The sequence below is a fragment of the Ruegeria sp. TM1040 genome (genome assembly GCF_000014065.1).
Classification (GTDB): Bacteria; Pseudomonadota; Alphaproteobacteria; order Rhodobacterales; family Rhodobacteraceae; genus Epibacterium.
On sequence record NC_008043.1, the window covers coordinates 682,672 to 794,639 of the forward strand.

General features: G+C 60.2%; 114 protein-coding genes, 1 tRNA gene and 1 riboswitch (2 of these 116 only partly in view). Of the genes, 69 read left to right on the forward strand and 46 right to left on the reverse strand.

Going from position 1 to position 111,968, the window contains the following annotated elements:
• The 4 genes from pheT to TM1040_RS03600 form a co-directional block, all read left to right on the forward strand.
• Positions 1-304 carry the 3' end of a phenylalanine--tRNA ligase subunit beta gene (pheT, locus tag TM1040_RS03585; protein WP_011537229.1) on the forward strand. Its footprint begins 2,093 nt before the window's first position, so the window shows 304 of its 2,397 coding nt (coding positions 2,094-2,397); its start codon lies beyond the left edge, outside the window; the stop codon is at positions 302-304.
• A 238-nt stretch (positions 305-542) separates the two neighbouring features.
• Complete coding sequence (locus TM1040_RS03590) at positions 543-992, forward strand: YtoQ family protein (protein ID WP_011537230.1); 450 nt, start codon at positions 543-545, stop codon at positions 990-992.
• Positions 989-1,519, forward strand: a complete 531-nt coding sequence (locus TM1040_RS03595) for a GNAT family N-acetyltransferase (protein WP_011537231.1) — start codon at positions 989-991, stop codon at positions 1,517-1,519. Before TM1040_RS03590 ends, TM1040_RS03595 begins: the two co-directional genes overlap by 4 nt.
• Positions 1,520-1,633: 114 nt before the next feature.
• Positions 1,634-2,260: a hypothetical protein gene (locus tag TM1040_RS03600; protein ID WP_254658809.1), complete on the forward strand. Its 627-nt coding sequence runs from the start codon at positions 1,634-1,636 to the stop codon at positions 2,258-2,260.
• Positions 2,261-2,268: 8 nt separating this feature from the next.
• On the opposite strand, the gene TM1040_RS03605 is transcribed toward TM1040_RS03600, so the two are convergent.
• Entirely contained in the window at positions 2,269-3,075 is an 807-nt protein-coding gene (locus TM1040_RS03605) for a mechanosensitive ion channel family protein (RefSeq protein WP_011537233.1), read from the reverse strand.
• Positions 3,076-3,316: 241 nt separating this feature from the next.
• Entirely contained in the window at positions 3,317-4,441 is a 1,125-nt protein-coding gene (ald, locus tag TM1040_RS03610) for an alanine dehydrogenase (RefSeq protein WP_011537234.1), read from the reverse strand.
• A gap of 138 nt (positions 4,442-4,579) precedes the next feature.
• Between ald and TM1040_RS03615 the strand changes: the two genes are divergently transcribed.
• The 5 genes from TM1040_RS03615 to TM1040_RS03635 all read left to right on the forward strand — a co-directional run bounded on the left by TM1040_RS03615 (position 4,580) and on the right by TM1040_RS03635 (position 7,718).
• Positions 4,580-5,041 carry an Lrp/AsnC family transcriptional regulator gene (locus tag TM1040_RS03615; protein WP_011537235.1) on the forward strand — a complete coding sequence of 154 codons (462 nt, stop codon included), beginning with the start codon at positions 4,580-4,582 and terminating at the stop codon, positions 5,039-5,041.
• Positions 5,042-5,247: 206 nt separating this feature from the next.
• Positions 5,248-6,165: a polyphosphate kinase 2 gene (ppk2, locus tag TM1040_RS03620; protein WP_011537236.1), complete on the forward strand. Its 918-nt coding sequence runs from the start codon at positions 5,248-5,250 to the stop codon at positions 6,163-6,165.
• A 185-nt stretch (positions 6,166-6,350) separates the two neighbouring features.
• Entirely contained in the window at positions 6,351-7,022 is a 672-nt protein-coding gene (gene pgsA, locus TM1040_RS03625; RefSeq protein ID WP_011537237.1) for a CDP-diacylglycerol--glycerol-3-phosphate 3-phosphatidyltransferase, read from the forward strand.
• Entirely contained in the window at positions 7,022-7,267 is a 246-nt protein-coding gene (moaD, locus tag TM1040_RS03630) for a molybdopterin converting factor subunit 1 (protein WP_011537238.1), read from the forward strand. Before pgsA ends, moaD begins: the two co-directional genes overlap by 1 nt.
• Before the next feature lie 4 nt (positions 7,268-7,271).
• Positions 7,272-7,718, forward strand: coding sequence for a molybdenum cofactor biosynthesis protein MoaE (locus tag TM1040_RS03635; protein WP_011537239.1), 447 nt, complete (start codon positions 7,272-7,274; stop codon positions 7,716-7,718).
• A gap of 71 nt (positions 7,719-7,789) precedes the next feature.
• Here TM1040_RS03635 and TM1040_RS03640 read toward each other — a convergent pair.
• Both TM1040_RS03640 and TM1040_RS03645 read right to left on the reverse strand, forming a co-directional pair.
• Positions 7,790-7,865, reverse strand: a tRNA-Thr gene (locus tag TM1040_RS03640).
• A 231-nt stretch (positions 7,866-8,096) separates the two neighbouring features.
• Complete coding sequence (locus TM1040_RS03645) at positions 8,097-9,011, reverse strand: LysR family transcriptional regulator (RefSeq protein ID WP_011537240.1); 915 nt, start codon at positions 9,009-9,011, stop codon at positions 8,097-8,099.
• 282 nt (positions 9,012-9,293) lie between these two features.
• Between TM1040_RS03645 and TM1040_RS03650 the strand changes: the two genes are divergently transcribed.
• The 4 genes from TM1040_RS03650 to TM1040_RS03665 all read left to right on the forward strand — a co-directional run bounded on the left by TM1040_RS03650 (position 9,294) and on the right by TM1040_RS03665 (position 13,271).
• Positions 9,294-10,370 (forward strand): extracellular solute-binding protein, encoded by a 1,077-nt coding sequence (locus TM1040_RS03650; RefSeq protein ID WP_011537241.1) that lies wholly within the window; start codon positions 9,294-9,296, stop codon positions 10,368-10,370.
• A 68-nt stretch (positions 10,371-10,438) separates the two neighbouring features.
• Positions 10,439-11,548, forward strand: a complete 1,110-nt coding sequence (locus TM1040_RS03655; RefSeq protein WP_011537242.1) for an ABC transporter ATP-binding protein — start codon at positions 10,439-10,441, stop codon at positions 11,546-11,548.
• Positions 11,548-12,414 carry an ABC transporter permease gene (locus TM1040_RS03660; RefSeq protein WP_044026491.1) on the forward strand — a complete coding sequence of 289 codons (867 nt, stop codon included), beginning with the start codon at positions 11,548-11,550 and terminating at the stop codon, positions 12,412-12,414. Before TM1040_RS03655 ends, TM1040_RS03660 begins: the two co-directional genes overlap by 1 nt.
• A complete protein-coding gene (locus TM1040_RS03665) occupies positions 12,411-13,271 on the forward strand; it encodes an ABC transporter permease (RefSeq protein ID WP_011537244.1) in 861 nt (286 codons plus the stop codon). Before TM1040_RS03660 ends, TM1040_RS03665 begins: the two co-directional genes overlap by 4 nt.
• Positions 13,272-13,343: 72 nt before the next feature.
• Here TM1040_RS03665 and TM1040_RS03670 read toward each other — a convergent pair whose 3' ends face one another.
• The 3 genes from TM1040_RS03670 to TM1040_RS03680 form a co-directional block, all read right to left on the reverse strand.
• On the reverse strand, positions 13,344-14,894 hold the full coding sequence (locus TM1040_RS03670; RefSeq protein WP_011537245.1) for a TRAP transporter large permease: 1,551 nt from the start codon (positions 14,892-14,894) through the stop codon (positions 13,344-13,346).
• Positions 14,891-15,388, reverse strand: coding sequence for a TRAP transporter small permease subunit (locus TM1040_RS03675; RefSeq protein ID WP_011537246.1), 498 nt, complete (start codon positions 15,386-15,388; stop codon positions 14,891-14,893). The genes TM1040_RS03670 and TM1040_RS03675 overlap by 4 nt, the downstream gene beginning before the upstream one ends.
• Positions 15,389-15,455: 67 nt before the next feature.
• Positions 15,456-16,541, reverse strand: coding sequence for a TRAP transporter substrate-binding protein (locus tag TM1040_RS03680; RefSeq protein WP_011537247.1), 1,086 nt, complete (start codon positions 16,539-16,541; stop codon positions 15,456-15,458).
• Positions 16,542-16,742: 201 nt separating this feature from the next.
• Between TM1040_RS03680 and TM1040_RS03685 the strand changes: the two genes are divergently transcribed.
• From TM1040_RS03685 to TM1040_RS03765, 17 genes are all read left to right on the forward strand, one after another.
• The gene (locus tag TM1040_RS03685; RefSeq protein ID WP_011537248.1) at positions 16,743-17,444 is read left to right on the forward strand and encodes a GntR family transcriptional regulator; all 702 of its coding nucleotides are present in this window, start codon (positions 16,743-16,745) and stop codon (positions 17,442-17,444) included.
• 9 nt (positions 17,445-17,453) lie between these two features.
• On the forward strand, positions 17,454-18,119 hold the full coding sequence (locus TM1040_RS03690; RefSeq protein WP_011537249.1) for a Crp/Fnr family transcriptional regulator: 666 nt from the start codon (positions 17,454-17,456) through the stop codon (positions 18,117-18,119).
• A gap of 95 nt (positions 18,120-18,214) precedes the next feature.
• Entirely contained in the window at positions 18,215-18,427 is a 213-nt protein-coding gene (locus tag TM1040_RS03695) for a YgaP-like transmembrane domain (protein ID WP_011537250.1), read from the forward strand.
• Positions 18,428-18,429: 2 nt separating this feature from the next.
• Positions 18,430-18,861: a YeeE/YedE family protein gene (locus tag TM1040_RS03700; protein WP_011537251.1), complete on the forward strand. Its 432-nt coding sequence runs from the start codon at positions 18,430-18,432 to the stop codon at positions 18,859-18,861.
• A 4-nt stretch (positions 18,862-18,865) separates the two neighbouring features.
• On the forward strand, positions 18,866-19,294 hold the full coding sequence (locus TM1040_RS03705) for a DUF6691 family protein (protein ID WP_011537252.1): 429 nt from the start codon (positions 18,866-18,868) through the stop codon (positions 19,292-19,294).
• Between the two features lie 26 nt (positions 19,295-19,320).
• On the forward strand, positions 19,321-20,205 hold the full coding sequence (locus TM1040_RS03710; RefSeq protein ID WP_011537253.1) for an MBL fold metallo-hydrolase: 885 nt from the start codon (positions 19,321-19,323) through the stop codon (positions 20,203-20,205).
• 69 nt (positions 20,206-20,274) lie between these two features.
• The gene (locus TM1040_RS03715; RefSeq protein ID WP_011537254.1) at positions 20,275-22,041 is read left to right on the forward strand and encodes a SulP family inorganic anion transporter; all 1,767 of its coding nucleotides are present in this window, start codon (positions 20,275-20,277) and stop codon (positions 22,039-22,041) included.
• Between the two features lie 89 nt (positions 22,042-22,130).
• A riboswitch (TPP riboswitch) is annotated at positions 22,131-22,234 on the forward strand.
• A 43-nt stretch (positions 22,235-22,277) separates the two neighbouring features.
• A complete protein-coding gene (gene thiD / locus TM1040_RS03720) occupies positions 22,278-23,081 on the forward strand; it encodes a bifunctional hydroxymethylpyrimidine kinase/phosphomethylpyrimidine kinase (RefSeq protein ID WP_011537255.1) in 804 nt (267 codons plus the stop codon).
• On the forward strand, positions 23,078-24,052 hold the full coding sequence (locus TM1040_RS03725; protein ID WP_011537256.1) for an FAD-dependent oxidoreductase: 975 nt from the start codon (positions 23,078-23,080) through the stop codon (positions 24,050-24,052). The genes thiD and TM1040_RS03725 overlap by 4 nt, the downstream gene beginning before the upstream one ends.
• The gene (thiS, locus tag TM1040_RS03730; RefSeq protein WP_011537257.1) at positions 24,036-24,230 is read left to right on the forward strand and encodes a sulfur carrier protein ThiS; all 195 of its coding nucleotides are present in this window, start codon (positions 24,036-24,038) and stop codon (positions 24,228-24,230) included. Before TM1040_RS03725 ends, thiS begins: the two co-directional genes overlap by 17 nt.
• A 2-nt stretch (positions 24,231-24,232) precedes the next feature.
• Positions 24,233-25,003 (forward strand): thiazole synthase, encoded by a 771-nt coding sequence (locus TM1040_RS03735; protein ID WP_011537258.1) that lies wholly within the window; start codon positions 24,233-24,235, stop codon positions 25,001-25,003.
• Entirely contained in the window at positions 25,000-25,596 is a 597-nt protein-coding gene (locus tag TM1040_RS03740) for a thiamine phosphate synthase (protein WP_011537259.1), read from the forward strand. Before TM1040_RS03735 ends, TM1040_RS03740 begins: the two co-directional genes overlap by 4 nt.
• Complete coding sequence (locus tag TM1040_RS03745) at positions 25,593-26,549, forward strand: HesA/MoeB/ThiF family protein (RefSeq protein ID WP_011537260.1); 957 nt, start codon at positions 25,593-25,595, stop codon at positions 26,547-26,549. The genes TM1040_RS03740 and TM1040_RS03745 overlap by 4 nt, the downstream gene beginning before the upstream one ends.
• A 20-nt stretch (positions 26,550-26,569) precedes the next feature.
• A complete protein-coding gene (locus tag TM1040_RS03750; RefSeq protein WP_011537261.1) occupies positions 26,570-27,505 on the forward strand; it encodes an ABC transporter substrate-binding protein in 936 nt (311 codons plus the stop codon).
• Complete coding sequence (tenA, locus tag TM1040_RS03755; protein ID WP_011537262.1) at positions 27,502-28,179, forward strand: thiaminase II; 678 nt, start codon at positions 27,502-27,504, stop codon at positions 28,177-28,179. Before TM1040_RS03750 ends, tenA begins: the two co-directional genes overlap by 4 nt.
• Entirely contained in the window at positions 28,176-28,904 is a 729-nt protein-coding gene (locus TM1040_RS03760) for an ABC transporter ATP-binding protein (RefSeq protein WP_011537263.1), read from the forward strand. Before tenA ends, TM1040_RS03760 begins: the two co-directional genes overlap by 4 nt.
• A complete protein-coding gene (locus TM1040_RS03765) occupies positions 28,901-29,638 on the forward strand; it encodes an ABC transporter permease (RefSeq protein ID WP_011537264.1) in 738 nt (245 codons plus the stop codon). The genes TM1040_RS03760 and TM1040_RS03765 overlap by 4 nt, the downstream gene beginning before the upstream one ends.
• A gap of 107 nt (positions 29,639-29,745) precedes the next feature.
• Here TM1040_RS03765 and TM1040_RS03770 read toward each other — a convergent pair whose 3' ends face one another.
• From TM1040_RS03770 to modA, 6 genes are all read right to left on the reverse strand, one after another.
• Positions 29,746-30,285: a biotin transporter BioY gene (locus TM1040_RS03770; RefSeq protein ID WP_011537265.1), complete on the reverse strand. Its 540-nt coding sequence runs from the start codon at positions 30,283-30,285 to the stop codon at positions 29,746-29,748.
• Between the two features lie 39 nt (positions 30,286-30,324).
• Positions 30,325-30,915 (reverse strand): energy-coupling factor transporter transmembrane component T family protein, encoded by a 591-nt coding sequence (locus TM1040_RS03775; RefSeq protein ID WP_011537266.1) that lies wholly within the window; start codon positions 30,913-30,915, stop codon positions 30,325-30,327.
• Positions 30,908-31,588, reverse strand: a complete 681-nt coding sequence (locus TM1040_RS03780) for an energy-coupling factor ABC transporter ATP-binding protein (RefSeq protein WP_011537267.1) — start codon at positions 31,586-31,588, stop codon at positions 30,908-30,910. The genes TM1040_RS03775 and TM1040_RS03780 overlap by 8 nt, the downstream gene beginning before the upstream one ends.
• 110 nt (positions 31,589-31,698) lie before the next feature.
• Positions 31,699-32,790 (reverse strand): molybdenum ABC transporter ATP-binding protein, encoded by a 1,092-nt coding sequence (modC, locus tag TM1040_RS03785; protein WP_011537268.1) that lies wholly within the window; start codon positions 32,788-32,790, stop codon positions 31,699-31,701.
• Positions 32,787-33,479 carry a molybdate ABC transporter permease subunit gene (gene modB / locus TM1040_RS03790; protein ID WP_011537269.1) on the reverse strand — a complete coding sequence of 231 codons (693 nt, stop codon included), beginning with the start codon at positions 33,477-33,479 and terminating at the stop codon, positions 32,787-32,789. Before modB ends, modC begins: the two co-directional genes overlap by 4 nt.
• A gap of 11 nt (positions 33,480-33,490) precedes the next feature.
• Positions 33,491-34,267 carry a molybdate ABC transporter substrate-binding protein gene (modA, locus tag TM1040_RS03795; RefSeq protein ID WP_044026494.1) on the reverse strand — a complete coding sequence of 259 codons (777 nt, stop codon included), beginning with the start codon at positions 34,265-34,267 and terminating at the stop codon, positions 33,491-33,493.
• A 470-nt stretch (positions 34,268-34,737) separates the two neighbouring features.
• Here modA and TM1040_RS03800 point away from each other — a divergent pair, with 470 nt between their 5' ends.
• The 5 genes from TM1040_RS03800 to TM1040_RS03820 all read left to right on the forward strand — a co-directional run bounded on the left by TM1040_RS03800 (position 34,738) and on the right by TM1040_RS03820 (position 40,671).
• Entirely contained in the window at positions 34,738-34,998 is a 261-nt protein-coding gene (locus TM1040_RS03800; protein WP_011537271.1) for a DUF4212 domain-containing protein, read from the forward strand.
• A 5-nt stretch (positions 34,999-35,003) separates the two neighbouring features.
• Positions 35,004-36,788 carry a sodium:solute symporter family protein gene (locus TM1040_RS03805; protein ID WP_011537272.1) on the forward strand — a complete coding sequence of 595 codons (1,785 nt, stop codon included), beginning with the start codon at positions 35,004-35,006 and terminating at the stop codon, positions 36,786-36,788.
• A gap of 97 nt (positions 36,789-36,885) precedes the next feature.
• Positions 36,886-38,706, forward strand: a complete 1,821-nt coding sequence (locus TM1040_RS03810; protein WP_011537273.1) for a DUF294 nucleotidyltransferase-like domain-containing protein — start codon at positions 36,886-36,888, stop codon at positions 38,704-38,706.
• Positions 38,707-38,710: 4 nt separating this feature from the next.
• Positions 38,711-39,229 carry a hypothetical protein gene (locus TM1040_RS03815; RefSeq protein ID WP_011537274.1) on the forward strand — a complete coding sequence of 173 codons (519 nt, stop codon included), beginning with the start codon at positions 38,711-38,713 and terminating at the stop codon, positions 39,227-39,229.
• A 2-nt stretch (positions 39,230-39,231) separates the two neighbouring features.
• On the forward strand, positions 39,232-40,671 hold the full coding sequence (locus TM1040_RS03820; protein WP_011537275.1) for a 3'-5' exonuclease: 1,440 nt from the start codon (positions 39,232-39,234) through the stop codon (positions 40,669-40,671).
• Positions 40,672-40,679: 8 nt separating this feature from the next.
• Here the strand turns inward: TM1040_RS03820 and TM1040_RS03825 are convergent, their stop codons facing one another.
• Positions 40,680-41,627 (reverse strand): alpha/beta fold hydrolase, encoded by a 948-nt coding sequence (locus tag TM1040_RS03825; RefSeq protein WP_011537276.1) that lies wholly within the window; start codon positions 41,625-41,627, stop codon positions 40,680-40,682.
• A gap of 87 nt (positions 41,628-41,714) precedes the next feature.
• Between TM1040_RS03825 and TM1040_RS03830 the strand changes: the two genes are divergently transcribed.
• The 4 genes from TM1040_RS03830 (at position 41,715) to TM1040_RS03845 (ending at position 45,578) form a co-directional block, all read left to right on the forward strand.
• On the forward strand, positions 41,715-42,428 hold the full coding sequence (locus tag TM1040_RS03830; protein ID WP_011537277.1) for a helix-turn-helix transcriptional regulator: 714 nt from the start codon (positions 41,715-41,717) through the stop codon (positions 42,426-42,428).
• 133 nt (positions 42,429-42,561) lie between these two features.
• Positions 42,562-43,662: a zinc-binding dehydrogenase gene (locus TM1040_RS03835; RefSeq protein ID WP_011537278.1), complete on the forward strand. Its 1,101-nt coding sequence runs from the start codon at positions 42,562-42,564 to the stop codon at positions 43,660-43,662.
• Between the two features lie 163 nt (positions 43,663-43,825).
• Positions 43,826-45,058, forward strand: coding sequence for a mandelate racemase/muconate lactonizing enzyme family protein (locus tag TM1040_RS03840; protein ID WP_011537279.1), 1,233 nt, complete (start codon positions 43,826-43,828; stop codon positions 45,056-45,058).
• Positions 45,059-45,263: 205 nt separating this feature from the next.
• Positions 45,264-45,578, forward strand: a complete 315-nt coding sequence (locus TM1040_RS03845) for an ArsR/SmtB family transcription factor (RefSeq protein ID WP_044026496.1) — start codon at positions 45,264-45,266, stop codon at positions 45,576-45,578.
• Positions 45,579-45,614: 36 nt separating this feature from the next.
• Here TM1040_RS03845 and TM1040_RS03850 read toward each other — a convergent pair whose 3' ends face one another.
• Complete coding sequence (locus tag TM1040_RS03850) at positions 45,615-46,463, reverse strand: fumarylacetoacetate hydrolase family protein (protein ID WP_011537281.1); 849 nt, start codon at positions 46,461-46,463, stop codon at positions 45,615-45,617.
• A 59-nt stretch (positions 46,464-46,522) separates the two neighbouring features.
• Positions 46,523-49,492, reverse strand: coding sequence for an ABC transporter transmembrane domain-containing protein (locus TM1040_RS03855; RefSeq protein WP_044026585.1), 2,970 nt, complete (start codon positions 49,490-49,492; stop codon positions 46,523-46,525).
• Between the two features lie 316 nt (positions 49,493-49,808).
• Between TM1040_RS03855 and TM1040_RS03860 the strand changes: the two genes are divergently transcribed.
• Positions 49,809-50,198, forward strand: coding sequence for a DUF3307 domain-containing protein (locus TM1040_RS03860; RefSeq protein ID WP_011537283.1), 390 nt, complete (start codon positions 49,809-49,811; stop codon positions 50,196-50,198).
• 124 nt (positions 50,199-50,322) lie between these two features.
• Here the strand turns inward: TM1040_RS03860 and TM1040_RS03865 are convergent, their stop codons facing one another.
• On the reverse strand, positions 50,323-50,913 hold the full coding sequence (locus TM1040_RS03865; RefSeq protein WP_011537284.1) for a type 1 glutamine amidotransferase family protein: 591 nt from the start codon (positions 50,911-50,913) through the stop codon (positions 50,323-50,325).
• A 99-nt stretch (positions 50,914-51,012) separates the two neighbouring features.
• A complete protein-coding gene (locus tag TM1040_RS03870) occupies positions 51,013-51,471 on the reverse strand; it encodes an Lrp/AsnC family transcriptional regulator (protein WP_011537285.1) in 459 nt (152 codons plus the stop codon).
• Between the two features lie 153 nt (positions 51,472-51,624).
• On the opposite strand from TM1040_RS03870, the gene TM1040_RS03875 reads away from it, so the two are divergent.
• Positions 51,625-55,044: an indolepyruvate ferredoxin oxidoreductase family protein gene (locus TM1040_RS03875; RefSeq protein ID WP_011537286.1), complete on the forward strand. Its 3,420-nt coding sequence runs from the start codon at positions 51,625-51,627 to the stop codon at positions 55,042-55,044.
• A gap of 96 nt (positions 55,045-55,140) precedes the next feature.
• On the opposite strand, the gene TM1040_RS03880 is transcribed toward TM1040_RS03875, so the two are convergent.
• On the reverse strand, positions 55,141-55,815 hold the full coding sequence (locus tag TM1040_RS03880) for a TetR/AcrR family transcriptional regulator (protein ID WP_011537287.1): 675 nt from the start codon (positions 55,813-55,815) through the stop codon (positions 55,141-55,143).
• A gap of 390 nt (positions 55,816-56,205) precedes the next feature.
• Here TM1040_RS03880 and TM1040_RS03885 point away from each other — a divergent pair, with 390 nt between their 5' ends.
• The 5 genes from TM1040_RS03885 to TM1040_RS03905 are packed head-to-tail and all read left to right on the forward strand — an operon-like array spanning position 56,206 to position 63,424.
• On the forward strand, positions 56,206-57,978 hold the full coding sequence (locus TM1040_RS03885) for an ABC transporter ATP-binding protein (RefSeq protein WP_011537288.1): 1,773 nt from the start codon (positions 56,206-56,208) through the stop codon (positions 57,976-57,978).
• Positions 57,971-59,890 carry an ABC transporter substrate-binding protein gene (locus TM1040_RS03890; RefSeq protein WP_011537289.1) on the forward strand — a complete coding sequence of 640 codons (1,920 nt, stop codon included), beginning with the start codon at positions 57,971-57,973 and terminating at the stop codon, positions 59,888-59,890. Before TM1040_RS03885 ends, TM1040_RS03890 begins: the two co-directional genes overlap by 8 nt.
• Positions 59,890-60,918 carry an ABC transporter permease gene (locus tag TM1040_RS03895; protein ID WP_011537290.1) on the forward strand — a complete coding sequence of 343 codons (1,029 nt, stop codon included), beginning with the start codon at positions 59,890-59,892 and terminating at the stop codon, positions 60,916-60,918. The genes TM1040_RS03890 and TM1040_RS03895 overlap by 1 nt, the downstream gene beginning before the upstream one ends.
• Positions 60,915-62,072 carry an ABC transporter permease gene (locus TM1040_RS03900; RefSeq protein ID WP_011537291.1) on the forward strand — a complete coding sequence of 386 codons (1,158 nt, stop codon included), beginning with the start codon at positions 60,915-60,917 and terminating at the stop codon, positions 62,070-62,072. Before TM1040_RS03895 ends, TM1040_RS03900 begins: the two co-directional genes overlap by 4 nt.
• Positions 62,069-63,424, forward strand: a complete 1,356-nt coding sequence (locus tag TM1040_RS03905; RefSeq protein WP_011537292.1) for a CoA transferase — start codon at positions 62,069-62,071, stop codon at positions 63,422-63,424. Before TM1040_RS03900 ends, TM1040_RS03905 begins: the two co-directional genes overlap by 4 nt.
• A 72-nt stretch (positions 63,425-63,496) precedes the next feature.
• Here TM1040_RS03905 and TM1040_RS03910 read toward each other — a convergent pair whose 3' ends face one another.
• The gene (locus TM1040_RS03910; protein WP_011537293.1) at positions 63,497-65,851 is read right to left on the reverse strand and encodes a mechanosensitive ion channel family protein; all 2,355 of its coding nucleotides are present in this window, start codon (positions 65,849-65,851) and stop codon (positions 63,497-63,499) included.
• A gap of 423 nt (positions 65,852-66,274) precedes the next feature.
• Here TM1040_RS03910 and TM1040_RS03915 point away from each other — a divergent pair, with 423 nt between their 5' ends.
• The 7 genes from TM1040_RS03915 to TM1040_RS03945 are packed head-to-tail and all read left to right on the forward strand — an operon-like array spanning position 66,275 to position 72,818.
• Complete coding sequence (locus tag TM1040_RS03915) at positions 66,275-67,495, forward strand: glycosyltransferase family protein (protein WP_011537294.1); 1,221 nt, start codon at positions 66,275-66,277, stop codon at positions 67,493-67,495.
• Positions 67,492-68,736 carry a glycosyltransferase family 4 protein gene (locus TM1040_RS03920; protein WP_011537295.1) on the forward strand — a complete coding sequence of 415 codons (1,245 nt, stop codon included), beginning with the start codon at positions 67,492-67,494 and terminating at the stop codon, positions 68,734-68,736. The genes TM1040_RS03915 and TM1040_RS03920 overlap by 4 nt, the downstream gene beginning before the upstream one ends.
• Complete coding sequence (locus TM1040_RS03925; RefSeq protein ID WP_011537296.1) at positions 68,733-69,842, forward strand: glycosyltransferase family 4 protein; 1,110 nt, start codon at positions 68,733-68,735, stop codon at positions 69,840-69,842. The genes TM1040_RS03920 and TM1040_RS03925 overlap by 4 nt, the downstream gene beginning before the upstream one ends.
• Positions 69,839-70,423, forward strand: coding sequence for a histidine phosphatase family protein (locus tag TM1040_RS03930; protein WP_011537297.1), 585 nt, complete (start codon positions 69,839-69,841; stop codon positions 70,421-70,423). The genes TM1040_RS03925 and TM1040_RS03930 overlap by 4 nt, the downstream gene beginning before the upstream one ends.
• Complete coding sequence (locus tag TM1040_RS03935) at positions 70,420-71,559, forward strand: glycosyltransferase family protein (RefSeq protein ID WP_011537298.1); 1,140 nt, start codon at positions 70,420-70,422, stop codon at positions 71,557-71,559. The genes TM1040_RS03930 and TM1040_RS03935 overlap by 4 nt, the downstream gene beginning before the upstream one ends.
• A 20-nt stretch (positions 71,560-71,579) precedes the next feature.
• Positions 71,580-72,338: a polysaccharide deacetylase family protein gene (locus TM1040_RS03940; RefSeq protein WP_011537299.1), complete on the forward strand. Its 759-nt coding sequence runs from the start codon at positions 71,580-71,582 to the stop codon at positions 72,336-72,338.
• Positions 72,339-72,818 carry a class I SAM-dependent methyltransferase gene (locus tag TM1040_RS03945; protein WP_011537300.1) on the forward strand — a complete coding sequence of 160 codons (480 nt, stop codon included), beginning with the start codon at positions 72,339-72,341 and terminating at the stop codon, positions 72,816-72,818.
• 394 nt (positions 72,819-73,212) lie between these two features.
• On the opposite strand, the gene TM1040_RS03950 is transcribed toward TM1040_RS03945, so the two are convergent.
• A complete protein-coding gene (locus tag TM1040_RS03950; RefSeq protein ID WP_011537301.1) occupies positions 73,213-74,355 on the reverse strand; it encodes an alpha-D-ribose 1-methylphosphonate 5-triphosphate diphosphatase in 1,143 nt (380 codons plus the stop codon).
• A 52-nt stretch (positions 74,356-74,407) separates the two neighbouring features.
• Here TM1040_RS03950 and TM1040_RS03955 point away from each other — a divergent pair, with 52 nt between their 5' ends.
• Positions 74,408-75,091: a DUF1045 domain-containing protein gene (locus TM1040_RS03955; RefSeq protein WP_011537302.1), complete on the forward strand. Its 684-nt coding sequence runs from the start codon at positions 74,408-74,410 to the stop codon at positions 75,089-75,091.
• Here TM1040_RS03955 and phnN read toward each other — a convergent pair.
• From phnN to phnG, 7 genes are all read right to left on the reverse strand, one after another.
• Positions 75,073-75,645 (reverse strand): phosphonate metabolism protein/1,5-bisphosphokinase (PRPP-forming) PhnN, encoded by a 573-nt coding sequence (gene phnN, locus TM1040_RS03960; RefSeq protein WP_011537303.1) that lies wholly within the window; start codon positions 75,643-75,645, stop codon positions 75,073-75,075. The two genes, TM1040_RS03955 and phnN, sit on opposite strands and share 19 nt — an antisense overlap.
• On the reverse strand, positions 75,642-76,325 hold the full coding sequence (phnL, locus tag TM1040_RS03965; protein ID WP_044026500.1) for a phosphonate C-P lyase system protein PhnL: 684 nt from the start codon (positions 76,323-76,325) through the stop codon (positions 75,642-75,644). The genes phnN and phnL overlap by 4 nt, the downstream gene beginning before the upstream one ends.
• Before the next feature lie 91 nt (positions 76,326-76,416).
• Complete coding sequence (gene phnK / locus TM1040_RS03970; RefSeq protein ID WP_009175801.1) at positions 76,417-77,187, reverse strand: phosphonate C-P lyase system protein PhnK; 771 nt, start codon at positions 77,185-77,187, stop codon at positions 76,417-76,419.
• Positions 77,187-78,068, reverse strand: a complete 882-nt coding sequence (locus tag TM1040_RS03975) for an alpha-D-ribose 1-methylphosphonate 5-phosphate C-P-lyase PhnJ (RefSeq protein ID WP_011537305.1) — start codon at positions 78,066-78,068, stop codon at positions 77,187-77,189. Before TM1040_RS03975 ends, phnK begins: the two co-directional genes overlap by 1 nt.
• Before the next feature lie 114 nt (positions 78,069-78,182).
• Positions 78,183-79,286, reverse strand: coding sequence for a carbon-phosphorus lyase complex subunit PhnI (locus TM1040_RS03980; protein ID WP_011537306.1), 1,104 nt, complete (start codon positions 79,284-79,286; stop codon positions 78,183-78,185).
• A 4-nt stretch (positions 79,287-79,290) separates the two neighbouring features.
• A complete protein-coding gene (gene phnH / locus TM1040_RS03985) occupies positions 79,291-79,866 on the reverse strand; it encodes a phosphonate C-P lyase system protein PhnH (protein ID WP_011537307.1) in 576 nt (191 codons plus the stop codon).
• Positions 79,866-80,318, reverse strand: coding sequence for a phosphonate C-P lyase system protein PhnG (gene phnG / locus TM1040_RS03990; RefSeq protein ID WP_011537308.1), 453 nt, complete (start codon positions 80,316-80,318; stop codon positions 79,866-79,868). The genes phnH and phnG overlap by 1 nt, the downstream gene beginning before the upstream one ends.
• A gap of 122 nt (positions 80,319-80,440) precedes the next feature.
• On the opposite strand from phnG, the gene phnF reads away from it, so the two are divergent.
• Complete coding sequence (gene phnF, locus TM1040_RS03995) at positions 80,441-81,163, forward strand: phosphonate metabolism transcriptional regulator PhnF (protein ID WP_011537309.1); 723 nt, start codon at positions 80,441-80,443, stop codon at positions 81,161-81,163.
• 49 nt (positions 81,164-81,212) lie between these two features.
• On the opposite strand, the gene TM1040_RS04000 is transcribed toward phnF, so the two are convergent.
• The 5 genes from TM1040_RS04000 to phnC form a co-directional block, all read right to left on the reverse strand.
• Positions 81,213-81,827 carry a chloramphenicol acetyltransferase gene (locus tag TM1040_RS04000; RefSeq protein ID WP_011537310.1) on the reverse strand — a complete coding sequence of 205 codons (615 nt, stop codon included), beginning with the start codon at positions 81,825-81,827 and terminating at the stop codon, positions 81,213-81,215.
• 149 nt (positions 81,828-81,976) lie between these two features.
• Positions 81,977-83,296, reverse strand: coding sequence for a phosphonate ABC transporter, permease protein PhnE (phnE, locus tag TM1040_RS04005; RefSeq protein ID WP_011537311.1), 1,320 nt, complete (start codon positions 83,294-83,296; stop codon positions 81,977-81,979).
• 3 nt (positions 83,297-83,299) lie between these two features.
• The gene (gene phnE, locus TM1040_RS04010; RefSeq protein WP_011537312.1) at positions 83,300-84,178 is read right to left on the reverse strand and encodes a phosphonate ABC transporter, permease protein PhnE; all 879 of its coding nucleotides are present in this window, start codon (positions 84,176-84,178) and stop codon (positions 83,300-83,302) included.
• A 111-nt stretch (positions 84,179-84,289) separates the two neighbouring features.
• Positions 84,290-85,192, reverse strand: coding sequence for a phosphonate ABC transporter substrate-binding protein (gene phnD, locus TM1040_RS04015; RefSeq protein ID WP_011537313.1), 903 nt, complete (start codon positions 85,190-85,192; stop codon positions 84,290-84,292).
• 67 nt (positions 85,193-85,259) lie between these two features.
• Positions 85,260-86,078 carry a phosphonate ABC transporter ATP-binding protein gene (gene phnC / locus TM1040_RS04020; RefSeq protein ID WP_011537314.1) on the reverse strand — a complete coding sequence of 273 codons (819 nt, stop codon included), beginning with the start codon at positions 86,076-86,078 and terminating at the stop codon, positions 85,260-85,262.
• Between the two features lie 287 nt (positions 86,079-86,365).
• Between phnC and rpe the strand changes: the two genes are divergently transcribed.
• Complete coding sequence (rpe, locus tag TM1040_RS04025; RefSeq protein WP_011537315.1) at positions 86,366-87,046, forward strand: ribulose-phosphate 3-epimerase; 681 nt, start codon at positions 86,366-86,368, stop codon at positions 87,044-87,046.
• Positions 87,047-87,272: 226 nt separating this feature from the next.
• On the opposite strand, the gene TM1040_RS04030 is transcribed toward rpe, so the two are convergent.
• The 6 genes from TM1040_RS04030 to TM1040_RS04050 form a co-directional block, all read right to left on the reverse strand.
• Positions 87,273-87,563, reverse strand: coding sequence for a PaaI family thioesterase (locus TM1040_RS04030; protein WP_011537316.1), 291 nt, complete (start codon positions 87,561-87,563; stop codon positions 87,273-87,275).
• A gap of 97 nt (positions 87,564-87,660) precedes the next feature.
• Positions 87,661-88,893, reverse strand: a complete 1,233-nt coding sequence (locus tag TM1040_RS04035) for a Tm-1-like ATP-binding domain-containing protein (protein WP_011537317.1) — start codon at positions 88,891-88,893, stop codon at positions 87,661-87,663.
• 101 nt (positions 88,894-88,994) lie between these two features.
• Entirely contained in the window at positions 88,995-90,461 is a 1,467-nt protein-coding gene (locus tag TM1040_RS19955) for an aldehyde dehydrogenase (RefSeq protein WP_166485521.1), read from the reverse strand.
• Complete coding sequence (locus tag TM1040_RS04040) at positions 90,344-91,963, reverse strand: tripartite tricarboxylate transporter permease (RefSeq protein ID WP_011537319.1); 1,620 nt, start codon at positions 91,961-91,963, stop codon at positions 90,344-90,346. Before TM1040_RS04040 ends, TM1040_RS19955 begins: the two co-directional genes overlap by 118 nt.
• Before the next feature lie 27 nt (positions 91,964-91,990).
• Positions 91,991-92,521: a tripartite tricarboxylate transporter TctB family protein gene (locus TM1040_RS04045; protein WP_044026503.1), complete on the reverse strand. Its 531-nt coding sequence runs from the start codon at positions 92,519-92,521 to the stop codon at positions 91,991-91,993.
• A 103-nt stretch (positions 92,522-92,624) separates the two neighbouring features.
• Positions 92,625-93,569, reverse strand: coding sequence for a tripartite tricarboxylate transporter substrate binding protein (locus tag TM1040_RS04050; RefSeq protein WP_011537321.1), 945 nt, complete (start codon positions 93,567-93,569; stop codon positions 92,625-92,627).
• A gap of 215 nt (positions 93,570-93,784) precedes the next feature.
• Between TM1040_RS04050 and TM1040_RS04055 the strand changes: the two genes are divergently transcribed.
• Positions 93,785-94,564, forward strand: a complete 780-nt coding sequence (locus TM1040_RS04055; RefSeq protein ID WP_011537322.1) for an IclR family transcriptional regulator — start codon at positions 93,785-93,787, stop codon at positions 94,562-94,564.
• A 29-nt stretch (positions 94,565-94,593) separates the two neighbouring features.
• On the forward strand, positions 94,594-95,961 hold the full coding sequence (locus tag TM1040_RS04060; protein ID WP_011537323.1) for an aspartate aminotransferase family protein: 1,368 nt from the start codon (positions 94,594-94,596) through the stop codon (positions 95,959-95,961).
• 149 nt (positions 95,962-96,110) lie between these two features.
• On the opposite strand, the gene TM1040_RS04065 is transcribed toward TM1040_RS04060, so the two are convergent.
• The 3 genes from TM1040_RS04065 to TM1040_RS04075 all read right to left on the reverse strand — a co-directional run bounded on the left by TM1040_RS04065 (position 96,111) and on the right by TM1040_RS04075 (position 99,712).
• The gene (locus tag TM1040_RS04065; protein WP_044026505.1) at positions 96,111-96,857 is read right to left on the reverse strand and encodes an FkbM family methyltransferase; all 747 of its coding nucleotides are present in this window, start codon (positions 96,855-96,857) and stop codon (positions 96,111-96,113) included.
• A gap of 139 nt (positions 96,858-96,996) precedes the next feature.
• On the reverse strand, positions 96,997-98,286 hold the full coding sequence (locus TM1040_RS04070) for a glutamine synthetase family protein (protein WP_011537325.1): 1,290 nt from the start codon (positions 98,284-98,286) through the stop codon (positions 96,997-96,999).
• Between the two features lie 166 nt (positions 98,287-98,452).
• Entirely contained in the window at positions 98,453-99,712 is a 1,260-nt protein-coding gene (locus tag TM1040_RS04075) for a cytochrome P450 (RefSeq protein ID WP_011537326.1), read from the reverse strand.
• Between the two features lie 52 nt (positions 99,713-99,764).
• Between TM1040_RS04075 and TM1040_RS04080 the strand changes: the two genes are divergently transcribed.
• Positions 99,765-100,523 (forward strand): type 1 glutamine amidotransferase, encoded by a 759-nt coding sequence (locus tag TM1040_RS04080; protein ID WP_254658811.1) that lies wholly within the window; start codon positions 99,765-99,767, stop codon positions 100,521-100,523.
• Here TM1040_RS04080 and TM1040_RS04085 read toward each other — a convergent pair.
• Complete coding sequence (locus TM1040_RS04085) at positions 100,489-101,139, reverse strand: GntR family transcriptional regulator (RefSeq protein ID WP_011537328.1); 651 nt, start codon at positions 101,137-101,139, stop codon at positions 100,489-100,491. The two genes, TM1040_RS04080 and TM1040_RS04085, sit on opposite strands and share 35 nt — an antisense overlap.
• Before the next feature lie 252 nt (positions 101,140-101,391).
• Here TM1040_RS04085 and paaA point away from each other — a divergent pair, with 252 nt between their 5' ends.
• The 7 genes from paaA to TM1040_RS04120 all read left to right on the forward strand — a co-directional run bounded on the left by paaA (position 101,392) and on the right by TM1040_RS04120 (position 106,811).
• On the forward strand, positions 101,392-102,384 hold the full coding sequence (gene paaA / locus TM1040_RS04090; protein ID WP_011537329.1) for a 1,2-phenylacetyl-CoA epoxidase subunit PaaA: 993 nt from the start codon (positions 101,392-101,394) through the stop codon (positions 102,382-102,384).
• A 72-nt stretch (positions 102,385-102,456) separates the two neighbouring features.
• A complete protein-coding gene (paaB, locus tag TM1040_RS04095) occupies positions 102,457-102,741 on the forward strand; it encodes a 1,2-phenylacetyl-CoA epoxidase subunit PaaB (protein WP_011537330.1) in 285 nt (94 codons plus the stop codon).
• Positions 102,741-103,502, forward strand: a complete 762-nt coding sequence (paaC, locus tag TM1040_RS04100; RefSeq protein WP_011537331.1) for a 1,2-phenylacetyl-CoA epoxidase subunit PaaC — start codon at positions 102,741-102,743, stop codon at positions 103,500-103,502. The genes paaB and paaC overlap by 1 nt, the downstream gene beginning before the upstream one ends.
• Positions 103,503-103,629: 127 nt before the next feature.
• Positions 103,630-104,106, forward strand: coding sequence for a 1,2-phenylacetyl-CoA epoxidase subunit PaaD (paaD, locus tag TM1040_RS04105; protein WP_011537332.1), 477 nt, complete (start codon positions 103,630-103,632; stop codon positions 104,104-104,106).
• Positions 104,107-104,119: 13 nt separating this feature from the next.
• On the forward strand, positions 104,120-105,190 hold the full coding sequence (locus tag TM1040_RS04110; RefSeq protein WP_011537333.1) for a 2Fe-2S iron-sulfur cluster-binding protein: 1,071 nt from the start codon (positions 104,120-104,122) through the stop codon (positions 105,188-105,190).
• A gap of 144 nt (positions 105,191-105,334) precedes the next feature.
• The gene (locus TM1040_RS04115) at positions 105,335-106,198 is read left to right on the forward strand and encodes a branched-chain amino acid aminotransferase (protein ID WP_011537334.1); all 864 of its coding nucleotides are present in this window, start codon (positions 105,335-105,337) and stop codon (positions 106,196-106,198) included.
• 157 nt (positions 106,199-106,355) lie between these two features.
• Positions 106,356-106,811, forward strand: a complete 456-nt coding sequence (locus tag TM1040_RS04120) for a universal stress protein (protein WP_011537335.1) — start codon at positions 106,356-106,358, stop codon at positions 106,809-106,811.
• A gap of 173 nt (positions 106,812-106,984) precedes the next feature.
• On the opposite strand, the gene TM1040_RS20195 is transcribed toward TM1040_RS04120, so the two are convergent.
• The 3 genes from TM1040_RS20195 to argH are packed head-to-tail and all read right to left on the reverse strand — an operon-like array spanning position 106,985 to position 108,720.
• On the reverse strand, positions 106,985-107,131 hold the full coding sequence (locus tag TM1040_RS20195) for a hypothetical protein (RefSeq protein ID WP_166485505.1): 147 nt from the start codon (positions 107,129-107,131) through the stop codon (positions 106,985-106,987).
• Positions 107,128-107,304, reverse strand: coding sequence for a hypothetical protein (locus TM1040_RS20200; RefSeq protein WP_011537336.1), 177 nt, complete (start codon positions 107,302-107,304; stop codon positions 107,128-107,130). The genes TM1040_RS20195 and TM1040_RS20200 overlap by 4 nt, the downstream gene beginning before the upstream one ends.
• A 24-nt stretch (positions 107,305-107,328) precedes the next feature.
• Positions 107,329-108,720, reverse strand: coding sequence for an argininosuccinate lyase (gene argH / locus TM1040_RS04125; protein WP_011537337.1), 1,392 nt, complete (start codon positions 108,718-108,720; stop codon positions 107,329-107,331).
• A 20-nt stretch (positions 108,721-108,740) separates the two neighbouring features.
• Between argH and TM1040_RS04130 the strand changes: the two genes are divergently transcribed.
• From TM1040_RS04130 to TM1040_RS04140, 3 genes are all read left to right on the forward strand, one after another.
• The gene (locus tag TM1040_RS04130; protein WP_011537338.1) at positions 108,741-109,304 is read left to right on the forward strand and encodes a TlpA family protein disulfide reductase; all 564 of its coding nucleotides are present in this window, start codon (positions 108,741-108,743) and stop codon (positions 109,302-109,304) included.
• A 167-nt stretch (positions 109,305-109,471) separates the two neighbouring features.
• Complete coding sequence (locus TM1040_RS04135) at positions 109,472-110,311, forward strand: EAL domain-containing protein (protein ID WP_011537339.1); 840 nt, start codon at positions 109,472-109,474, stop codon at positions 110,309-110,311.
• A gap of 529 nt (positions 110,312-110,840) precedes the next feature.
• On the forward strand, positions 110,841-111,968 hold the 5' portion of the coding sequence (locus TM1040_RS04140) for an acetyl-CoA C-acetyltransferase (RefSeq protein ID WP_011537340.1). The gene runs 48 nt beyond the window's last position; only the first 1,128 of its 1,176 coding nucleotides appear in the window; its start codon is at positions 110,841-110,843; its stop codon lies off the right edge, out of view.

Genomic DNA, 111,968 nt, shown 5'->3' on the forward strand with positions numbered 1-111,968 from the left:
CAGTGCGCTTGCTATCAGCGATCTACAGGCGGTGGAGCGGGACTTTGCCTTTGTGCTCGATTCAGAGGTCGAAGCGCTCACGGTTGTGAACGCAGCGGCAGGCGCGGATAAAACGCTGATCGAAGATGTGCGCGTCTTTGATGAATTCATTGGGGGGCCGCTTGGCGACGGTAAGAAGTCCCTGGCGATTGCGGTGAGACTGCAGCCCGCTGACAAGACACTCACCGAAAAAGACATCGAAGCCGTCAGCGAGAAGATCGTCGCGAAAGTCTCCAAGGCGACCGGCGGCGTATTGCGCGGCTGATCAGAACACCCTTGTCGTCTGAACTTATTTGGCGCGCCCCTGTTGGGGCGCGTCTTTTCATTTGGTGCGAGGGGCCAGCCCCTCGTGCTCCCCGGGATATTTGTCGTTAGAAGAAGCCCAAGAGCCAAATGACCGGGGTTGTGGATTAGGACTTTGATCGGTGGGGTTGGCGCTACGTGAAAGAGCGGATAGGTCTTGGTTCAAATTGAGGCCCCACGCGGCAAGGCAGGAGGAAAAAATGGCTCTTACGGTTTATCTTTCGGGTGAAATTCACACCGATTGGCGCGAGCAGATCATTGAGGGTGCGCGCGATCTGGATGTTCAGTTTTCGAGCCCGGTCACGGATCACGATGCGTCAGATGACTGTGGCGTGGCGATACTTGGCGCAGAAGACAGCAAGTTCTGGCACGATCACAAAGGGGCCAAGCTGAACGCGATCCGTACGCGCAAGGGGATCGAGGATGCAGATATCGTCGTCGTTCGATTTGGCGACAAGTACAAGCAGTGGAATGCAGCCTTTGATGCGGGCTATGCGGCGGCGCTTGGAAAATCCATCATCGTGTTGAGCCAGCCCGATCATCAGCACGCGCTGAAAGAAGTGCATGCAGCGGCGCTTGCGGTCGCTGATGAGCCGCGTCAGGTTGTCGAGATCCTGACTTATGTCCTGACCGGAAAGCTCCCCGGATGACGGCGCCGGTGCTGGAGACTGATCGTCTGATCCTGCGTCGTCATGAGCTTGGTGACTTTGATGCAGTGGCGCAGATGTGGGCAGAGCCGGAGGTGGTCCGCTTCATCTCCGGCACCCCGTCGACACCAGAGGAAAGTTGGACCCGGCTGATGAAATACATCGGCCACTGGTCGATGCTGGGCTATGGCTTTTGGGCTGTGATCCTGCGCGAGACGGGGGCCTATGTCGGTGATGTTGGCTTTGCCAATTTCCGGCGTGACATGACGCCTTCGCTGGAGGGCGTGCCCGAAGCCGGGTGGGTATTGTCGCCGCAGGTTCATGGCAAGGGGATTGCAACCGAGGCGGTTGCCTGCATCCATCATTGGGCCGAGACCGAGACCCTCTGGGACAAGACCTGCTGTATCTTTGATCCTGAGCATCATGTTTCCCAGAGAGTAGCGCAGCGTCTCGGTTATCAGGCGTCCGATCAGCTGGGGAGCTACAGAGGAAAACCGACCTTGATTATGCATCGTATGATGTCGCGGTAAGCAGACACCGGGGGCGGAGGTTTGCCAAAGGCGGTTTCGGTCATGATGATTTCCAAAACCCGTGCCCAAAGTTGCGGGAGCGCTATCCTTTTTTAAGGAATCACAGAGATAGTCTTGGCCCAGATCCCGCCAAAGACTGGCCAGTATTCCTTTTGCAAATACATGAACTTGATGCCGCCGCCCGTGCCACGAATAAATCGCAGAAGATCAGGGCCGGTAACACCTGAATATGAGGATAGTGGCCTGTTCAAAGGGGGTATCATCCAGGTTCGGCTGGCTCTGGTTCCGGTCTTTGGAACCACGTCTCGTGGCGATTGCACAGCACGCGGTTTCAATGCCGCGGGAACAGAGGTGACCGCGGTGTTCGCCGGTCGTCGCAGGCCGCATTTCCAAGCGATTTACACGCAGCTTCGCTATATGTACGCACAGGCTCAGCAAAGGGATTTGCTGCAGGGTGGAAAGATGCGGGACGTCAATGACATCCAACTGCCTGTACAATGCGAGGGGGCCTGGCGGGCCGTCACCACGACAGATGCACATGGGGTGGCGCACAAGAACCTGCAATTCATGCTCGCCCGTTGGGCATTCCAGGCCCATGATGGGCAGACGTTGAAGTTTGGCACGGCGCCGGTTGTTGCCAAGACCAAAATCTCGCAGGGAACTTCTCCGGCCAAGGCGCCGCGCCCCTATTTCGAGCAGGGACCCCTTGCCCAAAGGCAAGGAGCCGGATCGCACGAGTGATCTCGCGATCACGCTTGTTTCTGGATTTCCACGCTATGCGGATAAGGAATGGAGATCCCGTCGGCGTCAAAGGCCTCTTTCACACCCTGAATCATCGTCCATTTCAGCTCCCAGTAGTCACCTGCATCACACCAAAGGCGTGTGGAGATGTCGACAGAGCTATCGCCCAAATTGGTGACACGTACCCAGGGCTCCGGGCTGGTCAGAACGCGACCATCTGCTTCGGCAAGACGCAGGATGATGGCTTTGGCCTTTTCGATGTCGTCGCCGTAGTCGATGCCATAGGTGATGTCGAGGCGGCGAGTGTCATGGGCCGAGTAGTTGGTGATAATGGCACCCCAGGCCTGACCATTGGGGACGATAATCTGCACATTGTCAGGCGTAACGAGTTCGGTCACAAAGAGGTTGAGATCCTTCACCGTGCCCGACGTGCCGCCAATATCGACGAACTGGCCCAGTTTGTAGGGGCGAAACAGGATTAGCATAAAGCCGGCTGCCAGGTCGCTCAGCGTGCCTTGCAGCGCGAGGCCGATAGCCAGGGTCGCAGCGCCAAGCATGGCAACAAGGCTGGTGGCTTCGATGCCAAAGACGCCGAGCACTGCGACCAATACAATTGCCAAGAGAACCCAGCGTACGACGCTTGACACGAAACTGCCGAGAGTTTCGTCAATTTGTGGCGTTTTGTTGATGCGATTGCGTACCGCGCCGGAAATCATACCGGCCGCGATCCAACCAAGCACCAGCACCACCAGCGCTTTTGCACCGCTGACGACGAGCGGCCAATAGGCGCCAGCTTGTTCGATAATGTCTTCCATATCAGTCCCCACCTTTGTCTTGTGCGCATCTGGCGAAACATCTCAGTGCGCGAAAATTTCTGCACGATCCAAAAGGTTGGACAGCATGCATACCCTATTTGCGCCAGACAGCATGCGGAAATCGAGGGCTTTTTGTGCAAATTGGGGGGGAATTTGTGTCCTTCACGCTCTAAAAAGCATGTCTTGGCGGTGACGCGGCGCACGGGGGCGTCGCATCACCTGAGTGGCTGTCGCTCTGGCTTTAGGTACCCTCTCGCAGGGCAAGGCTCGGTGATAGAACATCAAGACCAAGCGCCCTGCCCACCGCGTAATAGGTCAGCTTGCCAGCATGCACGTTCAGGCCGTTCAGCAGGTGCGGGTCATCTGCGCAGGCCTGTCGCCAGCCTTTGTCCGCAAGCGCGAGCAAGAAGGGCAGGGTGGCGTTCCCGAGCGCCTGCGTCGAAGTGCGCGCGACAGCGCCGGGCATATTCGCAACGCAGTAATGCATGATGCCGTCCACCTCATAAATCGGATCCGCATGGGTCGTGGCGCGCGAGGTTTCAAAGCAGCCGCCTTGGTCGATCGCCACGTCCACCAGAACTGCACCGGGCTTCATGTCCGAGAGGTCCGCGCGCGAGACAAGCTTTGGAGCGGCAGCGCCGGGGATCAATACCGCACCGATGACCATATCGGCGTCGCGGATCAATTCTGCGGTGGCGCCGGCCGTGGAATACCGATTCTTGAAGGTGCCGCCAAAGACATCATCCAGATATTTGAGACGGGGCAGGGACCGGTCCAGCACCGTCACATCCGCGCCCATACCAGCAGCGATCTTGGCCGCATGGGTGCCCACAACGCCGCCACCGACAACCACCACCTTGGCAGGGGCAACGCCGGGAACGCCACCCATCAGCACGCCGCGTCCACCATTGGCCTTTTGCAGGGTGTAGGCGCCAACCTGCGGCGCCAGACGGCCCGCCACTTCAGACATCGGTGCAAGGAGCGGCAGTCCACCACGGTCGTCCGTCACGGTTTCATAGGCAATCGCTGTACAGCCCGACGCCAGCAGGTCATGAGTCTGTTCGGGATCTGGCGCCAGATGCAGGTAGGTGAACAGCAGTTGTCCCTCCCGCAGCATCTTGCGTTCGACCGCCTGCGGCTCTTTCACTTTGACGATCATATCGGCGTCGGCAAAAATCTCCTCGGCCGTGTCGATAATGGCCGCACCCGCCGCGAGGTAATCCTCATCGGGAAAACCTGCGCCGAGGCCTGCGCCTTTCTGGATCATCACCTGATGTCCATGTGCAATAGCCTCGCGCGCGGCGTCCGGCGTCATGCCGACGCGAAATTCTTGCGGCTTAATTTCCGTTGGGCATCCGATTCTCATTGGGTTTCCTCCGTTCCCATCTTGCCCGATCCTTACATGCATTTGTTCAAATGTGCTGCTTTTGTAGGCACAATGAAAACTCGACTTTCGAAGTTTCTTCGACTAAGTACGAATTTCACGCAAGAAAAGGTAAGTTATTTGGCTCTGGATCAGGTGGATCGTCGAATACTCGCGGTGCTACAGAAACAAGGTCGGATCTCCAACAGTGATCTGAGCGAGACCGTAAACCTCTCAGCTTCGGCCTGTCATCGGCGGGTGCAGCGGCTTGAGAGCGAGGGCTATATCCGAAACTATGTCGCGCTGCTCGATGCCCGCAAACTTGGTGTGCCGACAACGGTGTTTGTGGAGATCACGCTTCAGACCCAAGCGGATGAGGTGCTTGATGCCTTTGAAAAGGCTGTGGCGCGCATTCCCGATGTTCTGGAGTGCCATTTGATGGCGGGTACAGCTGACTATATCCTCAAAGTGGTAGCGGAAAACACCGACGACTTTGCCCGTATCCACCGCCAGCATTTGACACGCCTACCAGGCGTGGCTCAGATGCAATCTAGCTTTGCCCTGCGGACCGTGTTCAAAACGACCGCACTTCCGGTTGGCTAGGCGGGAAGGTAGGCGATTTTCGCATGTTAGGGTGAAAAATCCGCTGTTGCCCTTGTGTGCGCCTTTGATCCGGGCACAAATTGGGGTGGCTGACTATTTTTCGTCTAACCGGCTGAATTTGCACCTTCGCGCCGCCATCTGACATCAAAGGATCACATGCCAGCTATATGCATTAGCGAACCCGTATCATTCAAAGGAGACACAGTGTGAGCAGCGAACAGGACAACACATCTTTCGAGTGGTTGGAAGCCGAGCTGCAGGACACGCTGGACGAGGACTTCGAAATCGAATTCGCCGAGCCCATGCTGTCCATGGAGCTTCGCAAGATCTATCGCGCCCAGCATCCTGAAATGCTTGATCGCAAAGTCTATTTCCGTAACCTGCTGCGTCTGCAGGCAGAGCTGATCAAGGTGCAGGATTGGGTGCAGCATACCGGCGCCAAAGTCTGCATCCTTTTTGAGGGACGCGACAGTGCTGGCAAGGGTGGTGTGATCAAACGCATCACCCAGCGGCTCAATCCGCGAGTTGCGCGTGTGGTGGCCTTGCCAGCGCCGAGCCGCCGTGAGCAGAGCCAATGGTATTTTCAGCGCTATGTCCCGCATCTGCCGGCTGCGGGCGAGATCGTGCTTTTTGACCGTTCCTGGTACAATCGCGCCGGTGTCGAGCGCGTGATGGGCTTTGCCACAGACGATCAGGTTGAACAGTTTTTTCAAGACGTTCCGGAATTTGAACGCATGCTTGTGCGCTCTGGTATCATCTTGCTGAAATACTGGTTCTCGATCACCGATGAGGAACAGCAATTGCGATTCCTGATGCGCATTCATGACCCGATGAAGCAGTGGAAGCTTTCGCCCATGGATCTGGAGAGCCGCATTCGCTGGGAGCAGTACACCAAGGCCAAAGAGGATATGTTTTTTCGCACCAATATCGACGAGGCACCTTGGTATATCGTCGAAGGCAACGACAAAAAGCGCGAACGCCTGAACTGCATCGAGCACCTTCTGACCAAAATTCCCTATCACGATGTCCCGAGTGAAAAGGTCAATCTGCCGGATCGAGAGTATAATCCGAGCTATGAGCGCAGGGTCCTGCCGGACGAACTTTACGTGCCAAAGATCTACTGAGGCGAGTCAGGCGCAGGGTGGTCATCTCCTGAGAACTGCCCTTGCGGAAGACCTCGCCCGAGGTGCCTTGCGGCGGCCTCGGTCCATAGTTTCACGCACTGCGTCTTGCGGCAGAAGTGGCGAAGATCATCCCACGCGCGAATTGTCCCTTCCCGACAGTCGAACCAGACTGTAGGAATGCGCTTATGATCTGGAATTTGCCCAATATCCTCACGGTCCTGCGGCTGCTGGCAGCGCCAGCGCTGGCGGTGATGTTTCTGTTTTTCAGTCGCCCTCATGCGGATTGGTTTGCGCTGGTTTTATTTGTGGGGGCGGCGATCACCGATTGGTTCGACGGTTATCTGGCCCGCAGCTGGAAGCAGGAAACCAAGATGGGCGCTATGCTCGACCCAATCGCGGACAAGGCGATGGTGGTGATCGCGCTCATGATCCTCGTGGGATACTCGACCTCGCATTGGACGGCCTGGCTGGTTCTACCCGCCACCGTGATCCTGTTTCGAGAGGTATTTGTGTCCGGCCTCAGGGAGTATCTGGGCGACACGGCAGGCTCTCTCAAAGTCACCAAACTCGCCAAGTGGAAAACGACGGCGCAGATGATCGCGATTGCAACATTATTTTCACAGGGCATATTTGAGCACCACCTCGGCATGGGTGGGTTTGGCATGGATGCGCAGATGGTCAATGATGTGCTCAGCGGGGTCATCGAGGACACGCAGGGGCTCAGGTTCTACTTCGAGGGCATGATTTGGTCGGGCCGTATCGGCCTGTGGCTGCTCTGGATCGCGGCGGCCCTGACGCTCATCACCGGGTTTGATTATCTGAAAAAGGCTCTGCCATATCTGAAGGAGACGCGCTGATGGATGTTCTCTATTTTGCATGGGTGCGCGAGCGCATCGGCTTGCCCAAGGAAACGGTCGAGACCTCTGCCGTGACGGTGGCGGAACTGGTCGAAGAGCTGAAGGCGCGCGAGGAGCGTTATGCTGCAGCCTTTGCGGATCTCTCGGCGTTGCGCGTGGCACTGGATCAGGAGCTTGCGGAGTTTGATGCGCCTCTGGAGGGCGTACGCGAGGTGGCGTTCTTTCCGCCGATGACCGGAGGCTGAGTCGATGCGGGTGGTTGTGCAGGAGGCGCCGTTTGATTTTGCTGCAGAAGCCGAAGCGTTTGCACAAGGTGCAAAAGGAGCTGGGGCCGTGGTCACTTTCACCGGCGTAGTACGAGAAGCCGACGGTGGTGCCATGGCGGTGATGGAGATTGAGCATTATCCGGGCATGACCGAAAAAGCGCTGGCCAACATCGCGTCAGACGCTGCCACGCGCTGGGAGCTGACCGATGCGCTGGTAATCCACCGCCACGGTCGCCTGGCGCCCGGAGATCAGATCATGATGGTCGCGACGGCCGCCCGTCACCGTGTTGCTGCCTTTGAGGCTGCAGAATATCTGATGGACTACCTCAAATCCCGCGCCCCGTTTTGGAAGAAAGAAATTCTTGAAGACGGCTCTGCGGATTGGGTCGAGGCCAAGAACTCCGATGAATCCGCGCTCTCGCGGTGGTGATTTATTCCAAAATACAATGTGCAGGGCCTCTCAACTGAGGCTCACTTCGCGTTTGGCAATTTTGAAAAGAATGGTGCCCCCACACGGACTCGAACCGCGGACCTACTGATTACAAATCAGTTGCTCTACCAGCTGAGCTATAGGGGCACTCTGCACTGCGTGTCTGCAAACTGACGCGCTGGGTTGTACGTCAAATCGCATCCGGTGCTGAGCGCGAGGACCACATCCTCGCTGTGGGCAGCGTTTATCCTGCGGGATTTGAAAACACAAGATCCATTCTGCGCAATTTCATCGAGTTTTTCACCTGTTCCCGGAGCGATGCTCCGTCAACGAAGATCCCGGAAGAAATTTGCGATCTGCGGACCGGAGCATGCGAGATCAGGTCTCTGTCATTGCGTAAGGCTCAAGGCTTTTTTCAAAGAGCCCGAGGAACTCAAGGGTGAGAATTGACGTGGGCGTATGGCGGGGCCAGACCAGAGAAAGCTGGTGCGTGATATTAGCAGAGAAGGGGCGAAAGCTGACGCCTTTGCCGATGTATTCTTGCGCATCAAGTTCGCTTACGACCGAGACACAGACCCCTTTGGAAACCAGTTCACACGCGCAGGTGAACTGCCGGGTCTCAATGAAATTGTCCATCGCAATGCCTTCCGCATCAAGGATGTCGCGCAGGCGCAGGTAGAACTCACTCCCAAAGCGATCATGGGCAATGCGCTCTCCTGCCAGGTCCTCGGGGTGGATAACGGACTTGGCTTCGAGAGGGTGGCCTTCCGGGAAAATGCAAACACATCGAATGGGGATCGTCTTGCTGTCCAGCGCGTGATGTGAGCGAAATCCATCCGTGATGCCACAGTCATATTGCTCACCGATGACCCAGTCGAGAATCCGCTCGGGGCGGTCCGGTTCGATCGTAAGGGTGGTTTTGGGGCGCGCCGCCAGGAAATCGGCCACCACACCTGGCAAGTGACTCGTGGAGAATCCGGGCAGGCAGGCGATCTTCAGATGGCCGCTGGTACCATCCTGAATGTTCTGGCGCAGGTTTCGGATTTGGCCCATGGCCCCAAAGATCCGCTGAATCTCTGGCAAGAGGTACTGTGCCTCACGTGTGAGCGTGAGCCGGCGTCCGCTGCGAGAAAAAAGCGGGTATCCAAGTTCTTTGGACAGATCTGACAGCAGCCGACTCACCGCAGGCTGAGAGATGTTCATCGCCTTTGCGGTCAGGCTCATCGTCCCACTTTCAGCAAGAATATTAAGGGCTTGAAGCTGTCTGATGCGAATCGGTTCGTCCCCAATCATCCCGTTTTCCTCTCACCCAAAGTCACTTGCCCTGACCCAATCATAATGCAGCATTATATGTAACAGAAATAATAATGTTGAATTATACATTCGACTGCGGCACGCTTCGAAAAAGAGCGAACAGCCGACTCTGCCGAGGGTCGGCTGGCGTCAACAAGGGAGCGTGCTGCGTTTTGATCTGCCGGAAACAGATGTCAGGGATCTTGACCTGCTTTGCGGTGCGCTTGGGCCATCAGCGCCTGTGCTTTTGGTCGCCAACGACAACAGAAGGGGAATTTCACCATGACAGATAAGCTTGCGCAATTCAGCCGTATCGCGGTGGTCACAACCGCGATGGCAACACTACCGATGATGGCAGGGGCGGAAACGCTGCGCCTTCTGACTTGGGGCGGCTACGCGCCCGAAGACGTCATTGCGAAATTCGAAGAAGAAACCGGCCACACAGTCGAAGTGACCACCTCGAACAACGAAGAGATGATCGCAAAGTTGCGCGCCACCAATGGCGGCGGTTTTGATCTGGCCCAGCCGAGCCAGGACCGCATCACCAGCGCGCAGGAAGAGTTCGGCATCTACAAGCCGATCGATATGTCCCGCATCAATGCGGATCTGTTCATTCCGTCGATGCTGAGCGCGACCGCTGCAAACACGACCTTTGAGGGTGAAGTCTACGGCGTACCGCATGTCTGGGGCACCAGCGGTCTTGTGGTGAATACCGAGATGGCAGGCAATGTGCAGGACTACAGTGATCTTTGCGACGACTCGGTTGCAGGCAAGGTTTCTTATCGTTTGAAGCGCCCGACTCTGATTGGTTTCGCCTATTCCATGGGTCTGGACCCGTTTGCGGCCTATGGCGATAGCGCTGCTTATCAGGGGATCCTCGATCAGGTCGAAGCGAAACTCACCGAGTGTAAAGCCAACGTCAAAACCTATTGGGATGGTGGCGACGAGATCAAAAACCTGCTGCGCTCCGGCGAAGTTGTGGCGTCCATGGCCTGGGATACCGGTGGCTGGCAGCTCAACGCTGACAACCCCGATATCACCTTTGTTGCACCAAAGTCCGGTGCGCTGGGTTGGATCGACACCTTTGTTCTGCCTGCCCGTGGCCGTGCAGATGATGCGGCCTATGACTGGATCAACTTTGTGATGCGCCCGGAAATCGCGGCGATGATCACCAACACCGCCGGGAACTTCACTGCAGCGGTTGATGGTGATGCAGCTGTCGATGCGGACCTCAAAGCGCGCTACCAGAGCAGCTTTGACCAGCAGGCGATCGACAACATCAAGTGGTATCCCCCGGTGCCCGCAGGTCTCGAAGCGATGGAAGGGGCAAGCCTCGACCGGATCAACGCGGCCAACTAATCGCACCCACAAAATTCAGTGGAGGGCACCCGTTGCAGGGTGCCCTTTCTCAATCACGAGGTTACAACTTGACAGACTCTCACCCCGATTTGGAATGCCGCGATCTGGTAAAAGACTTCAGCGATTTCAGAGCTGTAGACCGTGTCAGCTTTGAGGTGCCGCAGGGCTCCTTTTTTTCCATTCTAGGCCCCTCGGGCTGCGGAAAAACAACGCTGCTGCGGATGATCTCGGGATTTCAATCCCCGAGCAGCGGCGATCTGCGGATCAAGGGCAAGTCCATGATCGGCGTGGCGCCGAACAAGCGCCCCGTGTCGATGGTGTTTCAACATCTGGCGCTGTTTCCCACCATGAACATTGGTGACAACGTCGGGTTTGGTCTGCGTCAACGTGGCGTCGGCAAGGCGGAAATCAAGACGCGTGTGGAGCAAGTTCTGGAGCGCGTAGGCCTTCCGGGGGTGTCTGCGCGTCGTGTCGATCAGCTCTCTGGCGGCCAGAAGCAGCGCGTGGCCATCGCCCGTTGCATGGTGCTAGAGCCAGACGTCCTGTTGCTGGACGAACCTCTCGGGGCGCTCGATCTCAAGCTTCGGGAACATATGAAGGTGGAGCTGAAGGCGCTGCAGGCCGAGTTCAACACGACCTTTGTCTACATCACTCACGACCAATCCGAGGCTCTGGTGATGAGCGACAACATCGCCGTGATGAACAAGGGGCGCTTTGAGCAAATCGGTGCTCCTCATGAGGTCTATCACCATCCCTCGACCGCCTTTGTGGCCGGATTTGTGGGGGACGCGAACAAATTTGATGCCAAGCTCAAATCCAAAAATGGAGCGATGCTGACCTTTGAGACCCCGACCGGTGCGCAGATGCGGGTTGAGGCTGCAAACTCTGATCTGAGCGAAGGCCAGCGCGCGCAGATCTTCCTGCGTCCGGAGGCAATCGCGCTTTCACCCACCACAAACGAAGGCGACGATGCCGCGAATGTCAGCCCCGGTGTCGTCGAGACGGTACTCTTCAACGGCGCTAACAGCACGGTGAGCGTGCGCGGTGCGGCGGGTGAGCTTCTGAAAGTCGCGTTGCCGCAGACTGGCGATTTTGCCACCCTGCAAAAAGGGGACAAGCTGTTCACCCGCTGGCGCCCAATGGATGCGCGTTGTTTTGCTGCGGTGGAGGCGGGATGATGACCTCCGACGCCTCCCGTTTGGGGTTCTACCTGCTGCTCGCTCCGATCCTGTTGTGGCTGGTGGTGCTGATCATCCTGCCCCATGTGGGGCTCTTTCTGGTGTCGATCAGCGAGAAAGTGGGCCCGCGCGAGTATGAAACCGGCTTTGGGAATTACGCGGCGTTCTTTACCGAGCCGCTCTATTGGCGCACCTTTGCTCGCACTGCGATCATGTCGATCCTTGCCACTGCGCTGACCTTGGTACTTGGATTTCCAATCGCCTACTACATTGCCAAGCTTACCCGCGGGCGCACTAAAACAGTTCTGTTTCTGATGTGCATGATCCCGTTCTGGGTCTCAGAGCTCGTGCGCACCTTTGGCTGGATGATCCTTTTGCGCGAAACGGGCGTGTTCTCCAATGCCCTGCAATCTCTTGGTCTCGTGAGTGGCCCGGTCGAGATGCTCTACAATGATGCTGCAATCATGGTGGGTCTCGTCTACACGTCGATCCTTTTTATGGTTGTGCCACTTGTGACAACGCTCGACAGCCTCGACGACAGCCTGATCGAAGCGGGATATGATCTGGGGGGCACCAGCACCTCCATCATGCGCGAGATCGTCATCCCTCACGCGATGCCGGGGATCGTTTCAGGCTGTATCGTTGTGTTCATGCTTTCGCTCGGAAACTATCTCACCCCGATCCTGCTGGGCGGGAAAGACAGCCTTTGGTTCACGGGCATGATCTACACGCAGTTCATTACCCGGTTTAACTGGGAGCTCGGTTCGGCCTTCGGCTTCTTGCTGCTGGCGCTCTCGTCGCTGGTGGTTTTCCTTGGTCTCAAACTCTCGGGCCAGACTCTCTCTAAAACGATGGGGCGCTCATGATACCTACTGTTCCCCAGCCTGGGTTTGCCAAATGGTGCTATCGGGCCTACGTCACCGCGTTCTTCATTTATCTTGCGTTGCCACTGACCGTGGTTTGCGTCTTTGCCTTCAACAACAGCGTTTTCCCATCGCTGCCGTGGGAAGGTTTCACGCTGGCATGGTTCTTTGGCAATGAGGCGCCATTCATCGGCGTGTTCAACGAACGCTCCATTCTGCGCTCCATCGGAACGTCTGGTTTCGTCGCGCTCTGGGTCTCCGGGCTCGCGGTGGCGGTTGGCACTTGCAACGCCTTTCTGTTCGTACGTCATGAATTCCGCGGCAAGGCACTGCTCTACATGCTGATGCTGATGCCGCTGATTATCCCCGGCGTGATCCTCGGGATCTCCATTCTGGTGTTTTCGAGTTCTGCTGCAAACGCGCTGGAGGATGCGACAGGCATGTGGTTTGACGGGTTGCGCCCGGGGTTGCCGCTGGTGATCCTTGGTCAGTTCTCCTTTATCACCACCTTCGCAACCCTGGTAATCACCGCGCGTCTTCAGAAGTTCGACCCGAGCCTTGAGGAAGCCGCCTTGAACCTTGGCGCAAGCAAATGGGGCGCAATACGGCAGATCACATTGCCGTTCCTTTTGCCTGCTATCGTGGCATCGGCAGTCGTGTCGATCCTCATGAGCTTTGAGAACTTCAACACCACCTTGATGCTAGTGGGCTCGGACTCGCCGTTGACCATCACCATGTTTGACAAGCTCAAACAAGGCTCGACGCCGGTTCTGAATGCTGTCTCCTTGCTCCTGATCATAATCTCAGCTGTACTTGGCCTTCTGTCGCTTCTGTTTCAGAAACAAAAGCCCGGCAGCTGACCAAAGCGAGAAACAAAGAACGCCGGGGTGGATCTTGCCCCGGCGTTTTGCTTTTGTCGTCATGGTTGTTCGTCAGAAGATGGCCTCGGGAAGCCATGTGGCCAGACCGGGGATGAACCAGACCAGGATCACTCCAAGCACCTGCAAACCTATGAAGGGGATGACGCCCTGATAGATATGGCGCGTTGTGATCTCCTTTGGGGCGGCTCCTCGCAGGTAAAACAGCGAAAAGCCGAAGGGTGGTGTCAGGAAGGACGTCTGAAGGTTGATCGCGATCAAGATCCCGAGCCAGACCGGATCATGTCCCATCAGGATCAAGGTTGGCGTCACCAGTGGCAAGACGATTACGGAGATCTCGACAAAGTCGAGAAAGAATCCCAGCACAAATATAAACAACATGGAGAACAAGAGCGCCCCAGAGGGACCGCCGGGTAACTCGCTCAGGATATGCGCAACGCGGTCCTCTCCTCCAAGGCCAATGAAAACAAGAGAGAACATGCTCGCTGCGAGCATGGTGGCAAAGATCATCGAGGTCATGGTGGCCGTAGAGGTGACCGCATCATGCAGGATGCGCTTCTTCAGACCCGCGCGCAGAGACAGGAGCACCGCAATGGCGCCGGCAGCTGCGAGCAGCGCATAAAACAAGCCTATCACCAGATCCATGCTGCTCAGATCGTTGCGCTGCAGGCGGACGGGGTGCAGGCCCGACAAGATGCCGAGAGCAATCAGCGCGCCCGCGCCAAGCAAGATGCTGCGAAGCGGGCCTCCGGTCCTGAGACCGGCCATCAACAACGCGCCGATGGCTCCGACCGAGGCGGCCTCGGTCGGGGTGGCAACGCCACCAAGGATCGCGCCCAGCACGGCAAAGATCAAAAGGATCGGGGGCACCACCGCCCGCAACACTTCGGTGCGATGAGGTCGCGCAATGCCAGCCGGAGCCGAAGGCATGTCCTCGGGGCGCAGAAGGCCCCGGATCAGGATATACAGAAGATAAAGTACCACCAGTACAAGCCCTGGGATCAGGGCCGCGGCAAAGAATTGGCCCACTGACAAGGCTTCGACAGCGAACTTTCCCTGTTCGTATTGGACCTGTTGATAGGCGTTGGACATAACATCGGCGAGGATGATCAGCAGCGTCGAGGGTGGAATGATCTGTCCCAGCGTGCCCGCCGTGCAGACGATGCCCGAGGCGACTCTTGGGTCATAACCAGCCCGCAGCATCGCCGGCAGCGCGATCATGCCCATTGCGACAACGGTTGCGCCCACAATGCCGGTGGACGCCGCCAGAAGCGCTCCAACCAATACAACGGAAATTCCGAGACCGCCTTTGAGCTGCCCAAAAAGACGCCCCATCGTGTCCAGAAGCTCTTCTGCGATACGGCTCTTTTCGAGGATTGCACCCATCAGCACAAACAGCGGAATGGCGATCAGCACCTCATTGCTCAGAAGTCCAAACACCCGCTGGCCAAAGGCGCCAAGGAGCGAAATATCCATCACCCCCAGCATCCAGCCCAGATAGGCAAAAAACACAGCGATGCCCGCAATCGAGAAGGCGACCGGAAATCCCATGAGGATGGCCGCCATCAAGGCGGCAAACATGATCAGGTCGAGGGAGGAAGTCATCGGCGATCACTTTCAAAGAGCAGGCGGATCAGTAGGGAGAGCGATTGAAGCATGACCAGCACGCAAAACGCGGGGATCAGGGATTTCAGCAGAAAAACCGCTTCGATGCCGCCTACTGCGAGCGGTCCTTCAAGGATCGACCAGGAATTGCGCACCGACGGCCAGGACCAATAGAGAAGGGCGGTCATGGACGGCATCAGCAGGAACAGGTGCCCAAAGACATCGACGCGGCGTTGCCCGGCCGGGCTCAGGCCTGCGAAAAACACGTCCACACGCACATGTTGGTCCACGAGCAGCGTGTAACCCGCCGCCAGCATAAAAAGCGCAGAGTGCATATAGAGCACGCTCTCCTGTGCCGCGATAGAGTTCACACCAAAGACATATCGCCCCACGACGATGGCGAATTGAACCAGAACCATCAGCAGCGCCAACCAGCGGATCACATGCGCAAGCCCGCGATTGATGCCATCCAAAGCATCGGCAACCCGTATCATCCTGCCCCCTCTTTCAAGAAAAAGCCGGCGCTCGGTTATTATGAGCGCCGGCAGATTGGTGTCGGTATCAGTAGCCCATAACCGAGGCGCGGGCGTTCATCTGGCCGTTGTCGGCATAGGTCATGTAGCCGCCCACACTGTCGCGATAGCTGATAAAGCTCTCGGTGATACGGCGCACAAGTTCGTCTTCGTCTTCGCGCAGCTCAGAGATGACTTCTGCTGCTGCGGTGCCCATGGCCTCGATCACGTCGGACGGGAACATCTTGACCTGAACGCCGTCCTCTTCGACCATTTTCTTCAGCGCCAGTGCGTGCTTGGTGGTGTATTCCGTCCAGACCGGATTGTAGAGGCTTTCGCAGGCCAGCGAGACAACCTGTTTGAGATCATCCGGCAGTTCGGCAAAGACGTCAGCGTTTACCCCGCATTCCTCGGCAGAAGAGGGTTCACCCACGCCGGGCCAGTAGTAGTTCTTGGCGACCTGGTAATAGCCAAGCGCGCTGTCGGTCCAGGGGCCGATGAACTCGCCTGCGTCCAATGCACCCGTTTGCAGGCCTTGGAACATGGCCGGTCCGCTTGTGGCTTCGGCTGCCATGCCAAGTTTCGACGCCATTTCGGATGCAAGGCCCGTGGTGCGGAACTTCAACCCCTTCAGGTCTTCGGCGGAATTGATCTCGGTTTTGAACCAGCCGCCCCATTGCGGGCCGGAGTTACCGCAGAGGAAAGGCTTGATGCCAAAGCGGCCATACATCTCGTCATAGAGCGCCTGACCGCCACCATGGTAGAGCCAGCCAAACTGCTCGTCTGCGCGCAGGCCAAAGGGCTGCGAGCCAAAAAGCAAAATGCCCTTGGATTTGGACCCCCAGTAGGCCGGAACCGCATGATAGAGCTCTGCCGTGCCTTCGGAGACCGCATCAAAGACGCCGCGTCCCGGCACAAGCTCGCCTGCAGCAAAGAGTTTGACCTCAATACGTCCACCCGACAGCGTTGTGATGCGGTTTGCGAGCATCTGTGCGGCGACACCCGGCCCCGGCAGGTTCTTGGGCCAGGCTGTGACCAGCTTCCATTGCATCTTTCCTTGGGCAATCGCTGGGCTCGCCAAGGCTGTGGCGGCTGCGCCCATGGCACCAGTCTTGAGAAACGCGCGTCTTTGCATGTGTCCAGTCCTCTGTCGGTAGGTCTGCGATCTGGCGCGCGCCGGATGCAGACTCGGTTTTGTTTTGTAGGTGCTTTACTTTAATATGTAGGTACATATTGTTGTCAATCTTCCTCGCACCCTTTGACCAAGGCAATCTGGACAAGCAGGGGCTTGCACAATTATCAGGCAATGGGTGGCGGTTGACCTTGAGGGTGGTAGATGGTGGAGAAGCGACGACATTCCTGGATGGAGATCCGGGACAGTATTCGCAGCATGATCTTGAACTCGACCTATGGGCCGGGAGACAAGCTGCCGCGCGACGAGGAATTCGCCCTGCAATTTGGCTGCGCGCGCTCAACGGTTCATCGGGCAATGCGCGATCTGGCGCAGAGCGGGGTGGTCGAGCGCAAGCGCCGCGGTGGCACCACCGTCCGGCGGGATCCGGTCACGCGGGCGACCTTGGACATTCCGATCACCCGGCTCGAAGTGGAGCGACGGGGGAGCCAGTATCGGCACCGTTTGCTACGCAAGTCGGTCCAGCCAACCCCGCCTGCGATCATGGCAAACTTTGATCTCTCTGAACCCCGCAACATGTTGCGGGTCGAGGCGCTGCATCTGGCGGACAATCGTCCCTATATCTTTGAAGATCGCTGGATCTGCCTAGAGACAGTTCCCGAAATCGCCGACGTGGACCTGACACGGGAGAACGCCAATGAATGGCTGGTGCGCAATCGTCCCTACAGCCGCTGCGATCTGCGTCTCTATGCCCGCAAAGCCACCCCGAGCGATCAGGACGTCCTGCAAAGCCATGACGGCGACGCGTTGTTTGTGATGGAGCGCACAACCTGGATCGGTGCTGCGCCGATTTCCAGTCTGTGCGCCGTGGCTCATCCCGGCTATCAATTGTTCACCCAAGGATAGAACACGGTTATGCAGATCGCAGATTGGACCGCGCATTTTCAGGGCACCCGGGCCTTGCCCGATGCCACCCGTACCCGCCTCGAACAGGTGAGCCATGCGCAGACCTACAAGAAAGGGCAGGAAGTCTTTGGTCCGGCCAACCTGCCGGACAGTCTGCTGTTTCTGCTCAAAGGGACCATCAGGGTCTCGCAAAGCTCGGACAATGGCCGCGACATCGTGCTCTACCGTGTGGATGCGGGTGAAAGCTGTGTCCTTACAACCGCCTGCATGCTCGCTGAGGAGGCCTATAACGCCGAGGGCATTGCCGAAACCGATGTGACCGTCATTCAGCTCCCGAAGTCTACTTTTGACCAATTGGTGGCCGAGGAACCCGCATTTCGCTCCTTTGTGTTTGCAGCCTATTCACGCCGACTCATTGATCTGCTGCGGGTGGTGGATGATGTGGCCTTTGGGCGCATTGATGTGCGCCTTGCCGACCGACTCCTGACACTCGCGGGCGCAGATAGTGAAATCGCGGCGACGCACCAGCAGATTGCCAGCGAATTGGGAACCGCGCGCGAGGTAATCTCGCGGGTGCTGCACGACTTTCAAAAGCGGGAAATGATCAGCCAATCTCGAGGGCGCATCACCATATTGAACCGCGTCGCATTGCGCGCCATGGCCGAGAGCGTCTGAGGCTGCAGCCACAAAAAACCGCTTGGGTGACAATATCACTGAAGCTGACGCGCCAACCGGTTAGATTTTGGTCAACGATCTAATTGGAGAATGGCATGGCGATGAATGTCGGAACACTTGACCGGATCTTGCGCGCGGCACTGGCGCTGGGACTCTTGTATCTTGCGCTGATGAGCGACCTTGCGCTCTTTCAAAGCGCTATCGTGCGATACGGCGCAATCGCGGTTGCTGTGGTAATGCTGGTGGTGGCGATGACGCGGGTCTGTCCCTTCTACACCATCTTTGGTCTCAAAACCTGTCGGAGATAAAAATGCAAACTGACTTTACGCCTGTGTTGTCATTTGGGGGCGGGACCTTGATTGGCTTGGCTGCCGTTCTGCTGATGCTCGGACTGGGCCGCATCTTGGGGGCAACAGGAATTCTGTCGGGCACAGTCTTTGTGACCTCGCGAGAAGAACTGTCTTGGCGCGTCGCGCTCATACTCGGCATGCTGCTCGCGCCCGGAGCGATTTATTTCGCCACCGGCGTGATGCCTGCCATTTCGGTTCCCTCAAGTCCCGCCATGATCGTCATTGGCGGCGTGATTGTTGGCTTCGGCGCAAGCCTTGGCTCTGGCTGTACATCCGGGCATGGCGTTTGCGGCCTCTCGCGGCTTTCGCTGCGCTCTATCGTAGCGGTCCCCACCTTCATGGCAACCGCGGCCATAACCGTATTCCTGATCCGTCACGTTTTTGGAGGCTAACAAGATGCGATTTATCTATACTGTTCTGACCGGCCTTGTCTTTGGCGTCGGGATCGCGCTCTCTGGGATGATGAATCCCGCCAAAGTTCTGAATTTCTTTGATATTGCAGGGGGGTGGGATCCAAGTCTTGCCTTTGTGATGGGCGGCGCGCTCACCATCACATTTATCGGCTACCGGTTGGTCTGGCGCCGGCAGGCACCGCTTTTTGAGGGGCGCTTTCAGATCCCTTCTTCGACCTTGATCGACTCAAAACTGGTGGGGGGTGCGGCGCTCTTTGGGGTTGGCTGGGGCATCGCCGGCTTTTGTCCTGGTGCGGCGATCCCGGCCCTGGGCACCGGCCGCTGGGAGGTCGCGCTGTTCCTCCTCGCAGTCATTGGCGGTTTTTTTCTGCGCCGTCTTCTTTCAAACTTGCCCAGTAACGTCACCTCTTAATCCACATGCTATCCGGAGCGGATTCTATGGCCCATTACCCTGTGAATATGGACGTCAAACCCGAGGTTCAGGCTTTCTTTGACGAGGCCACAAACACGATCAGCTATATCGTAAAGGATCCCGCGTCGTCCGCCTGCGCCATCATCGACAGCGTGATGGACATCGACTATGCGGCGGGGCGGATCACCTATGAGCATGCCGATGCATTGATCGATCACATCACGTCGCAGGGGCTACAGCTGGAGTGGATCATCGAGACCCATGTTCATGCGGATCACCTCTCGGCCGCGCCCTACATCCAAGAGAAGCTGGGCGGTAAGATCGCAATCGGTGCCAAGATCATGGTGGTGCAGGACACTTTCGGCAAGATCTTCAATGAAGGCACGGAGTTTCAGCGCGATGGCTCCCAGTTCGACCGACTGCTGGAGGACGGCGACACCTATATGATCGGCTCGATGCAGGCTTTTGCGATGTATACGCCCGGTCACACGCCCGCCTGTATGGTACATGTGATGGGAAATGCAGCCTTTGTCGGCGATACGTTGTTTATGCCCGATGGCGGCTCTGCCCGCGCGGATTTCCCCGGCGGTGACGCTGGAACCCTGTATGACAGCATCCAAAAGGTGCTGGCGCTGCCGGACGAGATGCGGCTGTTCATGTGCCACGACTATGGCCCGAACGGGCGAGACATCGCGTGGGAGACTTCGGTGGGCGACGAAAAGGCCCATAATATCCACGTTGGCGGCGGCATCTCGAAGGAGGAGTTTGTCAAATTCCGCACCCAGCGGGACGCGCAGCTTGATATGCCGAAGCTCATCATTCCATCCCTGCAGGTCAACATGCGGGCAGGCGAGGTGCCCACCGACAAAGACGGGCATCCTATGCTCAAGGTGCCTCTGAATGGTCTCTGATCTTCGCATCACCATCGCGTAGCGGGCCCTGCCCGGGCGCGATTGGCTGCATAAGGAACCCCAATAAGAATGCCGAGCTTTCGCCAATATTTCCCCATCCTCGTATGGGGCCGGGACTACGACAAATCCGCCCTGTCGAATGATCTCATAGCGGCGGTGATCGTAACGATCATGTTGATCCCGCAGTCGTTGGCCTATGCCCTTTTGGCGGGATTGCCGCCCGAAGCGGGGATCTATGCCTCCATCGCGCCTATCCTGCTCTATGCGGTTTTTGGCACCAGCCGGGCGCTTGCGGTTGGTCCGGTTGCGGTGGTGTCGCTGTTGACAGCATCTGCTGTGGGGCAAGTGGCCGAACAGGGCACGGCGGGGTATGTCGTCGCGACCCTCACGCTGGCCTTCTTGTCGGGGAGCTTTCTGGTTCTGATGGGGGTGCTCAAACTTGGCTTCATTGCCAATTTTCTGAGCCACCCGGTCATAGCGGGTTTTATCACCGCATCGGGTATTCTAATCGCGACAAGCCAGATCAAACATATCCTCGGCATTCGTGCCGAAGGTCATACCTTGCCGGAGATGCTCTATTCGATCGCGCTGCGTCTGGGCGAGGTAAACTGGATCACCTTGTTGATCGGAGCCAGCGCGACAGGCTTTCTATTCTGGGCTCGCAAACACCTGAAGCAGACACTGCATGGCATGGGGACGCCGCCGCTCTTGGCGGATATTCTGAACAAGGCGGGGCCAGTGGCGGCCGTCGTCACCACGACTGTGGTTGTCTGGGGATTTGACCTTGCTGAGAAGGGCGTCAAAATCGTGGGTGAAGTACCCCAAGGCTTACCACCGCTCACGATGCCGGGCTTTGCTCCCGATCTGATCGGAGCGCTTCTGGTGCCCGCGATCCTGATTTCCATCATCGGTTTTGTTGAGTCTGTTTCCGTGGCGCAAACTCTTGCCGCCAAGCGACGCCAGCGCATTGACCCGGATCAGGAGTTGATCGGCCTCGGCGCGGCCAATTTAGGGGCCGCCTTTACCGGTGGCTACCCGGTGACAGGCGGCTTTGCACGGTCGGTTGTGAACTTTGACGCTGGCGCCGAGACGCCGGCTGCTGGGGCCTTCACGGCCATCGGGTTGGCCCTTGCCGCCGTGGCCCTCACCCCGTTGGTTTATTACCTGCCGATCGCGACACTAGCGGCGACCATCATCGTGGCTGTGCTGAGCCTCGTCGACCTGTCGATCCTCAAAAAAACCTGGACCTATTCGCATGCCGACTTCATCGCTGTTGCGGCCACCATTCTTTTGACCCTGGGACTCGGTGTCGAAATCGGTGTCGCTTCCGGCGTCATCCTCTCTGTGGTCTTGCACCTCTACAAGACCTCTCGCCCCCATGTGGCGGAGGTTGGGCTGGTGCCCGGCACCCAGCATTTTCGCAACATCGATCGTCACAACGTCCAAACGGACCCCCGTTTGGTGTCGCTGCGCGTCGATGAAAGTCTCTACTTCGTCAACGCCCGATTTCTCGAGGACCTGATCCAGAAACGCGTCACCGAAGGCTGCGCGATCAAACATGTGGTGCTTATGTTTTCGGCGGTGAACATGGTGGACTATTCTGCGCTCGAGAGCCTCGAAGCCATCAATCACCGCCTAAAGGACATGGGCGTTGGTCTCCACCTTTCCGAGGTCAAAGGGCCCGTGATGGATCGCCTTCAAAGATCTGATTTCATTGACGAAATGAACGGAAAGATCTTCCTTTCTCAATATGAGGCCTGGGCCAATCTGACCGCGGGGGCGCAACAGGGCGCTGCGGACACAGGGCAGGGCGACCAGCTGCGCTGCGGCGCATGAGCCTATCTTGTTACAAGAGATCGTTGCACATAACGCGCGCCATGAGAGCGGGTGCGTTTGACTTCACGCGACACAGTTGCTAGCTGAACAGCGAACCGTTGGGGTGCCTCCTGGAGGCTGAGAGGCGTGCATGCGCTAACCCATCGAACCTGATCCGGGCAATACCGGCGTAGGGAACGGTCTACTGATGTGCGGACTCTCTCTTTGCCGGTGCCCCTATTTATGGGAGCATTGTAGTGGCGCATATCGCATTGACCATCGCAGGATCTGACAGTGGCGGCGGCGCCGGTATTCAGGCGGACCTCAAGGCCATGTCCGCGCTTGGCGTTTACGGTGCCAGCGTGGTTACGGCCATCACCGCCCAGAACACCCGCGCCGTAACGGCGGTGCATTCAATCCCGCTAGAGGTCATCTCGGCTCAGATTGAGGCTGTTCTGAGCGATCTTGATGTGCGCGCGATCAAGATTGGAATGCTCGCTACCCCGGGCATAATCGGCTGTGTCCATGAGGCGCTCGGCGCATTTTCGGGGGAAATCGTCCTTGATCCGGTGATGATTGCCAAATCCGGTGATGCGCTGCTTGCTGCGGATGCGGTCGACAGCCTTCGAAAGGAGCTTGTGCCAGGCGCCACTGTTCTGACCCCGAACCTGCCCGAGGCGGCGTGCCTGTTGGATCAACCGGTTGCGCAGTCGACTGATGAGATGATCTCGCAAGGTCTCGCACTTTGCGAGCTGGGGGCACAGGCTGTACTCATGAAAGGCGGCCATGGGGCAGGGGAGATCTGCGAAGATATTCTTGTTTCGGGGGGCGAGGTCCGCGCATGTTTCCGTGCGCAGCGCCAGCACACAAAAAACACCCATGGCACCGGCTGCACCCTTTCCTCTGCCATTGCCGCTGGCCTCTCCAAAGGCCTGACGCTTCCAGAGGCCGTGCAGGAGGCGCATGAGTACCTTCAAGGCGCAATTGCCCAAGCGGATGCGCTGGCCGTGGGTCATGGTCACGGCCCTGTCCATCACTTCCACGCCTTCTGGTCCGCATGATGCTCTATTCTGTCATCGGAGCGGGTGTCGCTGGGCTCGCAGTTGCCACGGAACTGGTAGCGCGCGGCGCAAGGGTGCAGGTCTTTGACCCCGCCGGTCCGCCCGGCGCCCATGGGTGCTCGTGGTGGGCAGGGGGCATGCTTGCCCCTTGGTGCGAATACGAAAACGCCGAAGAGCCGGTCTTGCGGCTGGGGCAAGAGGCAATCCAGTGGTGGCAGGACAGAACCCAAGTCACCCATCGCGGCACTTTGGTGGTGGCCGGGCGGCGCGACATTCCGGATCTGCGCCGCTTTGCTCGCCGCACCGAAGGGTTTCGTCAGATCGACCACGACATCACGGAACTGGAACCCGATCTCGTTGGCTTTTCGCAGGCCCTCTTTTTTGAAGAAGAGGCTCATCTGGACCCGCGCCGGGCGCTTGCGGATCTCTATCAGAGGCTAATGCAAGAGGGCGTGGTGTTTCATGCTGAGTGCGCGCCGGACAATCTTGAAAATGTGATTGATTGCAGAGGTTTGCAGGCGCGCGATTGCCTGAAGGATCTACGCGGTGTTAAGGGTGAAATGCTGGTCATCCGCTGCCCGGATGTGACGCTGACGCGACCTGTGCGACTGCTGCACCCGCGGATGCCTCTCTACGTTGTGCCGCGTGGAGACGGCCTCTATATGCTCGGCGCAACCATGATCGAGAGCGAAGACCGCGCCCGGATTACCGCGCGCTCGATGCTTGAGTTGCTCAGCGCTGCCTATGCGCTGAACCCGGGCTTTGGCGAGGCGGAGATCCTCGAGATCGGCGTCGATCTGCGCCCTGCATTTCCCGACAACCTGCCACGGATCCGCCGGTTGAAGGGGCGGATCTATGCCAATGGGCTTTATCGGCACGGGTATCTTCTTGCGCCCGCGTTGGCGCGTGGCGTGGCGGATCTGGTGCTCAACAACATACATTCGGAGATGGTTGATGAAGATCACTGTTAACGGCGCGGCGGTGGAGGTCACGGCCACCACGCTCGCGGCGCTGCTGGAAGAACGCGGATTTTCGGGACGGGTCGCAACGGCAGTCAATGAAACCTTTGTCCCGGCAACTCAGCGCGCGACGCAGCCCCTGAGCGATGGCGACCGGATCGAAATCCTCGCACCGATGCAGGGGGGCTGAGCATGAAGAGCTTTTACGGCGTTGAGCTGCCCAATCCTCTGATGCTGGGCACCGCCCAATATCCAAGCCCTGCGGTTCTGGAACAGGCCTTTCGCCAAAGCGGAGCCGGGGTGGCGACAGTTTCGTTGCGCCGCGAAGGGGCCGGGGGGGCGGGTGCGTCCTTTTGGAAGCTGATTGCGGATCTTGGCGTGCATATTCTACCCAATACCGCCGGATGCCACACCATCAAAGAAGCTGTGACCACAGCGCATATGGCGCGCGAGGTTTTTGACACGAACTGGATCAAGCTTGAACTGATTGGCCATACCGACAGCCTGCAACCGGATGTGTTTCAACTGGTGGAAGCCGCAAAGATCCTGACCGGGGAGGGCTTCAAAGTCTTTCCTTACACCACCGAGGACCTGATCGTTGCCGAGCGTCTTTTGTCGGCAGGTTGCGATGTGCTCATGCCATGGGGCGCGCCGATCGGGTCCGGCAGGGGGCTGAACAACCCTTATGCCCTGCGCGCGATGCGTGCGGAGTTTCCCGAGGTTCCCTTGGTGATCGATGCGGGCATTGGCCTGCCGAGCCACGCCGCGCAGGCGATGGAAATGGGCTTTGACGCGGTGCTGCTGAACACGGCCGTTGCGCGTGCCGGTGATCCTCCGATGATGGCACGCGCGATGATGGCAGCAATTGAAGCCGGACAACTGGCGCATGCGGCTGATCCGATCGAGGCGCGCGATATGGCCGAAGCCTCGACACCTGTGATTGGAAAGGCGTTTTTGTCATGACGCTCGATCGTTTCTATCCGATTTTTGACGACGCCAATTGGCTGCAGAGGATGCTGCCATTAGGCGTCAAGCTGGTGCAATTGCGCATCAAGGATCAGCCCATCGACGTGGTTCAGCAGCAAATCACACGGTCCCGCGGTCTCTGTCGTCAGCATGGCGCGGTTCTTGTTGTGAACGATTACTGGCAGCTTGCAATCGAGCTGGGCTGCGATTGGGTTCACCTTGGCCAGGAGGATCTCGACGATGCAGATCTGAAAGCCATCCGCGCTGCCGGTCTCAAACTGGGTGTCTCCACCCACGATGAGGATGAGCTTGATCGCGTGCTTGCACTGTCACCGGAGTATGTGGCTCTGGGACCGGTCTACCCGACCATCCTGAAGCATATGAAATGGCACGAGCAGGGGCTGCCGCGGGTGCGCGAATGGAAAACCCGGATCGGCTCTATCCCGTTGGTCGGCATCGGCGGCATGTCTGTCGAGCGCGCGCCCGGGGTATTTGAGGCCGGCGCCGACATCGTTTCTGTGGTCACCGATATCACCCTCAACTCAGATCCCGAAGCGCGGGTGCGGCAATGGGTCGAGGCCACGCGATGAGCCGCTATGCTCGCCAGATGATGCTGCCCGAGGTGGGGGCTGTAGGGCAGGCGCGTCTCAGCACTGCGCGCGTTCTGGTTGTAGGGGCAGGGGGTCTCGCTGCGCCGGTTCTGCCGCTCTTAGCGGGGGCCGGGATCGGACATATCACCCTGATCGACGGCGATGTTGTGAGCCTGTCCAATCTGCATCGCCAGACCTTGTTTCAAGAAACCGACTGTGGCCGTCCCAAAGCCGAAGTCGCCGCGCAGCGCTGCAGCGCCCTCAACAGTGAAATTGAGATCGTCGCGGTTGCACATGCGCTCACTCCAGCCAATGCGCCGCTCGTTCTTGCAGATGTGGATCTCGTGCTCGATTGTGCGGACAGCTATGCCGTGAGCTACCTCCTGAGCGATCTCTGCCATGCCCAGAAGACTCCGCTTATCAGCGCTTCGGTGCTGGGGTCAGGCGGATATGTTGGCGGTTTTTGCGGTGGGGCGCCTTCCTTGCGGGCGGTGTTCCCCGATGCCCCCGACAACAGTGCCAGCTGTGAGACGGCAGGTGTCTATGGCCCTGTGGTTGGAATGATTGGCGCGTTGCAGGCTCAGATGGCGCTCAATATTCTCTTGGAACATGTGCCCTCGCCTCTGGGCCAAATGGTACAGCTGGATTGTCGCAGCTATCGCTCGACGACCTTTCGTTTCGACCATGCGCCCGAACCCGAGGTGAGCTTTCCGTTTGTAGCCATCGAAGAGCTACAGGCAGATGATCACATCATCGAGTTGCGCGCAGATGCGCCACTGCTTCACCCAAAGGCCAGGCGATCGGACGCAGAGATGCTGTTGCAGACCCTGCCCAATCCCCAAAAACGTTTGGTGCTGTGCTGCGCCACGGGTCTGCGGGCCTGGCGCACGGCAGAAAGAATTCACCCCATCTGGCCGGGCGAGATCGTTCTCGTCGCGGCCTCCGCATCCTAAGGACAGGAAGGACGCTTACTATGAAGACGCTCATCGCAGCGCTGGCCATGCTGGCCGCCACCCCGGCCATGGCGCAGGATAGAATGACACTGCTCTTGGATTGGTTCGTCAATCCCGACCATGGCCCGATCATTATTGCCGAGGAAAACGGCTATTTCGCCGAACAGGGCCTCGAGGTCGAGGTTGTCGCTCCCGCAGACCCATCGGCCCCCCCAAGGCTCGTGGCTGCGGGTCAGGCGGATCTGGCCGTTTCTTATCAACCGCAACTTCACCTTCAGATCCACGAAGGCCTGCCTCTGAAACGCGTCGGCACCTTGGTTGCAACACCTCTGAACTGTCTTCTGGTGCTAAAGGATGGCCCAATTCAGGATCTTTCAGACCTCGCCGGCAAGAAAATCGGCTTCTCCGTGGCCGGTGTCGAAGAGGCCGTGCTGCAAGCGATGCTGGGCCAGCATGGTGTCTCCTCTGACGACATTGAGATGATTAATGTGAACTTCTCTTTGTCGCCCTCTCTGATGTCGGGGCAGGTTGACGCAGTCATCGGTGCTTTTCGGAACTTTGAGCTGAACCAGATGGAGATCGAAGGCGTCGAGGGGCGGTGTTTCTACGTCGAAGAGGAAGGTGTGCCTTCTTATGATGAGCTGATTTATGTCGCCAATCCAGAGCGGATGGACACGGACAAAATCGCGCGTTTCCTCGCAGCAACGGAAAAGGCGACCCAGTACATTGTGAACAACCCCGAGAAAAGCTGGGAAATCTTTGCGGCCACCTCGACCGAGCTGCAGGACGAATTGAATGCACGCGCATGGGTCGACACGCTGCCTCGCTTTGCGCTGCGCCCGGCCGGGTTTGATGCGGGCCGCTACACACGGTTTGAGGCCTTTCTCAAAGACAGCGGCATGATTGACAGCTTGAACCCGGTGGACGCCATCGCAATCGACGTGACTGCCCCATGAGCGAACCCTATGGCAAGGCTTTCTCCTTGATGCGCGCAGAGGCAGAACCGGCGTGGCGGGCGTATACTCACCATGCCTTTGTCGAGGGGCTCAAAGCCGGAACCCTGCCGCGAGAGGCGTTTCTGCATTATTTGCAGCAGGACTATGTGTTCTTGATCCACTTTTCACGCGCTTGGGCGCTTGCGGTCGTCAAATCTGAAACCCACAGCGAGATGCTGGCGGCCGTTGGCACAGTGAATGCGTTGGTCGCTGAGGAGATGCAGCTCCATATCGGCATATGCGAGGCTTCAGGTATTTCGCAGGAAGCGCTGTTCGCCACTCGCGAGCGGGCCGAGAACCTCGCCTACACGCGCTTTGTGCTGGAGGCGGGATACAGTGGGGATCTGCTCGATCTGCTTGCGGCGTTGGCGCCTTGCGTGATGGGTTATGGCGAGATCGGAAAGCGTCTGACCGCCGAGGCGACCTCGACGCTCTACGGGGACTGGATCGACACCTATGGCGGTGACGACTATCAGGCCGCCTGCAAAGCGGTCGGAACTTTGCTTGACGACGCACTCGAGCGCCGGTTGGGTGCAGAGTTCACCTCGTCGCCGAGATGGTCCCGCCTGTGTCAGACGTTCCACACTGCAACAGAGCTTGAAGTCGGCTTCTGGCAAATGGGACTCACGCCATGAGCCTTGCGCCCAGCATCACGATCAAGGGATCGGCGTCGATTGACGGCACGGCTCTGTTTGCGCCGGTGTCGCTCACGTTGGATGCTGGGCGCTGGACCTGCCTTTTGGGCGGGTCAGGCGTTGGAAAATCAACGATCTTGCGGCTGGTCTGTGGTCTGCCAACCGGTGCGGAATTTCATGGCACCATAACGGCCAGCGACGGGGGCGCACTCCCGTCGCGGGTGGCTTACATGGCCCAGGACGACCTGTTGCTGCCATGGGCAACAATCCGCGAAAACGTCCAACTGGGTGCGCGCCTTCGCGCGGAACCGACGGACCGTCTGGACCTTGACGAGATCCTGGCGCGGGTCGGGCTGTCTGATCACGCCACCAAGCACCCCGCGGAGCTGTCCGGCGGCCAGCGGCAGCGGGCGGCCTTGGCGCGCACTTTGGTAGAAGACAAGCCCGTTGTCCTCTTGGATGAGCCGTTTTCGGCGCTGGACGCCCAGACCAGGGCCTTGATGCAAGAGCTGGCGGTCGAGGTGCTGCAGGACAAGACTGTTTTGATCGTGACCCATGACCCATCTGAGGCTGCGCGGCTCGGGCACCAGATCGCCATCATGACACCGAACAAACTGATGACATGCCCGCCGCCCGCCACTTCTGTTCCCAGACCGGTGGAGGCGTTGGAAACGCTCAAATGCCAGGCAGCCTTGATGAGGCTTTTGCGGGGGCAGGGCGCATGAAGCCATGGCCTGTTCTTGCTGCAACCGTTTTTGCTCTGTTCTTGTGGCAGGCCATCGTGAGCCTGACGGGTTTGCCCAAATTCATTTTGCCCGGACCAGTGATTGTCGCACAGGCGTGGTGGGACAATCTCGCAGTCATTGCCGAAAACACACTTGTCACCGCAGCGGAGGTGCTGATCGGGCTGGTGATCGGTGTGGCGCTCGGCGTCCTGACCGCGCTCCATCTGGCGACATCGCGCACTGCGCGTCTGCTCGTGCAACCAATCCTTGTTTTCACCCAAGCGTTACCTGTTTTTGCGCTGGCGCCGATCCTCACGCTCTGGCTCGGCTTTGGCCTGTGGTCGAAAATTGCGATGGCGGTACTGATTATCTATTTTCCGGTCACGGCCTCGTTTTTCGATGGTTTGATGCGGACGCCGCAAGGGTATCTTGATCTGGCGCGCACGATGCAGGCCACGCCCTTGCGCGTTCTGTGGCATATCCGCGTGCCTGCGGCCTTGCCATCACTGGCATCGGGCATTCGGCTCGCCGCGGTCTATGCGCCCATCGGAGCCGTCATCGGCGAATGGGTCGGTGCGTCTCGTGGACTGGGGTATCTGATGCTCTTGGCCAATGGACGGGCCAAGACGGATTTGATGTTTGCCGCTATGCTTACGCTGGGCGTGTTTTCAGTCCTGCTACATCTGGTCGTGCGCAGGCTCACCCGAGATCTAGGACGTCATGTTCGGTCATAAGAACGCTGTAGTTCTGAGTTAACATAACTACCATTATGGGATTTCGTGCATCTCAAATGCGATCATAGCTATCGCGCCCGCGGGTAAGCCCCTCAGGCGCGCATTGTTCAGAGATGCGGCATCGCTTTGCGGACTTCGCGTGCGATCAAAACAGTGAGCACTGCTTTGATGAGGTCTCCGGGCACAAATGCAAGTGATCCGGCAAGAGCCTGTGAAAGCGAGATTTCTGCCACCTGTGCGAGCCACGGGACACCCAGCAGGTAGATCACTCCGACGCCACCGATCAGGACATAGATCAGCGATGGCACAAACCCCGGCTGGCCCGTGTGTCTGTCAAAGAGAAAGCCGATCATAAAGGCACCGATGGGGAAACCGATCAAGAAGCCACCGGAGGCACCAAAGAACACGCCCGCGCCACCTCGGCCCCCCGACAGAAGCGGCAGACCCACGGCCACCAAAACGAGAAACAACACCACGGCCAAGCCGCCACGTTTGGCACCCAAGAGCGCCCCGGCGAGCATGACGCCCATGGACTGCGCGGTGATTGGTACTCCGCCAGCCATCGGGATGGTGATCTGAGGCACAACGCCGAGGGCAGCAATGAGCGCCGCAAAGAGCGCGATCAGGACGATATCTTTGGTGGCCATTTGAAAGGCTCCTTTATGTCGGTGTGACAGTGTTTTGCTTTAGAACCCGCGCGCGTCGATGGCGTCTGAAATCTCTTCGGACATGCGCAGCGTGCGAATAATCGAGGGAATGGCGATGGCAAAGAGACTGCGATCTAGGCCGCGGGCACTCTGGGCCTCGCGGACGTCCTGAACCACAGTTGTGAGCACGGGAATGAACCGCAGCGTGAGCGAGATCGCGAGGCTAATGCCTTTGGTCCGAAGGCCTAGTCTCTGAAGCGGCCTGAGTCCCGCTTCGATGCCATCTATCATATCGCTGGATCTGGTCGTCAGCGTCAAAAGCCCTGCCATCATCAACAGAACCGCAAGCCGTATGACCACGAACAGTCCCAGTTGCCAGCTATTGAACAGGATCTGCGCCAGAAAGATGAGCGCAAAAATCCAGAGCGCCGGACGGATTTGTTGCCACGCCCGAGAGAGCGGCAGGCCCGCCACAAGGTAGAGCGCAAGTGTGAGGCATAACCAGCCGAGCGTGAGCAGAATATGATCCACAGCGAAGAGCAAGGTGCCCGAAACTGCCAGCGCGAGGATCTTCCAACCTGGCCCCAACCGGTGCAAAACGGAGCGCCCATCGACATAGAGGTCAAGCATCGCGCATCGCCTCCACGTAGCGTTCGAGTGCTGCATTCGGCACGTCGTCCGCAAAGACCCGGCCCTGTTCAAAGACGATCACGCGGTCAAACTCCCGAATGAGGTCAAGGTCATGAGTCACCATGATTGCGGTTTGCTCGAGTGCGCTGATTGCCTGCGAAACTCGCAGCGTGTTGCGCAGATCAAGCAGCGTCGTCGGTTCGTCGAGCACCACATACTCAGGCTCCATCACAAGCACGCCCGCAATCGCTAGAAGCTGCTTCTGCCCTCCGCTCAATGTATGCGCGGGCTGTTTGCGCATCTCTTGCAAGCCATAGCGCTCGAGCACAGCAGTGACCCTCGCGTCACGTTCTTTTGGGGGGACACCAAGGTTTTTGAGGCCAAAGGCCACGTCTTCCTCGACGATGGGAAACACGATCTGATTATCGGGGTTTTGAAACACGAACCCCACGCGACGGCGCAGTTTGCGGCCTTCTGTGCGGGTGTCTTGGCCATCCACGCACACCCTACCCGAGCTCGGCAAGCGCAAACCGTTCAGCAAACGTACAAAGCTGCTTTTGCCACTGCCATTGCTTCCCACGATGGCAATTCGCTTTTCGCGCAGCGTGAGGTTGATGTCGCGCAGGATCGGCCGATCATCCAGTGTCAGGCTGACATCTTGAACTTCGATCATAGGTTTCGATCCCGTTATTCCGCGCTACCCCAAGGAGCCTTGGCTAGCGCTATACGAGATCTCCGGCGACTTGAAAAGAATATATTATCTATAATATCGCGCTGGTGGCGCTAAAGCCCATCTGTACCAATGTCTTGCGGTGCGATGGCCACGGATTTCATGATCGCATAGATGGCTTTGCCGACCTTCAGATCCAGCGTTGCAACCGACCTCTGGGTGACGCGGGCCAGCATCGGGCCCCCGGCAGTTTCAAGTGTCACCAAGGCCCCTGGCCCCTCGCCCGCGCGGATCGCCGTGATGGTTCCGGGCAGAATATTCAGGGCCGAAAGCCCTTCGGGTCTGGTGTTGCTAAGGATAATGTCATGCGCGGCAACGCGCAGGCGCATCACGGTCCCAATCGGGCGTTCAATCCGGGGCACAAACAGCTCTAGCCCATTGATGCGCAATTCGCTGAGCCCATCGGAGTGCTGCAAAAACAGCTCTGCGGTGAGTACAGAGCCCACGTTGCGCACGCCGGTTGGGACAATCGCAGGATCCGAGAGCACCCCGCTGGCGGACCCGACCTGTGTGACGCGTCCGTGATCCAGAACAACAACATGGCTCGCTAGACGGGCCACTTCGCTGGCAGCGTGGCTGACATATAGGACCGGCACTTTGAGCTCGTCTCTGATGCGCTCGAAATACGGCAGGATTTCAAGCTTTCGGGCCTCATCAAGCGCGGTCAACGGCTCATCCGCTAGAAGCAGTTCCGGGGCGGCGAGAAGCGCGCGCCCAATCGCAACGCGCTGTTTTTCCCCTCCCGAAAGCTGCGCAGGACGGCGCTGCAACAGCGCGCCCAGCCCCAACAGGTCCACGATCCGATCGGGGTCAGCGGTGCGGCTGGATCGGGGGAGAAAGCGATGCGCATAAAGGAGGTTCTGTTGAACACTGAGATGAGGAAAGAGCCGCGAGTCCTGAAAGATATAGCCAAGGCGTCGTTTGTGGGCGGGCAGCGCGACCCCCCTGCCCGAGTCATAAAGCACCCGCTGGCCGATCTGGATACGGCCGCGCTCTGGCGCAATCAGCCCTGCGACCGCATTGATCAGGGTGGTCTTGCCTGATCCGGATCTGCCGAACAAAACCGTCAGCCCACCCGGCACGGAGAACTGTGCATCCAGGCGAAACTGGCCTTGGGACAGGGCAATATCCACGTCAAAACTCATGTGGTGGCCAGCCTCTTTGCGAGACGTCGGTTCAATGCCTCCGAGAGCAGCAAGGCAGCAAAGGAGATCAGCACCGAGATGATCACGAGCCGGATCGCCGCTGTTTCGGCACCGGGCACCTGTAGGAAGGCGTAGATCGCCGAAGGCAGGGTCTGCGTCTCTCCGGGAATATTTGCCACAAACGTGATTGTTGCGCCGAACTCTCCTATGGCTTTGGCAAAGGCCAGCACCATGCCCGCAATGACCCCGGGCAAGGCCAGCGGCAGTGTCACCGTGCAGAATACCCAAAACGGAGAGGCGCCAAGAGTTGAGGCTGCACGCTCCAGCTTGGGGTCGATCAGTTCAAATGACAGCCGCAAGGCGCGCACCAGCAGCGGAAAGCCCATGATCGCTGCCGCAAGCACTGCGCCGGTCCATTTGAACGCGACCGAGATACCGAAGTTGGCCAGGAGCCGTCCCATTGGCCCCGCTGGCCCAAAGAGCAGCAGCAGCAGATACCCTGTCACCACCGGCGGCAAGATCAAAGGCAGGTGAACCAGCCCATTCAAAAGCGATTTGCCGGGGAAATTCCAACGGGCCAGCGCATAGGCTGTTAAAATGCCGAGCGGCAGGCTCAGGGTCATGGCCCAAAAGCCCACCTTGACGGAGAGCAGGATGGCTTGGATCTCGTCCGGTCCATAGCCTAGCATGCCCTGCCCGCTCACGGGGCACCCATCGGAACAAACCCCTGAGATCGAAAGAGGCTCTGCGCGGGGGTAGACTGTAAGTGGTCAAGAAATACGGGGCTTAGGCCGTTGTCAGAGACTGCTGCCGCTGGATAGACGATTGGGGGATGCAGATCCTCGGGAATGTTGAAGACGACAGAGACCCGCGCGTCGGCGGTGGCGTCCGTGAGATAGACGATCCCATAAGGCGTCGCGCCAGTCGCCACGAGCGCGAGCGCTGCCCGCACGTTATCGGTTTGCGCAACATGCCTCGTAAGCGCGGGCCAGACCCCTGCCTTTTCAAGTGCCGCCTTGCCATAGAGCCCGGCGGGGACTGCGTTGATCTGTGCCATCGCAAGGCGCCCATCTGCCAGCTTCTCCGGCAGCGCGTTCAGTCCGCTGAGGGGGGCGGCGCCTTTGGCGGCGATCACAACAAGTCGATTGCCAAGTAGATCTCTGCGACTGTCCACGCGGACATGGCCCTGTTCTTCGAGAACATCCATCCAGGCCCCATTTGCCGAGATGAAGGCATCCGCCGGCGCCCCCAATCCGATCTGGCGCGCCAGTGCGGAGGAGCCTGCATAAGACACAGACACCTCCGTGTCATGGAGCTCTGAGAAGTTTTGGGCGATTTCATCAAGGGCGGTTTTCAGGCTTGCGGCGGCAAAGATGCGCAGAGGATCTGCCGCAACTGATGCGGTGGCGAAACACGAGGTCAATGCCGCCACGAACAACGCAATAAGGCTCCACTTCCTGAACTGCCGGGATTTCATGAAACACTTCCAGAGCTGATGCGACATTGGAGAAACTATGTCGTCCATCCCAGGCGCGCAAGCGGGGGTGCAAAACTCTGTCTGAGGTCCTGTTTGTGGCGCCTGGCTGTCGCCCCTGTCGCATGAGGTGAGCGACGATAGACAACTAATTTACATCCAATGTCAGCAAATATGACGGGAAATTTACAGAATATTTTCTGATACGCGCCTAATGCGCGCAGGAATCAAACACTGTCATTAAGGTAAGCCCAAAAATGTCTCAGACCGGCTGCACGGAGGGATTGAGAGAAGTTTTGACAGCATACCGGTGGCAATTCGTCCGAGCGCTGGGGGCACCCCCAAGCCAAGGAGGAGAGGCGAAAGCCCAGTGGGCACCTCGGACTTTGGGCCTGCATTGAGCCGTCCGCGCGACGCCTAAATGCCCCTGCCACCACCTACGTATTCGACGTGATAAAAGTGGAGGACGCACCATGAGTGCAAACGAAGACAGTAACGCCTATTGGGCCGCGAATGTGCGGCTCATCCTGATCAGCCTTGTTATCTGGGCCTTGGTCTCCTTTGGGTTCGGGATCATCCTGCGCCCCCTGCTCTCCGGGATTTCGGTCGGCGGCACCGATCTTGGGTTCTGGTTCGCACAGCAGGGTTCAATCCTCGTCTTTCTGGCGCTGATCTTCTTCTACGCCTGGCGGATGAACCAACTCGATAAAGAACACGGCGTGGACGAGGAATAATCAGGATGGATCAGTTTACACTCAACCTTCTCTTTGTGGGCGCGTCCTTTGCGCTCTACATCGGGATCGCGATCTGGGCACGGGCCGGATCAACCTCTGAATTCTATGCCGCCGGGCGCGGCGTGCATCCTGTCACCAACGGGATGGCCACCGCGGCAGACTGGATGTCGGCGGCTTCCTTTATCTCCATGGCAGGTCTCATCGCCTTTACCGGCTATGACAACTCCTCCTTCCTGATGGGCTGGACCGGGGGCTACGTGCTGCTCGCACTGCTGCTGGCACCATATCTGCGCAAGTTCGGCAAGTTCACCGTCTCTGAATTCATCGGCGACCGCTTCTATAGCCCGACTGCACGTCTGGTGGCGGTGATATGTCTGCTGGTGGCCTCGATCACCTATGTGATCGGGCAAATGCAGGGTGTGGGTATCGCCTTTGGGCGTTTTCTTGAAATCGACGCCTTTTGGGGTCTGCTGATCGGTGCCTGTGTTGTGTTTGCCTATGCGGTGTTTGGCGGCATGAAGGGCGTGACCTACACGCAGGTTGCACAATACTGCGTGCTGATTACCGCCTACACGATCCCGGCGGTGTTTATTTCGCTGCAACTCACTGGCAATCCGATCCCAGCCTTGGGGCTCTTTGGCTCCACCGAGAGCGGCGAGCCGCTGCTGGCCAAGCTCAACCAGATCGTCACCGACCTTGGCTTTGCGGAATACACCGCAGCACATGGCTCCACCATCAACATGGTGCTCTTCACCCTGTCGCTGATGATCGGCACCGCAGGTCTGCCCCACGTCATCATGCGCTTCTTTACGGTGCCGCGCGTGTCCGATGCGCGCTGGTCGGCGGGCTGGACCCTTGTGTTCATCGCGCTTCTCTATCTGACGGCGCCGGCCGTGGGCGCAATGGCGCGCCTCAACATCTCTGAGCTGATGTGGCCTAACGGGACCGAAGCACAGGCTGTGAGTGTCGAGCAGATCGAAACCGATCCTGAGTACGCATGGATGGCGACGTGGCAGAAAACCGGCCTTCTCGGTTGGGAAGACAAGAACGGCGACGGGCGCATTCAGTACTACAATGACGCCAATGCGGACCTGCAAGCCAAAGCCGAAGCAAACGGTTGGAAAGGCAATGAGCTCACCAACTTCAACCGCGACATCCTTGTGCTTGCAAACCCTGAGATTGCATCGCTCCCCGGTTGGGTGATCGGTCTGGTGGCCGCAGGTGGTCTCGCGGCGGCGCTTTCGACCGCAGCCGGTCTCTTGCTGGCGATCTCCTCGGCGGTGAGCCACGACCTTCTCAAGGGTCAGCTGACTCCCAACATGTCGGAGAAATCCGAACTGTTGGCGGCGCGGGTGTCGATGGCAGCTGCAATCGTGGTGGCGGTTCTTCTGGGCCTCAACCCTCCGGGGTTTGCGGCGCAGACGGTGGCGTTGGCCTTTGGTCTTGCGGCAGCCTCGATTTTCCCGGCGCTGATGATGGGGATCTTCTCGACTCGCATCAACAACAGCGGTGCGGTTGCAGGCATGCTGGCCGGTCTCGTGGTGACCTTGCTCTATATCTTCCTGCACAAGGGCTGGTTCTTCATCCCGGACACCAATTCGTTCACCGATGCCGACCCGCTCCTTGGGCCGATCAAATCCACCTCCTTTGGTGCAATCGGAGCTCTGGTCAACTTTGCGGTGGCTTATGTCGTCACCAACATGACCAAGGAAACTCCGCAGCACATCAAGGATCTCGTCGAGAGCGTCCGTGTGCCGCGCGGCGCAGGTCAAGCGGTCGACGGTCACTAAGACCGTCGCTGGCATCGCCCCCTGGGCGTTGCCCCGTATTTACAGATGGTCCTGCCCGCTTCAACGTGGGCAGGACATTTGACCGAAGGTTTGAGACATGCCCCTACCGGCCGCCCTCACCCAGTTTCTCGCATCCGTGCACCCCTACGACAGCCTGCCCGATCCGGTGCTGGCGCATGTGGCGCAGCAATGTGCGTTACACAATGTAGCTGTGGATGAGCGGCTCTTCTCTCTCGGCGATACGGTGTCTTCTCTTTATATTATCGTCTCGGGCGAGATCGAGATCACCGACGAAGCCGGGGTGCAACTGTCGATCCTTGGCTCACGCAATTCCTTTGGCGAACGCGCGCTCCTGCGCGGAGAGCGTGCAAGCCGCAGCGCGAGGGCGACCTCTGCGAGCGAGGTGATCGCCCTCCCCGCCGAGGTGTTTCACCAGCTTATCGACCAGCATGAATCGGTCGCGCGCTTCTTCGACCGCCGCCGACCACCTCCGCGCACGGGCAACAGCCTTGCCAGTCTCACGGTGGAGCAGTTGATGACGCGCGCGCCTGTCACCTGTACGCCTGAGACGCCCATTCGCGACGCTGCCGCGCTGATGCACCGCCATCACATCTCCTCGATCTGTATCTGTGATCCGGATGGGTTCCACGGGATCGTGACCCTGCGCGATCTGAACAGCAAAGTGATCGTGGGTGGCATAGATCCGCTCGAGCCGATCTCCGGGATCATGACGGAGGATGTGCTGACGTTGGCGCCACAGGCGTTGGTCACGGATGTCCTGCATCTGATGGTGGAGCGTAACATCCACCATGTTCCGATTGTGAACGAGAGAGGCCTGTTGGGCATCGTCACGCAAACCGATCTCACTCGAGCGCAGGCGCTCTCTTCCGCCGATCTGGTCGGCCGTATTGCGCGGGCCGAGGACGCCTCCGAGATGGCGCGGGCCACGGCGCAGATCCCGCAACTCCTGGTGCAGCTCGTTGAAGCGGGCAATCGGCATGAGGTGATCACGCGTCTGATCACCGACATTGCTGACATCGCTACTCGACGGCTCCTCTCTCTGGCAGAAGCACAGCTTGGTCCGCCGCCCGTACCTTATCTTTGGCTCGCGTGTGGCTCGCAGGGACGTCAGGAACAGACCGGGGTTTCCGATCAGGACAATTGCCTGATCCTGTCTGATGACTTGACTGATGCGCAAATGCCCTACTTTGCGAAGCTGGCCCGATTTGTCAGTGATGGGCTTGATCGCTGTGGCTATTTCTACTGTCCGGGCGACATGATGGCGACCAACCCACGCTGGTGTCAGCCCTTGCGAGTCTGGCGCGGGTATTTCCAGACTTGGATCGCCAAACCCGATCCCGAAGCGCAGATGCTTGCCTCGGTCATGTTCGACCTGCGCCCGATCGGCGGGGACAAGAGCCTCTTTGATCACCTTCAGAGCGACACGCTTGAGGCTGCCGCAAAGAATTCGATCTTTACCGCGCATATGATCTCCAATTCGCTCAAGCATCAGCCGCCTCTCGGCCTGTTGCGCGGATTGGCAACCATCCGCTCTGGCGATCACCGGGATGAGCTTGATCTGAAACACAACGGCGTCGTGCCGGTGGTGGATCTGGGCCGGATATATACGCTGCAGGGGCGGCTGCGGCCGGTGAACACCCGCGCGCGGCTTGAAGCGGCCCTTGCTGCGGGGCTTCTGTCTGCGTCCGGGGGGGCCGATCTCTTGGATGCCTATGATCTCATTGCATCCATGCGGCTTGAATTGCAGACCAAACAGATCAAAGCGGGCCAGGCTGCGGGCAACTATCTCAACCCATCTTCGCTGTCGGATTTTGAACGCAGCCATTTGCGCAATGCCTTTGTGGTCGTGAAGACCATGCAATCTGCCGTTGGCTCGGGCACAGGAACCTTAGGATGATTTCATGTTTGTAGAATTGATCGCAACCATCGTCGCGGGCATTGCCTGTGCTGGCCTCGTGATGCTTCTGAACATCTTGACGGGACGCCGCCTGCCCAAGTGGATGATGCCTGTGGCAGCGGGGCTTGGTATGATCGGCATGACGATTTCCAACGAATATACCTGGTATGCGCGCACCACCGAGAGCCTGCCCAAAGGGCTTGAAGTCGCGATGACCGTTGAAGAACAGGGCTGGCTGCGCCCCTGGACGCAGATCTGGCCCTACACGAAACGTTTTGTTGCAGTGGATGTGGCGACCGCGCGCACGCATCAGGATCTGCCGGATCAAAAGCTGCTGGATCTCTATTTCTTTGGGCGCTGGTCGCCGGTCAATCAGGCACCGATGCTCTTTGACTGCGCCGAGGCCCGCTCTGCTCTCTTGATTGATGGCGCCGAGTTCGGCGCCGATGGGACGGTTGCAGATGCCGATTGGCGAGCCATGCCCAAAGATGATCCAATCCTGGCCAAAGTCTGCACCGCATAGACATGCTTAGATCCCTGTCCCTTCGCCTGCGCATCTTCCTGTTCTTCTGCCTCCTGGCTGTGGGAGCAATCGCGCTGGCTGCGGTGGCGTTGGGTTTTGTCTGGACCCGCTCTGATTCAGAGTGGACGGCTTCAGAACTCACCACGGTGATCCTGTTGTTCGGGTTTTTGAATACAGGTCTGGTGCTGGGGATCTGGCTGCTGTTTGACGAAAACGTCGCGCGCCCGATCGAGGGGCTTTCGACCAGTCTGCGCCTGCGTGCCCACTCCGGAATTGAGGACAGCATCAAAGCACAGGCAGCGCAATACCTCGGCGATCTGGCCCCGGCGGCACGCGCGCTGTCGGATGCGCTTGCGGCTTCTGGAGATCAGCCACCAGAACAGACCCAGCGCCTGCTTCAGGAACGGGAGCGGCTGACTGCGTTGCTCAGCGAAATTCCCATTGCGACGATCCTTGTAAACGCAGCAGGTGAGATTGCACTCTATGACGCGCAGGCCGGGGCCATCCTCTCCCGCATCGCCGCACCGCGCCTTGGGGCGCCACTCTCGAACTATTTCGATCTGACGCCCGCAATCGGCGCCTGTGCCCGAGCAGACCGGCGCCTCGTAGCGGGGCATGTGACCGTCCCAGACTGCAATCATGCCGAAACGTTCAATCTGCAGATAAAATCGCTCGGTGCGGAGGGCGATGTGATCTTCCTTGAAGCCGATACGCGGGCGGAGCGCGACACGCTGTCCCCTCCTTTGGTCTTTGATTTTGACCTTCTGGATCAGAAACTTGAGGGGACGATAACGGCCAGACGCCTCTCGGAGCTGAACTTCGTGGTCTTTGACACCGAGACGACCGGGTTGTCGGTTACCAAGGATGCCATCGTGGAACTCGCCGCTGCCCGTGTGCTGAACGGGCGCATCCTCGACGGCGAGGTCTTTGAAACCTATGTCGATCCAGGCCGACCGATCCCCGCAGCGTCCACCAAGATACATGGCGTACGCGATGCGGATGTGGCGCAGTCACCCCGGATCGAAGCGGTGATCCCGGCGTTTCATGACTTTGCACAGAGCGCCGTTCTGGTTGCCCATAACGCCCCCTTTGACATCGGGCTATTGCGTCAACAAGAGGTTCAGACCGGGTGCAGTTGGGACCATCCGGTTGTCGATACAGTGCTGTTGTCGGCCTTAGTGTTTGGGATTTCAGCGGATCATTCGCTGGATGCTTTGTGCAGCCGTCTTTCGATCGAAATCCCCGCCCGGCACCGCCATACGGCCAAGGGAGATGCGCGCGCTACGGCAGAAGCGCTCATACGCCTTCTGCCGCTCTTGCAGGGCAAGGGGATCGAGACCTTTGGTCAACTCCTAAAGGAAACCTCCAAATTTGGCCGACTGCTGCGGGACATCAACTCTGACCACGTCCGAAACGCGCCCGAGATGAGCGACAGCCCCTAGCCCGTTCGCTATCCCGCATGGTCTTGGGCTTTGAGCCACTCAAGCATGACCTGCGTCGTCTCTTCGGGCCGCTCTTGTTGGATCCAGTGGCCGCAGTCGAGGCTGCGGATCGCCACATTGGGTACAAACTCGCTGAGGTTCTCAGACGGCGGGATCGGGTCTTGCAGGCCGTAGATCATCAGCGCCGGGTGGCGGATGACAGGGTCGATCTCTGCCAGAATATGCCAGTTTCGATCCATGTTCCGATACCAGTTGATCCCCGGTGTAAAGCCGCTGGCCTTGAAGGCTGAGACAAAAACCTCCAGGTCCTCCGCGCTGATCAGAGGATCACCCAGAGGCGTCTCGGCGCGGGCGAGGTTGATCATCATCATGCCGGGCTCTGACGGAACCATCGTCAGGTTCTTGCGAAACAGATTGCGCAGGAATTGATCTGCGTTCTGGTCAAGGATCGCATCCGCCACGCCAAATTGCCGATTAAAATGAACAAAGTAGTGATCCGCCCCAAAGAGAGCCTCGATAAACTCGATCCAGGGTGTCGGGGTGCGGGTTTGATAGGGCAGCGCCAGATTGATGAGCCGCACAACCCTTTCTGGATGCAGCAACGCCATGCTCCAGACGACATTTGCACCCCAGTCGTGACCGACAAATGTCGCGGCCTCATAGCCAAAATGTTCAAGCAACGCCGCGAGATCCCCAGTGAGACGGGTGATGTCATAGTCTGTCACATCGGCAGGCCGCGACGATGCCCCAAACCCACGCTGGTTTGGGGCCAGGACGTGATAGCCGGCCGCCACCAGCGCAGGGATCTGGGCGCGCCAGGAATAGGCAAGCTCGGGCCAGCCGTGGCACAGGACAATCGGATTGCCCCTGTTGTGCGACCCGGCTTCGAATACTTCGAGCGTAATTCCATTCAGTTTAATCCTCTGGGGGGCTGGAAAATCGGAGTTAATGGGCATGGGTTGGCCTCGCTGGAAAACATGTCTGCGATCGCCTAACCAAAAAAGGTCTCAAAAACTGACACCTTTGTATGATACACCACAGGCATGAAGCAGCGCGCCCGCCAAGATGCCATTGTCCGCACTCTGCGTCGTCGCGGGTCCACCACTCTTGCGGCGTTGGGGGAAGAGGTTGATGCCTCGCGCAGCACGGTCTTGCGCGACCTCTCGGCGCTGCGCGATGCGGGATATGTCATCCATGCCGAACAGGGGCGCGGCGGTGGCGTGTCCCTTGATCCGAGCTCGGTTCAGACCACAGCCAGACTGTCAGTTGCAGAGGTGTTTGCGCTCATCATGGGTGTTGCCTCCATGCGGGCTGCAGGTGTGATCCCATTCTCGAGCCTCGCGGACAGCGGCGTGGCGAAGATCGAAAAAGCGCTGCCGCCCGACAAGCTGCGGGAATTGCGCCGAATGCTCGACCGGCTCTATGTCGGCCCGCTCGCCTCACAAGTGGATATTTCTGACCTGAAGGAGATGGTGCCCGAGTTGCTGCCAGCCTTTGAAGCCGCCTTTCTTGGCCAGAGACGGCTGCGATTTCAGTACTGCGACGCCAAGGGCGCGTGGACGTCACGAGAGATCGAACCTCAGGCGATGCTGGTCCTGCCGCCTCTGTGGTATCTGGTTGCCTGGGATCCAAGCCGAAATGACTTTCGCCATTTTCGCGCCGACAGGATCAGCGCACCCGAAGTGATCGAGACGACGCGATTTCGACCCCGGAACGTCACGTTTGCCGCCGGTGTCCGCCCGATCCGCTATGCTTGAGCTCGGGGTGCACAGCAGATGCACCCGATGATGACCCGACGGATGTCTCATAAATGCGACCAGACCGCGCCGTTTTTCGCATTGCACACCGGGCTGGCTCTCGTCACGGTGGGGTCATCGAGGGAGACAGCCGATGCAGACAATCAAGGCCGCCGTGTGCCATAGCTTTGGAAGCGCGCTCGAAATCGAAGACGTGGTGCTTGCGTCGCCCGGGCCGGGCGAGGTTGAAGTCACGCTGGATGCGGTCGCTATCTGTCACAGCGATATCTCCTTTGCCGAAGGCGCATGGGGCGGGCCGCTGCCGGCGGTCTACGGACATGAGGCGGCTGGTCGTGTCTCGGCGCTGGGGCGTGATGTCGATGGTTTCAACATCGGCGATGATGTGCTGGTGACCCTCATCCGCGCCTGCCGCCACTGTTCCGCGTGCACATCAGGACAGCCAGTCTACTGCGCGACACCCTATGACGGGTTGCAAGGCCCGCTCAGCACCCCATCCGGCGCGCCACTCTATCAGGCGATGGCCTGTGGCGCTTTCGCCGAAAAAGTGGTGGTCTCTGGCAGCCAGATTGTGGCCATTCCGGCTGATATGCCCAAAGACGTTGCCGCACTTGTCTCGTGCGGGGTCATCACGGGCGTCGGCGGTGCCGTACACTCTGCGAAGTTGCGGGCAGGCGAAGATGTGGTTGTCATTGGCGCGGGCGGTGTCGGTCTCAACGCGATCCAGGGCGCTCGCATCGCCGGTGCGCGCCGCATCGTTGCCGTCGATCTGAGCGCTGAAAAGCTCGATGTAGCGCGCGACTTTGGCGCGACGGACACGGTGCTGGCCTCCGATCTCAAACCGTGGCGCGCCGCTATCGACGCCCTTGGCGGCAAGGGCGCAGAGGTGGTGCTGATCACTGTGGGTGCGATCCCCGCTTATGCCCAGGCTCCGCGCTATCTGGCGCCGGGCGGGCGCGCGGTGATGATCGGTATGCCGCATTCCGGTGATACTGCGCCCTACGAGCCTGTGGTCATGGCCGCTTTGGGGCAAGGTCTGCAAGGCTCAAAGATGGGCGATGTCGTGCTTCAACGTGATGTGCCATGGATCATCGACCTCTACCAGCAAGGTCGTCTGAAACTCGACGAGCTGATCTCTGGTCGCTGGTCCTTGCTTCAAATCAATGAGGCGATTGCAGATACCAAGACTGGGTCTGCACGTCGCAATGTTATCCTCTTTGATCACGATCACCCCTGATATCGCCCTCATGCAACGCCATCCGCTCTGGGTCTGTTCGGTTCGCCTAGCCGATGGGATCCGGGCCTTTTGGCCCGGACCCGCGCGCGCCGGAGCCTCGCGGGCTCCGGCGCGCGCTCCCTCCTCCTCCATTCGATCTGCAGAAAACAAAGGACCGTGAAATTTGAAACTTCAGGACCTCGACATCATCATCACTGCGCCCCCTGCCCCGGGTTGGGGTGGGCGCTACTGGACTCTCGTGAAGCTCACAACCGATACAGGAGTTGTCGGCTGGGGAGAGTGCTATGCCTCGACCGTGGGGCCGACTGCGATGCGCGCCGTTATCGAAGACGTGTTCGCCCGCCACATGCAGGGTGAAAACCCCGAAAATATTGAACTCATGTTCCGGCGCGCCTATTCCTCGGGCTTTACGCAACGCCCAGATCCGACGGTGATTGGTGCTTTTTCAGGGCTTGAAATCGCGTGCTGGGACATTCTCGGCAAGGATCGGAACCGTCCTGTCCACGCCCTTCTTGGCGGGCGCATGAATGATCGCATTCGCGCCTACACCTATCTCTATCCGTTACCGGATCACGACATCAGCGCGTTCTGGAACTCTCCGGAAATGGCAGCCGAGTCCGCCGAAGACGCCGTGAACCGGGGCTATACCGCAGTCAAATTCGACCCGGCAGGCCCCTACACCATGCGCGGCGGCCATATGCCGGCAATGTCCGACGTCAGCCGGTCCGTCGCCTTCTGCAAGGCCATCCGGGAGGCGGTTGGCGACAAGGCGGATCTTCTCTTTGGCACACATGGCCAGTTCACACCTGCAGGCGCGATCCGTCTGGGGCAAGCGCTCGAACCCTATAGCCCGCTCTGGTACGAAGAGCCGACCCCCCCGGATTCCGTGGGCGACATGGCGCGCGTGGCGAAAAATGTCCGCATTCCCGTGGCGACCGGAGAGCGGCTCTGCACGAAGGCCGAATTCGCTGCCGTCCTCCAGGCCGGAGCCGCCGAGATCCTGCAGCCTGCATTGGGGCGTGCAGGCGGTATCTGGGAGATGAAGAAAACCGCCGCCATCGCCGAAGTGTTTGGCGCACAGGTTGCCCCACACCTCTATGCGGGTCCGGTGGAATGGGCGGCCAATATTCATCTTGCGGCCTCCCTGCCAAACATCCTGATGGCAGAGACCATCGAGACAGCGTTTCATGACCGCCTGATCAAGGGATCGATCCGCGTTGAGGAGGGCTTTGTGACGCCACCGCAAAGCCCTGGCCTAGGCATTGAGGTGGATGAAGAGCTTGCGCGCCAGCATCCGTTTAAGGGCGACGATCTGCATCTCAACATGCAGGAAACGCCCTGTGATTATGCCAATGGCAATGCGTTTGAGGGCGGCGCGCCACCTATCGAGGGTTGAGTCGCACGCCTTGCCTCACCAGATGTTGCGAGGTCTACCAGCAAAAATATGAGCAAAGGTTTGCTAAAAAGAATAAATCTTTATCAAAACTCTTGCGGGTAGATAGGCATCCATGGCTTTACTCTATTTAGCGTCAGTCTTGCGTTGGCGCTTCTGAGTTTGCCATGGGCCAAAGTTGCGGCCCTCCAGAGAAGATCTGAGTAGAATGACTGTAACATTGGACAGGCCCGCAAATTCCATGATGGGCAATGCATCCGACGCGGCTGCATTGCTCAAGGCTCTCGCCCATGAGGGACGGTTGATGATCCTCTGTTATCTCGCTGCCGAGGGTGAGCTTTCTGTTGGTGCGCTAGAGGAACTCTTGGGCAAGCGCCAGGCCGCTGTGAGCCAGCTTCTGTCGCGTCTGCGCGAAGACAGGCTTGTGATTGCTCGGCGTGACGGCAAGACCGTTTATTACTCGCTCGCCGATGGTCCCGCCACAGAGGTTCTGGAAACCCTGCACAACATCTATTGTAGCTGAGGCCCCGACCACACGGGGCCTCGCACATATTTTATGTTAGTCGTCAGCGCGTACGACCTGACGTTGCTTTCCAAGTCCTTGAATTTCAAGCTCCATTACATCGCCATCCTTCAGGTATACGGGCTCGGGTTTCTGCCCCATGCCAACGCCGGGCGGCGTGCCGGTTGCAATGATGTCTCCAGGGTGCAGGGTCATCAGTTGGCTCAGATGACTAATCACCTCAGCAACAGAAAAGATCATCTTGTTGGTGTTGCCGGTCTGCATGCGGGTGCCGTTCACATCACATGACAGCGCCAGATCCTGCGGGTCGCTTACCTCGTCTGCGGTAACGAGCCATGGGCCAATCGGGCCAAAGGTGTCGCAGCTCTTGCCCTTGGTCCACTGGCCGGTCAGGTGCAGCTGATAGTCCCGCTCGGAGACATCATTGACGATGCAATACCCCGCAACATGATCGAGCGCCTCTTCGACCGAGACATATTTTGCCGCCTTGCCGATCACCACACCCAACTCGACTTCCCAGTCTGAGGCCTTGGAACCTCGGGGGAGGCGCACGTCGTCATTGGCCCCGACAATCGCTGAATTTGCTTTCATGAAAAGAATGGGGTGCTCGGGTGGTGTCGCGCCGACCTCTTCAGCATGATCGGAATAGTTGAGTCCGATGCAGAGGAATTTGCCGATCGCACCGACGCAGGGAGCGTAATCAATCGGGCCTGTCAGCTCTGGCAACGCGCTCTGATCTACCGACTGAAGCGTCTCCAGCACAGAGGCGCCCAGTGTCTCGGATGTCACATCCGCAACATGCCCCGACAGGTCCCGCGCCACGCCCTGCGCGTCGATCAGGCCCGGACGTACGCCCTCTGGCGTGCGGTAGCGAAACAGTTTCATGGCAGTCTCTCCCTTGGTATGTCCTGTGCCGCAGGGTGAGCGGCACCTCAGGACAAGACCTAGCTGGAGACGTAGCCCGCCACAACCTGTAGCAATTTGAAGGCGGTGTTGGCGTCGTTCTCCACCACCGCGAGGAACTCTTCTTCACCGATGCGAAGACAGGTGAGATCGCTCTCGGCGATCATCGACAACGCACGCGGTTCTTTACGGATCAGCCCCAGTTCGCCTACCAGACGTCCGGGTCCGACTTTGGCGATCAACTGGCTCTTGGTACCGGGATCTTCCGCGGGGAGGTAGAGCCCTGCCTCGCCTTCGATGATCATATACGCCCCGTCGGTGGCAGCATCATCCTTATGGAAGACGGCGGTGCCCGGCGTGGCCTCATACCAGCGCGCACTAAAGGCAAGAAGGCGCAGCTGACGGCGGTTGAGCCCGGAGAAAAGCTCCGTGCTCTCCAGTGCCCGCAATTTGCGCGACAGATCCGCAGCAGAGGCGCTGTCTTCGTCTGCGGCTCCCCGCTCGGCCGCGCGCTCATCTTTCAGCCGGCCCTGGCGCATCTCGAAATAATGATCAAAGCGGTCCGGGTCCTTGAACGCAGGCTCAAGGAAAATCAGTGTCGATTGCGGCAGGAGGTCCCGCAGATTGTCCTGCATGGCGCGTCGCGTGGCGCGGTCAAAACTCGCCAGCGCGCCATCTAGGATCAGGATGTCAGGACGTTTGATCGACGCACGGCAGAAGGCCAGCGGTTCCGCAAAACTCTGCCCGAGCCCCTGCCCGCCCACCGATACCGGCAGATCAAAGATGAGCTCCACCACCATTTCGCGCACACCGGCCGCGTCGATGACTTCGGCCACGGTCTTGCGCAGATCCTCCGCCCGCGCCCCTGCGTTGTCAGAGATCTTACCGAAGATTGCATTCTCAAGCACGGTGAAGCCGGGGGCAAAACGATCCTTGTTGAGCGGTACAAAGAGGTCATCCAGCGTCTCAAGAAGCTCTCGTCCGTGGCTGTCGCGCAAGCTCAGGATCCGGTTTTCGATTTCGGAGCTGAATGCCGGACCAAGGGCTTCGGCAGAGATCGAGAATGGCACGATCATCATCTGCGCGAGTTCTTCAGGCTCCAAAGCTTCGGTCCCTCTGGATTTCACCTTCTGCAGAAGTTGTAGCGCGGCCTCGTAATCGCTGGCCTCAAGCCCCAGTTTGCGGAACAACGGGTGGACGGTGCCATCCATGCCAAAGATCTGGCGCAGCATCTCGAGCACATCCTGTGCTAGCGCCACCAAGTCCTTGTCGAGCCCGATGCGCCGCAGGGTCTGCAGGAATTCTGTCTGCTCGCGCAGCAGTTCATAGGTGATGGGCACGGATCGGGTGGCATAGAGGAGGTTTTCCACCACCGGCAGCGCGGGATTGTAATGCGCGGGATTGTTGAAACGCGCAAAAGCATCCAGTCCTGCGTCCATCAGCGCACGTTGCACACGAGGGCGCAGATCGATCAGCGCTTGCGCCAGCTTGGGGTGTTCCTCCCGGTCAAAGACCTGATCCATGCCACGGCGCAGCAAGGCGGTATCGGATCCGATCCCCTCGACGATGCGCAGCCACCAGTCCCGCAGCTCCTCGGGTTTTTCGAACCCGGCGATTTTGGGGTCGACCCAGTTCACCCCAAAGGGATCAGGGCTGTTGCCTGCACGGATTGCATCACGCACCGCCCGTGCGTCGCTGGGATCTTCGAGCGGGCGCACGCGCAGGGGCATCAGAACGTTTTCACCAAAGGACCCTTTGAAGAGCGCCGGGCGCGAGGTGGCATGCCCGATACGGGTTGCGAGCACCATCTGGTGCAACTCGCGAATGTCATGTCCGGCCAGCGTGACGGTGCCGGACGCGGGCAAAACCTCGCGCGTCAGCACTTCGGCCAATGCGCGACGATCCTCCTCGGATGGGGCTGCGATGCCGATCAATTCGCCCTTGGGGAAGGTGGCAGAGAGTTCCTCGAGGATCAGGTTGCCATCGGCGTCGCGCACGCTCACGTCCTTGAGCACGATGTCTCCGTCCAGATGCGGCAGTTCCTCTGGTTCGCCCTCCATCAGGCGCTCGTCGACCATGTCCGGCGGCGCAAAGCGTTCCAGGATCACCTCCCAGCGCAGCGACATATCCTGTGTCTGGTTGTAGTAGGTGAGCAACTCCTTCCACGGGGACGCCAAATCCTTGTAGGCCGCAAGAGCTGCCACCAGCGCCCCGAGCGAGACCTTGCCCTCCAGCACCAAGTAGCCGCCCACCGCGTAGAAAAAGAACGGTGTCAGCTGGGTGATGAAGTTGTTGAGGAACTTCATGAAGAATTTTTTCTGGTAGATCTCGAAGCGGATCTCGTAGAGCCGCCCCAGCCGATCCGTCACCCGCGCCATCCGGTAGCGCCAGCCCCCATTGACCCGCAGCGTCGAGGCCCCGGCCGCACTTTCCCCGATTTCCGATGCCAGCGCCCGCACTTGCTGGATGCGTTTCTTATTGAGGAGGTTGATCCGGCGTTGCAGCAGCGGGATGAGCCAGCCCTGCAAGGGGATCAGAGCCACCGCAGCCAAGCCGAACCAGAAATTCTGCGCGAATAGAAAATAGAGGATGGTGAGCATCTGCCCGGCTTGCAGCACCGGTTGACTGACCGCATCGCCCATCAATCCGCCCATGGGCTCTGATTCGGAGGTGATCATGGAGACCAACTCGCCCTGGCTGGTGCGCTCGAAATAGGGTTGCGGGAAACGCAGAACACGCGCGATCAGACTATACCGAAATCGGCGCAGCATCCGTTCGGCCAACACACCTTTCATGGTGTTGATCCGCATTTTTGTCAGCCCATGTGCGAGCACGGCCAGAAGAAAAGCACCGCACAGGATCCACAGATAGGTCAGCTGATCGACCTGCTGCCCCAGTACCTCGATGGTCGAACTCTGCGCCCCGATCGCGTCGTTGATGATGCGCTTGGGCAGCTCAAGGGTCAGATAAAGCAGGGGAAACAGGCAAGCGGTCACAACCAGCAAAACCAACTGGTCGCGCTTGGAGTATTTCCAGATGAATTGGAATAGCGAGCGTTCTATGGGGCGGCTCCGCGGTTCGAGCGTCAGGGTGAGATCTCTGTCATCGAACGATGACAGAAGGGTTTTGACATGGGTAGCGCGGTTTGTCCTCTTCAGGCAATGATGCAGCATGCAAACTCTGCATCTGTCTAAAAAGATGGCGCGTCGCGGTCTGTGAGCTAAGTCACAGACAGTTGAATGCCGTATTTGCGATACGGGTAAAACACCGTAATGTCCGACGGATATTTACGCCACTGCTTGACGCCACTGCCAGAGGAAGCCTGCCTTGCCAGAACATGTCGGTACAGTCCTGCTGCTGATCTGCCTGTTTGAAGTCAAACATATGTTTGCGGACTTCTACTTGCAGACCAAGAAGATGCTGTCGGGCAGGTGCCAGTATTTTCATCCCGGACGCGCCCAGCATGCGGGGGTACATGCATTGGCTTCGGTGGTGGTCCTGTTTGTCATGGGCAGCCCGGCCTGGTTCATCGCGCTGATCTGCGCAGTGGAGTGGTTTATCCATTTCAATATCGACTTCTGGAAGGCGCATCACACGGAGTGCAACAAGCTCGATCCCACCCAGGGTGCCTTCTGGCGTGCGATGGGAACCGATCAACTGCTGCACCATCTGACCTATGTCGGCATGACCGCCGCCTGGGCCGCGGTCTGCCTCTAAGGCCCCTTCACGCCTGTCTGCGGATGTGACGCGCCGAGGCACGGGGGTGCTCCCGCCCGTCTCGGGGCATTAAGATGCCCCTCCACAGTTGGACCCGGCGCCGCGCTTTCGCGCGGCGGGGGCGTCAGACGCTTCGGGCTTGCGTGCCAATGTGTTCAGCGCCCAGCATGGACTTCAGTTGCTGAACCGTCTCAAGGGGCACATCAAGCGCTGTCATGATCTCTGCAGCAAAGCTCACCGGGGCGGTGCCTGCTGCTGTCACGACTTTTCCGTCACGCACCGCTTTGGGCTGATCCACATATAGTGCAGCACCCGCATAGCCCGCCGCATGCAGGCCGAGGAAGCTTGCATCATTTGAGGTATGGCGCAGCGTATTGAGTACCCCGGCCCGCGCCAGCGCCAATGTGCCGCCACATATGCCGGCCAGTACCGCACCGCGGGCCTGAGCACCTTCGAGCAGGCCGGAGAGGTCCGGTGCGTCTGGGTGCTCCCAAAGAGTGCCGCCAATGACCACCACTGCATCGGGCTCCCAAGAATCGAGCAGCTCAAACCCGTCGGACACCCGCGCCACCAGACCACCCATGGAGATCACATCCCCCGGCACCGGCGTCACAAAGCGGACATCAAGGCCAAAATAGGCCCGGCCCAGCCCGCACAGCACCCCGTATTCCCAATCCGCAAATCCCTGTGTCAAAATCACCGCTAATCTGGGCATTTGTCCAATCCTGATCTCTTGAAGTGAATAAGAACATAAAGTGAACATTGTGGGCTCGCAACCCGGAATCGCGCTGCCTGCGCCAAGATTGAAGCTCCGTCAGGGCACCACCGGGGTATCGCGTTTGACGGTTTTCAAGATCACATGGGTCTGCGCGCTTGCAACCCCCGCCAATTGGAACAGGAACTGTTCCAGAAACTGATTATAGGCCTCAAGGTCGGGCGCGAGAATCCGCAGGTGGTAATCCGCCTGCCCCGTAGTTGCGTAACATTCCACCACATGCGGATTACCCTCGACGGCACGGATGAACTCCTGCAGGTGCTCAGGCGCATGGCGGGTCAGATTTACCTGAACCAGTGCTTCGAAATTGAGCCCCATTGCTTGCGGCACCACCACTGCGCCATAGCGTTTGATGACTCCCGCCTCCTCGAGGCTGCGCACGCGTCGCCACAGGGCCGAGGCTGACATGCCGACGGATTCGGCAAGATCGGCATTGGACATGCGGCTGTCTTCTTGCAGCAAGGTCAGGATACGCCGGTCTCGATCATCGAGTCTCATATTTGCAAAACCCTTTCGAAGTGTGGCTGCTTGGCGGATTAGTTATCCTGATATGTGGGGTTTTGCGCGCAATCTGGCAAGTTTTTTCATGCATCTAGGTTTATCCTTTCGGCGCCAACCAACTTCTCGCCCGATAGCCAGACTGGAGCCAACATGACCGAGCTGTCCCACGCCTTTGAGACTTACCAGCTTGAGGATCGCTATGCCCGCACCAAGGGGCGGGTGTTCCTAACCGGCACGCAGGCTCTGGCGCGGATCATGCTGGATCAGGCCCGGCGCGACCGTGCGGCGGGGTTGAATACCGCAGGCTTTGTCTCTGGCTATCGCGGCTCGCCGCTGGGCGGCGTGGATCTTGAATTTTGGCGCGCCCGTGCCCGCATGGAGGAGGCTGGAATCACCTTCATGCCTGCCGTCAACGAAGACCTCGGCGCAACGGCGGTTCTGGGCGCGCAGCAAGCTGTTCTGGACCCCGATTGCGAGGTCGAGGGCGTGTTTTCCATGTGGTACGGCAAGGGGCCCGGCGTGGACCGCTCTGGCGATGCGCTGAAACATGGCAATGCCTATGGCTCCTCCGCCAAGGGCGGCGTGTTGGTCGTCGCGGGCGACGATCATGGCTGCGTGTCCTCGTCGATGCCGCATCAATCCGATGTGGCCTTCATGTCTTGGTTCATGCCGGTGCTGAACCCGGCCGACGTGGGAGAGTTCCTGTCCTTCGGTGAATATGGCATCGCGCTTTCGCGCTATTCCGGCACCTGGGTGGGCTTCAAGGCGGTTTCCGAAACCGTGGAAAGCGGCCGTTCGGTCGAACTGCCCGAGGATCGTGACTTTATCCGGCCTGAATTGCCGGACTATCCCGGCGGGCTGCACATCCGGTCTTCTGACCTTCCAAGCCCCGAGATCGAGACCCGTATTCGCGCTAAACTTCAGGCCGTGCGGGCCTTTGCCGAGGCCAACCCGATCGACCGGCGCATCTATGATCTGCCAGAGGCCCGCTTTGGCATCGTCACCACCGGCAAGGGCTATCTCGACCTGATGGAGGCGCTGCGTCTACTGGACCTGAACGAGGACACTTGCCGCCGTTTGGGCATCGACATCTACAAGGTTGGCATGGTCTGGCCCCTCGCCCGCGCCGAGGCGCTGCGCTTTGTGAAGGGCAAAGAAGAGGTGCTGGTGATCGAGGAAAAACGCGGCATCATCGAGAGCCAATTCAAGGAGTATTTCTACGACTGGCCCGGTGACAAGCCCAAGAAAATGGTAGGCAAATACCACGCCGCGGGCGAGCCGCTGATCCCATGGGTGGGCGAGTTGAGCCCCCTTATGCTGGTGCCGGTGGTGGCAGAGCGTCTTGATCGTTTCTTCCCAGAGCTGAAGCTGCGCGACAAGGCCCGCGCCCTGACCGAGCAACCGCCCAACCTGCTCAATATCCCCGGCGCCACGCGCACGCCCTATTTCTGCTCGGGTTGTCCGCACAACACCTCGACCAAAGTCCCCGAGGGCTCCACTGCCAACTCCGGTATTGGCTGTCATGTCATGGCCTCGTGGATGGGCCGCAACACCGCAGGCTATGCGCAGATGGGCGGCGAAGGTGTGCCGCATGTGGTCGCGTCGAAATACAACGGCGGCAAACATGTGTTCCAGAACCTTGGCGAAGGCACATGGTATCACTCCGGCTCGCTCGCGATCCGTCAGGCGGTGGCCTCAGGGGCGAATATCACCTTCAAGGTGCTCTATAATGACGCAGTGGCCATGACTGGCGGTCAACCCGTGGACGGACCGGTTTCCGTTGCAGGCATCGCGCAGGCCGGTCGCGCCGAAGGCGTGGAGCGCATCGCGCTGATCTCTGATGATATCGCCAAATTCACCCGCAGCGACTTCCCGGCGGGCACGTCTTTTCACGATCGTGCCGACCTCGATCTGGTCCAGCGCGAGCTGCGCGAAATCAAGGGCGTCACCCTCCTGATATACGAACAGACCTGCGCCACCGAGAAACGCCGCCGCCGCAAACGCGGCAAGATGGAAGACCCCAAGCGCTTTGCCTATATCAACGACCTGGTCTGCGAAGGCTGTGGGGATTGCTCTGTCGAGAGCAACTGCCTCAGCGTCGAACCCAAAGACACGCCCTTTGGCCGCAAGCGCAAAATCAACCTCTCCAGCTGCAACAAGGATTTTTCCTGCCTCAACGGGTTTTGCCCCAGCTTTGTGACAGTAGAGGGCGCAACCCGGCGGAAACGGGAATTGAAGGATCTCGATCCGGCAGCGCTCACGGTGGATTTGCCAGCACCCGACCTGCCCGCTCTTGGCAAACCCTTTGATCTTTTGGTGACGGGTGTCGGCGGCACGGGGGTTGTCACCGTTGGGGCGCTGATCACCATGGCGGCCCACCTTGAGGGCAAAGGATCATCGGTGCTGGACTTTACCGGCTTTGCGCAGAAATTCGGCACCGTCCTGAGCTATATCCGCCTCGCCAAATCGCCCGAGGAGGTCCATCAGGTGCGCACAGATCTTTGTGCCGCCGATGCGGTCATCGCCTGCGACGCGGTGGTCTCCTCCGCCCCAAAAGCCTCGGCGCATTATCGCGAGGGCAGCCGCGTGGCGCTGAACCTTGCGGAAATGCCCACCGGCGATATCGTTTTGCGCCGTGATGCGTCGCTCGACATTCCGGCCCGCGCCCGGGCAGTGGCCTCGGTGGTGGGCGCAGGGAATGTCACGGCTCTGAACGCCAATGCGATCGCCGAGACGCTGCTTGGCGATGCGGTTCTGGCGAATGTCATCATGCTTGGGTTCTCTTGGCAGCAGGGGCTTGTCCCCGTCAGCCTCACCGCACTACAGCAGGCGATCGTTCTCAATGGCGTTGCGATTGAGAAAAACCAACTCGCCTTCGCCATCGGGCGTGCGATGGCCGCCGCGCCAGAGCGCCTCGCCGCGCACTACAGCGAAACTGAAGCGACAGAAGAGTCGCTTCAGGACCTGATCAAGCGTCGCGTCTCGTTCCTCACCGCTTATCAGAACGAGGACTATGCCGGGATCTATTCGGACCTCCTGCAGCGCCTGCACCGTGCACTTCCCGCGAACCACGCAGATCGGCTCACCGCGTCGGCGGCCCGCAGCCTCTTCAAGCTGATGGCCTACAAGGATGAATTCGAGGTGGCGCGCCTGATGAGCGGCAAGAGCTTTCGCGATGAACTCGACCGCACCTTTGCGGGTGACTTCAAGGTCAACTACCACTTGGCGCCACCGCTCTTGAACATCAAAACGGATGCCCGTGGCCGTCCCGCCAAACGTGCCTTCGGTCAATGGATGACGCCGGTTCTGTCGCTTCTCTCCAAGGGGAAAGCCCTGAGAGAGACACCCTTCAACCCGTTCGGCTATCACTCTGAGGCGCGTATGCACCGCGAACTTCGGGATTGGTTCCAGAATATGCTGGAGGACATCATCTCCCACCCCACGGCGCTTGCTCCGGATATGCTGGACACAACTCTAAAAGCGCCGATGGACATTCGCGGCTACGGCCCCGTGCGCGAGGCGGCAGCGCAAAAAGTCAAACAGGAGGTCGATGCTCTGCGTCTGACCTGAGGGCTGGCGCCTATCGGTAAACCTCGGGTAGGAGCCGCGCCTCATCTCGTCAACAGGCGGCGTGAGGCGCGTCATATTTCGGGGGCGTGGCAAGACTCATGGTGATACATCGCGCCAGAATTGGCGGCTGTAGTCTTCGAACTCCCGCAGCTCCGCCTCGGTCGGGGTCTGCCCGGTAAAGACCTTGAGATACTCCGGTGTCATCGACAGACGGTACGCATAGCTTTCTTCTGGCTCAGCCATGTCATAGCCAAGTTGCATGTAATACAGCACCTTAGCCCGCGTGATCGCCTCCATTTCCGCGCAGCCATAGCGCGCAAACATCATCGTCAGGGCCGCAACACGCGCATCGTCCCCCGCCCGCATCCGCGCCCGCACCGGTTCCGAGCGACGGGCCCAATCGCGAATGGCAAAGTCGAGCGCGGTGTCAAAGAGGTTGGGGTTTGCGATGCAGCGAAACACATTGAGCACCGCGCCTGTGATCCGTTCCGCAGGCGCGTTGGCCTGACGGATCAACCCCGCCGTGTTGGTCTCTTCCCAGCACGTGAGCAAAGCGTCCAACAGGTCCTGGCGAGACTTGAAATACCAATAAAACGACGAGCGTGAGACCCCCATTGCCTCCGCCAGGGCAAGGACTTTCACCCGCTCCTCGCCATCACGGATCAGCACGTCCAGCCCCATCTTGAGCCAGTCCTCACGCGTCACTTTGATATTGCCAATCAAGGGTTCGGCATCGGGGTTGTCACGATGTAACACGGGCTTTGGCGGCATTGATGTCTCTGGTTCTGGGCCGCCCTCTCAGGGGCGCAATCCCAGCACAGTGCCTTGTGCGTCCAGCCAGATCAAGCCACCCTGCCGGTGCGGGGACGCAACCTCTTCGATGCGCGGCGCAGAAGCAGTAAGTAGTGCTCGCGACTTCCTGGTCCTGCCAGTGCAGTAATGGATGCTGTCGCATGGCTGTTGCATGCCCGCTCTATGAGCGCCTCAAACGCTGCGGGCTACGCCAAACAATGACTGAAGGAACACAATTTCCCGATCACGGGGTATCGCGGTCAAATGGCATTTGACTACAAGGGCCTGACCGCGCGAAGGTAAGGCAAAAATCAGGGAGAACTCTCATCTTCATACCTGCGCAGCGACGACGTGGCTGGGCCATCTGACATGCGCCCCCTTTTGTCGGTCGAAAATCTCAGCATTGGCTTTGGTCGCGATGCACCTGTGGTGCAGAACGTGAATTTCGAAGTGAATCCGGGTGAAACACTGGCGCTGGTCGGTGAAAGTGGCTCTGGTAAGACCATCAGCTGCCGCGCGGTGCTGCGCATTCTGCCGCGCACTGCACGCCTGCATTCGGGTCGCATGATCCTGCGCGGCGACCAGGATGAGCTGGATCTGGCCCGCATCAGCGAGCGACAAATGCGCCATGATGTGCGCGGAAACCGCATTGCGATGATCTTTCAGGAGCCGATGCGCTCTTTGTCTCCGCTGCATCGGATCGGCAATCAGGTGGTGGAGATCATCCATCTTCACAGAAGCGTCTCTGAAGAAGCGGCCAAACGCGAGGTGCTGGAGTGTTTCGAGCGCGTTGGGTTCCCCGATCCCGAGCGCACCTGGCGCTCCTATCCGTTCGAGCTTTCGGGCGGCATGCGCCAGCGCGCAATGATCGCCATGGCCATGGTTGCCAAGCCGGATCTGCTGATCGCGGATGAACCCACAACTGCGCTTGATGTGACCACTCAGGCACAGGTTCTGGGGCTGATGAAGGATCTGCAGCGCGAGACCGGCATGGCCATGGTCCTCGTCACCCATGATCTTGGCGTGGTGGCCAATATGGCCGAGCAGGTGGTGGTGATGCACAAGGGTCGTGTCATGGAGGCAGGCCCAGCCGAACCTATCCTGCGCGCGCCCGCCCATCCCTACACCAAGGATCTTTTTGAGGCGGCGCCCAAGATCCCGCCGGCGATTTCCCCAGCGCCACAGGAGCAGCAGGATCTGATCCTCGAGCTGCGCAATGTCACCAAGACCTTTACCATGCGCTCGGGCAAAAGCTGGAGCAAGCCGACCCTCGTGCGTGCCTGTGACAGCGTTGATCTGCGACTGCCGCGGGGCAAGACCTTGGCAATTGTTGGCGAAAGCGGTTCAGGCAAGACCACAGCTGCACGCATTGCGCTCGGCGCGGAAACGGTGGATGCGGGCGGCGAGGTGCTCTTTCGCCACGCCGCGGGGGCAGAGGCACTCGAGGTGCATGATATGGATCGCGACGCTCGCCGCGCGTTCCAGCGGCAGGCGCAGATGGTGTTTCAAGACCCCTATTCCTCGCTCAGTCCGCGCCAGCGGATCTTTGACACGCTGGCAGAGCCGCTCGAAATCCACGGCATCGGCGCGCGCGCCGATCACAAGGCCCGTGCAGCCGAGATGCTGCGCCTTGTTGGGCTGCCCGGCGATATGCTCAGCCGGTATCCGCATGCGTTTTCCGGCGGTCAGCGCCAGCGCCTCTCTATAGCCCGAGCGCTGATGCTCGACCCGGCTCTTCTGGTATGTGACGAGCCGACCTCGGCGCTGGATGTCTCGGTGCAGGAACAGATCCTGACCCTGCTGGAAGAAATCCGCGACGCGCGCCAGCTTTCCTATCTCTTTATCAGCCACGACCTTGCGGTGGTGGCCCGGATCGCCGATGAGGTCGCGGTGATGCGGCGTGGCCTCATTGTGGAACAGGGCCCGCCCGAAGTGCTGTTTCACAACCCCAAACACCCCTACACCAAGGCACTTATTGCTGCCCAGCCGGTCCCCGATGTGGATCGCCCCATCAATCTCAAACTTGTGGCACAGGGCGCAGGCGCGCCCGAAAGCTGGCCGGAGGCCTTCCGCTTTGCCGGAGAGAATGCCCCGCCGTTGGTGCCACTGGATCCCGGACATAAGGTACGCTGTCATGTCTAACGCCCGTCCCCTGCTTTCCTTCACCAGTGCCCTTGCCTTTCTGCTGCTGCCGCTTGCGACGGTTGCTCAACCCACCGTGCAAGAAAGCGCCTTCTGGAGCCATGAGGTCAGCGCAGGCGATCTGCCGCCCGCCGCTGAACGCATCCCCGCAGAGCCGCTGGTGGTGAACCTCGCCGCCAAGGGGCGCAGTCCGGGCATTCCCGGCGGCACGCTCAATACGATGGTCACGCGCTCCAAGGACATCCGCCAGATGGTTGTCTACGGCTATGCGCGCCTTGTGGGATACAACGAGAACTACGAGCTCGTGCCCGATGTGCTACAAAGCTTTGAAAGCGAGGGCGATCGCAAATTCACCCTGCACCTCCGCGAGGGGCATAAATGGTCCTCTGGCGATCCTTTCACCTCGGCGGATTTTGAATACTGGTGGACACACATTGCCAACAACCGCGAGCTCAATCCCACCGGCCCGCCGGATTTTGTGCGCGTCGAGGGCGAGTTGCCGGAGGTCACTTTTCCGGATGACACCACTGTGGTTTTTGAGTGGAGCACCCCCAACCCCAGCTTCCTTCAGGTGCTGGCGCAGGCGGTGCCACCCTTCATCTACCGTCCCTCCGCCTATCTGAAACAGTTCCACAAGGACTTTGCCGACCCCGAAGCCTTGGAAGAGGAAATCGACTACGCCCGCGTCAAGAGCTGGGCCGCGCTGCACAACAAGCGCGACAATATGGACAAGTTCGACAATCCTGACCTGCCGACGCTACAGCCTTGGATCAACGCCACCGCAGGCAAGAAGATCCGCCATCAATTTGTGCGCAATCCGTACTATCATCGCATCGATGAGAACGGCGTGCAGCTCCCTTATATCGACACGGTCGAAATGGAGATTGTGTCGGGCGGGTTGGTCGCGGCAAAATCCAACGCGGGCGAGGCCGACCTGCAGGCACGTGGGCTTGATTTCAGAGACATTCCGATCTTGCGCAAAGGCGAGGCAAATGGTGACTATCGCACCGAGCTATGGTCCTCGGGCACTGCCTCGCAGATTGCGATTTATCCGAACCTGAACGCGGCGGATGAAGTCTGGCGCGCGACCCTGCGCGATGTGCGTGTGCGCCGCGCCCTTTCGGTGGCGATCAACCGAGCAGCCATCAATAAATCGCTCTATTTCAAGCTGGCAAAGCCCGGCGCGATGACGGTTCTGGAGAAAAGCCCCTTCTTTGAGCAAGAGTTGCGGGACGCGTGGGCCCAGTATGATCCCGATCTCGCCAACACGCTGCTGGATGAGGCAGGCCTCACGGAACGTGACGGCTACGGCATCCGCCGCCTGCCCGACGGGCGCCCGATGGAATTGGTGGTGGAAACCGCAGGCGAGCGGCAAGAGGTAGAAAATGCGCTGCAGATCATCACAGATGACTGGCGCGATGTGGGTGTAAAGCTGGTGATGCGCCCGCTCGATCGCGACATCCTGCGCAATCGTGTGTTCTCGGGCACCACCATGGCCTCGGTCTGGTACGGCTGGGACAATGGCCTCCCACAGAGCTACACCTCCCCGGCCTATCTTGCGCCCACGGATCAGGTGTTTTTGTCCTGGCCCAAATGGGGTCAGTATTATCAAACCAGCGGCGCGGTGGGCGAAGCGCCAGATATGGCACCGGCGCAGCGTCTGATGGAGCTTCTGGACGACTGGAACAAGGCACCAGATGCCAACAAACGGGCCGAAGCCTGGCATGAGATGCTTGAAATTCACGCCGAAAATGTCTTTGCAATTGGTCTGGTGGCAGCCGCGCCGCAGCCCGTTGTGGTCTCAAACCGTCTGCGCAATGTGCCCAAGACGGCGATCTGGGCCTGGGATCCCGGCGCACATTTTGGCGTGCACCGGATGGATGAGTTCTACTTTGAGGATGGCGAAGGCTGATGGAAATTCTGCGCTACGCGCTCTATCGCTTTGGCACCATGCTGCTGACACTCCTACTGGTGTCGGTGCTGATCTTCTGGATCATCAACTTGCCGCCTGGCGACTTCCTGTCGAACCAGATTGCTGAGCTGCGCGCCACGGGTCAGGAGGCCGGTGTCGCCAAGGCTGAGTTCCTGCGCAAGGAATATGCGCTCGACCGCTCCCTCGCGGAGCAATATCTGATCTGGATGGGCTTCTGGCCCGGCCCTCACGGGTTTTCCGGCATGCTGCAGGGCAATTTTGGCTGGTCCTTTGAATTTGACCGCCCCGTGGCAGAGATCGTGGGCGACAGCCTTTGGCTCACGGTTCTGGTGAACCTCGCAGCGGTGCTGTTTGTCTATATCGTCGCCCTGCCCCTTGGCGTTCTGGCCGCCGCCAAGTCGCGCACGATGATCGATTATACAGCAGCTTTTATTGGCTATTTGGGGCTTGCCACGCCGAACTTCCTGCTTGCCCTGATCCTGTTTTACTATGGGCATCAATACCTCAACCTGCCCATCGGCGGCCTGATGGCGCCAGAGTTTGAGGGCGAGCCGATGTCTTGGGAAAAGGTCAAATCCATCCTCATTCACCTGATCGTGCCCACCTTTGTGATCGGCACCTCGGGAGCCTCCGCGATGATGCAGCGCCTGCGTGCCAACATGCTGGACGAGCTGGGCAAACCCTATGTGGAAACCGCTGTGGCCAAGGGTATGCGCCCGTCTCGAATGTTGGCAAAATATCCGCTGCGGGTGGCGTTTAACCCCTTTGTGGCCGACATCGGCAATCTGCTCCCGGCAATGGTCTCCGGCTCGGTTCTGGTCTCTGTCGTGCTGGGCCTGCAAACCATCGGGCCGGTCCTGCTGCAGGCGCTCAAGTCGCAGGACATGTTCCTGTCGGGATTCGTTTTGATGTTTGTCGCGCTTTTGACCCTCATCGGCACCATGATCTCCGACGTGCTCTTGGTGCTGCTTGATCCGCGCATCCGCTATGAGGGGCGCAAATCATGAGCGAAAAACACCCCGACGGCCGTTTTGTGGATGATGCGCCCTATGACCCGCAGGCCTCGATCCGCGAACTGGAGCGCAAGGATCTCGACGCGCCGAACTGGGTGCTGATCTGGCGCAAGTTCAAGACCCACCGCCTGGGGTTGATCTCGGGCATATTCCTGCTGTTTTGCTATGTGATGCTGCCGTTTGTAGGCTTCATCGCGCCCTATGGCCCCAACGAGCGCAACGCCGAGCATCTCTATTCGCCACCGCAGTCCGTGAACTTCTTTCACGAGGGCGAATTCCTGGGCCCGTTTATCTATCCGCTGACTTCAGAGGCCGATCTTGAGACATTTCAATGGGTGGTGAAGCCTGATTACGACAACCCGCAACAGATCCGTTTCTTTTGCGAGGGGGCCGAATATCGACTGGCGGGTCTGATCCCTGCCAACACCCATCTCTTTTGCGCGCCCGAAGGGGCGACATTGTTTCTCTGGGGGTCAGATCGCCTGGGACGTGACATCTTCAGCCGCATTCTCTTTGGCGCGCAGCTCTCGCTCACCGTGGGTCTGATCGGCATCACGGTATCTTTTGTTCTCGGGATCTTTTTTGGCTCTGTTGCGGGGTATTTCGGCGGCAAGATCGACTGGGTCATCAACCGCGCCATCGAAATCCTGCGCAGCCTGCCCGAGCTGCCGCTCTGGCTGGCGCTTTCAGCAGCGGTCCCCTCCACATGGTCGCCGGTGGCAGTGTTTTTCATCATTTCCATCATCCTCGGCATCCTCGACTGGCCGGGTCTTGCGCGTTCCGTCAGGGCCAAGTTCCTGAGCCTGCGCGAAGAGGAATACGTCCGCGCCGCCGAAATGATGGGCGCATCTTCAGGGCGCGTGATCAAGAAACACCTGCTGCCCAACTTCATGAGCCATCTTATCGCCTCGGCCACATTGTCGATCCCGGCAATGATCTTGGGAGAGACGGCGCTCTCGTTCCTTGGGCTCGGTCTGCGCGCCCCGGCAGTGAGCTGGGGGGTGATGCTCAATGACGCGCAGAACCTTGCCAATATCGAGATCTACCCCTGGACCGCGATCCCAATGCTGCCGATCATCGTGGTCGTTCTGGCGTTCAACTTTCTGGGCGACGGTCTGCGCGATAGTCTGGATCCCTATCAGCAATGAGTATGTTTGACGCCCTGCCCCCTCTGGACGCCTATCACGTCGTAGGCGAGGGTCAGCGTCCAAGCGTCTATGCGGTCTCGGAGCTTGCCAACGACTGCCTCGGCGCGGTTGGACTGGAAATGGCAAAGCTGATCGAGGTACTGGGGTTGGCCCCCGGCGCGCCCGACGTCACGGTGGACCAGCGCCTTGCCTCGCTCTGGTTTGGCTATTCCTTTCGCCCCGTGGGTTGGGAGATGCCTTCGCTTTGGGATCCGATCGCGGGGGATTATCCCTGCGCAGATGGCTGGATCCGCCTGCACACCAACCTGCCACATCACCGCGCGGCGGCCCTGTCGGTGCTCGGCTGTAATGCGGATCGCGAAGGCGTCGCCAAGGCGGTGCTGACCTGGCAGGGCGACGCGCTGGAGGCAGCGGTTGTGGGCGCAGGTGGTGTCGCGGCCGCGATGCGCAGCCGTGAAGAATGGCTGGCGCATCCACAGGGCGCGGCGGTCTGCCAAGAGCCTCTGGTGGATTGGATCAAGCCGCGCCGCGTGGTGCTGCGCGCGCGCCCGGAGGCCAGCGCAGCGCGACCTCTGATGGGGGTGCGGGTGCTCGATCTGACGCGCGTGTTGGCCGGACCGGTCAGCACCCGCACGCTGGCCGGGTTCGGGGCCGAGGTGCTGCGGATCGACCCGCCCGATTGGGACGAGCCGGGCGTGTTGCAGGACATCTCGCTGGGCAAACGCATGGCAAGGCTCAATCTGCGCACAGAGGCCGGCCGCGCCCACCTGCGCGCACTTCTGGCCGAGGCAGATGTGTTGGTGCATGGCTTCAGACCAGGCGCGCTCGACAATCTGGGGCTGGATTTGGCTACACGCGACGCGATTGCGCCCAACCGGATCGAGGTCACACTCAACGCCTATGGCTGGACTGGCCCCTGGGCAAATCGGCGCGGGTTTGACAGCCTTGTTCAGATGAGCGCCGGGATCGCTGATGCGGGGCGGGACTGGGCGGGCGCACAAAAGCCGACCCCCTTGCCGGTGCAGGCCCTCGATCACGCAACCGGCTACCTGATGGCCGCGGCGGTTTTGTCTGCGCTCTCGGCGGCAGCACGGCAAGAGCCGGTCGGGGTTGCACGCTTGTCGCTTGCCCGCACGGCAGAAGCGCTGGTCGCGATCCCGAAACGGCTATCAGGGCCGGAGATTTCAACTGCCGAGCCCTGCGACTTTGCCACGTGTGAGGAGGCGAGCGGCTGGGGGGCTGGGTTGCGTCTGAGCCCGGCGGTGAAGATCAACGGCTGCGAGATGGGTTGGGATATGCCGGCACAGCCAAGCGGCACGCATCCTCCGCAATGGAACGAGCCGCAAACCTGACCCTATCGTATCTGGTCTGATTGCTCTGGATCGTCTCAGGTCATACCCCGGACGATCCAATCCCACGTCCGATCAGCGGTCATCGCCGCCGTCGTTCGAATCCATCAGATCATCCTCGATAGCCGCCTGCGCCGCGCCAAGGGCGGCGTCGCGCTTAGCCTCGGGGACTTTTTCGCCGGTGTCATCCACAACGCGCACGGTGACCTCGCGGTGGGCAAACTTGATACCCTCGCGTTCGAAGAGATCCCGGATTTCCTGAAAAACCTTCTTGCGCACCAGCCACTGATCGCCGGGCTTGGTCATGAACTTCACACGGATGATCATTGCGGAATCCTGCATCTCGATCACGCCCTGCGATTTCAGAGGCTGAATGAAGTTGTGACCGATTACCGGATCGTTCAGCAACTCCTTGCCGAGGGTCTTGATCAGCTTGCGCACCTTTTCGACATCCGTGTCATAGGTCACGCGCAGCGGCAGCTTCATGATCACCCAGTCGCGCGAATAGTTTGTCAGCACCTGGATTTCGCCAAAGGGAATGGTGTGCAGCGCCCCAAGGTGATGGCGCAGCTGAAACGACCGCACGGAGATCTTCTCGACCGTGCCCTTCACACTGCCGATGTCGATGTATTCGCCCCGGCGAAAGGCATCGTCGATCAGGAAAAACGCGCCCGAGAATATATCGCGCACCAGGGTCTGTGAGCCAAATCCAACCGCCAGGCCCACGACACCGGCACCGGCAAACAGCGGGCTCACATTGATGCCGATCTCCATCAGCACGATGAGAATGATCGTGACCACAACCACCGCCAGAATTGCGCCACGGAACAGAGGCAGGAGCGTGGCCAGGCGGCTGGCACTGCTGCCCCCGCCTTCGTCGCCCAACTCGCCATCCGGCTGATCTTGCGTTTCTTCTTCGATTTTGCTGTCAATCCAGATCCGGGCGATATGGAAAACCAGATATCCGATGAAGAGGATCACCAGCACATCGATTGCCCGATCGAGCCAGGGCGCATCCTCCATTGCAAACTCGGGGTTCCAGATGAATATCAGCGAAACGGCACCGACGAGAAAGGCCAGGATGCCCGCTGCGCGACGAGCCAGATCCTTGTAGGTCGCAATCGGGTGGCGCGCCGTGGTCTTTTCTTGAGCGTCTTCGCTGTTTTCGTCGTCGCTTTGCGTCGTGTCATCTGTGGTCTCGATGATCCGGCGGCGCGAGGTGAATTGTTCGATCACGTAGTTGATCAGACCATAGACCACCAGGATCGAGGTCAGCACCGCAAAGAGACCCATATTCGGCGGCAGCGCGCTTGGGTTCTCAAGCACGAGGTCAAACGTCAGAGCCAACCAGCCAAAGGCGATGTAGAGGATTACGATGGGTGCCCAGACCCACGACAGCAGACGGTTTGGCCAGGCCACCACGTGTGCATCGCCCACATGGCGGATCGCACCGGAAATGGCCCGCGCGTTGAACAGCACGAGCAGGATTGCCAGCAGCGAAGAGGCCAGCATCAGCAACGAATAGGTCAGCGCATAGATATTGTAGTTGAGACCAAAATCCTGCACCCAGGTCGAAACCATAACGGCGACAAAATCAAAGGTCGCAAGTCCCGAGAGCCAGAAGTAGAGCCGCTTTGCATCCCTGTCCGAAAGCGACGGGATGCGATACTGGCTGAGGTAGGGCGAGAGCACCATGCGCCACAGATCAGAGATCGTGCGTGCCACAAAAAACGTTAGATAGACCGCAAGCGACGTGAACTCGATCGAGACATCCCCCGAGGGGCCAAACACCAGCAGCGTCACGATCAGCGCAAAGATCATTGCAAAAAGCGTACCGCCCAGACCGGCAGCAAACCGGATGAACAGGAATGGCATCTTCCCGGCATAGCCTTCGGGCTTTTCCTCGATACGGCTCACGACATAGCTTTTGATAAGCCGCTTGCCGTATATCTCGGTCGAGAGCCAGCGTCCGATCAACAGCAGGACGGTCGTAATCAGCACCACTTTGACATAAGTGATGATGCGGCCGTCGGGGCTGGTCGCGCGCAGGATGTAGGCCATCTCGATATAGGAGCTGGGGAGCGACTTCAGCCGTTCGTTGAGCTTGCTGCGAAAATCGCGCAGCTCGCTTTGTGCCTTCATCATTGATGAGGCGCCGCCCATGACGCCCGGTTCCTCTTCCATCGCGGACCCGGCCTGCGCCACAACTTCGGCACCACTGAGCGCGCGGCCGCTGCTGTCGACGATCACGACGCCCACACCTGCCTCTGCGGCCTGTCGGATCGCATCAGCAAGATCGCTCTGAGAACGCGCTTCCTCGGAGGTTCCCTGGGACACCAGCGTCGATTGCGCATCAGCAGGCACACTGCCAAGCAGGCCGATCGTAGCTGCGATCAGCCACAGGCGGAGCAAAGCGGTCAATCTCGACATGGTGTTCTTCCTTTTCGCTCGCGGGGCGATTTGACTGCTGAAAAGCCGCAAACAAGCCACGATTTTCGATTTTGCACCGCCAATCGTCCCTAGATCTCATAGGCTTGATTGCACGATGGCTTAACGCAAGCTATACCACGCGTGTTTCAAAGGTCGGGTTATTGTTTTGGCGTGTTCCTGCAGCCATATCCATTCCCGCGATACGCATGAGAAAATCGGTCGCGCCACAGATTGCCACGGGCGCGTTCAAAGCACGTTGGGGCGGAATATGGCCAAAACGCAACGCGCCACCCAGACGAGGTGCTGCACATCGCCCGCCATACGGCCCTGCGCCGTCTTTTCTTGTGTGCTCAAGCGACCGAGTCCGCGCTTGCGCCTGATGAAACCCGCCCGTCCGATCATATCCTGCAAGCGAGTCGCGCCATGAGTGCCAGCCCCCTTCCCCGTTTCGGCCCTTCGGACCGTGGCCCCCGCATCCTGTTTTACAGTCACGACACGTTTGGCCTTGGTCACTTGCGGCGCTCGCGCGCCCTGGCAGCGGCGATCACTTCGGCGGACCCCAAAGCCTCTGCAATGATCCTGACCGGCTCGCCAGTGGCGGGGCGATTTGCCTTTCCCAATCGCGTGGACCACATGCGCCTGCCCGGTGTGATCAAGCGCGCTGACGGCTCATATGCCAGCCGCACAATGGGTATGAGCATCGAAGAGACCACGGAGCTGCGCGCGGGCCTCATCCGCTCCACCGCCGAGCAGTTTGCGCCCGATATACTGGTGGTCGACAAGGAACCCACCGGATTTCGCGGCGAGTTGATCCCCACGCTTGATCTCTTGCAGGAACGCGGCCAGGCGCGCCTTGTGCTGGGTTTGCGCGATGTTCTGGACGAACCAGAAGTGCTGCGCGCCGAATGGGAGCGCAAATCCGCGCTCGAGGCGGCAGAGACCTACTATGATGAAATCTGGATCTACGGTTTGCATGACGTCTATGATCCGACCGCAGGCCTGCCCCTGAGCAAAGAGACACAGGCGCGCATGCACTGGACGGGCTATCTGCGCCGCGATCTCGGCGAAGTGGGCGAGCCTCCAGAGCAGCCTTATGTTCTGATTACCGCCGGCGGTGGCGGCGATGGCGCGATGATGGTGGATCTTGCGATTTCCGCCTATGAACGCGATCCCACTCTCACGCCACGCGCGATGCTGGTCTACGGCCCGTTCCTGTCCGGTGACACCCGCGCCGCATTTGAGGATCGGGTCGCCGCCCTTGACGGGCGGGTCAGCGCCGTCGGCTTTGAGAGCCAGATCGAGACGCTGTTTGCCGGAGCGCAGGGCGTCATCTGCATGGGCGGTTACAACACGTTCTGCGAGGTGCTTTCGTTTGACAAACCGGCCGTGATTGTGCCGCGTACCACGCCCCGGCTGGAGCAGTGGATCCGGGCCAGCCGTGCCGAGGAACTGGGCCTCGTGACCATGCTCGACGAAACCCGCGATGGCTGGACGCCCGAGGCGATGATCGGTGCGATCCGCGCGCTGGAGCGCCAGCCTAACCCCTCAAAAGCGATCTCTGACGGGCTACTTGACGGACTCGACTATGTGACCGAACGGGTCAATGCACTGTTGCAACAACTCCCGCGTGAGGTCAGCGCATGACTGGAAAACGCCCCGCGCTTGCTGTGTTGGTCAAAGGCTGGCCGCGCCTTTCCGAGACCTTTATCGCGCAGGAACTTGTCGCTCTTGAGGCGGCGGGGCAGCCTTTTGAGATTTGGTCGCTGCGTCACCCCACCGACACCAAAACTCACCCGCTTCATGATCGCCTCCAGGCACCGGTGCATTACCTGCCGGAGTATCTCTATGATGCGCCCGCTCGGGTGGCCGAGGCTCGCACTCGGGCGCAGACGCTGCCGGGCTACGCGGCGGCCTACGAAGTCTGGCGCGCTGATCTGCGCCGCGACCCGACGCACAACCGCATTCGCCGCTTTGGTCAGGCCTGTGTCCTGGCGGCGGAACTGCCGCCCGAGGTGCGCGGCCTTTATGCCCATTTCCTGCATACGCCCGCTTCGGTGGCGCGCTATGCCGCAATCATGCGGGGCCTGCCGTGGAGCTTTTCGGCCCATGCAAAAGACATCTGGACCTCGCCCGAATGGGAGTTGCGCGAAAAGCTCTCGGCGGCCAGCCATGGCGCGGCCTTTGGGGCCACCTGCACAGGGTTTGGCGCGAAGCATCTACAAGAGCTCTCTGACGGCACGCCTGTGGATCTGATCTATCACGGGCTTGATCTGTCGCGGTTCCCCGCCCCCCCTGCGCGTGTACTGCGCAGCCCGAATGCGCCGTTTCACATGATGTCGGTGGGGCGGCTGGTGGAGAAGAAAGGCTTTGACCGCTTGATCGCCGCGCTTGCGCTCCTGCCTCGGGATCTTGACTGGCACTGGACCCATATCGGTGGTGGCGGACTTGGGGATCTGTTGCAGGGCATGGCCGAAGACGCAGGCATTTCTGCTCGTATCACATGGCGCGGCGCCTGCGATCAGCCCGAGGTGATTGATGCGATGCGTGCGGCGGATCTCTTTGTGCTGCCTTCCCGTGTGGCTTCGGATGGCGACCGCGACGGCTTGCCCAATGTGCTGATGGAGGCGGCTTCGCAAGGCCTGCCGATCCTCTCGACCCCGGTGTCGGCTATTCCCGAGTTCATCGAAAGTGGCACCCATGGCCTCCTCAGCAGCGACGCGCCCGAGGCTTTGGCGGACGCGATGCTGCGTTTGGCCCATGCGCCCGAAGAGGCGCAGCGCATGGCCAAAGCCGCGCTTCTGCGTCTGCGCGCTGAGTTTGGCATGGATCCGGGTATTGCGCAGTTGAACACGCGCCTCAATGCGATGCTGAAGGACGCTGGATGAGCGCATCCCGTATCGCCTTTTATGCGCCCATGAAGGCTCCGACTCATCCTACGCCCTCTGGCGATCGCGCGATGGCTCAGAACCTGATGGAGCTTTTGCAATTGGGCGGTGCGGAGGTGATCCTCGCCTCAGAGCTGCGGCTTTATGATAAACTGGGCGACCCCGCGCATCAGCAGCTATTGCAGCGGCGCGCCGCTGATGAGGTCAGCCGTCTGGTCGAGGAGCTTCCGCCCGTGGACGCTTGGGTGACCTATCACAATTACTACAAAGCCCCCGATTTGCTCGGACCCGCCGTGGCCGAGGCCCGGGGCATTCCCTACGTGCAGATCGAGAGCACGCGCGCCAAGAAACGCCTGAAGGGGCCTTGGGCCGCATTTGCGCAGGCCGCCCACGAGGCCGCTGATCAGGCCGCGGTGATCTTCTACCTCACGGACCAGGACCGACAGACGTTGGAGCGCGATCGCGCAGGCGATCAACAGCTGGTGCATCTGCGCCCGTTTCTGCCGCAGGATGTGCTGCCTCCGGCAAGGGCAGAGTCAGACGACGCAGGCCGTACACTGCTGGCCGCTGGCATGATGCGTCCGGGCGACAAACTGGCGTCATATGCCCTTATTGCCGAGACGCTGCGCCACCTTGAGAAGACCGAGCGCGCGAGCGACTGGCAGCTTTTGATTGCGGGCGACGGCCCCGCGCGCACCGAGGTCGACGCGCTCATGGCGCCCTTTGGCGACCGGGTGCGTTTTCTCGGACAGCTCGGCCCCGAGGCCATGATAGACGCGTATCGTGCCGCAGATCTTTTCCTGTGGCCCGGCGTCAACGAAGCCTTCGGGATGGTCTATGTCGAGGCCCAATCTCATGGTCTACCTGTGGTCGCTCAAGACAGGCCCGGCTTGCGGGATGTGCTTTTGCCCGGGGATTATCCCGCTCCAGATGCTGGCGCGCGCGCCCTTGCCGCCCGTGTGGTGCACCTGCTGGCGGATGCGTCTGAGCGCAAAGACCTCGGGCGGCGGGCGCGGGATCATATCGCCCGCCACCACCTTCGCCCCGCCGCGTCCGCAACCCTCTGGGCGGCGCTCAAGCCACTATTTAGGGAACACAGCGCATGATCCGCCTTGCTCTTTTGCGCCACGGGCACACAGACTGGAACCGTGCAGGTCGCATTCAGGGGCGCAGCGACATCACACTCGATGCGGCCGCCCGCCAAGAGCTTGCAGCCCATGCCCTGCCGGGCACGTGGAAAGACGCGGACCTCTGGTCGAGCCCCCTGAAGCGCGCCGCCGAGACCGCCGAACTTGTGGCTGGACGTGCGCCCCAAACAGCAGCCGCGCTCATCGAGATGAATTGGGGCGATTGGGAAGGTCAACAGGGCGCGCTTTTGCGCGCAGACCCGCAATCAGGGTTTCGCGACATTGAACACTGGGGCTGGGATTATCGCCCGCCTGGGGGAGAAAGCCCTGCCGAGGTCTGGGCGCGGGTCGCGCCCTGGATCGCAACCCTGACGCGTGACACGGTTGCCGTCTGTCACATCGGTATCATGCGGATGATCCTTGCCCGCGCGCATGGCTGGGATTTCGATGGCCCCGCCCCGTTCCAGGTTAAGCGCAACCGCCTGTTTGTGGTCGAGATCTCTGGCGATCAGCTCGACCCATGGACAGAGCCCGTCAGGCTGGAGAAACGCGCGTCATGAAGGTTCTGATTGCTGTGACGCATCTCTTGGGCACCGGGCATCTGTCGCGCGCCCTCACATTGGGGCGGGCGTTTTCGCGACTGGGCCATGCCGTTACCGTGATCTCTGGCGGGTTTCCAGCGCCGCAACTCAGCCTTGAGAGCGTCCAGATCGAGCAATTGCCACCGCTGCGCTCTGATGGGGTGGCGTTCACGCGCCTGCTGGGCGAAGGGGGCGAGGTCGCGGATGAGGCCTATCTTGCCCGCAGGGTGCATCAGCTGGAAACCGTGGTTCAGGCTCGGGAACCCGATGTTCTGATCACGGAGCTTTACCCCTTTGGTCGCCGCGCTCTTAGGGCAGAGTTCCGCGCCCTCCTTGAGGCTGCCAAGGCCCTGCCCCGCCCGCCCCTGATCCTGTCCTCGATCCGTGATATTCTTGCCCCGCCGTCAAAGCCGCAAAAGGCCGTGGACGCCGATGCAATGATTGAGCGCTATTACGATGGCGTGCTCGTTCACTCCGACCCCAAGGCGACCCGGCTCGAGGTCAGCTGGCCTGTCTCGGACATGCTCGCCGCCAAGCTGCATTACACCGGCTATGTCGCCCCACCAGCCGCAGCGCCGCATCCCGATGGGGTTGGCAAAGGCGAAATCCTCGTCAGCGCTGGCGGTGGCAGCGTCGGAGATGCACTATATGCCTGCGCCATTGAGGCCGCCAAGGAGATGCCAGACTATAGCTGGCGCATTCTTGTCGGCGGCGCGGATGCGGCGGCGCGGATCGCAGAGTTGCACGACCCAAGTTCGCCCGCGAGTCTTGAGCCTGCCCGCTCTGACTTTCGCGCGATGCTGCCCCATGCCGCCGCCTCCGTGAGCATGTGTGGCTACAATACCGCACTGGATTTGCTGCAATCGGGTACCCCAGCGGTGCTCGTGCCCTTTGATGCGGGCAAGGAGGTGGAGCAGACCCTGCGCGCCAAGAGCCTGTCTCCGTTACCAGGTTTTGAGGTCGAAGCGGCGGCGACACTCACGCCAGCCCGTCTCGCGACAGCGCTGCGCCGCGTTATGCAGGATACGCAACGCAGCCTTGACGGCTTTGAATTTGACGGAGCGGGTCAGAGTGTGGAGATTGCCGCAACGCTGCTGAGGGGGCAGCGCGCTTGAGCGCAATTGGGGGATTTTGAATGACCGAAGGCTGGGACGCGCTGGACGCGGAGCTGGAGCAATGGGCTGCGGCGGGTCTGCGTTTGCCGCTGTGGTGGCGCGATGATGATGCAGTTACCCCGACCGATGCGTTGACGCGGCTTGAAGCAATGGCAACGCGGCTTGATCTTCCGGTGCATCTGGCGGTGATCCCGAAAGCGGCAGAAGACGCGCTGGCGCAACATGTATCACAGTCGAGCCATTTGATCCCCGTCGTGCACGGTTGGGCGCATGTGAACCACGCAAATCCTGACAAGAAGACCTGCGAATTTCCCAGCACCCGCCCTGTGGACGAGGCGTTGACCGATGCCGAACAGGGGGTCGAGCGACTGAAACATCTGTTTGGCGCGCGGTTGCAGCCCATGTTCGTCCCACCGTGGAACCGGATCTCGCCTGCGATGTTGCCGTGGCTTGCGGGGCTGGGCTTTGCTGCAATCTCCACCTATGGACCCCGCAAGCGCACGCAGGCGGCATCGGGTCTGGTGCAGATCAACACCCATATTGATCCGATCGACTGGAAAGGTGGGCGCGGTCTTATGCCTGAGGCTCAGATCCTTCAGAAGCTGGTGGCCAATTTGCAAGCGCGGCGCAGCGGTCAGCAGGATAATGCGGAACCGCTGGGTCTCCTGACGCATCATCTTGTGCATACGGACGAGGTATGGGAGTTCTGCGACACCTTGCTGCGCCGTCTCCTTGAGGGGCCAGCCCATCCCTGGCGTTTCAACGAGAGGATCAACTGAGTGAGCCGACTGGACAGTATGCTGCGCCGCCTGACCGCGCAACGCGATGGGCTAAATTGGGCCGCGCAAGAGATTTCGCTCCTCACCGGGGATGTTCTTGATCTCGGGCTTGGCAATGGTCGCACCTATGATCACCTGCGCGAAGTGATGCCGGAGCGCCGGATCTGGGTCATCGACCGCGTCCTTCAATGCCACCCGTCCTGTGTCCCGCCGGAAGAGAACTTTTTGCAAGGCGAAGCGGCTCCGATGCTGGACCGCCTGGCAGAGGGTGGCCATAAGCTCGCGCTGGCGCATTACGATCTGGGGTTTGGGATCAAAGAAAAAGACGTGGCCGAAGCAGCAAAACTCTCTCCGGTGATTGCGCGCGTCATGGTGCCGGGCGGGGTGATCGTCTCTGGCCAGCCTCTTGTGGGCTTCAAAGAGATCGATGGCCCCGAAGGCATCCCCGAAGGCCGCTACATGTTCTATCGCGTGGAGTAATCCGCACCACGCCGCACCACGTCCAATGGATCGCTGGAAATAGGATGCGCATCGTCTTTGAGGGGGTGCGCTTTGCTGTGCAAATCGCGCTGGGGCGGAGGCCCAACGCTTTTGGGGGCGGCTTAGCCGCACGCATAAAGGGGCGGGAGCCTCCCGGTTCTGCAACAGCGCATAGGTCAGCACTCCTGCCTGATTGTTTCGCGTGCGAAACAACAGGTCACCAAGGCTGATACTTTATGTAGGCGTTGCGTGGAGAGCGCACGCTGACATCTGCGAGTCCACGCAACAAAGCCGTTTTGCGCGCATATTTGCGCGCAGAGGCGCCGCTCAGGCGTGTAAGAGCGGTGTGCAAAGCGCGCGCGCTATCAACGCGCGCTTTACGACACTGGCGCCCTCAGGCCACACGCGCGCCGCGCGAATAAACTGCGCGCAGCATCGGCACGCCCTCACGGGTGCGAAAGCGGATCAAGTCCGCGCGTTTGCCAACCTCCAGCACCCCGCGATCGGTCAAGCCCACCGACGCAGCAGGCGCAGCCGTCACGGTGGCCATCCCGCGCGCCAGATCACCCCAGATCTCGCCCAGTTTGACAGCCGCCTGCAGCAGCGCGGCCGGGATATAGTCCGAGGACACGATGTCCAAAAGCTCCAGATCCGCAAGCTCTCGCGCGGCGACATTGCCGGAGTGCGAACCACCCCGAATGAGGTTGGGCGCGCCCATCATCACCTTGATCCCATGGGCATGGCAGGCCCGCGCGGCCTCAACCGTGGTGGGGAACTCGGCCAGCCGAATTCCATGGCCTGCCGAGGTCTGCACCTGATCTGCAGTGGTGTCATCATGGCTGGCCAGCACTGCGCCAAAGCGGGCGGCCTCGGCCACGGTGGTTGCCTCGTGGAGATCACCAAAGCGGGCGCGCAGATCCTTCAGTTGCGCCACATGGTTGATGAATTCCTCATCCGACATGCCACGTTTGGACTTCACGTATTGCTCGAGTTTCGCAATATCGCGGAACTGGCGCTGACCGGGGGTGTGGTCCATCAGGCTCACAAGGCCCACGCGGTCCTCGGCGGTGAACTCCGCCAGCTCCTCGGCCAGCGTTTCAGAGCAGACTTCGGCGCGCAGGTGCAGGAAATGACTGATCTTCAGCATGTCCTTGGTGCGCAGGTCCAGCATCTCGCTCGCAAGCTGGCGCGCATATTTGATATAGCGCCCCTTGCCGGACGGGATCGAACCCACCCGCATTGCATCAAAGACGGTGGTGATGCCGGTCGAGGCAAGCTCGGCGTCATGGGCGACCAGGGCCGCCGCATGGGGCCAGTCAACCCCGGGTCGGGGTTCGATGTGGCGTTCCAGATTGTCGGTGTGCAGTTCCACAAGGCCAGGGCTGAGGAAATCGCCCTCAAGATCCACCGCGCCCGCAGGCACAGAAGAGCCGTCGGCGATGTCGGCGATCACGCTATCTGAGATTTTTACGCAACCGGTGCGGGTCTCGCCCGCAAGGATCAGCGTGGCATTGGCAAGGATCATCTCTTGTGTCATCTGGAGTTCACATCTTTCGGGATAGAGAAGGCCCACGTCTTAGGAGGCCAATGTGACATTTACGCGATATGCGATCTATTATGCGCCCTGCGCCGATGCGGCGTGGAGCAAATGGGCAACGAGCTGGCTCGGTTGGGACATCGTGGCGGGCCGCGAGGTGGCGCATCCCAGTGCCGGGGCGCTGGATGTGACGACGATCACGGCCACCCCGCGCAAATACGGTCTGCACGCCACCCTGAAGCCGCCGATGCGACTGGCTGACGGGCATGATGAGAGCGCCCTGCGTGGTGCATGTGAAGCCCTGGCGGCGCGTCTGCCCCCCGTCCAACTGGAGGGCCTCCAAGTTGAGCGGCTTGGCCGGTTTCTGGCGCTGCGTCCCATCGGCGATGTGGGCGCTCCGAACGCGCTGGCGGCAGCCTGTGTGACCGAGCTTGACGGGTTTCGTGCGCCGGCACCGGATGCGGAGATTGCAAAACGCCGCGCGGGCGGCCTCAGTGCCGAGCAGGACGCCCACCTTCTGCAATGGGGCTACCCTTATGTGTTGGATCAGTTCCGCTTTCACATCACCTTGACCGGAAAACTGCCAAAACGGGAGCTGCCCGCGGTCGAGGCCTATCTGGCGGAGGCCCTTGTGCCGCTCTTGCCACAGCCCTTTGTGATCAACGACTTGGCGCTGATGGGCGAGGCGGAGGATGGGCGTTTTCACCTGATCCAACGCTATGCCCTCTCGGCCTGAATGATTGCCTGAGCCTCGACGATTGCGGCGCTGAGCGCGCCGCTGTTGTCGACCTCATGGACCTGACGCAAACCCTCGGGCAGCGCTAGGCTGGCACGGGCAAGGCGGCGTTCCACCTCGGCGGCATCCTCGCGCCCGCGTCCGGCCAAACGCGCGGCCAGCACTTCGGGGCGGGCCGTGACAGAGATCACGCGGAAATCGTCGAACACCTCCTGCGCCTGCAACAGAACCGCGCGCGAGAGGTTCACAAGGACGCCCGTGGCGCCCTCGCGCAGTTTTTCAATGTCGCGCGGAATGCCGTAGCGCAGCCCATGGGCATTCCAATGGAGCGCAAAGACATCCGCCTCGACCAAGGCCTGAAACTCGGCCTCGCTCACGGGTTGATAGTCCTCCCCCCCGGCTTCGGGCGCGCGGGTAATCACACGGCGCATGGAGCGCAGGCGCGGATCAGCGACCGCAAGGCCGCTCATCAGGCTGTCCTTGCCGACACCCGAGGGGCCGACAACAGCGATGACCGGCCCCTTTGCAGGGGATGTGTCGGCGGGTACGCTCATGCGGCAGCCTTTGGCGCAAAGGCCGACACATCAACAAACCGATCGCAGACCTGCTCGCGCGCGGCCTCGTCGTGAAAGATGCCGATGATGGCTGCGCCCCGCGCCTTGGCGCTCTCGATGAGGCCAAGAACCGTTGCGCGGTTTTGCGCATCAAGGCTGGCGGTGGGCTCATCCAGCAGCATCGCCGGGTAGTCATAGGCAAAGCCCCGGGCGATATTCACGCGCTGCTGTTCACCGCCCGAAAATGTCGTTGGGCTCAGGGTCCAGAGCCGTTCGGGGATGTTGAGCTGCGCCAGAAGCGAGGCCGCACGGTCGCGCGCCTTTTCAACCGGGGTGCCCACCGACAAGAGCGGCTCGGCGACCACATCAAGCGTCGAAACCCGAGGCACCACCCGCAGGAACTGGCTCACGTAGCCAAGTGTCTTGCGGCGCAGTTCCAGAATTTCGCGCGGCTCGGCATTGGCGACATCAAGCCCACCGATCAGGATATGGCCGGAGGCGGCAAGGTAATTGCCGTAGATGAGCCGCATCAGGGTCGATTTCCCGGCGCCGGAGGCCCCGACCAGCCCAACGCACTCGCCCGGGCTGACGGAAAGGTTTGCCCCCTCCATCACCGGAATAAGCGCGCTGCCCTGATTGTGCAGGGTGAAAGTCTTGGAGACATTTTGAATGTCGATCATCGGAGTTTGAGAAGCGGTCATAGCCAGCCTTTCCAACAAATAAAGGGAAGCCCGCCGCGCACAGATCCCATGTGCGCGCCAGAGGCCTTGGTCACACCTGCAACACGGAGGAGACCAGAAGTTGCGTGTAGGCGTGTTGCGGATCATCCAGCACCTGATCGGTGAGGCCGGTTTCCACGACGTGGCCGGACTTCATAACCATAAGGCGATCAGCCAGCAGGCGCACCACGGCGAGGTCGTGGGTGACGATGATCGCCGAGAGCCCCATTTCACGCACCAAACCACGCAAGAGGTCCAGAAGCCGCGCCTGTACCGAGACATCCAAGCCCCCGGTGGGTTCGTCCATGAACACCAGACGCGGGCCGGTCACCAAATTGCGCGCGATCTGCAAACGTTGCTGCATGCCGCCCGAGAAGGCCGTGGGGCGATCATCTACCCGGCTCTCGTCGATCTCCACCCGGTCGAGCCAGTCGACGGCGCGGTCGCGGATGTTACCATAGTGACGGTCTCCCACGGCCATCAGACGCTCGCCAATGTTACCGCCTGCCGAGACCGACATGCGCAGGCCCTCGCGGGCGTGCTGATGCACAAAGGCCCAGTCGGTGCGCCCCAGCATACGGCGCTCGGGTTCGGACATGGTGAGCGTATCGACGGGACCACGATCCCGGGTGTCAAAGATCACCTCGCCGCCGTCGGTGTCCAGATGACCTGCAAGGCAGTTCAGCAAGGTGGACTTGCCGGAGCCCGACTCGCCCACGATGCCCATGACTTCACCCGGATAAAGATCAAAGGAGACATCCGTACAGCCGATGCGATGGCCATACATCTTTTTGATATTGTTGACTTTCAGAAGGGGATGCATCACGCGGCCTCCGGTCCGGTGTTGAGAGGAGCGTTCTGACCGAGCCGGCCCACATGGCCTGCCTCGCGCCGGGAACGGCAATAATCGGTGTCGGAGCAGACGAACATCCGCCCGCCCTGATCGTCCACGATGACCTCGTCGAGATAGCTGTCCTCTGCCGCGCAGAGGTCGCAGGGGTGTTCGGCCTTGGTGGCCTCGAACGGGTAATCCTCAAAATCGAGAGAGACCACTTTGGTGTAGGGCGGAACCGCATAGATCCGTTGTTCGCGTCCTGCGCCAAAGAGCTGGATCGCGGCCATTTCCATCTTGGGGTTGTCGAACTTCGGAATGGGAGACGGGTCCATCACGTAGCGCCCCTCCACCTTCACCGGATAGGCGTAGGAGGTGGCAATGGCGCCATGTTGGCTGATGTCTTCATAGAGCTTCACATGCATGAGGCCGTATTCCTCAAGCGCGTGCATTTTGCGGGTCTCGGTCTCGCGCGGTTCCAAAAAGCGCAGAGGTTCCGGGATCGGCACCTGATACACAAGGATCTGGTCCTCGCGCAGATCGGCCTCCGGGATGCGGTGGCGGGTCTGGATGATCGAGGCTTTTTCGGTTTCCTCAGTAGTGGCAACACCTGCGGTGCGTTCAAAGAACTTACGGATAGAGACCGCGTTGGTGGTGTCATCCGCGCCCTGATCGATCACTTTGAAGGTGTCATCGGGCGTCAGTGCCGCCGCAGAGACCTGCACGCCGCCGGTGCCCCAGCCGTAAGGCATGGGCATTTCGCGGCTTGCAAAAGGCACCTGATAACCGGGGATGGCGAGACCTTTGAGGATCGCGCGACGGATCATCCGCTTGGTCTGCTCGTCGAGGTATGCAAAGTTGTAGTCAGACATAGTGGGCATCCTTCTTAGCTGTAGCCCGGCACCGCCGGGCAGCGCCCGACCTCCCCCACGGGAGGGCGCTTCGCACCCACCCGAGGTCGGGCATTGCCCTATGTTCCGTATGCTTCATTCCGCCGCCTCCCGCGCTTGCTCAGCCTCAGTGCGCGCGGCCTCGGCCTCGCGGCGCAACTTGCGCACCAGTTCGAGTTCGGACTGGAAATCCACGTAATGCGGCAGTTTGATATGTTCGAGGAAACCGGTCGCCTGGATGTTGTCGCAGTGGCTGAGGACAAATTCCTCATCCTGCGCAGCCGCGCCGAGGTCGTCTTCGCCCAGCTCTTTCCAGCGCAGCGCACGGTCCACAAGCGCCATGGAGATCGCCTTGCGCTCTGTCTGGCCGAACACCAGACCATAGCCACGGGTGAACTGCGGCGGCTCGGTCTTGGAGCCTTTGAATTGGTTCACCGTCTCGCATTCCGTCAGCTCCACCTCGCCGATTTCAATGGCAAAGCCCAGTTCTGGGATGTCCATCTCAACCGCAACGGTGCCAATCCGCAATTCGCCCACAAAGGCGTGGTTGCGCGCGTAGCCGCGTTGGGTGGAATAAGCCATGCCCAGCACAAAGCCCTCATCGCCGCGGGTCAGCGTCTGCAAGCGGGTGGCGCGATCCGCCGGAAAGGACATCGGCTCTCGGGTGATGTCCTTGGGCGTGGCGTCAGAGTCCTCTTCGGTCTGGATGATATCCTCACCGCGCAGGAAGGACGTCACATGCGGGGTCGGCTCTAGGCGCGGCTCCGCAGCAGGTGCCTCGGGCACCTCGCCTTCGGCGGCGAGTTTGAAGTCCAGTAAACGGTGCGTGTAGTCAAAAGTCGGCCCCAAGACCTGCCCGCCCGGTACGTCCTTGAAGGTCGCGGAGATGCGACGATCACAGGTCATATCGGCTGTCTCTACCGGCTTGGAATTCCCAAACCGGGGCAAGGTGGTGCGATAAGCCCGCATCAAAAAGATCGCCTCGATCAAGTCGCCCCGCGACTGTTTGATCGCCAGTGCGGCCAGATCGGGATCATAGAGCGAACCCTCGGCCATCACGCGGTTCACTGCCAGCTTCAGCTGTTCGCGGATCTGCGCGAGGGACAGCTCAGCGATGCTCTGATCGCCCCGGCGTTCTTCGGCGAGCCAGGCATGGGCATTGTCAATCGCCCGCTCACCGCCTTTTACGGCTACGTACATCTGCTTAGCCCTCCGGTTGAATCTGGGTCGAGCGCGGCAGAGCGGCAATCTCGGACCCGGAGGTGAAAAATACATCTACCCCAAGCGGGTAGAGCATGGCGTTGCGCTGCATCAGAGCCACATCGGGCAGATACATCCGCGCGTGTTCCTTGATGCCGGGCCCCCTGAGCATGGCATTTGGGGGCTCAAACGCGGGGCTCTCAACAATGAGCGTCGCGGAGCGATCGGGGTATTCCGAGGTGCCGATGCGATATTGCTCAAGCGGCATCAGCGCGTCCCAGCCCCCCACGGCGAAATCCGCTTTGGCGGCGCGCACAATCGGCGCGCCGGTATGAAAGGTGATCCAGCCGCGCAGGGCGGCGCTGTCCACGTCCGGCGCCAGAAACAGACCTGTCTCCGGGTCTGCCAGCGTCAGGATCAGGCTTGCTGCGGCTTGGCTCAGGCCTTCGGGGGCGCTGCCACCGGTGATTTCACGGATCTCGCCGGGGCGCGCCATAACGTCCATCGCGGCACGAAACGCATGGGCCGAGGCCACTGCAGGATCGGCAAAACCGCCTGTATAAATCTCGGTGTCGGGCATCAGTCCTCTCCTCGCACCATCGTAAAGAAGTCCACCTTGGTCGCGGCGGCTTTGGCAGCGCGGGCCTCTCGGGCCGCGTCACGCTCCGTGCGCAGGGGGGTCAGGATCTTGTTCTCGAGCTCCGGGGCGGCCTCTGTTTGCATCATCGCGTCCAATTTGGCGGCCATCTCCGCCTGCCGCTTGCTGCGACCCTGCACATAGCCATGCCCCACTTCGCCAGATACGAGTTTGAGCGTGCAGCGGGTGACGGTCATCTCGCCGAGGTTAAACGGTGCGCCGCTTGCGCCTGTGCGCCCGCGGACCATCACACCACCGGTTTCGGGCGCGCGTAGAAAAGCATGCTCGGGGCTATGCCCGAAGGCCTCGAACAGGCTGGCAAGCCGAGCCTCGGGCGCGGTGGCCAGCAGGCTCATCCAGGCCTTGCGGTCCTCGGGCGTTCTCTCTTGTGTCATGTCTGGTGTCGCCTCTTGGCAGATTAGTCTACATGTCCTATACAACTAGACAAATACTACCCGAGTCGCCTTGCTGCGCGCAAGCCGCTCTCTTGTGAAGCTTTCATGACGAAGGAAATAGCATGACCAAAGCCGCTTCCCGCACCCCGGTCTGGAAGTCGATTGCAATCACCTTGACCGATGACATCGCGCAAGGGCGCTATGACCGCGGGGCGAAGCTGCCGGCAGAGGCGCAGCTCGCGGAGCGCTTTGGCGTCAACCGTCACACGGTGCGGCGGGCGCTCGCGGATATGTCGGAACAGGGGCTGGTCCACGCGCGGCGCGGCGCCGGGGTGTTTGTTGCCGCAAAACCCACCGATTACCCGGTTGGAAAACGCATCAGGTTTCACCAGAACATCCGGCGCGCAGGGCGCGTGCCTAGCAAGAAAGTTCTGCGTCTCGAGACGCTTGCGGCCGACGCAAGGGAGGCCGATGTGCTGGAGCTGGAACCGGGCGACCCGGTGGTGGTTTATGAAGGTCTGTCCTATGCGGACGATCATCCGGTTGCGCTGGCGCGGACGTTGTTTCCGGCAGACCGCCTGCCCGGCATCATCGACGCGCTTCAGTCACATGACTCGATCACGGCAGCGCTGAAGGCCTGCGGCGTAGAAGATTATACCCGCCGCGAAACCCGCATTACGGCAAAGCTTGCGACCGCCACCCAGGCGCTACATCTGCGCACGTCTGAAGGCGCGCCGATCCTGCGCACCACCGGGATCTCGGACGACCTCAACGGTGTGCCGATCGAGTTCGGCCGCACATGGTTTGCAGGAGACCGGGTGACGCTGACAGTTGGCGACGACTGAGCCAGAGCGCGCGCCCTGGGGCGCGCGTCACGTACTCAAGCGTTTGCGATTATTCGTATTTTTCGAGAAATGCCTCAGCGGGTAAGGCGCGAAAATCCGCGAGCGCTGCACGCAAGGTCGCGTGATCCCAGTCCCACCACGCCAGCGCGATCATCCGTTCTGCAACGGGTTCTGTGTAGCGTCGCCGGATCAGCTTTGCTGTGTTGCCGCCGACGATTGTGTAGGGGGCCACGTCCTTTGTGACCACTGTACCAGCGGCCACCACGGCGCCGTGACCGATTGTGACCTCGGGCTTGATCAACGCACCATGGCCAATCCAGGTGTCGTGTCCGATCTCTGCGCGTCGGCTTTTGCGATGAGCAAACCAATCCGCGTCATCCTCGGCATCCTCCCAGTAGCTTGCCGAGCGATAGAGGAAATGGTGCAGAGAGGCCTTCTCCATCGGATGATCTGTCGCGCCGATCCGCACGCAGCTTGCGATATTTGCAAATTTGCCAATCTGTGCGTTGGCGATGTCGCACATCCGGTCGCAATAGCTGTAGTCGCCAAATGCGCTGTTGGCGACACGGGTATTGGCCCCGATTTCGACCCAAGCCCCAAAGGTGCTGTTGGTGAGGCTACAGCCCGGGTGGGCGTAGGGGTCTGAGGCTGAGAGTTTGGGCATTTGCGCACCTTTAGAATATACAACTAGACTTTCGTGACGGTGTGTGTTGCACGAACAACCTCGTCCAACGGGCGGCGGTTGTAATGCAGACGCCTCTCACCCGCGTGAAAGGCGCCTTGCTTCGTAACCCATCCGGGTCGTCGAAGAGGTCAGTGACCACCCTCATCGCCGCGGATCAGGCGCTTGCGCAGCCAGCCCGAGAACCAATCCATCACCATCACCATGAGGATGATCAGAACGATGTAATAGGAGACCTCTTCCCAGTCCTTTTGGGTGATGATCGCCTGTGTGAGCAAGAGACCGATCCCGCCGCCGGTGATGGCACCGATAATGGTGGCCGAGCGGGTGTTTGATTCAAGGAAGTACAAAAGCTGCGACAGCAGAACCGGCGTAATCTGCGGGATCACCCCAAAGCGGTAGCGCTGGACCGGTTTTGCACCGGTGGAGGCCACGCCCTCGATCTGTTTTTCATCCACGTTTTCGAGGGCTTCGGAGAAGATTTTGCCGAAGGTGCCGGTGTCCGTGATCAGGATCGCAAGCGCGCCGGTGAGCGGACCAGGACCAAAGGCACGGGCCAGAACAACGGTCCAGATGAGCGAGTCGACACCGCGCACAAAGTCAAAGACACGCCGGGTGGCAAAGCGGATGATCCGCACGGGCATGAAATTCCGCGTCCCCAGAAAGGCCAGCGGCAGCGCCACCAGACCCGCACCAAAGGTGCCGAGGAAGGCCATCAGGATCGTCTCACCGATGGCCCAGGCCACATCGCTGTGCCGCCACATCTTGTTGGTCCAGAAGTCGTTCCAGATCGCGCCTGCCTCGCCAGACACTGCGTGCCCCACAAGCTCTAGCGGACCCATGCCGTGATAGGGGCTGTCGAGCGTGAAGAAGAACAGCTCCCAGCCATAAAAATAGCGGAAAACCTCGGCGCGGTTGCGGGTCACGGTCAGGCGCCCCGCATCGGTGGTGATCGCCAGACGGTTCTTCGAGAGGTTGATCCACGCGGGCACCTCACCCTCGGGCAGGACGGCCTGTACACCTTGGCTGCGCGAGGGCGTGGCGGTCACGAGACCATAGCCCGGAATATCATATTCGATCGTCTCGGGGCCAAAGCGCACCACATGGCCACCTGTGAGGTCGATCACCGTGGTTGCCCCCGGCGTGACCCATTCGGGGCTCATGCCTTCGGGGTATTCGCCTTTGCGCTCCCCCTCAACCGCGTAGGTCACATCGCCCGTGCGATTGTCGCGAGTCACATGGGTCTTGTAGCTATAAGTGTCGGACACCAGCGTGCGGGCATTGTCCATAGAGGCACGTTCCCACAGGCCCGGTACGTCAAACGCAAAGAACACATAGGTGAGATAGGCGAGGATGAGGGCCGGAATGCCGAAGTTCATCAGCCGTTTCTTGAAAAACAGCTTGTCCATCTGCCCTTTGAGCGGCGCGGTGTTGAGGTCGAGGGTGGTCATATCTCAGGCCCCTTTCCGGTTGCCGTGGGTCAAACGGTCACGCAGCGTGCCAGAGATCTGGTCCACCACCACGATGGTCACAAAGAGCAGGATGAAGATCGCGGCAGCTTCGTCATATTTGCCCTGTCCCCAGGACATCGAATTCTTGAGCTCGTAGCCAATCCCGCCTGCGCCCACGAAGCCGAGGATCGCGGAGGCGCGAATGTTGATCTCAAACCGCAGGAGCGCATAGGACACATAATTCGGCCCCACCTGAGGGATCACCCCAAGCCACATGCGTTGTGCCCAGGAGGCCCCGGTCGAATTGAGGCCCTCGACAGGCTTGAGCGAGGCGTTTTCATTTACTTCGGAGAACAGCTTGCCCAAGGCGCCCGCCGTGTGGATCGCGATAGCGATCATCGCTGGCACCGGGCCACCCCCCAAAAGGAAAATCAGCACCAGGGCGATCACGATTTCCGGGATCGCGCGGCAAATGTCCATGATACGGCGAAACAGTGGAATGAGCGCGGGCCAAGGCGCCATGCCCCGGGTGGAAAGCAGGGACAAAAGCGTGCCGAAGATTGCACCGATGAGCGTGGAGGCCCCGGCAATATTCAAGGTCTCGATCAGTGCGGGCAGAAAGTGAACCACATGGGCCGGAAGCTCGGCGATTTTCTCCACCGCTTCAGAGAGCACCTCAGCGGGGTAGTCAAAGATGCGCTGATACCCATCTGCAAACGAGCCTGCGTTGCGGTCATCGGCGGTGCGAAACCCCGCCACCATAAGCGCGATGAAGAGGGCCAGAAGCACCCCGCCATAGATGCGCTTGCGACGGGTGAGATCGGCGTATTGCGCCTTGATCTCAGCCACCGATCCGGGGGCCTGAGCGGTCAGATCAGCCATTGAATTCTTCCTGAGTCATGGAGTGTGGCCTACGGCACCAGAAGGCGCAAAAGGGCCACGCATGTGGGGTCCGGGCATTGGCCCGAACCCCACAAAGGTGAGTGTCGACGCTTAGTTGGACTTCAGCTTGCGCGCTTCGATGATGACCTCATAGGCCTCATGCGAGATCGGCTGGAAGCCTTTGGAGTCGCCCGCTGCAACAGAGTAGTAGCAGTCGTAGTCCATTGCCGGCATCGACGCCATAAGCGCGGTCATCTTCACTTTGACGTCCTCGGGCAGCGCCTTGCGCAGAACAACCGGGCCTTCGGGGATCGGCTTGGACTGCCAGATCTGGACCAGATCGTTCATGTCGACGAGTCCCGCGTCCACGGCCTTGCGCAGCGCGCCGGAGTTATAGCCGTCTTCCCAGTTGCCCAAGCCGTCGGCCCAGGTCACACCAGCGTCGATGTCGCCGTTTGCAACCGCAACGATGGTCTGCTCGTGACCGCCGGTGAACTTCACCTCACCGAAGTAGTCGCCGGACTGCATGGTGGAACCGGTCGCCTGCGGGATCTCGATGGATGGGATCAGGTAGCCGGAGGTGGAGTTCGGATCACCAAAGCCAAAGACCTTGCCTTTGACGTCCTCAAGGGCGTTGATGTTGCTGTCCTTGCGGGCAAAACCAACCGAGTAGTAGCCGTAGCCGCCATCGACGTTTACTTTGACCAGAACCGGCTCAACCGCTTCGGGGTCGGAGAGATAGGTCTTTGCGTAGCCGGAAGCGCCCAGCCAGGCCATGTCGATGGTGCCGCCCAGCAGACCCTGGATCACGCCGTTGTAGTCGGCAGGCGCAAAGAGTTTGGTTTCAACGCCCAAGAGCTCTTCGGTTTTGGCGCGCAGGCACTCGTTGGAGTTCAGACGGTCCTGAGCGTTCTCACCGCCCAGGATACCGATGCGGAATTCAGAGATGTCGTCTGCCAGGACCGGGGTGGTCAGGGCGGTGGAGGCCAGTGCGGCAAGGATCAGGTGTTTCATCGTGGAATACTCCGGTTTTGGTTGGCCCGAGGCCCTACCGGCCCCGGGGTGATGAAAGGGGTCGGGACTAGACGTAGGCCTCTGCCGTGCGGACGGCGTCGGTTTGCTCCAGCGTTTCGATTGCTGTCGAGGTCGCGGCCTCAGAGAAATCGGCGCCAGCGCCATAGATCTCGCGGGCGACGCCGGTGGTGAGTTGCTCGGGCAGGCCGTCAAAGACGATGCGCCCGTCGCGCATGCCCACCACGCGGTCGCAGTAGCGGCGCGCAGTATCCAGCGTGTGCAGGTTTGCGATGACGGTGCGGCCGTCTTCTTCGTGGATGCGGCGCAGAGCCTCCATCACGGTCTGCGCATTCATCGGGTCCAGCGAGGCGATCGGCTCGTCCGCGAGAATGATCTTGGGGTCCTGCATCAGGGCGCGGGCAATGGCCACGCGCTGCTGCTGTCCACCCGAGAGGGCTTCGGCACGCTTGGGGGCGTGCTCGGCAATGCCAAGACGGTCGAGGATCTCGATCGCCTTGTGGATGTCCGCCATCGGATAAAGATTGAACACGGTCGCCAGTGTCGAGCGGCGATTCAGCGTCCCGTGCAGCACGTTGGAAACCACATCCATGCGCGGCACCAGGTTGAACTGCTGAAAGATCATCGCGCATTCAGACTGCCAGGCGCGTTTGTCCTTGCCCTTGAGGGTGGTGATTTCGCGCCCCTCAAAGCTGATCGAGCCCTCGGTGGCGTCGCCCAGGCGGTTGATCATCCGCAGCAGGGTGGATTTGCCTGCGCCCGAGCGTCCGATGATGCCCAGCATGCAGGGTTTGTCGATGTCGAGCGTCGCGGTCTCAACCGCTGTCTTGTCGCCGAATCTCTTGGTCAGTTTGTTGATGCGCAGCACTTGGCGGCCCCCTTTGGTTCCGCGGTGATGTACGCAATTGGCTCAAATCATTTGTGTCGGTGCTGTAAAACTTTTGTAACTGCCCTCGATTTCTGCCGCGTGGCTCTGGCACGCTGCGCTCAGAGGGCCATGGCGACAATATTCGCGTTCGATCAGAGAATTTTGCCGCTCCGCCCGAGGCCAAAGGCCAATGTGACCCTGTGCAGCCAGACTGAGACAGGCTATACGGCGCGCAGAAACTCAAGACTCATCCTGTCTCTGCCTCTATGTGCCAAGGAACCCTGCTGATGTCCTTTGATCGCTCCATCAAGATCGCCCCTTCCATTCTTTCCGCGGACTTCGCCAACTTTGGCCAGGAAATTCAGGCCATCGAAGCCCAGGGCGCGGATTGGGTGCATGTGGACGTGATGGATGGCCACTTTGTGCCGAACCTCACCTTTGGCCCCGCAGCGGTCAAAGCCTTCCGCCCGCACGTCAAAACCGTGATGGACGTGCATCTGATGATTGCGCCGGTCGATCCCTATATCGACGCTTACGCGGATGCGGGCGCCGATGTGCTGACCGCACATGTCGAAGCCGGGCCGCATATCCACCGCACGCTGCAAGCCATCCGCGCGGCGGGCATGAAGGCCGGTGTGGCGCTGAATCCCGGCACGCCGGCCGAGGCGGTGGCACATCTCCTGGATTTGACCGATCTCATTTGCGTCATGACCGTGAATCCGGGCTTTGGCGGCCAAAAGTTTATCGACATGACTGCCAAGATCCGCAGCCTCCGCGAGATGATCGGCGACCGCCCGGTGCACATCGAAATCGACGGTGGCGTTGACCCGACCACAGCGCCCCTTGTGGTCGAGGCCGGTGCTGACGTCCTGGTGGCAGGCTCTGCGGTGTTCCGTGGCGGATCTGTCGAGGCCCCTGAGGTCTACGGCGAAAACATCCGCAAGATCCGCGCCGCTGCAAACGCCTGATCCTATCGCTTGCCCTCGGCGCCATTAGGCCGCCGGGGGTGCTGCCCAATTGATCGGGCTGCGCCGTACCTTCTGACTCTGCGGATCAGCGTGGCGGTCAGCGCGGGGTGATCCGTCGGAAAATCGCGGTCGCTGTTGCCAAAAGCTGCCCCGCTTCGTCGTGCAGCTCTCCCATCACATGTGCCGTGCTTTTCCCACCGCCAGTGGTGCGTGCGGTGGCGATCACCTACCCCGCAGACGTCGACGCGATGTAAGAAAGATTGAGCGCAACAGTCACAACCGACGCGTTGCCTTCGGGATCAAAATAGCGTCCCGCCGTATGGCCGCAGGCCACATCCATCAACGTCGCTACCATGCCGCCGTGCAAAATCCGATGCCGATTGAGATGCCGCGCCGCAAGATCCAGCGTAACGCGACAGGTCCCGGCGGCATCGAACTGGGTTTGATAGCCCACCATTTGCTGACATCCGGGGTCAGAGACTACTTCTACCGCTTGCGCCTCAGAGTCTGACGTCATCGCCGCATCCTTCATCATTCTTGCGTGATCGCGGCGACAGTGACGTGAAGCCCGTCAAAGGTCCAGCCCGCGTTGGGGCAAGACCCGCATCCACGCGTCAGCGCACGATCACGCCCTCTTTGATCCAGGCATCAAACTGTGCCAGCACCGCATTGGTGAATTCGGCGTCATTGATGTGGCAGTCGAGCTCCTGCAGTTGCGCGTTCTCCGGAACTCCGCGACGCATCTCATCGCAAAAGGCCCGAAGCCCTTCCGCATCATGCAGATCGCCGCCGGCGCGGTCCCATTCGTTGCAGCCCGCGCGGGGCAAGAACACCGTGACTGGTGCTGAGGCCCGGGCAAGCTTGTTGCACATCTCTTGCGCGACGCGCTGTCGTTCTCGCGCATCAAGCATGGCCGACGTCAGCAAGCGGTTATGGGCGTGGCACTCCCGTCCGCGCAGTTGCTCCGGCGCACCCTGCCAGCCGACAAAATCCACAAGGTCATAGCATCCCGGCGCAATCAGTTGCGGGACACCCGCATGCCCGGCGTGTGTCATGCGCCCCTCGCCCGCCGACAAGCCGCCAAAGAGATGATTGCTCACTTCTTGAGGGGCAAAATCCATCACCGCCGCAAAAGCGCCCTCCCCCGCAAGGCTCTCAAAGGCGCGCCCGCCCATGCCGGTGGCATGAAAGACCGCCACATCAAATCCGCGCTTCTCAAGCTCTGGTTTAAGCGTCACCATGTAGCGCAGCACCGTCTTTCCAAAGGAGGTCATGCCCACCATCGGACGCTCAAAACTGGGCGCCTCCACCGCGCGCGCGGCGCCCAGAACGGCACCCGCAGCCTGACTGAGCGATGCTTTGCAGATGTCGTTCAATCCATAGAGCCCCCCGGCCCAAAGGATCATCTGCAGATCCGCCGGGATGCGCTCCGGTGGCAGCAACGGCGAGAATGCCACGGTCGAGACGACATATTTGGGCACCCCCAAAGGCAACGCAGCACAGAGGTCGAGCGCAAGATCGGTGCCCATGGTGCCCCCGAGCACGATCACGCCATGGATGCGCCCCGCGCGCCACAGATCCAGCGCAAGCCTGGCCGAGCCCGCCCCCATGATTTGCATCGCGGTATTTTCATCTCCGCTGTCGATGGCCCTCTGAATGGAACTGCCCGCCGCCTCGGCAACGTCGTGTTTTGAGACATCCGTGGGCAGTTTGGGCTCGCCCAACACACTCACATCCATGCTGAGCACCTGACCGCCCTGCCCCCGGATCACTTCCGATAAATAAGACAGCTCATCATCCTTGGTATCCCAGGTCCCGGCCACAAGGATCGTCTTTTCACCGTTCATCTCATCCTCCCCTCAGGCGCGTCGCGCGCCCGTCTTCATCTTCTTCCAAATATCCCCGCCCGAGGCCGCGCGGCCCGGGCAGAGCCAGGGCCGCGCTCCTTTCAAAGCTGAATCCAGGCCGTTTTCAGATCGACGTATTTCTCGAGCGCATGCAGGGATTTGTCGTGACCGTTACCGGATTGGCCAACCCCACCCAAAGGCACCGTATTATCAGCCCCGCCATAGGTGTTCACATGCACGACGCCTGCGCGGATACCGGCCACGCAGCGATGCGCGCGCGACAGATCCTGCGACCAGACCCCTGCCGCAAGCCCATAGTCGGTGGCATTGGCAAGCCGAAGTGCTTCGTCTTCGCTCTCAAACGCCGTGACCGAGAGCACCGGACCAAACACCTCCTTTTGAAAGAGGTCCGCGTCCTGCGTGACACCCGCCACAACGGTCGGCGCCATGTAGGTTCCACCCGTCTCGGAGAGGATGCGACCGCCCCCGCAGAGCACCTCGCCCCCTTGGGCGGCGGCACGCTCCACGTGGGCAAGGTTTGCTGCAAGCTGGGTCTCTGAATTCACGGCGCCAATCTGAGTGTTCATATCCAGGGGGTCGCCAACCCGAAGCGCCTGTGCATGGGCCACGACCCGGGCCACAAATTCCTCGTGGATGGAGGCCTCCACCAAAAGGCGCGATCCTGCGACACAGACCTGACCGGAATTGCGGAAAATCCCCATGGCCGAGACCTTGGCCACGTGATCGAGATCCTTTGCATCCGCAAAAACGATATTGGGGGACTTGCCTCCCAGCTCGAGGTAGCAGCGCTTGAGGTTGGACCGCGCCGAGGCCACCAGCAGGCGCCGCCCCGTCGCGCCAGAACCGGTAAAGACCATCACGTCCACATCCATATGCTCCGATAGGGCGGCGCCAGTCACGGCGCCCGGCCCGGTCACTACATTCAACACCCCATCCGGCAGGCCGCAGTCTGCGCAGATCTCAGCAAGACGTAGCAGCGACAGCGAGGCAGTCTCAGCCGGCTTCAGCACCACGGAATTGCCCATCGCGAGCGCGGGCGCGAGCTTCCAGGCGCCGATCATCAGCGGAAAGTTCCATGGCACGATTGCGCCCACGACACCAACGGGCGCGCGATGCACGAGTCCCAGAACGTCCGGCGCGGTGGGCGCGACCTCGCCTGCGACTTTGTCCAGCGCCTCGGCGTAGTAGCGGAAAGTCCCTGCAGCAGATCCGGCCTCGGCCTTCAACGCCATATTGAACTCGGTGCCATTGTCACGCACGCCAAGCACCGTGAGCGCCAGCGCCTCGGCCTCGATCTTGTCGGCAATCCGGTGCAGAACCTTTTTGCGCGCCGCCGGGGCCAGCCCTGACCAGCGACCGTCGTCAAAAGCGCGCCGGGCCGAGACCACCGCGCGGTCGACATCCTTCGCCGTAGCAGTCGCCAATGTGGTCAGAACAGATCCGTCAATCGGCGAAGTAGTCTCGCATGGCGCGCCCGAACCTTCTTGCCATGTTCCTTCAAGAAAGAGGCTCTGCGGCGCAACAGCAGTGCTCCGAAGCGTGTTGATGAGGTCTTGGTTTGCCATTCGGCCTCCTTCAGCTCGCGCGCCTCTTTCACGATACGAAAGAGATGCGCCGCAAGCACGATCAAGATGAGGGAAAACAGGATGAACGCCACCGGGCGATCAATGAAATCAAAGGGAGTCTTTACCCGTGCCATGGCGGCGCGCAGTTTCACTTCCATGATGCCGCCCAGAACCATGCCGAGGATGATCGGCACGGCGGGCAGCTGCAACCGCTTGAGGATAAAGCCAAAGAGCCCAAACCCGGCTGCCATGAAGCAATCGGTGACCGAGTTGCGCAGCGAATAGACCCCCACAAAGCTGAGCGTGAGAATGCCGACACCCAGGAAGCGGTTGGGAATGCGCACCACTTGAACCAGCGATTTGGTGGCCGCCAGCAGAAAGACAAGCACAAGCACATTGAGGATCAAGAGCGCCAGATAAAGCGCGACGACAAAATCCATCTGGTTTTGGAACAGCCCCGGCCCTGGCACGACATTGTGGACGTAAAAGACCGAAAGCATCATCGCTGTCAGCGCCTCGCCCGGAATGCCAAGCGCGAGAAGCGGCACCATGGCAGCAGCGGGCACGGCGTTATTGGCGGTTTCGGCAGCGATCAGCCCCTCAGAGGAGCCATTGCCAAAATCCTGCGGCCGTTTTGAGGTCTTTTGCGCGTAGGTATAGGACATGAACTGCGCCGTGAACTCACCCACGCCCGGGATCATTCCCATCACCACGCCAAAGCCCGCCGAAACAGACGCCACCCGCGGGTGGCGCGCCAGCTCGCGCAGACCTTGAAACACTCCACCGCGCAGCTTGGTGAGGCGGATTTTCTCATCCTCATCGGTCAAGAGGATAAAGGCCTGCGAGATCGCAAAAAGCCCCAGCACCACCACGATGAGATTGATGCCTGACCCCAGCGCATCCGTTCCAAAGGTGTAGCGTTGGGTGTATTTCACCGGCTCCATGCCGATCGTATTGAGAAAGATCCCAAGGCACGCGAGCGCCCCGGCTATCAGGGCTTGGCCCCGGTGTGCGACCACCACCAGAATGAGTCCGAGAAGGGCTGCGAGAAAAATTTCGCGCGCGCCAAAGAGCGGCGCCACCTTGGCCAGTACGGGCGCAAAGAGGATCAGACAGATCACCGAAAAGATGCCGCCAAAGAAGCTCGCGGAATAGGCAAGGCTAAGGGCGCGCCGAGGCTCGCCGCGGGCCGTCATCGGGTAGCCGTCATAGGTCGTCAGCGCGTTGACCGCAGTGCCGGGCGTATTGATCAGGATCGCCGGGATCGCACCGCCATACATGGAGGACCCATAGATCCCCAAGAGCACCGTGAGCCCCACGATCGGATCGAGCGAAAAGGTCGCAGGTAGCAGGATCGCGATGGCAACGGCCGGGCCTACGCCGGGGATCGCCCCGATCAGTACCCCGCCAACAGAACCTGCCAGCAGCGCCAGCGCCACGTCCCAGCGCATCAGGATTTCAAGGGCGGAGAGGATCAGGTCCATGCGCGCGGGTCTTTCTGGAACAGGGCCTTAGAGATAGAGGATGGCAAAGCTGCGCCATGCATCGGGAAGATATTCATAAAGGGCGGCGCCGGGGATGCGCACGGCGAGGACACCTTTGAAAAAGAGGACGATGAACACCGCAAACCCGGCGCTGATCGCCATCATCTGCGGGCTGCGATAGCCCATCCGCCAGGCGAGCAGCGGCACGAACACCAGCGTCACCGGCAGATAGCCAGCAAGCGGCACAAGCACGACATACCCCATGAACCAGAGCATATACTCCAGAGCGGCAGCCCAACGCTGGGCTTCGCGCAGATCACTGCGGTCAATGCGGCGAAACGGCAGCCTCCACAGGTGCAATGCGGTAAAGACCACCATGCCCCCAACGCCCACAGCGGGCCAGAACCGGGGCTGCGCGAAAAAATCGGTCTTCCTGACCCATGCGGTTTGGGTCCCGATCTGGGACAAAAGCATTACGGCCAAGGCCAGAAAGGACAGAACAAAAAGAAGCTGCCCCCGGCGCGGGCCGATGAATCTGCGTTCACGTTCGCTTTGCATGAATGGTCTCTGGCTGGGAAAGCGGTCTGGGTGAGGAAGGCATGTGGCGGGCCGAAAAATCCGCCGGGCCATCAAAGACGACACCGGCGGAAGGTCGGGGAGGTTACTCCAGGGTTTCGCCAATCCGTGCCATGGTCTCGATATCGCTGGCCACGCGGGCCGCGCTTTCATCGGCGTTCTGCCAATAGACCAAGGCACCCGTTTCTGCAGCAACAGCCTGCGCGCGTTCAGAGAAGACGGTTTCCTGCGCCACCTCGATGATCTTGTCGCGCACGTCTTGCGGCGTGTCCTTGGTTACAAAAAGCCCGTTCCAGAGCGCAATGTCGAGATCCGGGTTCAGCTCTCCGATGGCAGGCGCATCCGGCACCAGCGGGATGCGGTCGTCGGTGATCGAGACCAGAACCTTGATGTCGTCGAGGCAGGGCAGGATCAGCTGAAGCGTGGTGTTGATCACATCCGCATCGCCCGAGGCCAGTGTATTGCAATCCAGCGCATCAAAAGCTGCATCGGCGCCCCATTCAAAACCTGCGGATTTGGCAAAGGCTTTGGTCACTTGGGTCGGCGTCAGTACATCGCCAAAGTGGCCCAGCACCACCTCGTTGTCCTGTGCGTATTCAGCAAGCTCCGCCATGGAGCTATAGGGCGAATCCCCCGAGGTCGCGATCACGAAGGGATAGGTCAGGAAAATGCCAAGCGGGTCGAATTTGGCTGGTGTCAGGGGTGGAATGTCGATCTGATGACCCATGACCGGAACGCCAATCACAAAGGAGCCAACGGTGTAGCCATCAGCCGGCGCATTGGCGACCTCGATTGCGCCGGGAAAGGGTCCGCCGCCGCCGCCGGGTTTGTTCACAACGGCCGCTGCAACGCCGTATTTCTCCTGGAAGTCCTCGGCGATCATGCGGGTCAAGACGTCCTCAAGATCGCCCGGCGGCCATGGCACGATAAAGTTCACGGGTTTTTCCGGGTAGTCCGCAGCTGCGGCCCCTGCTGTCAGTGCAAGGCCGGCTGCGGCCACACATCCCTTGAGTACAGTTGTCATGGTCATTGGCTGTCTCCCTGATCGCCATTTGCGGTGCCGTTGGTGAAGTGGCGACGTTTTCCGCCGCTCGGTTGGCTCATCGGACTGGTTTATTATATGAACCATTGGTTTGAATTTAGATTGACAGCCGCGGGGGTTATCTGTCAACAAAAATGAAAGCCACCGGATCATACCGGATCGCGCGTGGTCGAGTTTCAGGCAAATCAGGACCGAGCGCATCAATGGGAACCGTATCTAAAGCTCTGACTTTGCTGACTTACTTCAATCACGGGCGCTTGGAGATCGGCCTGAGTGACCTCACTCGACTGTCGGGAATGAACAAGGCTACCGTCTATCGGTTGATGAGCGAACTGCAGGAAGCGGGATTTGTTGAACAGGTCGAAGGCGCACGGTCGTATCGGCTTGGACCACAGGTTTTGCGGCTCGCCGCCCTGCGCGAAGCCAGCGTGCCGATTCTGTCGGCCTCTCGCCGGGTGCTGCGAGAGCTTTCCGAGGACACCGGCGAGACCACCCATTTGTCGCTCCTTCAGGGCGAGCAGCTTGCGTCACTCAGCCATGCCTATTCCTCGCGCAATGCGACCAAGGTCATGATGGAGGACGCGGAGGTCCTGACCTTTCACGGCACGGCCTCGGGGCTGGCGGTGCTGGCCTATTCAGAGCCGAGCTTTGTGGACGCGGTGCTCGCCGCGCCCCTGACCGCACGCACGCCGCAAACCCAGACCGATCCCGCCGCAATCCGGGCCGAGATCGCCGAGGTTCGCCGCACGGGGCTGGCGCAATCAATCGGCGGTTTCGAAGCCGAGGTGCATTCGCATGCGGTGCCGATCTTTGGCCCGGATCGCGCCGTTTTGGGGGCTCTGGCCGTGGCTGCGCCGACCTCGCGGATGACCCCAGATCAGAAACGAACGATCCCGCCCGCCCTGCGCGCGGCGGGCCTCAGCCTCACCGAGCGAATTGGCGGCGCCTGCCCGCCGGAATTTCCCACCGACATCGCGGCCTGAACTGCCGCGCCGCGACAAGGAGACAGATCATGACCGCACATCAGCCCGACGCCAATTTCCTCAAGGAACATAACGCCCGCAGCCTCTGGCATCCCATGGCGCATCCCGGCGACAGCCTTGCCAACCCACCCACCATCGTGACCGGTGCCTCTGGCGTGCGGATCAAGGATGTGGATGGGCATGAGGTGGTCGACGCGGTTGGCGGGCTCTGGAATGTGAACCTTGGATTTTCCTGCCAGCCCGTGAAAGACGCGATCGCCGCGCAGCTCGATGTTCTGCCTTACTATTCGATCTTTCGCGGCACCACCAACGACCAGGTGATCCAACTCGCAGAAGAGCTGCGAGACTTTTTTGCGCCCGACGGCCTGAGCCGTGCGTTCTTTACCTCCGGTGGTTCGGATTCGGTAGAAACCGCCCTGCGGCTGGCGCGCCAATACCACAAGGTGCGCGGAGAGCCTGCCCGGGTGAAATACCTGAGCCTCAAGAAAGGCTATCACGGCACCCATTTCGGCGGGGCATCGGTCAATGGCAATGCCAATTTTCGCACCGCTTATGAGCCGCTATTGGCGGGCTGTCACCATATCCCCGCACCCTATACCTATCGCAATCCGTTCAACGAGACCGATCCGGAACGCCTGGCGCAGTTGTGTCTTGCGGCGCTGGAGGATGAGATCGCCTTTCAGGGCGCGGGCACCATTGCGGCCTTCATCATGGAGCCCATTCTGGGCGCAGGCGGCGTGATCCCCCCACACGAGAGTTTCATGCCCGGCGTGGCGGAGATCTGTCGCAGGCATGGGATCCTGCTGATTGCAGATGAGGTCATCACCGCCTTTGGCCGCACCGGGTCCTGGAGCGGCTCGCGCCATTGGGGCGTGCAGCCTGACATGATGTGTACCGCCAAGGCGATCACCAACGGCTATTTCCCGTTTGGGGCGCTGATGCTTTCCGAGCGGCTGGTGGAGGTGTTTGAAAAGGACGACACCGGCAAGGCCGCGATTGGGCATGGCTATACCTATTCCGGCCATCCTGTTGGCGCGGCGGCGGCGCTGGCTTGCCTCGCGGAGACCAAACGATTGAATGTGCCAGAGAATGCCGCGGCGCGGGGGGCGCAGATTTTTGAGGGTCTTCAAGATCTCGCGGCCCGCTATGACCTGATCGGCGACGTGCGGGGAGGCCATGGTTTGATGTCTGCGCTGGAACTTGTCAGTGACCGGGCCACCAAGGCGGCGGTGGACAAGAAAGTCATCAACCGCCTTCAGGAAGTCGCTTATCAGAATGGAGCCATGGTGCGCGTGAGTGGCCCGAATATCATTCTCTCGCCGCCACTTGTGCTCACTGAGGCGGACGCCGCGCAGATCCTGTCGGCCCTCGACGCAGGCTTTGCGGCAGTGAACTGACCCGGGGCTCCGAACGCGACCGCCTCCGTGTTCCATTGGGGCGTGGAGGCCACCAGACCCCATGGCGCCCCCGAAGTCATTGGCTTCGAGGTCGCGTCATGCGGGGGTGCCGCGAACGCGGCGCGGTTGTGCCAGTGGGTCAGGGTCGCTCAGGAGGTCTCTATATTACGGGTGCAGGTCCAAACCGTACGGGTTGAAACATCGTCGACTTTTTCAAAGCCTGCCTCGCGCAGGATGGTCTTGCAGCGCCGCATGCCTTTGACCTCATAGGCCTCGGGGTGGAATTCAATCACGATGGCGCGAAACGCAGAGAGATCGAGCGCCTCCAGCAGCGCCAGTTCGCCGCCTTCGATGTCCATCACCAGCACGGTGGGCTTGAATTCAGCAATGACTTCGGCCGCATCCACCGTTGGGATCTCCACAACCCGCGAGGGGCGCCCGGCCTCATTGAGGAGCGAGGAGCCAAGGAAGCTATTGCGCAGATGAAACGCCATCGTCTGTGGCCGGTCGGTGCCCGCGAACAGGACCTGATTGCGCAACTCGACCTGCGAGCCGAGATCGTTCATGTCATGCAGGGCGTGGATCACGGGCACCAATTCCGGGTTTGCTTCGAATGACAGGACCTTTTGAGGCTTGGCGTTCACCGCGATGACCGCACCGACAATCCCGAGCCCTGCGCCGACCTCAAGCACGCGGTCCTCCTCGCACACCACATGAAGCGCGCCGGCGATTTCTTGTCCCTCGTAGCGTGCGGCGTTGATCCGCTTGATCCGGGTTTCCGTCAAAAAACTGGACTGCGGCACCTTCACGCCAAGGCAGGTGGCCGCAATCTCTTGGGAGACAACCGGGAGCGCATCAGACGCCATTTTGTGTGACGCCAGTTTTGTTTCAGACATGTTCTGCTCGTTTCGCCTGAGTTGATTATCGCGCCAGTCTGGCGTGGCCCTGCAGGAAAAAGCAAGCGCAGGCCATCGTTGGCCTGCACGATGCCGATGAGCTGTGTCTTCGTTCAGACAATCCGGCCTAGCATTCCGGTCAGACAAAATGCACGTAGAAGTCCCGCAGCGCATCGCCTTCGAGGTCGCGGGTTTTGCGGACCTCTTTCTGCTTCATGTAGACATGATTGGCGACCAGATCCGGCCCCACCGCCTCCGCAAGGGAGGTATCCTTTTCCAGATCTGCGACCGCGCCCTTGAGCGTCATTGCGGTGCTTTCGCGCGTGTCCGTGCGGTCAAACCCATCGCCGGTTTCCATCGGTCCCAGCGCATAGCCGCGCTCCACGCCAAGGCGCGCCGCCTGCAAGAGCGCCGCCACCGTGGTATAGGGATTGGAGGAGGCATCCGCCATTCGGTGTTCAAGCCGCGCCTTCGCCCCGCCTTCGGAGCTGATCCGAGTGGTGACATTGCGATGATCGCCGCCCCAGTTCTGCCAAAAGCCCGACAGACTCCCCGGTTGCAGACGCATGTAGCTGTTGGCGGTGGGCGCGATCAGACCGGCCAAGCCCTTGTGATGATGCAGAAACCCGGCAAGGCAGCCGCGCGCGAGATCATTCATGTGATCCGGCCCGCCCCGAGGCCCCGACGAAAGCGCATTTCCCCCCGCCTCATCCGTGAACGAGAGGTTCACATGCATGCCTGACCCCCCTGCCTGCGCGACCGGCTTGGGCATGAACGTCAGAACGATCCCGTACTCCAGCGCGATCTCACGCGCCATCAAGCGAAACAGCACGATGTCATCCACCGCCTTTACAGCGTCGTCAAAGGTCAGCGTATATTCAAACTGAGGGCTGTCGAACTCCGCCGTAATCATGTCGAGAGAGAAGCCCATCTCATCCGCCATCGCCCAGATCCGGTCATTGAACCGTAATGGATCTGCAAACGGCCCGGTGCCGTAGACCACTCCGCCGGGCGCATCATAGGGGACAAGCCGCCCGTATTCGTCGGGCTGCAGGGCAAAAGCCTCAAGTTCGATACCAATTTTTGGAGAAAGCCCCTTTCCCTGCCAATCCGCAACGGCGCGTTTCAACGCCCCTCTGGGACAAAGCGTCAGCAGCTCGCCCTCGTCGTCATAAAGATCGCCCAAGACGATTTTGGTCGAGGCGTGCCAACTGTCGCGAATGTCATCGTGACGCCAGCGCAGCGTCATGTCTGGTAGGCCCTGTTTGACCATCGACCCCGGCGCGTCCAGCAGGTCGCGGTCATAATGGGTGCCAAACACAGAGCGGCAGAACCGGGTTTCATCGTCGCCGATCTTTGAATGCGGCAGGTATTTCCCGCGCATGATACTGAGATGGTCGCAGAATAACGCGCGCAGGCGAGTTTTCATGGGGCTTCCTTTCCTGTTGGTGGCCTGCGCATCTTTGGCGTGCGTCTTGACCGAAATTGATCCCCAACGGAGGGCAGTGGGCGACCTCGAGTGGGAGCGGAGCGCCCTCCCGTGGGGGGAGTCGGGCGCTGTCCGGGCGACCGCCCGAACGGGTCTTCTGTTGAGCCTACGCGGCTTCTACCCGCACGGGCAATTCCTTGATGCCGCCGACAAAGTTCGACCGCAGGAATTTGTGGGCACCATTGGGTTCGATGGATTTGATCCGCTTGGAGAGTTCCTGAAACAGAACCGTGACCTCAAGCCGTGCGAGCCACATGCCCAGGCAGACATGCGGGCCGAACTGGCCGAAAGACAGGTGCCGGTTGGGATTGCGCATCAGGTTCACCCGAAACGGGTCGTCAAAATAGCTGTCGTCGCGATTGGCAGAGGCAAACCAATAGAGCACCTTATCGCCTTCGCGGATGGTCTTGCCATGCATCTCGACATCCTGCGTCGCCGTGCGGCGGAAATAGAGCGCAGGCGTCGCCCAGCGGATGATCTCATCCGCCGCCGTCTCCCAAATCTCCCCGCCCGCCTGCATCTGCGCCAGAAGCTCCGGCTGATGACACATCGCCTGAATGCCAGCCGCGATGGAGTAACGCGTGGTGTCGTTGCCCGCAGCCACCAAGAGGCAGAAGAAATTGCGAAACTCGGTTTCGGTAATGACCGATCCGTCTCGGGCCGGCTGCAGAATCATGTTGAGCACGCCGGAGGTGTCACCTGCCCTCTCTTTGGCTTCCATCAACTCCTTGGCGTAGATGTATAATTCTGCACCCGCCGGAGAGTTGAAGGGCATCATGCGGAATTCATCCGTGTCCATTTTGTCCAGCACATGCGAGGTGAAATCGGGGTCAGTATTCGCAATGAGCGCATCCCCCTTCTCCACCAGCCACGGCAGATCCGCGTCCGGCAAGCCGACGACGCGCCCGAGCATCCGCATGGGCAACTGCCTGGCGATCTCCTTGGTGGCGTCAAAGCTGCCTTTTGCCAAGGCCTCGTCGAGGATCTCCGCACAAAGGTCGCGAATGTCCGCCTCGTATTGCGCCATGGTGGTCTTGGAGAACGCCTTCAGGAGCTTCATGCGCACCTGAGAATGTTCGGGCGGGTCGGTTTCCTGAAAAGTGCGCCGCGCGAGGTATTCCTCGTAGGTCTGATCCTCCATGCGGATGCCGCGCGCCGAGGAAAAGATCTCTGTGTTCTTGTTCATCTTGGTGATGTCGTCATAGCGCGTGACCGACCAGAAATTCTCGCCATCGCTGTATTCGGTCCAATGCAGCGGATCATCACGCCGGAGCCGGGCAAAGGTGTTGTGCGGCGCGCCATTGGCAAAGGCGTCATGGCTCGACAGATCCGCATATCCGTCATCGGTCGGGGTCCAGATCGTCATGGCGGGGCTTCCTTTGGACTGCTTCACATGTATACTATTAAGAACTGTAATTATGCATATGGGAAGCCTGAACATGCGCATTGCGATTTTAATGACCAACACGGACGAAAGCGCCTTTGCCCACAGGTACCCGAAGGATGGTGAGAAATTCACCGCCTTGATCCAGATGGCGCGGCCAGAGTGGCACTGCGATGTCTATGCAGTGAAGGATGGAGTTTTCCCAGAAAACATAAGGTGTTACGATGGTGCTATGATCACCGGAAGCCCCGCTTCCACCCGGTCAGGGGCGCATTGGGTTGCACAGCTTTTGGATCTGATCCGGCAGATGCACGCGATGCGGCTGCCGCTTTTTGGGGCCTGTTTTGGCCATCAGGCGATTGCGCTCGCGCTAGGTGGTCGTGTCGACAATCTGCCCGGTGGCTGGGTGCATGGCCGCACCGAGAATCATCTGGTCGCACGCCCGGAGTGGGCTTCAGATCTGCCGGATGTGGTCTCCATCTACGGGTCGCATGTGGAATATGTCTGCACCCTGCCCAAAGGCGCGCAACCGCTGATGTCCCGCGCGGACCATACCACCGGCTTTATGATTGGAGATCACATAGCCACCAGCCAGCACCACCCGGAAATGACTCATGCGTTCATCTGCGCCCTGACCGAAGAACTGCGGCAGAAAATGGGACCTGAGGTCTATGCAAGGGCGCAAGAGAGCCTTGCGCAAGAGGTGGATCAGCCCGCACTGGCGGAGGCGATCGCACGGTTTTTTGAGACCGCAAGCGCTAGCCGAGGGCGGCCAGCAGATCCATCACCGTGACCTGATCAAACTGCACATGCGCGCGCATTGCGGCCTCTGCCCCATTGCGATCATGCGAGAGGATCAGCTCTGCAATCTCGCGATGCTCCAGCGCGGATTGGGCGATGGCACCAGGATAGCGATAGCGCGCACGATAATAGGCCATGAGCTTGCGGGCATTGGTCTTGATCATCTCGACCAGGAACGGATTGGCCGCGCCGAGCGCCACTGTCTCATGAAAACGCAGATTGAGCTGATAATACCCATCAGGATCAGCGTCGCCCTTCGAGCTGGCGTGGTCTGCGCAGTCCTTCGTAATTCGCTCGAGTTCGGCGCGCAAATCCGGCGATATTCTTCGCGCCGCAAGCCCTGCGGCCTGCCCTTCCAGTTGCGCATGCACCTCTTGGATGGCGAGGAATTCTTCGAGCGTGGGTTTGAACAGAACTGCGCCTTTGCGCGGCAGTCGGCGGATCAGGCCGGTAGCCTCCAGTTGGATATAGGCCTCCCGGATCGGGGTGCGTGAGACGCCGTGATGGGAGGCCAGGGCGGCTTCGTCGATCTCTTGGCCCGGCGCGAGGCGGCCAGCGTCGATGTCCGCAAGGATTGCGCCAATCAGTGTCTCCGTCTGCCCCGCCATTGCGTTCTCCTGTTGCGTGATCCCTGCTTACGGCAGCGTCGGCGGACTTGGCAACTCTGCGCGATGGCATGCAGGCCCATCTCGAATGCGTTACTGAATTTCCATTTCGTGCATTTTTCGGTTACATTTCACTTGAGCCGAATCATTAGCGGGCGTAGATTGCCCTGCAAGCGCCCCACCAAGTTGAGGCGCGCTAGGTTACACACCACGTCACACGGGCCGAAGATTGGGCCAGCACCGGAGGAGCCAGCCATGTACGCGCAGATGGTCAAATCGACCGGCACGGGAGTTAAATCTACCGAGGAAATGAGCGCCGAAGAGCGCGCGTTTCAGGCCCGTATCGATGCGGGCGAAAAAATCGAGCCGAAAGACTGGATGCCCGAGGGCTATCGCAAGACGCTGATCCGCCAGATCGGCCAGCACGCGCATTCCGAGATTGTCGGCCAGCTGCCCGAGGGCAACTGGATCACCCGCGCACCGACGCTGGAACGCAAGGCGATCCTGCTGGCGAAAGTACAAGACGAGGCGGGCCACGGGCTCTATCTCTACTGTGCCGCTGAAACGCTGGGCGTCAGCCGTGACGAGATGACCGAGATGCTCTTGGACGGGCGGATGAAGTATTCGTCGATCTTCAACTATCCGACCCTGACATGGGCCGATATGGGTGCTGTCGGCTGGCTCGTGGATGGCGCGGCGATCATGAACCAGGTGCCGCTGCAGCGCACCTCCTTTGGCCCCTATTCGCGTGCGATGATCCGGGTGTGCAAGGAAGAGAGTTTTCATCAGCGTCAGGGCTTTGACATCATGATGAAGATGGCGCAGGGCACGCCGCAGCAAAAAGCGATGGCTCAGGATGCGCTCAACCGCTTCTGGTATCCGGCGCTGATGATGTTCGGCCCCTCGGACAAGGACTCGGTGCATTCCGCGCAGTCGATGGCGTGGAAAATCAAGATGAACACCAATGACGAGCTGCGCCAGAAGTTCGTCGATCAGACCGTGCCACAGGCGGAATACCTCGGCCTAACCGTGCCGGACGAGAACCTCAAATGGAACGAGGAAAAGGGCGGCTACGACTTTTCCGAGCCCGACTGGGAAGAGTTCTTTGAGGTCATCAAAGGCAACGGCCCCTGCAACACCGACCGCCTGGCCGCGCGCAACAAGGCCTGGGACGACGGCAAATGGGTGCGCGAGGGCATGATGGCCCACGCCGAAAAGAAACGCGCCCGCAAGATGGCGGCGGAGTAAGCACCTCCTTCGTTTTGACATTCCCTGCGGCAGCGCCGGGCGTGCCCTGCCTCAGCACCGAAAGGACCAAACATGAAAACCGAATGGCCCCTCTGGGAAATCTTCATCCGCGGCCAGCACGGCCTCAGCCACCGTCACGTCGGCAGCCTACATGCGCCGGACGCTGAAATGGCGATCAAGAACGCCCGCGACGTCTACACCCGCCGCAATGAAGGTGTGTCAATCTGGGTGGTCGAGGCGGCGCAGATCACGGCCTCCTCGCCTTCCGAGAAGGGTCCGCTTTACGAACCCTCCGAGAGCAAGGTCTACCGTCACCCATCGTTTTACGACATTCCCGAAGACGTGGGGGCGATGTGATGTCGCACGACGCTGCCTTTTATGAATTCCTCTTGCGGATGGGGGACAACACCCTGATCCTCGGCCATCGCGTCAGCGAATGGTGCGGTCATGCGCCTGTTCTTGAAGAGGATATCGCGCTTGCCAACACCGCGCTCGATCTCATCGGTCAGACCCAGATGTGGCTTGGACTTGCGGCTGAAGTACAGGGCGAGGGCAAGACCGCAGATGATCTGGCCTTCCTGCGCGACGCCTGGGATTTTCGCAATCTGCTGCTGGTCGAGATGCCAAACGGCGACTTTGGCCAAACCTTGATGCGCCAGTTCCTGTTTGATGCCTGGCATGTGCTGCAACTGCGCGCGCTGACTGGGTCGTCTGACGAACGCATCGCCGCGATTGCGGCAAAAGCGGTGAAGGAAGCGACCTACCATCTCGAACGCTCTGCCGAGACGGTGGTAGGCCTTGGCGACGGAACCGAGGAAAGCCACGCCAGAATGCAGGCGGCGCTTGATTACCTTTACCCCTATGTGGGTGAAATGTTCCTGAGCGACGTGGTCGATGCCGCGCTGGTCGAGGCCGGGATTGCGCCGGATCCTGCGAGTTTGCGCGCGGACTACGATGACACGCTCGCCCGCGTTCTTGGCGAAGCGACGCTGGCGCTCCCCAAGGCGCGCCGCGCCCGTGGTGGGGGCCGCGATGGTAAGATGCACACCGAACACCTCGGCCATCTGCTGACCACGATGCAGTGGATGCAGCGCGCCTATCCGGGCGCGACGTGGTAATGTTTTTGCTGCGCTTTCCTTTTGCCCAGAGGGCCACGTCCGGCCCGGCGGGGTGGGCGGGGAACGCCCGCCCCGTGGGGGGCGGGACGGGCGTGGCCCGGCCTATCGGCCGGACCGGAGGTTCATCGTGACCGACACGCAATCCAACCAACCCGCCCTCGCGCAGATCTGGGAATGGCTTGACGCGGTGCCCGATCCGGAAATCCCAGTGATCTCGCTCGTCGATCTTGGGATCGTGCGCAATGTTGAATGGGGTGACGATCGCCTCATCGTCACGCTGACGCCGACCTATTCGGGCTGCCCGGCCACCTCGGTCATTCGACTGGATGTGGAAACTGCGCTGGCGGCGCATGGGATCGAACGCGTTGAGATCAAAACACAAATTGCGCCACCCTGGACCACCGACTGGCTCTCGGACAAGGGACGCGCACGGCTTGAGGAATATGGCATTGCCCCCCCCTCCCCTGCCGGTGGTCCCGATCATTGCCCGCGCTGCGGCAGCCCGGATGTGACCCGCGTGAGCCAGTTTGGCTCCACCCCTTGCAAGGCCCATTGGCGCTGTACCAGCTGCCTTGAGCCATTCGACTATTTCAAGTGTATCTGAGGAGGCTCGCTCCATGGCCCGCTTTCACCCTCTCGAAGTCACCGACATCAAGAAAACCATCCGCGACGCGGTTGTGGTCACGCTGAAGCCCCTCAATGGTGCGGCTGCGGAGTTCGACTTTACCCAAGGCCAATATCTGACGTTCCGGCGTGATTTTGACGGCACCGAGCTGCGCCGCAGCTATTCGATCTGTGCGGGCAAGGACGAAGGCATCCTGCAGGTCGGCATCAAGCGCGTGGATGGCGGGGCCTTTTCCACCTGGGCCAATACGGTCCTCAAGGTCGGTGACACGGTCGAAGCGATGCCGCCGCAGGGGCGGTTTTTCACCGATCTCGATGCCGCCGCCGAGAAACACTATCTCGGCTTTGCCGGGGGCTCTGGCATCACGCCGGTGCTGTCGATCCTGAAGACCACCCTGCAGGCAGAGCCTCAGTCTCGTTTCACGCTGGTCTACGCCAACAAGGGCATCAACTCGATCATGTTCCGCGAGGAAATCGAGGATCTGAAGAACCGCTACATGGGGCGCCTGTCCGTCATTCATGTGCTGGAAACAGATGCGCAAGAGGTCGATCTCTTCACCGGTCTGGTGACGCAGGAGAAATGCGCCGAGCTGTTTGAGCGCTGGATTCCGATCCAGAGCGTCGACACGGCGTTTATCTGTGGACCCGAACCGATGATGCTCGGCATAGCCGAAGCCCTGCGCACGGCAGGGCTCTCGGATGAGCAGATCAAGTTCGAGCTCTTCGCGTCCAATCAGCCGGGGCGGGCTGCAAAGAAGGCCACAAGTGGTGATGCAGCGGCCAGCGCCCCGGTCACGGCGGCGATCACGCTGGATGGGGCCACGCGCTCTGTCACCCTGGATCGCAATACCAGCGTTCTGGAAGCCGCTCTGGAAAATGCGATGGACGCGCCCTGGTCCTGTCGGGCGGGCGTGTGTTCCACCTGCCGCTGCCGCGTCATCGAGGGCGAGGTCGAAATGGCCGCGAACCATGCGCTTGAAGATGACGAAGTGGCCAAAGGCTTCGTGCTCTCCTGCCAAGCTTACCCGCTGAGCGACGCCCTTGTGGTGAGCTACGACGAGTAGTCTGATAGACCCCGCCTGATCGCGCCGGCGGGGCCGCAGGCCCTGTGGAATGTGTCGATTTGGCCTTTCGGCTGGACCTCCTGAGGCACGCGCCCTAACGTCCCGACAGATCACCTAAGACATTCCAAAATCCGAGGTTCCCCTATGGCTGTCGGCAAGACCATTCGTACTTATTTCAACGGCCAGTGGCATGACGGCGATGTGCCGATCATGTCCGCCGCCGATCACGCCGCGTGGCTCGGCTCTTCCATTTTTGACGGCGCGCGCTGGTTTGATGGGGTGAGCCCGGATCTTGATAAACACTGCGCGCGGGCCAATGCCTCTGCCGAGGCGCTGATGATGGCGGCCACCGTGCCTGCCGACGAGATGGTCGAGATTGTGCGCGAGGGTCTGAAAGGATTCTCCCCCGATAGCGCGGTCTATATCCGCCCGATGTACTGGGCGACTGATGGGGACCAGACCCTGATCGCGCCGGCGCCCGAGGCGACCCAATTTGCCATCAGCCTCGAAGAAATTCCGATGGCAGCAGAGAGCGCGTCTGCGACGCTGACCCGCACCCAATTTCGCCGCCCGGTGTTGGAATCTTCGGTGGTCAATGCCAAGGCCGGCTGTCTTTATCCCAACAATGCCCGCATGTTACGCGAGGCACGCGCCAAGGGCTTCACCAATACGCTCACCTGCGATGTGATGGGGAATGTGGCCGAAACCGCCACCGCCAATATCTTCATGGTGAAGGATGGCGAAGTCTTTACCCCGATTGCAAATGGCACCTTTCTGGCGGGGATCACCCGCGCGCGCCACATCGAGAACATGCGCGCAGATGGGATCACCGTACATGAGGCGGTGCTGAGTTATGCCCATTTTGAGACTGCGGATGAGGTCTTTATGTCCGGCAACATGTCCAAGGTCACACCGGTCACCGCTTTTGACGATGTGAGCTATCAACACGGCCCAGTCACTCGCCGTGTGCGCGAGCTCTACTGGGATTGGGCGAAATCCGGGGCCTGAAACGGCGCAATCTCTCGCCTCATCCCAGACCTCTGGCCAAGTACATCCATCCCGTGCTGAAGCGCTGCGGATCTTTGGGGCATCGCGGCGTGCGAGTTCTATTGCGCGGGGTGGTTGCATCCGCCAATATGACATGAAGAAGTCAGCAGAGGTTTAGATGCGCAAGTTTCTTGTCGTGTTGGACGACAGCCGAGAATGCCTGAATGCGATGCGCTTTGCCGCGATGCGCGCCGCCAATACTGGCGGTGGCGTCGTCATCCTGTCGGTGATCCCGCCGGATGAATTCAATCACTGGATCGGGGTCGGTGAAGTCATGCGTGAAGAGGCGCGCGAACGGATTCATGCGCATTTTGAGGTCTTCGCGAAATGGATGCGCGACCGGCAGGGCGTGGACCCGGAACTGGTGATCCGCGAAGGCGATACGGTTCCCGAAATCCTCGCCCAGATCGAAGCGGATCCCGAGGTGGGTGTTCTGGTGCTGGGCGCGGCCAGCGATCGCAAGGGCCCCGGCCCGATCGTGACACAACTGACCCGGACGGCAGGCACGCTGCCGTTTCCGATCACAATTGTGCCTGGCGATATGTCGAAAGAGCGGCTTGAAGCAATCACCTGAGCAGGGCTTGCTCGCTTTGGACCCGCTCGTGGCGCGGCCCTGAAGACAGCTATGTGCAGTCGTGGCATTGCGCCCTGGTGGGTGGCATCACCGCGCGGCCGGTCTTGAGAGAATAAATCGATCGATTGCCTATCAGGACACGACCCAAACACGGTGGACCAAACACGGCTGGTTCAGTCGCCCCAGACCACCCCGACACGAGCCTCACCAGAGATATGAATGCCGGGGTCTGTCGGCTCGACCGGCTCCTTGAGAGGGGCGCCACTGTAGTCGCAGCCGGAGATCCCCATCAGGCACAGGAACAACGCTGCGCGCATCATAGGCCAATGCTCACGCTTACGGGACCTTTCCGGACCCCGATTGCGCCGCCGACATGCACGCCGCTGCCGGAAATCCCAAGACCCGCATTGAGGCTCGGACGCACCGGCTCCCCATCCGCACCGCATGCTGCAAGCAGCGCCGCTACACCCAAACACATCAGAACGCGGGTCATGTTATCTCTCCTTGTCTCAGGGGGTTAGCCCAAGATCTCTTTCCAACGCGCCACCTGCGCGCGTACCTGCGCGGGAGCGGTGCCGCCGTAAGACATGCGCGAGTTTACTGAATTCTCCACGCCCAACACGGTAAAGATATCCTCGGTGATGCCCTCATGCACAGACTTCATGTCTTCAAGGCTCAGATCCGGCAGATCCACGCCGCGGCCCTCGGCCATCGCGACGAGCGCGCCGGTCACATGGTGGGCATCCCGGAACGGCACTTTCAGGACCCGCACCATCCAGTCCGCCAGATCGGTGGCCGTCGAGAAACCGGACCCCGCCGCGGCCGCAAGGCTTTCGCGGTTGCCGGTCATGTCCTTCACCATGCCTTCCATCGCAGCAAGTGCGAGCATCCAGTTATCGGCGGCGTCAAAGACCTGCTCTTTGTCTTCCTGCATGTCCTTGGAATAGGCCAGCGGCAGGCCCTTCATCACCATCATCAGCGCCGTGTTAGCGCCAAAGATCCGTCCCACCTTGGCGCGGATCAGTTCGGCGGCGTCTGGGTTTTTCTTTTGCGGCATGATCGAGGAGCCAGTGGAGAAACGATCCGAAAGCGTCACAAAGCGGAACTGCGCCGAGGACCAGATCACCAGTTCTTCGGCAAAGCGCGACAGATGCATGGCGCAGATAGAGGCAACCGAGAGGAACTCCAGCGCGAAGTCACGATCCGACACCGCATCGAGCGAATTGGCCGTCGGGCGATCAAACCCCAGCGCCTTGGCGGTCATCTCGCGATCAATCGGGAACGAAGTCCCTGCCAGCGCCGCAGAACCCAGGGGCGACTCGTTCATGCGCTTGCGCGCATCGCGCACCCGGCTGAGGTCGCGGCCAAACATCTCCACATAGGCCATCATGTGATGCCCCCATGTGACCGGCTGCGCGGTTTGCAGATGGGTAAAGCCCGGCATCACCCAATCCGCGCCAGCCTCGGCCTGATCGACCAGCGCTTTGATCAGCGCGAGAAGACCCTTTTCAGCGGCATCGAATTGGTCGCGCACCCAGAGTTTGAAATCGGTTGCGACCTGGTCGTTGCGCGAGCGACCTGTATGCAGACGACCTGCAGGCTCGCCAATGATCTCTTTGAGGCGCGCTTCGACATTCATGTGAATGTCTTCGAGCGCAGTAGAGAACTGAAAACTGCCGCTTTCAATCTCTGACAAAACGGTGAGCAGCCCTTCACGGATCGCCTCGGCGTCATTATCCGTAATGACACCGGTCGCGGCGAGCATCGCCGCATGAGCCCGAGAGCCAGCAATATCCTGCGCTGCCATGCGCTGGTCGAACCCGATAGAGGCATTAATTGCCTCCATGATCGCGTCCGGTCCGGCGGCAAAGCGGCCGCCCCACATCTGGTTCGAGGTCTTGTCTGTCATGGCCCAACCTTGGAGATACTATGCGTATTGTTCGTCAGCTTTCCCTTTATATGGCCCTTGCCCTAGGTGCAAATGCCGCCTTCGGTGCCGACCTCAGCGCGGTAGAAGCCCTGCGCGAGGGCGACATGAAGAAACTGGTCTTTCACACCGAGGCAAAACCGGCGTCTGATGCGACGTTCGAGCTGGCGGATGAGGCCGGTCAGGGGCATCTGTCCGACTATGAGGGCAAGTATGTCTTGCTGAACTTCTGGGCCACATGGTGCCCGCCCTGCCGCAAGGAAATGCCGATGCTATCGGCGCTGCAGGAGGAATTTGGCGGCGACAGCTTTGAGGTCGTGACCTTGGCGACGGGGCGTAACAACCCGGCCGGGATCAAGAAATTCTTCGACGAAATCGGTGTCACCAACCTGCCACGTCACCAAGACCCCAAGAGCGCCGTGGCGCGCGACATGACGGTACTGGGTCTGCCCATCACCGTGATCCTCGATCCAAAAGGCAATGAGATTGCGCGTCTGCGCGGTGAAGCGGACTGGAATTCCGACAGTGCGCGGGCGGTCATTCGCGCCTTGGTTGCGGGATCCTGAGGCTGCTCTCTCGGTCGGCGGGACCCTGTGTTCCAGGGTCCTGCCGAGGGTAACTAAAATTCGCGTTTTAATTCCTGCTCAACTCTTTTGAGAGACGGTAGAGTTCAATTTACAACTCGGATGGCTTCCCTTGCGCAAGGGCACCGCAAACCGTTGGGGCTGAGAACGTGAAGAAACGGCATTTCTGGAAAAACGACATCCCGGAAGGGGCAGAAAACCCGCTATCGGCCGCCATCGTGGCGCGCGATCGCAATGTTGTGGATATGGTGGCAGAGGCCGTACGACACGATCAAACCCTCCTCGCCTACCAGCCCGTTGTGCAAAGCCGCGCGCCCGACGCGATTGCCTTTTACGAGGGCTACATCCGCGTAATGGACGCCACCGGCCGCATCATCCCCGCGCGCGAATTCATGAGCGTGATTGAGGATCGCGAACTGGGGCGCAAACTCGACTGCCTTGCGCTTGAACAAGGGCTGCGCGTTCTGCAGCGCAATCCCAATATCCGCCTCTCGATCAACATGTCCGCCCGCTCTATCGGCTACAGCCAGTGGAACAAGGTTCTGGAACGGTTTCTTGAGCGCGATCAGTTCCTAGGCGAGCGACTGGTGCTGGAAATTTCCGAAGCCTCTGCCATGGCGACACCCGAACTCGTGATCGACTTTATGGACCAGATGCAGCAGCACGGCATTGCCTTTGCGCTCGACAACTTCGGGGCTGGCACCACTGCCATCGGCCACTTCCGTGACTTCTTTTTTGATGCGGTGAAGATCGATGGCCAATATGTGCGTGGGGTTCACGCCAGTCACGACAATCAGGCGGTCATCAAGGCGCTGATCGCCATTGCCAAGCAGTTCGACATGTTCATCGTGGCGGAGTCGGTTGAACGGCAGGAGGATGCCGACTTCCTTATCGAGGCCGGGGTCGATTGCCTGCAGGGGTTTCTCTACGGCGCGCCAACCATTTCACCGCCCTGGCAGAACGAAAACGATTCGCGCGCCCGCGCCTGAGCGCTGCCATAGACACGGCACAGGTTCCGCATCTAAACGGCAGTTGGACATCCCTGATGCCATAACTGTGATTGGTGTGAACCTGAACCAAAGCCGCGCATGAAGCAGCCCGTTGGGTCCGTCCGGGCCGCTCCCGAAACGTTCACGGTCACGCGCGTCAAAAGGGCGCGACCGCGTTTGTTCCTGACTGGACCTACATCTGCCTCATTATCCATCGTGGAGGGTTAGCGTTTGTTCGGGACTATCCTCTGGTCTCAAGCGCGCACCTTTCCATTGTAAGCCTCACCTCTAACATGTTTCCAGGGCTGCGCCCCCGTTGCGCCCCCACCCCTGCGGTCTTGCCCTTTCAAATCCGATCAATTCTCTAGCCGCGCAGACGCCTAACCCCTGTGGAACAGTCGAAACCATTGCTGCACGTGCACGGTTGGGCTATGCCTGAAGGGAAGGGAGGAGACGTTGCGCGATCAGGGTAACGCAAAAAGGCCCCACCGCGTCGGCGTTTCCGCAGAAATTGCAGAGGATTGACCGAATGACCAACGTAGTAATTGCATCCGCAGCCCGCACCGCTGTCGGCAGCTTTGGCGGCGCCTTCGCCACCACACCGGCCCATGATCTGGGCGCCGCTGTGCTCGAGGCGGTTGTGGCCCGTGCAGGCATCGACAAATCCGAGGTCTCGGAAACCATCCTGGGCCAGGTGCTGACCGCGGCACAGGGCCAGAACCCCGCCCGGCAGGCCCATATCAATGCAGGTCTGCCCAAAGAATCCGCCGCCTGGGGCATCAACCAGGTCTGTGGCTCCGGTCTGCGCGCTGTTGCGCTTGGCGCGCAGCACATCCAACTGGGCGACGCCTCCATCGTTGCCGCAGGTGGTCAGGAAAACATGACTCTCAGCCCCCATGCTGCCAACCTGCGTGCCGGTCACAAGATGGGTGACATGAGCTACATCGACACGATGATCCGCGACGGGCTGTGGGACGCGTTCAACGGCTATCACATGGGTCAGACCGCCGAGAACGTGGCAGAGCAATGGCAGATCTCGCGCGACATGCAGGACGAGTTTGCGGTTGCCTCTCAAAACAAAGCCGAAGCCGCCCAGAAAGCGGGCAAGTTTGCCGATGAGATCACGCCCTTTGTGGTGAAGCATCGCAAGGGCGACATCACCGTGGACGCGGATGAATACATCCGTCACGGCGCAACCATTGAGGCGATGCAGAAACTGCGCCCCGCCTTCACGCGCGATGGCTCGGTCACCGCGGCGAACGCGTCCGGTCTGAATGATGGCGCGGCCGCGACCCTCTTGATGAGCGCGGATGAAGCCGAAAAACGCGGAATCGAGCCGCTTGCCCGCATCGCGTCCTACGCAACCGCCGGCCTTGATCCGTCGATCATGGGTGTTGGCCCGGTCTTTGCCTCCCGCAAGGCACTCGACAAGGCGGGTTGGAGCGTGGACGATCTGGATCTGGTCGAAGCCAACGAGGCCTTTGCCGCGCAGGCCTGTGCAGTGAACAAGGACATGGGCTGGAACCCTGAAATCGTGAACGTCAACGGCGGCGCGATTGCAATCGGCCACCCGATTGGCGCGTCTGGGTGCCGCGTTCTGAACACCCTGCTGTTTGAAATGAAACGCCGTGGCGCCAAGAAAGGCCTCGCGACACTC

Coding starts and splice junctions, on each gene's coding strand:
- phnE (WP_011537311.1), bottom strand. CDS start 83,296: ATGACCACCCTCGACCTCAACACCGCGCCGCTCAAAGGGCAGATGGAC.
- TM1040_RS03925 (WP_011537296.1), top strand. CDS start 68,733: ATGAGCGCATCCCGTATCGCCTTTTATGCGCCCATGAAGGCTCCGACT.
- TM1040_RS03780 (WP_011537267.1), bottom strand. CDS start 31,588: ATGATCGAAGTTCAAGATGTCAGCCTGACACTGGATGATCGGCCGATC.
- TM1040_RS04035 (WP_011537317.1), bottom strand. CDS start 88,893: ATGAACGGTGAAAAGACGATCCTTGTGGCCGGGACCTGGGATACCAAG.
- TM1040_RS03650 (WP_011537241.1), top strand. CDS start 9,294: ATGACAGATAAGCTTGCGCAATTCAGCCGTATCGCGGTGGTCACAACC.
- TM1040_RS03940 (WP_011537299.1), top strand. CDS start 71,580: ATGACCGAAGGCTGGGACGCGCTGGACGCGGAGCTGGAGCAATGGGCT.
- TM1040_RS04050 (WP_011537321.1), bottom strand. CDS start 93,569: ATGACCATGACAACTGTACTCAAGGGATGTGTGGCCGCAGCCGGCCTT.
- TM1040_RS03910 (WP_011537293.1), bottom strand. CDS start 65,851: ATGTCGAGATTGACCGCTTTGCTCCGCCTGTGGCTGATCGCAGCTACG.
- TM1040_RS03900 (WP_011537291.1), top strand. CDS start 60,915: ATGAGCGAAAAACACCCCGACGGCCGTTTTGTGGATGATGCGCCCTAT.
- TM1040_RS03695 (WP_011537250.1), top strand. CDS start 18,215: ATGGCGATGAATGTCGGAACACTTGACCGGATCTTGCGCGCGGCACTG.
- TM1040_RS03605 (WP_011537233.1), bottom strand. CDS start 3,075: ATGGAAGACATTATCGAACAAGCTGGCGCCTATTGGCCGCTCGTCGTC.
- phnF (WP_011537309.1), top strand. CDS start 80,441: ATGACCAAAGCCGCTTCCCGCACCCCGGTCTGGAAGTCGATTGCAATC.
- TM1040_RS03895 (WP_011537290.1), top strand. CDS start 59,890: ATGGAAATTCTGCGCTACGCGCTCTATCGCTTTGGCACCATGCTGCTG.
- phnE (WP_011537312.1), bottom strand. CDS start 84,178: ATGGCTGATCTGACCGCTCAGGCCCCCGGATCGGTGGCTGAGATCAAG.
- ald (WP_011537234.1), bottom strand. CDS start 4,441: ATGAGAATCGGATGCCCAACGGAAATTAAGCCGCAAGAATTTCGCGTC.
- TM1040_RS04120 (WP_011537335.1), top strand. CDS start 106,356: ATGCGCAAGTTTCTTGTCGTGTTGGACGACAGCCGAGAATGCCTGAAT.
- pgsA (WP_011537237.1), top strand. CDS start 6,351: ATGATCTGGAATTTGCCCAATATCCTCACGGTCCTGCGGCTGCTGGCA.
- TM1040_RS03890 (WP_011537289.1), top strand. CDS start 57,971: ATGTCTAACGCCCGTCCCCTGCTTTCCTTCACCAGTGCCCTTGCCTTT.
- TM1040_RS03850 (WP_011537281.1), bottom strand. CDS start 46,463: ATGAAACTGTTTCGCTACCGCACGCCAGAGGGCGTACGTCCGGGCCTG.
- TM1040_RS03775 (WP_011537266.1), bottom strand. CDS start 30,915: ATGCTTGACCTCTATGTCGATGGGCGCTCCGTTTTGCACCGGTTGGGG.
- TM1040_RS03885 (WP_011537288.1), top strand. CDS start 56,206: ATGCGCCCCCTTTTGTCGGTCGAAAATCTCAGCATTGGCTTTGGTCGC.
- TM1040_RS03835 (WP_011537278.1), top strand. CDS start 42,562: ATGCAGACAATCAAGGCCGCCGTGTGCCATAGCTTTGGAAGCGCGCTC.
- TM1040_RS03760 (WP_011537263.1), top strand. CDS start 28,176: ATGAGCCTTGCGCCCAGCATCACGATCAAGGGATCGGCGTCGATTGAC.
- modB (WP_011537269.1), bottom strand. CDS start 33,479: ATGCTAGGCTATGGACCGGACGAGATCCAAGCCATCCTGCTCTCCGTC.
- TM1040_RS03750 (WP_011537261.1), top strand. CDS start 26,570: ATGAAGACGCTCATCGCAGCGCTGGCCATGCTGGCCGCCACCCCGGCC.
- TM1040_RS03935 (WP_011537298.1), top strand. CDS start 70,420: ATGAAGGTTCTGATTGCTGTGACGCATCTCTTGGGCACCGGGCATCTG.
- TM1040_RS03590 (WP_011537230.1), top strand. CDS start 543: ATGGCTCTTACGGTTTATCTTTCGGGTGAAATTCACACCGATTGGCGC.
- TM1040_RS03680 (WP_011537247.1), bottom strand. CDS start 16,541: ATGCAAAGACGCGCGTTTCTCAAGACTGGTGCCATGGGCGCAGCCGCC.
- TM1040_RS03725 (WP_011537256.1), top strand. CDS start 23,078: ATGATGCTCTATTCTGTCATCGGAGCGGGTGTCGCTGGGCTCGCAGTT.
- TM1040_RS04110 (WP_011537333.1), top strand. CDS start 104,120: ATGGCCCGCTTTCACCCTCTCGAAGTCACCGACATCAAGAAAACCATC.
- TM1040_RS04045 (WP_044026503.1), bottom strand. CDS start 92,521: ATGCAAAGCGAACGTGAACGCAGATTCATCGGCCCGCGCCGGGGGCAG.
- TM1040_RS03845 (WP_044026496.1), top strand. CDS start 45,264: ATGACTGTAACATTGGACAGGCCCGCAAATTCCATGATGGGCAATGCA.
- TM1040_RS03765 (WP_011537264.1), top strand. CDS start 28,901: ATGAAGCCATGGCCTGTTCTTGCTGCAACCGTTTTTGCTCTGTTCTTG.
- TM1040_RS20195 (WP_166485505.1), bottom strand. CDS start 107,131: ATGATGCGCGCAGCGTTGTTCCTGTGCCTGATGGGGATCTCCGGCTGC.
- TM1040_RS03645 (WP_011537240.1), bottom strand. CDS start 9,011: ATGATTGGGGACGAACCGATTCGCATCAGACAGCTTCAAGCCCTTAAT.
- paaA (WP_011537329.1), top strand. CDS start 101,392: ATGTACGCGCAGATGGTCAAATCGACCGGCACGGGAGTTAAATCTACC.
- TM1040_RS04040 (WP_011537319.1), bottom strand. CDS start 91,963: ATGGACCTGATCCTCTCCGCCCTTGAAATCCTGATGCGCTGGGACGTG.
- TM1040_RS03865 (WP_011537284.1), bottom strand. CDS start 50,913: ATGCCCAGATTAGCGGTGATTTTGACACAGGGATTTGCGGATTGGGAA.
- TM1040_RS04080 (WP_254658811.1), top strand. CDS start 99,765: ATGCATATGGGAAGCCTGAACATGCGCATTGCGATTTTAATGACCAAC.
- TM1040_RS03770 (WP_011537265.1), bottom strand. CDS start 30,285: ATGGCCACCAAAGATATCGTCCTGATCGCGCTCTTTGCGGCGCTCATT.
- TM1040_RS03740 (WP_011537259.1), top strand. CDS start 25,000: ATGACGCTCGATCGTTTCTATCCGATTTTTGACGACGCCAATTGGCTG.
- TM1040_RS03905 (WP_011537292.1), top strand. CDS start 62,069: ATGAGTATGTTTGACGCCCTGCCCCCTCTGGACGCCTATCACGTCGTA.
- TM1040_RS03975 (WP_011537305.1), bottom strand. CDS start 78,068: ATGTCTGACTACAACTTTGCATACCTCGACGAGCAGACCAAGCGGATG.
- TM1040_RS03665 (WP_011537244.1), top strand. CDS start 12,411: ATGATACCTACTGTTCCCCAGCCTGGGTTTGCCAAATGGTGCTATCGG.
- TM1040_RS04030 (WP_011537316.1), bottom strand. CDS start 87,563: ATGACGTCAGACTCTGAGGCGCAAGCGGTAGAAGTAGTCTCTGACCCC.
- TM1040_RS04130 (WP_011537338.1), top strand. CDS start 108,741: ATGCGTATTGTTCGTCAGCTTTCCCTTTATATGGCCCTTGCCCTAGGT.
- TM1040_RS04000 (WP_011537310.1), bottom strand. CDS start 81,827: ATGCCCAAACTCTCAGCCTCAGACCCCTACGCCCACCCGGGCTGTAGC.
- TM1040_RS04115 (WP_011537334.1), top strand. CDS start 105,335: ATGGCTGTCGGCAAGACCATTCGTACTTATTTCAACGGCCAGTGGCAT.
- TM1040_RS03690 (WP_011537249.1), top strand. CDS start 17,454: ATGCAGATCGCAGATTGGACCGCGCATTTTCAGGGCACCCGGGCCTTG.
- rpe (WP_011537315.1), top strand. CDS start 86,366: ATGTCCTTTGATCGCTCCATCAAGATCGCCCCTTCCATTCTTTCCGCG.
- TM1040_RS03735 (WP_011537258.1), top strand. CDS start 24,233: ATGAAGAGCTTTTACGGCGTTGAGCTGCCCAATCCTCTGATGCTGGGC.
- TM1040_RS03820 (WP_011537275.1), top strand. CDS start 39,232: ATGCTTAGATCCCTGTCCCTTCGCCTGCGCATCTTCCTGTTCTTCTGC.
- TM1040_RS03880 (WP_011537287.1), bottom strand. CDS start 55,815: ATGCCGCCAAAGCCCGTGTTACATCGTGACAACCCCGATGCCGAACCC.
- phnG (WP_011537308.1), bottom strand. CDS start 80,318: ATGACACAAGAGAGAACGCCCGAGGACCGCAAGGCCTGGATGAGCCTG.
- TM1040_RS04060 (WP_011537323.1), top strand. CDS start 94,594: ATGACCGCACATCAGCCCGACGCCAATTTCCTCAAGGAACATAACGCC.
- TM1040_RS03875 (WP_011537286.1), top strand. CDS start 51,625: ATGACCGAGCTGTCCCACGCCTTTGAGACTTACCAGCTTGAGGATCGC.
- TM1040_RS03670 (WP_011537245.1), bottom strand. CDS start 14,894: ATGACTTCCTCCCTCGACCTGATCATGTTTGCCGCCTTGATGGCGGCC.
- modA (WP_044026494.1), bottom strand. CDS start 34,267: ATGAAATCCCGGCAGTTCAGGAAGTGGAGCCTTATTGCGTTGTTCGTG.
- TM1040_RS03805 (WP_011537272.1), top strand. CDS start 35,004: ATGGATCAGTTTACACTCAACCTTCTCTTTGTGGGCGCGTCCTTTGCG.
- TM1040_RS03950 (WP_011537301.1), bottom strand. CDS start 74,355: ATGACACAAGAGATGATCCTTGCCAATGCCACGCTGATCCTTGCGGGC.
- paaC (WP_011537331.1), top strand. CDS start 102,741: ATGTCGCACGACGCTGCCTTTTATGAATTCCTCTTGCGGATGGGGGAC.
- TM1040_RS03595 (WP_011537231.1), top strand. CDS start 989: ATGACGGCGCCGGTGCTGGAGACTGATCGTCTGATCCTGCGTCGTCAT.
- TM1040_RS03745 (WP_011537260.1), top strand. CDS start 25,593: ATGAGCCGCTATGCTCGCCAGATGATGCTGCCCGAGGTGGGGGCTGTA.
- TM1040_RS20200 (WP_011537336.1), bottom strand. CDS start 107,304: ATGACCCGCGTTCTGATGTGTTTGGGTGTAGCGGCGCTGCTTGCAGCA.
- TM1040_RS03915 (WP_011537294.1), top strand. CDS start 66,275: ATGAGTGCCAGCCCCCTTCCCCGTTTCGGCCCTTCGGACCGTGGCCCC.
- TM1040_RS03980 (WP_011537306.1), bottom strand. CDS start 79,286: ATGTACGTAGCCGTAAAAGGCGGTGAGCGGGCGATTGACAATGCCCAT.
- TM1040_RS04075 (WP_011537326.1), bottom strand. CDS start 99,712: ATGACGATCTGGACCCCGACCGATGACGGATATGCGGATCTGTCGAGC.
- TM1040_RS03825 (WP_011537276.1), bottom strand. CDS start 41,627: ATGCCCATTAACTCCGATTTTCCAGCCCCCCAGAGGATTAAACTGAAT.
- TM1040_RS03800 (WP_011537271.1), top strand. CDS start 34,738: ATGAGTGCAAACGAAGACAGTAACGCCTATTGGGCCGCGAATGTGCGG.
- moaD (WP_011537238.1), top strand. CDS start 7,022: ATGGATGTTCTCTATTTTGCATGGGTGCGCGAGCGCATCGGCTTGCCC.
- TM1040_RS03660 (WP_044026491.1), top strand. CDS start 11,548: ATGACCTCCGACGCCTCCCGTTTGGGGTTCTACCTGCTGCTCGCTCCG.
- TM1040_RS03870 (WP_011537285.1), bottom strand. CDS start 51,471: ATGAGACTCGATGATCGAGACCGGCGTATCCTGACCTTGCTGCAAGAA.
- TM1040_RS03700 (WP_011537251.1), top strand. CDS start 18,430: ATGCAAACTGACTTTACGCCTGTGTTGTCATTTGGGGGCGGGACCTTG.
- TM1040_RS03635 (WP_011537239.1), top strand. CDS start 7,272: ATGCGGGTGGTTGTGCAGGAGGCGCCGTTTGATTTTGCTGCAGAAGCC.
- TM1040_RS03675 (WP_011537246.1), bottom strand. CDS start 15,388: ATGATACGGGTTGCCGATGCTTTGGATGGCATCAATCGCGGGCTTGCG.
- TM1040_RS03705 (WP_011537252.1), top strand. CDS start 18,866: ATGCGATTTATCTATACTGTTCTGACCGGCCTTGTCTTTGGCGTCGGG.
- TM1040_RS03830 (WP_011537277.1), top strand. CDS start 41,715: ATGAAGCAGCGCGCCCGCCAAGATGCCATTGTCCGCACTCTGCGTCGT.
- TM1040_RS03810 (WP_011537273.1), top strand. CDS start 36,886: ATGCCCCTACCGGCCGCCCTCACCCAGTTTCTCGCATCCGTGCACCCC.
- TM1040_RS04070 (WP_011537325.1), bottom strand. CDS start 98,286: ATGAAAACTCGCCTGCGCGCGTTATTCTGCGACCATCTCAGTATCATG.
- TM1040_RS04085 (WP_011537328.1), bottom strand. CDS start 101,139: ATGGCGGGGCAGACGGAGACACTGATTGGCGCAATCCTTGCGGACATC.
- TM1040_RS03715 (WP_011537254.1), top strand. CDS start 20,275: ATGCCGAGCTTTCGCCAATATTTCCCCATCCTCGTATGGGGCCGGGAC.
- TM1040_RS03710 (WP_011537253.1), top strand. CDS start 19,321: ATGGCCCATTACCCTGTGAATATGGACGTCAAACCCGAGGTTCAGGCT.
- TM1040_RS04055 (WP_011537322.1), top strand. CDS start 93,785: ATGGGAACCGTATCTAAAGCTCTGACTTTGCTGACTTACTTCAATCAC.
- TM1040_RS03920 (WP_011537295.1), top strand. CDS start 67,492: ATGACTGGAAAACGCCCCGCGCTTGCTGTGTTGGTCAAAGGCTGGCCG.
- TM1040_RS04065 (WP_044026505.1), bottom strand. CDS start 96,857: ATGTCTGAAACAAAACTGGCGTCACACAAAATGGCGTCTGATGCGCTC.
- thiS (WP_011537257.1), top strand. CDS start 24,036: ATGAAGATCACTGTTAACGGCGCGGCGGTGGAGGTCACGGCCACCACG.
- phnN (WP_011537303.1), bottom strand. CDS start 75,645: ATGAGCGTACCCGCCGACACATCCCCTGCAAAGGGGCCGGTCATCGCT.
- argH (WP_011537337.1), bottom strand. CDS start 108,720: ATGACAGACAAGACCTCGAACCAGATGTGGGGCGGCCGCTTTGCCGCC.
- TM1040_RS03815 (WP_011537274.1), top strand. CDS start 38,711: ATGTTTGTAGAATTGATCGCAACCATCGTCGCGGGCATTGCCTGTGCT.
- phnD (WP_011537313.1), bottom strand. CDS start 85,192: ATGAAACACCTGATCCTTGCCGCACTGGCCTCCACCGCCCTGACCACC.
- phnK (WP_009175801.1), bottom strand. CDS start 77,187: ATGCATCCCCTTCTGAAAGTCAACAATATCAAAAAGATGTATGGCCAT.
- TM1040_RS03685 (WP_011537248.1), top strand. CDS start 16,743: ATGGTGGAGAAGCGACGACATTCCTGGATGGAGATCCGGGACAGTATT.
- paaB (WP_011537330.1), top strand. CDS start 102,457: ATGAAAACCGAATGGCCCCTCTGGGAAATCTTCATCCGCGGCCAGCAC.
- TM1040_RS03930 (WP_011537297.1), top strand. CDS start 69,839: ATGATCCGCCTTGCTCTTTTGCGCCACGGGCACACAGACTGGAACCGT.
- modC (WP_011537268.1), bottom strand. CDS start 32,790: ATGAGTTTTGACGTGGATATTGCCCTGTCCCAAGGCCAGTTTCGCCTG.
- phnL (WP_044026500.1), bottom strand. CDS start 76,325: ATGATCGACATTCAAAATGTCTCCAAGACTTTCACCCTGCACAATCAG.
- phnH (WP_011537307.1), bottom strand. CDS start 79,866: ATGCCCGACACCGAGATTTATACAGGCGGTTTTGCCGATCCTGCAGTG.
- tenA (WP_011537262.1), top strand. CDS start 27,502: ATGAGCGAACCCTATGGCAAGGCTTTCTCCTTGATGCGCGCAGAGGCA.